Origin of the sequence: Nocardioides zeae, assembly GCF_010686755.1 — a bacterium.
GTDB classification, from domain to species: Bacteria; Actinomycetota; Actinomycetes; order Propionibacteriales; family Nocardioidaceae; genus Nocardioides; species Nocardioides zeae.
Genome location: NZ_JAAGXA010000002.1, coordinates 113,706 through 229,048 on the forward strand (window position 1 = coordinate 113,706; position 115,343 = coordinate 229,048).

Annotated in this window: 107 protein-coding genes and 1 pseudogene (2 of these 108 cut by a window edge); 47 read left to right on the forward strand and 61 right to left on the reverse strand. The window is 74.1% G+C overall.

Annotated elements, in window-relative coordinates:
- Positions 1–804, forward strand: the 3' portion of a protein-coding gene (gene coaA / locus G3T38_RS03870) for a type I pantothenate kinase (protein WP_241728492.1). It extends 180 nt beyond the left edge of the window; only the last 804 of its 984 coding nucleotides appear in the window; its start codon lies off the left edge, out of view; it ends in the stop codon at positions 802–804.
- Between the two features lie 30 nt (positions 805–834).
- Here the strand turns inward: coaA and G3T38_RS03875 are convergent, their stop codons facing one another.
- The 6 genes from G3T38_RS03875 to bioB form a co-directional block, all read right to left on the reverse strand.
- A complete protein-coding gene (locus tag G3T38_RS03875; protein WP_163770776.1) occupies positions 835–1,017 on the reverse strand; it encodes a DUF5302 family protein in 183 nt (60 codons plus the stop codon).
- A 262-nt stretch (positions 1,018–1,279) separates the two neighbouring features.
- Positions 1,280–1,705: a DUF6924 domain-containing protein gene (locus G3T38_RS03880; RefSeq protein WP_163770777.1), complete on the reverse strand. Its 426-nt coding sequence runs from the start codon at positions 1,703–1,705 to the stop codon at positions 1,280–1,282.
- On the reverse strand, positions 1,702–2,808 hold the full coding sequence (locus G3T38_RS03885; RefSeq protein WP_163770778.1) for a hypothetical protein: 1,107 nt from the start codon (positions 2,806–2,808) through the stop codon (positions 1,702–1,704). The genes G3T38_RS03880 and G3T38_RS03885 overlap by 4 nt, the downstream gene beginning before the upstream one ends.
- The gene (locus tag G3T38_RS03890) at positions 2,805–3,320 is read right to left on the reverse strand and encodes a SigE family RNA polymerase sigma factor (RefSeq protein WP_163770779.1); all 516 of its coding nucleotides are present in this window, start codon (positions 3,318–3,320) and stop codon (positions 2,805–2,807) included. The genes G3T38_RS03885 and G3T38_RS03890 overlap by 4 nt, the downstream gene beginning before the upstream one ends.
- A 282-nt stretch (positions 3,321–3,602) precedes the next feature.
- Positions 3,603–3,788, reverse strand: a complete 186-nt coding sequence (bsaP, locus tag G3T38_RS03895) for a biotin synthase auxiliary protein BsaP (protein WP_163770780.1) — start codon at positions 3,786–3,788, stop codon at positions 3,603–3,605.
- Entirely contained in the window at positions 3,785–4,825 is a 1,041-nt protein-coding gene (bioB, locus tag G3T38_RS03900) for a biotin synthase BioB (RefSeq protein ID WP_163770781.1), read from the reverse strand. The genes bsaP and bioB overlap by 4 nt, the downstream gene beginning before the upstream one ends.
- Positions 4,826–4,928: 103 nt before the next feature.
- Here bioB and G3T38_RS03905 point away from each other — a divergent pair, with 103 nt between their 5' ends.
- The 3 genes from G3T38_RS03905 to bioD are packed head-to-tail and all read left to right on the forward strand — an operon-like array spanning position 4,929 to position 8,145.
- The gene (locus tag G3T38_RS03905; protein WP_163770782.1) at positions 4,929–6,254 is read left to right on the forward strand and encodes an adenosylmethionine--8-amino-7-oxononanoate transaminase; all 1,326 of its coding nucleotides are present in this window, start codon (positions 4,929–4,931) and stop codon (positions 6,252–6,254) included.
- Complete coding sequence (locus tag G3T38_RS03910; protein ID WP_163770783.1) at positions 6,251–7,390, forward strand: 8-amino-7-oxononanoate synthase; 1,140 nt, start codon at positions 6,251–6,253, stop codon at positions 7,388–7,390. The genes G3T38_RS03905 and G3T38_RS03910 overlap by 4 nt, the downstream gene beginning before the upstream one ends.
- A complete protein-coding gene (bioD, locus tag G3T38_RS03915) occupies positions 7,387–8,145 on the forward strand; it encodes a dethiobiotin synthase (RefSeq protein WP_163770784.1) in 759 nt (252 codons plus the stop codon). The genes G3T38_RS03910 and bioD overlap by 4 nt, the downstream gene beginning before the upstream one ends.
- Here bioD and G3T38_RS03920 read toward each other — a convergent pair.
- A complete protein-coding gene (locus G3T38_RS03920) occupies positions 8,100–9,503 on the reverse strand; it encodes an amidase (protein ID WP_163770785.1) in 1,404 nt (467 codons plus the stop codon). The two genes, bioD and G3T38_RS03920, sit on opposite strands and share 46 nt — an antisense overlap.
- A gap of 247 nt (positions 9,504–9,750) precedes the next feature.
- On the opposite strand from G3T38_RS03920, the gene G3T38_RS03925 reads away from it, so the two are divergent.
- Genes G3T38_RS03925 through G3T38_RS03960 form a run of 8 tightly spaced genes read left to right on the forward strand, consistent with a single transcriptional unit; the run spans position 9,751 to position 17,234 of the window.
- Positions 9,751–10,554 (forward strand): tryptophan synthase subunit alpha, encoded by an 804-nt coding sequence (locus G3T38_RS03925; protein WP_163770786.1) that lies wholly within the window; start codon positions 9,751–9,753, stop codon positions 10,552–10,554.
- Positions 10,547–11,377 (forward strand): UTRA domain-containing protein, encoded by an 831-nt coding sequence (locus G3T38_RS03930; RefSeq protein ID WP_163770787.1) that lies wholly within the window; start codon positions 10,547–10,549, stop codon positions 11,375–11,377. Before G3T38_RS03925 ends, G3T38_RS03930 begins: the two co-directional genes overlap by 8 nt.
- Positions 11,378–11,432: 55 nt before the next feature.
- Complete coding sequence (locus G3T38_RS03935) at positions 11,433–12,458, forward strand: ABC transporter substrate-binding protein (RefSeq protein WP_163770788.1); 1,026 nt, start codon at positions 11,433–11,435, stop codon at positions 12,456–12,458.
- A gap of 1 nt (position 12,459) precedes the next feature.
- Positions 12,460–13,356, forward strand: coding sequence for an ABC transporter permease subunit (locus G3T38_RS22470; protein ID WP_163770789.1), 897 nt, complete (start codon positions 12,460–12,462; stop codon positions 13,354–13,356).
- A 3-nt stretch (positions 13,357–13,359) separates the two neighbouring features.
- Entirely contained in the window at positions 13,360–14,178 is an 819-nt protein-coding gene (locus G3T38_RS03945; protein ID WP_206675776.1) for an ABC transporter ATP-binding protein, read from the forward strand.
- Positions 14,175–14,939 (forward strand): tryptophan synthase subunit alpha, encoded by a 765-nt coding sequence (locus G3T38_RS03950; RefSeq protein WP_163770790.1) that lies wholly within the window; start codon positions 14,175–14,177, stop codon positions 14,937–14,939. Before G3T38_RS03945 ends, G3T38_RS03950 begins: the two co-directional genes overlap by 4 nt.
- Positions 14,932–16,455 (forward strand): FGGY-family carbohydrate kinase, encoded by a 1,524-nt coding sequence (locus G3T38_RS22475; protein WP_163770791.1) that lies wholly within the window; start codon positions 14,932–14,934, stop codon positions 16,453–16,455. The genes G3T38_RS03950 and G3T38_RS22475 overlap by 8 nt, the downstream gene beginning before the upstream one ends.
- Positions 16,452–17,234: a glucose 1-dehydrogenase gene (locus tag G3T38_RS03960; RefSeq protein ID WP_163770792.1), complete on the forward strand. Its 783-nt coding sequence runs from the start codon at positions 16,452–16,454 to the stop codon at positions 17,232–17,234. The genes G3T38_RS22475 and G3T38_RS03960 overlap by 4 nt, the downstream gene beginning before the upstream one ends.
- Positions 17,235–17,293: 59 nt before the next feature.
- Here the strand turns inward: G3T38_RS03960 and G3T38_RS03965 are convergent, their stop codons facing one another.
- The 4 genes from G3T38_RS03965 to G3T38_RS03980 all read right to left on the reverse strand — a co-directional run bounded on the left by G3T38_RS03965 (position 17,294) and on the right by G3T38_RS03980 (position 19,749).
- Positions 17,294–17,644, reverse strand: a complete 351-nt coding sequence (locus tag G3T38_RS03965; protein ID WP_163770793.1) for a VOC family protein — start codon at positions 17,642–17,644, stop codon at positions 17,294–17,296.
- Between the two features lie 481 nt (positions 17,645–18,125).
- On the reverse strand, positions 18,126–18,632 hold the full coding sequence (locus G3T38_RS03970; RefSeq protein ID WP_163770794.1) for a hypothetical protein: 507 nt from the start codon (positions 18,630–18,632) through the stop codon (positions 18,126–18,128).
- The gene (locus G3T38_RS03975; RefSeq protein WP_338037452.1) at positions 18,629–19,363 is read right to left on the reverse strand and encodes an LrgB family protein; all 735 of its coding nucleotides are present in this window, start codon (positions 19,361–19,363) and stop codon (positions 18,629–18,631) included. The genes G3T38_RS03970 and G3T38_RS03975 overlap by 4 nt, the downstream gene beginning before the upstream one ends.
- Positions 19,360–19,749 (reverse strand): CidA/LrgA family protein, encoded by a 390-nt coding sequence (locus tag G3T38_RS03980; RefSeq protein WP_163770795.1) that lies wholly within the window; start codon positions 19,747–19,749, stop codon positions 19,360–19,362. The genes G3T38_RS03975 and G3T38_RS03980 overlap by 4 nt, the downstream gene beginning before the upstream one ends.
- Before the next feature lie 42 nt (positions 19,750–19,791).
- Between G3T38_RS03980 and G3T38_RS03985 the strand changes: the two genes are divergently transcribed.
- Complete coding sequence (locus G3T38_RS03985) at positions 19,792–20,151, forward strand: hypothetical protein (RefSeq protein WP_163770796.1); 360 nt, start codon at positions 19,792–19,794, stop codon at positions 20,149–20,151.
- 4 nt (positions 20,152–20,155) lie between these two features.
- On the opposite strand, the gene G3T38_RS03990 is transcribed toward G3T38_RS03985, so the two are convergent.
- Positions 20,156–20,782, reverse strand: a complete 627-nt coding sequence (locus G3T38_RS03990; RefSeq protein ID WP_338037453.1) for a DNA-3-methyladenine glycosylase I — start codon at positions 20,780–20,782, stop codon at positions 20,156–20,158.
- Positions 20,779–21,783 (reverse strand): pirin family protein, encoded by a 1,005-nt coding sequence (locus tag G3T38_RS03995; RefSeq protein ID WP_163770797.1) that lies wholly within the window; start codon positions 21,781–21,783, stop codon positions 20,779–20,781. The genes G3T38_RS03990 and G3T38_RS03995 overlap by 4 nt, the downstream gene beginning before the upstream one ends.
- 121 nt (positions 21,784–21,904) lie before the next feature.
- Between G3T38_RS03995 and G3T38_RS04000 the strand changes: the two genes are divergently transcribed.
- Entirely contained in the window at positions 21,905–23,032 is a 1,128-nt protein-coding gene (locus G3T38_RS04000) for a glycosyltransferase (RefSeq protein WP_163770798.1), read from the forward strand.
- Positions 23,033–23,459: 427 nt separating this feature from the next.
- Positions 23,460–24,527 carry a hypothetical protein gene (locus tag G3T38_RS04005; RefSeq protein WP_163770799.1) on the forward strand — a complete coding sequence of 356 codons (1,068 nt, stop codon included), beginning with the start codon at positions 23,460–23,462 and terminating at the stop codon, positions 24,525–24,527.
- 76 nt (positions 24,528–24,603) lie between these two features.
- On the opposite strand, the gene G3T38_RS04010 is transcribed toward G3T38_RS04005, so the two are convergent.
- Positions 24,604–25,839: a trypsin-like serine protease gene (locus G3T38_RS04010; protein ID WP_163770800.1), complete on the reverse strand. Its 1,236-nt coding sequence runs from the start codon at positions 25,837–25,839 to the stop codon at positions 24,604–24,606.
- Positions 25,840–26,183: 344 nt separating this feature from the next.
- On the opposite strand from G3T38_RS04010, the gene G3T38_RS04015 reads away from it, so the two are divergent.
- The 5 genes from G3T38_RS04015 to G3T38_RS04035 all read left to right on the forward strand — a co-directional run bounded on the left by G3T38_RS04015 (position 26,184) and on the right by G3T38_RS04035 (position 30,365).
- The gene (locus G3T38_RS04015; protein ID WP_163770801.1) at positions 26,184–26,726 is read left to right on the forward strand and encodes a SigE family RNA polymerase sigma factor; all 543 of its coding nucleotides are present in this window, start codon (positions 26,184–26,186) and stop codon (positions 26,724–26,726) included.
- Between the two features lie 10 nt (positions 26,727–26,736).
- Positions 26,737–27,687 carry a hypothetical protein gene (locus G3T38_RS04020; protein ID WP_163770802.1) on the forward strand — a complete coding sequence of 317 codons (951 nt, stop codon included), beginning with the start codon at positions 26,737–26,739 and terminating at the stop codon, positions 27,685–27,687.
- Positions 27,688–28,097: 410 nt separating this feature from the next.
- Positions 28,098–29,189 (forward strand): hypothetical protein, encoded by a 1,092-nt coding sequence (locus tag G3T38_RS04025; RefSeq protein ID WP_163770803.1) that lies wholly within the window; start codon positions 28,098–28,100, stop codon positions 29,187–29,189.
- A complete protein-coding gene (locus tag G3T38_RS04030; RefSeq protein WP_163770804.1) occupies positions 29,186–29,620 on the forward strand; it encodes a hypothetical protein in 435 nt (144 codons plus the stop codon). Before G3T38_RS04025 ends, G3T38_RS04030 begins: the two co-directional genes overlap by 4 nt.
- A gap of 10 nt (positions 29,621–29,630) precedes the next feature.
- Positions 29,631–30,365 (forward strand): hypothetical protein, encoded by a 735-nt coding sequence (locus G3T38_RS04035; protein WP_163770805.1) that lies wholly within the window; start codon positions 29,631–29,633, stop codon positions 30,363–30,365.
- A 6-nt stretch (positions 30,366–30,371) separates the two neighbouring features.
- Here G3T38_RS04035 and G3T38_RS04040 read toward each other — a convergent pair whose 3' ends face one another.
- Positions 30,372–31,898: a PucR family transcriptional regulator ligand-binding domain-containing protein gene (locus G3T38_RS04040; protein WP_163770806.1), complete on the reverse strand. Its 1,527-nt coding sequence runs from the start codon at positions 31,896–31,898 to the stop codon at positions 30,372–30,374.
- A 169-nt stretch (positions 31,899–32,067) separates the two neighbouring features.
- On the opposite strand from G3T38_RS04040, the gene G3T38_RS22480 reads away from it, so the two are divergent.
- Entirely contained in the window at positions 32,068–32,520 is a 453-nt protein-coding gene (locus tag G3T38_RS22480) for a deaminase (protein WP_163770807.1), read from the forward strand.
- Entirely contained in the window at positions 32,517–33,815 is a 1,299-nt protein-coding gene (gene codB / locus G3T38_RS04050) for a cytosine permease (RefSeq protein ID WP_163770808.1), read from the forward strand. Before G3T38_RS22480 ends, codB begins: the two co-directional genes overlap by 4 nt.
- Here codB and G3T38_RS04055 read toward each other — a convergent pair.
- The 3 genes from G3T38_RS04055 to G3T38_RS04065 all read right to left on the reverse strand — a co-directional run bounded on the left by G3T38_RS04055 (position 33,790) and on the right by G3T38_RS04065 (position 37,527).
- On the reverse strand, positions 33,790–35,274 hold the full coding sequence (locus tag G3T38_RS04055) for a sensor histidine kinase (protein ID WP_163770809.1): 1,485 nt from the start codon (positions 35,272–35,274) through the stop codon (positions 33,790–33,792). The two genes, codB and G3T38_RS04055, sit on opposite strands and share 26 nt — an antisense overlap.
- 115 nt (positions 35,275–35,389) lie before the next feature.
- Complete coding sequence (gene mptB, locus G3T38_RS04060) at positions 35,390–36,874, reverse strand: polyprenol phosphomannose-dependent alpha 1,6 mannosyltransferase MptB (RefSeq protein ID WP_163770810.1); 1,485 nt, start codon at positions 36,872–36,874, stop codon at positions 35,390–35,392.
- 80 nt (positions 36,875–36,954) lie between these two features.
- A complete protein-coding gene (locus G3T38_RS04065) occupies positions 36,955–37,527 on the reverse strand; it encodes a TetR/AcrR family transcriptional regulator (RefSeq protein WP_163770811.1) in 573 nt (190 codons plus the stop codon).
- Between the two features lie 80 nt (positions 37,528–37,607).
- On the opposite strand from G3T38_RS04065, the gene G3T38_RS04070 reads away from it, so the two are divergent.
- From G3T38_RS04070 to G3T38_RS04090, 5 genes are all read left to right on the forward strand, one after another.
- Positions 37,608–38,177: a dihydrofolate reductase family protein gene (locus tag G3T38_RS04070; RefSeq protein WP_163770812.1), complete on the forward strand. Its 570-nt coding sequence runs from the start codon at positions 37,608–37,610 to the stop codon at positions 38,175–38,177.
- A 50-nt stretch (positions 38,178–38,227) separates the two neighbouring features.
- Positions 38,228–38,764, forward strand: coding sequence for a DUF4333 domain-containing protein (locus tag G3T38_RS04075; protein ID WP_163770813.1), 537 nt, complete (start codon positions 38,228–38,230; stop codon positions 38,762–38,764).
- A gap of 16 nt (positions 38,765–38,780) precedes the next feature.
- Complete coding sequence (locus tag G3T38_RS04080; RefSeq protein ID WP_163770814.1) at positions 38,781–39,965, forward strand: thiolase family protein; 1,185 nt, start codon at positions 38,781–38,783, stop codon at positions 39,963–39,965.
- A gap of 70 nt (positions 39,966–40,035) precedes the next feature.
- Positions 40,036–40,911: an oxygenase MpaB family protein gene (locus tag G3T38_RS04085; protein ID WP_163770815.1), complete on the forward strand. Its 876-nt coding sequence runs from the start codon at positions 40,036–40,038 to the stop codon at positions 40,909–40,911.
- Between the two features lie 370 nt (positions 40,912–41,281).
- Positions 41,282–42,796, forward strand: coding sequence for an HNH endonuclease signature motif containing protein (locus G3T38_RS04090; protein ID WP_163770816.1), 1,515 nt, complete (start codon positions 41,282–41,284; stop codon positions 42,794–42,796).
- 102 nt (positions 42,797–42,898) lie between these two features.
- Here the strand turns inward: G3T38_RS04090 and G3T38_RS04095 are convergent, their stop codons facing one another.
- From G3T38_RS04095 to G3T38_RS04120, 6 genes and pseudogenes are all read right to left on the reverse strand, one after another.
- Complete coding sequence (locus G3T38_RS04095; protein ID WP_163770817.1) at positions 42,899–43,822, reverse strand: ABC transporter substrate-binding protein; 924 nt, start codon at positions 43,820–43,822, stop codon at positions 42,899–42,901.
- On the reverse strand, positions 43,819–44,559 hold the full coding sequence (locus tag G3T38_RS04100) for an ABC transporter permease subunit (RefSeq protein WP_163770818.1): 741 nt from the start codon (positions 44,557–44,559) through the stop codon (positions 43,819–43,821). The genes G3T38_RS04095 and G3T38_RS04100 overlap by 4 nt, the downstream gene beginning before the upstream one ends.
- Entirely contained in the window at positions 44,556–45,305 is a 750-nt protein-coding gene (locus G3T38_RS04105) for an ABC transporter permease subunit (RefSeq protein ID WP_163770819.1), read from the reverse strand. The genes G3T38_RS04100 and G3T38_RS04105 overlap by 4 nt, the downstream gene beginning before the upstream one ends.
- A 110-nt stretch (positions 45,306–45,415) precedes the next feature.
- Positions 45,416–46,213: pseudogene (locus G3T38_RS04110) on the reverse strand (ABC transporter ATP-binding protein); the annotation flags it as partial.
- Positions 46,214–46,324: 111 nt separating this feature from the next.
- The gene (locus G3T38_RS04115; RefSeq protein WP_163770821.1) at positions 46,325–47,749 is read right to left on the reverse strand and encodes a dihydrolipoyl dehydrogenase family protein; all 1,425 of its coding nucleotides are present in this window, start codon (positions 47,747–47,749) and stop codon (positions 46,325–46,327) included.
- A gap of 57 nt (positions 47,750–47,806) precedes the next feature.
- Positions 47,807–48,685, reverse strand: a complete 879-nt coding sequence (locus tag G3T38_RS04120; RefSeq protein WP_206675777.1) for a Cof-type HAD-IIB family hydrolase — start codon at positions 48,683–48,685, stop codon at positions 47,807–47,809.
- 137 nt (positions 48,686–48,822) lie between these two features.
- Here G3T38_RS04120 and G3T38_RS04125 point away from each other — a divergent pair, with 137 nt between their 5' ends.
- Together G3T38_RS04125 and G3T38_RS04130 are read left to right on the forward strand one after the other, a co-directional pair.
- Entirely contained in the window at positions 48,823–49,551 is a 729-nt protein-coding gene (locus G3T38_RS04125; RefSeq protein WP_163770822.1) for a hypothetical protein, read from the forward strand.
- A gap of 20 nt (positions 49,552–49,571) precedes the next feature.
- The gene (locus G3T38_RS04130) at positions 49,572–50,006 is read left to right on the forward strand and encodes a hypothetical protein (RefSeq protein ID WP_163770823.1); all 435 of its coding nucleotides are present in this window, start codon (positions 49,572–49,574) and stop codon (positions 50,004–50,006) included.
- 74 nt (positions 50,007–50,080) lie between these two features.
- Here the strand turns inward: G3T38_RS04130 and G3T38_RS04135 are convergent, their stop codons facing one another.
- A complete protein-coding gene (locus tag G3T38_RS04135; protein ID WP_338037454.1) occupies positions 50,081–50,971 on the reverse strand; it encodes an SDR family oxidoreductase in 891 nt (296 codons plus the stop codon).
- Complete coding sequence (locus tag G3T38_RS04140; RefSeq protein WP_163770824.1) at positions 50,968–51,996, reverse strand: AraC family transcriptional regulator; 1,029 nt, start codon at positions 51,994–51,996, stop codon at positions 50,968–50,970. The genes G3T38_RS04135 and G3T38_RS04140 overlap by 4 nt, the downstream gene beginning before the upstream one ends.
- Positions 51,997–52,096: 100 nt before the next feature.
- Between G3T38_RS04140 and G3T38_RS04145 the strand changes: the two genes are divergently transcribed.
- From G3T38_RS04145 to G3T38_RS22485, 8 genes are all read left to right on the forward strand, one after another.
- Entirely contained in the window at positions 52,097–53,710 is a 1,614-nt protein-coding gene (locus G3T38_RS04145; RefSeq protein ID WP_163770825.1) for a flavin-containing monooxygenase, read from the forward strand.
- The gene (locus tag G3T38_RS04150; protein WP_174267604.1) at positions 53,707–54,726 is read left to right on the forward strand and encodes an alpha/beta hydrolase; all 1,020 of its coding nucleotides are present in this window, start codon (positions 53,707–53,709) and stop codon (positions 54,724–54,726) included. The genes G3T38_RS04145 and G3T38_RS04150 overlap by 4 nt, the downstream gene beginning before the upstream one ends.
- 343 nt (positions 54,727–55,069) lie before the next feature.
- A complete protein-coding gene (locus tag G3T38_RS04155; protein ID WP_163770826.1) occupies positions 55,070–57,040 on the forward strand; it encodes an FG-GAP repeat domain-containing protein in 1,971 nt (656 codons plus the stop codon).
- 36 nt (positions 57,041–57,076) lie between these two features.
- On the forward strand, positions 57,077–59,386 hold the full coding sequence (locus G3T38_RS04160; protein WP_163770827.1) for an FdhF/YdeP family oxidoreductase: 2,310 nt from the start codon (positions 57,077–57,079) through the stop codon (positions 59,384–59,386).
- 10 nt (positions 59,387–59,396) lie between these two features.
- Positions 59,397–59,714 (forward strand): STAS domain-containing protein, encoded by a 318-nt coding sequence (locus G3T38_RS04165; protein ID WP_163770828.1) that lies wholly within the window; start codon positions 59,397–59,399, stop codon positions 59,712–59,714.
- Positions 59,707–60,192 carry an ATP-binding protein gene (locus tag G3T38_RS04170; RefSeq protein ID WP_163770829.1) on the forward strand — a complete coding sequence of 162 codons (486 nt, stop codon included), beginning with the start codon at positions 59,707–59,709 and terminating at the stop codon, positions 60,190–60,192. Before G3T38_RS04165 ends, G3T38_RS04170 begins: the two co-directional genes overlap by 8 nt.
- Before the next feature lie 617 nt (positions 60,193–60,809).
- Complete coding sequence (locus G3T38_RS04175) at positions 60,810–61,685, forward strand: hypothetical protein (RefSeq protein WP_163770830.1); 876 nt, start codon at positions 60,810–60,812, stop codon at positions 61,683–61,685.
- A gap of 145 nt (positions 61,686–61,830) precedes the next feature.
- Entirely contained in the window at positions 61,831–64,110 is a 2,280-nt protein-coding gene (locus G3T38_RS22485) for a SpoIIE family protein phosphatase (RefSeq protein ID WP_163770831.1), read from the forward strand.
- Between the two features lie 8 nt (positions 64,111–64,118).
- On the opposite strand, the gene G3T38_RS04185 is transcribed toward G3T38_RS22485, so the two are convergent.
- The 19 genes from G3T38_RS04185 to G3T38_RS04275 all read right to left on the reverse strand — a co-directional run bounded on the left by G3T38_RS04185 (position 64,119) and on the right by G3T38_RS04275 (position 86,099).
- Positions 64,119–65,771, reverse strand: a complete 1,653-nt coding sequence (locus tag G3T38_RS04185; protein ID WP_163770832.1) for a SpoIIE family protein phosphatase — start codon at positions 65,769–65,771, stop codon at positions 64,119–64,121.
- Positions 65,772–65,822: 51 nt separating this feature from the next.
- Complete coding sequence (locus G3T38_RS04190) at positions 65,823–66,530, reverse strand: DUF1275 family protein (RefSeq protein ID WP_163770833.1); 708 nt, start codon at positions 66,528–66,530, stop codon at positions 65,823–65,825.
- Between the two features lie 7 nt (positions 66,531–66,537).
- Complete coding sequence (locus G3T38_RS04195; RefSeq protein ID WP_163770834.1) at positions 66,538–68,376, reverse strand: gamma-glutamyltransferase family protein; 1,839 nt, start codon at positions 68,374–68,376, stop codon at positions 66,538–66,540.
- A 113-nt stretch (positions 68,377–68,489) separates the two neighbouring features.
- A complete protein-coding gene (locus G3T38_RS04200; protein WP_163770835.1) occupies positions 68,490–69,839 on the reverse strand; it encodes an ammonium transporter in 1,350 nt (449 codons plus the stop codon).
- 33 nt (positions 69,840–69,872) lie between these two features.
- The gene (locus G3T38_RS04205) at positions 69,873–70,901 is read right to left on the reverse strand and encodes a heme-dependent oxidative N-demethylase family protein (RefSeq protein ID WP_338037455.1); all 1,029 of its coding nucleotides are present in this window, start codon (positions 70,899–70,901) and stop codon (positions 69,873–69,875) included.
- Positions 70,898–71,890, reverse strand: coding sequence for a PDR/VanB family oxidoreductase (locus tag G3T38_RS22490; RefSeq protein ID WP_338037456.1), 993 nt, complete (start codon positions 71,888–71,890; stop codon positions 70,898–70,900). The genes G3T38_RS04205 and G3T38_RS22490 overlap by 4 nt, the downstream gene beginning before the upstream one ends.
- Positions 71,887–72,456, reverse strand: coding sequence for a dimethylamine monooxygenase subunit DmmA family protein (locus G3T38_RS21380; protein WP_241728463.1), 570 nt, complete (start codon positions 72,454–72,456; stop codon positions 71,887–71,889). The genes G3T38_RS22490 and G3T38_RS21380 overlap by 4 nt, the downstream gene beginning before the upstream one ends.
- A gap of 151 nt (positions 72,457–72,607) precedes the next feature.
- Entirely contained in the window at positions 72,608–73,642 is a 1,035-nt protein-coding gene (locus tag G3T38_RS04220; RefSeq protein WP_163770836.1) for a heme-dependent oxidative N-demethylase subunit alpha family protein, read from the reverse strand.
- On the reverse strand, positions 73,639–74,661 hold the full coding sequence (locus G3T38_RS04225) for a PDR/VanB family oxidoreductase (protein ID WP_163770837.1): 1,023 nt from the start codon (positions 74,659–74,661) through the stop codon (positions 73,639–73,641). The genes G3T38_RS04220 and G3T38_RS04225 overlap by 4 nt, the downstream gene beginning before the upstream one ends.
- Positions 74,658–75,245 carry a dimethylamine monooxygenase subunit DmmA family protein gene (locus tag G3T38_RS04230; RefSeq protein WP_206675778.1) on the reverse strand — a complete coding sequence of 196 codons (588 nt, stop codon included), beginning with the start codon at positions 75,243–75,245 and terminating at the stop codon, positions 74,658–74,660. The genes G3T38_RS04225 and G3T38_RS04230 overlap by 4 nt, the downstream gene beginning before the upstream one ends.
- Positions 75,246–75,255: 10 nt before the next feature.
- Entirely contained in the window at positions 75,256–75,639 is a 384-nt protein-coding gene (locus G3T38_RS04235) for a cupin domain-containing protein (RefSeq protein WP_163770838.1), read from the reverse strand.
- Between the two features lie 688 nt (positions 75,640–76,327).
- Entirely contained in the window at positions 76,328–77,158 is an 831-nt protein-coding gene (locus G3T38_RS04240) for an ABC transporter ATP-binding protein (protein WP_338037457.1), read from the reverse strand.
- 4 nt (positions 77,159–77,162) lie between these two features.
- The gene (locus G3T38_RS04245) at positions 77,163–78,080 is read right to left on the reverse strand and encodes a carbon-nitrogen hydrolase family protein (protein ID WP_163770839.1); all 918 of its coding nucleotides are present in this window, start codon (positions 78,078–78,080) and stop codon (positions 77,163–77,165) included.
- Entirely contained in the window at positions 78,080–78,781 is a 702-nt protein-coding gene (locus tag G3T38_RS04250) for an SRPBCC domain-containing protein (RefSeq protein WP_163770840.1), read from the reverse strand. Before G3T38_RS04250 ends, G3T38_RS04245 begins: the two co-directional genes overlap by 1 nt.
- A complete protein-coding gene (gene cutA / locus G3T38_RS04255; RefSeq protein WP_163770841.1) occupies positions 78,778–81,288 on the reverse strand; it encodes an aerobic carbon-monoxide dehydrogenase large subunit in 2,511 nt (836 codons plus the stop codon). Before cutA ends, G3T38_RS04250 begins: the two co-directional genes overlap by 4 nt.
- Complete coding sequence (locus tag G3T38_RS04260; protein WP_163770842.1) at positions 81,285–81,824, reverse strand: (2Fe-2S)-binding protein; 540 nt, start codon at positions 81,822–81,824, stop codon at positions 81,285–81,287. Before G3T38_RS04260 ends, cutA begins: the two co-directional genes overlap by 4 nt.
- Entirely contained in the window at positions 81,821–82,711 is an 891-nt protein-coding gene (locus tag G3T38_RS04265) for an FAD binding domain-containing protein (RefSeq protein WP_163770843.1), read from the reverse strand. Before G3T38_RS04265 ends, G3T38_RS04260 begins: the two co-directional genes overlap by 4 nt.
- 88 nt (positions 82,712–82,799) lie before the next feature.
- Positions 82,800–84,215, reverse strand: a complete 1,416-nt coding sequence (locus G3T38_RS04270) for a uracil-xanthine permease family protein (protein WP_420846767.1) — start codon at positions 84,213–84,215, stop codon at positions 82,800–82,802.
- Between the two features lie 132 nt (positions 84,216–84,347).
- Entirely contained in the window at positions 84,348–86,099 is a 1,752-nt protein-coding gene (locus G3T38_RS04275; RefSeq protein WP_163770845.1) for a PucR family transcriptional regulator, read from the reverse strand.
- Between the two features lie 84 nt (positions 86,100–86,183).
- On the opposite strand from G3T38_RS04275, the gene G3T38_RS04280 reads away from it, so the two are divergent.
- The 4 genes from G3T38_RS04280 to G3T38_RS04295 are packed head-to-tail and all read left to right on the forward strand — an operon-like array spanning position 86,184 to position 91,169.
- The gene (locus G3T38_RS04280; RefSeq protein ID WP_163770846.1) at positions 86,184–87,077 is read left to right on the forward strand and encodes an oxamate carbamoyltransferase subunit AllH family protein; all 894 of its coding nucleotides are present in this window, start codon (positions 86,184–86,186) and stop codon (positions 87,075–87,077) included.
- Positions 87,074–88,588 carry an FdrA family protein gene (locus tag G3T38_RS04285; protein ID WP_163770847.1) on the forward strand — a complete coding sequence of 505 codons (1,515 nt, stop codon included), beginning with the start codon at positions 87,074–87,076 and terminating at the stop codon, positions 88,586–88,588. Before G3T38_RS04280 ends, G3T38_RS04285 begins: the two co-directional genes overlap by 4 nt.
- On the forward strand, positions 88,585–90,003 hold the full coding sequence (locus G3T38_RS04290; RefSeq protein ID WP_163770848.1) for a YlbE family protein: 1,419 nt from the start codon (positions 88,585–88,587) through the stop codon (positions 90,001–90,003). Before G3T38_RS04285 ends, G3T38_RS04290 begins: the two co-directional genes overlap by 4 nt.
- The gene (locus tag G3T38_RS04295) at positions 90,000–91,169 is read left to right on the forward strand and encodes an MFS transporter (RefSeq protein ID WP_163770849.1); all 1,170 of its coding nucleotides are present in this window, start codon (positions 90,000–90,002) and stop codon (positions 91,167–91,169) included. The genes G3T38_RS04290 and G3T38_RS04295 overlap by 4 nt, the downstream gene beginning before the upstream one ends.
- Positions 91,170–91,568: 399 nt before the next feature.
- Here G3T38_RS04295 and G3T38_RS04300 read toward each other — a convergent pair whose 3' ends face one another.
- From G3T38_RS04300 to G3T38_RS04310, 3 genes are read right to left on the reverse strand one after another with little or no spacing between them, the layout of a single operon-like run.
- Complete coding sequence (locus G3T38_RS04300; RefSeq protein ID WP_163770850.1) at positions 91,569–92,696, reverse strand: XdhC family protein; 1,128 nt, start codon at positions 92,694–92,696, stop codon at positions 91,569–91,571.
- Positions 92,689–93,873, reverse strand: coding sequence for a VWA domain-containing protein (locus G3T38_RS04305; protein ID WP_206675779.1), 1,185 nt, complete (start codon positions 93,871–93,873; stop codon positions 92,689–92,691). The genes G3T38_RS04300 and G3T38_RS04305 overlap by 8 nt, the downstream gene beginning before the upstream one ends.
- The gene (locus G3T38_RS04310) at positions 93,870–94,745 is read right to left on the reverse strand and encodes an AAA family ATPase (protein WP_338037458.1); all 876 of its coding nucleotides are present in this window, start codon (positions 94,743–94,745) and stop codon (positions 93,870–93,872) included. Before G3T38_RS04310 ends, G3T38_RS04305 begins: the two co-directional genes overlap by 4 nt.
- Before the next feature lie 341 nt (positions 94,746–95,086).
- Here G3T38_RS04310 and G3T38_RS04315 point away from each other — a divergent pair, with 341 nt between their 5' ends.
- The 5 genes from G3T38_RS04315 (at position 95,087) to bar (ending at position 102,437) form a co-directional block, all read left to right on the forward strand.
- Complete coding sequence (locus G3T38_RS04315) at positions 95,087–97,204, forward strand: hydantoinase/oxoprolinase family protein (protein ID WP_163770851.1); 2,118 nt, start codon at positions 95,087–95,089, stop codon at positions 97,202–97,204.
- Positions 97,201–99,186: a hydantoinase B/oxoprolinase family protein gene (locus tag G3T38_RS04320; protein WP_338037459.1), complete on the forward strand. Its 1,986-nt coding sequence runs from the start codon at positions 97,201–97,203 to the stop codon at positions 99,184–99,186. The genes G3T38_RS04315 and G3T38_RS04320 overlap by 4 nt, the downstream gene beginning before the upstream one ends.
- Positions 99,187–99,190: 4 nt before the next feature.
- Positions 99,191–100,069, forward strand: a complete 879-nt coding sequence (locus tag G3T38_RS04325; RefSeq protein WP_163770852.1) for an SDR family oxidoreductase — start codon at positions 99,191–99,193, stop codon at positions 100,067–100,069.
- Between the two features lie 177 nt (positions 100,070–100,246).
- Complete coding sequence (locus tag G3T38_RS04330; RefSeq protein ID WP_338037460.1) at positions 100,247–101,245, forward strand: carbamate kinase; 999 nt, start codon at positions 100,247–100,249, stop codon at positions 101,243–101,245.
- Positions 101,246–101,303: 58 nt separating this feature from the next.
- On the forward strand, positions 101,304–102,437 hold the full coding sequence (gene bar, locus G3T38_RS04335; protein WP_163770854.1) for a barbiturase: 1,134 nt from the start codon (positions 101,304–101,306) through the stop codon (positions 102,435–102,437).
- Positions 102,438–103,191: 754 nt separating this feature from the next.
- Here the strand turns inward: bar and pntB are convergent.
- The 7 genes from pntB to sigE form a co-directional block, all read right to left on the reverse strand.
- Positions 103,192–104,583: a Re/Si-specific NAD(P)(+) transhydrogenase subunit beta gene (pntB, locus tag G3T38_RS04340; RefSeq protein WP_338037461.1), complete on the reverse strand. Its 1,392-nt coding sequence runs from the start codon at positions 104,581–104,583 to the stop codon at positions 103,192–103,194.
- A gap of 6 nt (positions 104,584–104,589) precedes the next feature.
- On the reverse strand, positions 104,590–106,152 hold the full coding sequence (locus G3T38_RS04345; protein ID WP_163770855.1) for a Re/Si-specific NAD(P)(+) transhydrogenase subunit alpha: 1,563 nt from the start codon (positions 106,150–106,152) through the stop codon (positions 104,590–104,592).
- A gap of 240 nt (positions 106,153–106,392) precedes the next feature.
- On the reverse strand, positions 106,393–107,859 hold the full coding sequence (locus G3T38_RS04350; protein WP_163770856.1) for a glycoside hydrolase family 30 protein: 1,467 nt from the start codon (positions 107,857–107,859) through the stop codon (positions 106,393–106,395).
- Positions 107,860–107,868: 9 nt separating this feature from the next.
- Positions 107,869–108,114: a helix-turn-helix domain-containing protein gene (locus tag G3T38_RS04355; protein WP_163770857.1), complete on the reverse strand. Its 246-nt coding sequence runs from the start codon at positions 108,112–108,114 to the stop codon at positions 107,869–107,871.
- Positions 108,115–108,177: 63 nt separating this feature from the next.
- On the reverse strand, positions 108,178–109,536 hold the full coding sequence (locus G3T38_RS04360; protein ID WP_163770858.1) for a trypsin-like peptidase domain-containing protein: 1,359 nt from the start codon (positions 109,534–109,536) through the stop codon (positions 108,178–108,180).
- Positions 109,533–110,036, reverse strand: coding sequence for an anti-sigma factor (locus G3T38_RS04365; RefSeq protein ID WP_163770859.1), 504 nt, complete (start codon positions 110,034–110,036; stop codon positions 109,533–109,535). Before G3T38_RS04365 ends, G3T38_RS04360 begins: the two co-directional genes overlap by 4 nt.
- A 4-nt stretch (positions 110,037–110,040) precedes the next feature.
- Positions 110,041–110,748, reverse strand: a complete 708-nt coding sequence (gene sigE, locus G3T38_RS04370) for an RNA polymerase sigma factor SigE (protein WP_338037462.1) — start codon at positions 110,746–110,748, stop codon at positions 110,041–110,043.
- 333 nt (positions 110,749–111,081) lie between these two features.
- Between sigE and G3T38_RS04375 the strand changes: the two genes are divergently transcribed.
- Positions 111,082–111,720 (forward strand): class I SAM-dependent methyltransferase, encoded by a 639-nt coding sequence (locus G3T38_RS04375; protein ID WP_163770999.1) that lies wholly within the window; start codon positions 111,082–111,084, stop codon positions 111,718–111,720.
- A 42-nt stretch (positions 111,721–111,762) separates the two neighbouring features.
- Here the strand turns inward: G3T38_RS04375 and G3T38_RS04380 are convergent, their stop codons facing one another.
- From G3T38_RS04380 to G3T38_RS04405, 6 genes are all read right to left on the reverse strand, one after another.
- Positions 111,763–113,427: a leucyl aminopeptidase family protein gene (locus G3T38_RS04380; protein ID WP_338037463.1), complete on the reverse strand. Its 1,665-nt coding sequence runs from the start codon at positions 113,425–113,427 to the stop codon at positions 111,763–111,765.
- A 3-nt stretch (positions 113,428–113,430) separates the two neighbouring features.
- Positions 113,431–113,598 (reverse strand): DUF3117 domain-containing protein, encoded by a 168-nt coding sequence (locus G3T38_RS04385; protein WP_163770861.1) that lies wholly within the window; start codon positions 113,596–113,598, stop codon positions 113,431–113,433.
- Between the two features lie 109 nt (positions 113,599–113,707).
- Positions 113,708–114,541: a DUF2817 domain-containing protein gene (locus G3T38_RS04390; RefSeq protein WP_174267605.1), complete on the reverse strand. Its 834-nt coding sequence runs from the start codon at positions 114,539–114,541 to the stop codon at positions 113,708–113,710.
- Positions 114,542–114,576: 35 nt separating this feature from the next.
- Entirely contained in the window at positions 114,577–115,002 is a 426-nt protein-coding gene (locus G3T38_RS04395) for a hypothetical protein (RefSeq protein ID WP_163770863.1), read from the reverse strand.
- A gap of 6 nt (positions 115,003–115,008) precedes the next feature.
- Positions 115,009–115,323: a DivIVA domain-containing protein gene (locus tag G3T38_RS04400; protein ID WP_241728465.1), complete on the reverse strand. Its 315-nt coding sequence runs from the start codon at positions 115,321–115,323 to the stop codon at positions 115,009–115,011.
- A 13-nt stretch (positions 115,324–115,336) separates the two neighbouring features.
- Positions 115,337–115,343, reverse strand: partial view of an LOG family protein gene (locus G3T38_RS04405; RefSeq protein WP_241728518.1) — the final stretch only. It continues 728 nt past the right edge of the window; 7 of the gene's 735 nt are visible here — the last part of the coding sequence; the start codon falls outside the window, past its right edge; its stop codon occupies positions 115,337–115,339.

Consider the following 115,343-nt stretch of genomic DNA (forward strand, 5'->3'; position numbering starts at 1 on the left):
CGGCAGATCTACCTGCCCCTCTCGCGGTTGCTCAGCCTGTACGTCGAGTCCGCCGGCCAGCTGCACCGCCGCACCGAGCAGTTCCTCGGGCGGCCGCAGCCGCGCCGTACGCCCTTCGTCATCGGCGTCGCGGGCTCGGTCGCCGTCGGCAAGTCCACGACGGCCCGCGTGCTCCAGGAGCTGCTCGCCCGCTGGCCGGAGCACCCGAACGTCGCGCTGGTGACGACCGACGGGTTCCTCTACCCCAACGCGGAGCTGGAGCGGCGCGGACTGCTCACCCGGAAGGGCTTCCCCGAGTCCTACGACCGCCGCAAGCTGCTCAAGTTCGTCGTCGACATCAAGTCGGGCCGCGACGAGGTCGAGGCGCCCATCTACTCGCACCTGTCCTACGACGTGCGCCGCGACGAGAAGGTCGTGGTGCGCCACCCCGACATCGTCATCGTCGAGGGCCTCAACGTGCTCCAGCCGGCGATCGTGCGCGACGACGGCCGCACGAGCCTCGCGGTCAGCGACTTCTTCGACTTCTCCGTGTACGTCGACGCGGCGACGTCCGACATCCAGCGGTGGTACGTCGAGCGGTTCCTCCGCCTGCGGGAGACCGCGTTCCTCGACCCGGCGTCCTACTTCCGCAAGTACGCGACGCTGTCCGTCGAGGACGCCGTCGCCGAGGCGACCCGGATCTGGGGGTCGATCAACGGGCCCAACCTGATGCAGAACGTGCTGCCGACCCGGTCGCGCGCCACGCTCGTCCTGCGCAAGGACCGCGACCACTCGGTGCGGTACGTGCGGCTGCGGAAGCTCTGAGAGCCCCCACAGCCGCATGGACCACGGCGGTCAGCTGCCGCCGCCACCCGCCTTGCGTCGGTGCATCTGCGGAGCAGCGCCGCCCGTGACCTCCGGGCCGTGCGCCTTGCCCTCGCCGGCCACCGAGTCGTCGGGGTGGTCGTGGGCCTGCTTGCGCTTGAGCGCCTCCCGCATCTTGGCCTTGACGGCGTCCGGAGCCGAGTTGTCGGTCATGGGGTCCTCCCGAGGTCGAGGTGCTGGGTGTGACCCGCCCCACCCTGCCACCTGGGCGGGTGGGGAGCGAGCGAGTTCCGCTGCGGGGGCGCGGCGGGCGGCGCGTGCGGCGGGCGGCGGCGCCGGCGCCGGCGCCGGAAGGCGGCGGGGCGACGGGCGGAGCCGGCGGACGAAATGTGCGGCTGGGACGCCCCGGACCGAGGCGGACCGGCCCCAGCTGCAAAGTTCGAGGAGCAATGCGGCGATGACGTCTCGACCGGCACTACGCCCAGTAGCGGTCGCGGTGCACCCCGTCCGGCCCCAGCTTCTCGTGGAAGTACTGCCAGGCAAGGTTCCCGGAGTTGAGGTTGGCGTCCACGGCGAACAGGGAGTCGGCAGCGCACCGGAAGCTCGCCTCACGCCGCATGCCGTCGACGACGAGGACCGGGAGGTCGGGCGCGGACAGGGTCCGCTCGTCGGCCACGAAGACGCACCGCGACCACGGTCCGGACCGGCGAACGGCGTCGATCAGCTCGTCGACGCTCATCCCCGGCGCCTCGACGGGCAGCACGTTCGCGACGAATCCGTGCTCCGTCTCCGTCTCGACGACGTGAACGAGCTCGTCCCATCGCTCGTCACTCGGCGCGACGCGGACCAGGAGGGAGTAGGGGACAGCGGGGATGGTGGTCTCGGCAGACACGTCAGTCATCGCGGGGCGACCTGCGTCGACGTCAGCTGGAGCAGGCGCTCGAGCACGTCGGGCGACGGCGTCCACGAGTAGACCCCGCCCCGGCCGTCCGACCACTGGAAGGTGGCGCACGACCCTCCGATCCACACCGGCTCTCCCCACCGGCTCACACCGGCGATGGCCGCCTCGCGCCAGGGAGGGCACTCATCGCCGAACGGCGCGTCGACGTCCTCATGGTCGGAGAGCCTGGCCGCGATGTCGGCGTCGACGACTGCGACGTCGTCGGCACTCAGTGGGGTCCCGTGCCACGAGCGGTCAGCGTCCTGCCAGCACAGTCGGGGCTCGACGAGCAGGTCGCCGAGGGGCGGGGTCGCGGGCATCACGGCCGTCGGCCCGAAGGGATCGTCCGGGTCGCGCTCGCACGCCGGTGGGGACGCGACCAGGTCAGCGGGCGGCGTGCCGACGGCGCGCTGCTCGGCCAGCGCGGCGATGAACGCGCCGTACACCTCCGGCCCGGCGCCGACGTAGATCGTGTCCCCCACGACCACGTCGCGGCAGAAGCCGTTGTCGCCCTCGATCGTCCGCACCGAGCCGTCCGCGTACTGCACCGCCATCGACCAGAGCCGGCTCCCGTCGTTGAGGCACATACGGGGGGTCGTGCCGACCGGCACCGTCTCGCCGTCCACCAGGGCGAGGACGGCCTCGACGTCCGACACGAGAGCGTCCGGCGGGAGCGCGACGGGAGTCGCATCGGGCTCGGTACCCGGACCCGCGGCGAGGCTGCACATCCGCAGCGCGACGGCACCGGCAGGCAGCGCACCGTCGGTGGCGTCTCCCACGGCGCGCGGGGCGTCGCAGCTGAAGTCGCCCGGCACCGCATCGCCCGTGATCGTCTCCCCCGCCACGTTCGAGGACCGGTCGAGGCGATCGGTGACGACCACGCCGGCCGGTACCACCAGGGCGACAGCGGCGACAGCGGCCGCAGCCGCCCACGCATTCCGCCTCCGCCTCCGTCGCGCGCCCCTCGTGCGCACGCCGGTCACGCGCTCCCCGAACCCGGCAGGCGGCGCGTCCCGTTCCGCGAGGTCGGCCAGACCCTGCCGCAGCCACGTCTCGTCAGTCATCGGACCTCCTCGCTCAGGTGGGTCGAGCGGCGCAGTGCGGCGAGCGCACGCGCTGTCTGGCTCTTGACGGTGCCGCTGCTGACGCCCAGCACCCGGGCGGTCTCGTCCACGCTGAGGTCCTCGAACCACCGCAGCACCACCACGGCTCGCTGCCCGGCCGACAGGTCCTGCAGGGCGACCGCGAGGTCGCGCCGCTGCTCGACACCGTCGGGGCCATCCGCCGACGCCGGCCGATCCTTCGACCAGGCGACCTCGTCGCCGGCAACGGCGTGCCCCGCTCGTCGACGCCAGCGGCGCGTGTGGGTGGTGAAGAGGACACGGCGCACGTAGGACTCGAAGTCGCCGCCCGCGGTGACCCGACGCCAGTGCGGCCAGCACCGAGCCAGCGCGTCCTGGACGAGCTCTTCCGCGACGTGGCGGTCGCCCGTCAGCAGGAACGCGCTGCGCCACAGCGCGTCGCCCCGCGCCGCGACGAACTCGTCGAACGCCTCAGCGCTCCGGTCCCTCCGCATTCCGCCCCCTTGCCGTCACACGTGCTGACGAGCACGCGTCGACGAGAAGAGAGTCCCGTGGCCACCGATGGGTTGTCATCCGAACCCATCCGATTCCGAGGCCGAGCCCGGCGGGCGCAGAAGTGTGCACGTGGGACGCCCCAGACCGACCCCAACCGACCCCAACCGCACATTTCGCGAGCTTGCGCGGGCCGGGCGGCGGGCCGGGCGTGCCGGGCGTGCGGGGCGGGCGGGCGGGGCGGGCCGGCCGGCCGGGCAGCACCGGGCACCACGCACCGGGCCTCACCCCACCCCGACGACCCCGTGCTCGACGCAGGCCGCGGACCAGCCCCGCGGGGTCACCTGCACCTTCATGCGTCGACGGCAGGCGCTGCAGAAGCGCGGCGGCTCGAGGGCGAGGCTCTGCGCGCACCGGCCGTGGTCGCGGCCGGCCACCGCCTCCCCGCAGTGCCCGCAGAACGTGCTCACAGCGTCTTCGCCAGCTCCCGGATCGGCATCCGCAGCTCTGCCAGCAGCTCCAGGTCGGCGTCGGGCTCGCGCCCGAGCGTCGTCAGGTAGTTGCCGACGATCACCGCGTTGATGCCGCCGAGCAGGCCGTCGCGGGTGCCGAGGTCGCCGAGGGTGAGCTCGCGGCCCCCGGCGTACCGCAGGATCGTCCGCGGCATCGCCAGCCGGAAGGCGGCGATGGTGCGCAGCGCGTCCTGCGAGCCCATGAGCGGGAGGTCACCGAAGGGGGTGCCCGGGCGCGGGTTGAGGAAGTTGAGCGGCACCTCGTGGGGGTCGAGCTCGGCCAGCTCGGCGGCGAGCTCGGCGCGCTGCTCGAGCGACTCCCCCATGCCGACGAGCCCACCGCAGCAGAGCTCCATGCCGGCCTCGCGCACCATCGTGCAGGTCTCCCAGCGCTCCTCCCAGGAGTGCGTGGTGACGACCTTGTCGAAGTAGGACCGCGCGGCCTCGAGGTTGTGGTTGTAGCGGTGCACGCCCATGGCGGCGAGCTCGTCGACCTGCGCCTGGGTCAGCATCCCGAGCGAGCAGGCGACGTTGATGTCGACCTCCGCCCGGATGGCCGCGACCCCCTCGCGCACCTGCGCCATCAGCCGCTCGTCGGGCCCGCGCACGGCGGCGACGATGCAGAACTCGGTCGCGCCCGTCGCCGCGGTCTCCTTGGCGGCCGCCACGAGCTGGCGCACGTCGAGCCAGACCGCGCGCACGGGCGAGGTGAACTGGCCGGACTGGCTGCAGAAGTGGCAGTCCTCGGGGCAGCCGCCGGTCTTGAGGCTGACGATCCCCTCCACCTCGACCTCGGGACCGCAGTGCGCCATCCGCACGGCGTGGGCGAGGTCGAGCAGCTCGGGCACCCGGTCGTCGGGCACGCGCAGCACCTCGACGAGGTCGGCGAGGCCGAGCCCCTCCCCGCCGTCGAGCACGGTGCGCCGCGCACGGTCGAGGAGGGCGGTCGTGGGATCGGCGGTCGTCGCGGCGGGGGACGTCTGGAGGTCGGTCACGGCGCTGGAGCGTAGCCCGGATCCGCCTCGACCTGAACACCGTTAAGGAAAATTCCTGAACGGTGTTCATGTCTGACCGCCGAGCCGCTAGGGTCCCGTCCCGATGTCGACCACCACCGCCCCCCACCGCTCGGTCGCGGACCTCCTCGCCGCCGACCGCGCCCACGTCTGGCACCCCTACGCCTCGGCGACCCGGCCGGGTCCGGTGCGCCTCGTCGAGCGGGCGTACGGCGCGCGACTCGTGCTCGCCGACGACCCGGCCCGCCCGGACGAGCCGCGCGAGCTCGTCGACGGGATGGCCTCGTGGTGGGCGGCGATCCACGGCTACGCCCACCCGGCCCTCGACGCCGCGGTGGCCGAGCAGCTCGGGGCCATGGCCCACGTCATGTTCGGCGGGCTCACCCACGCCCCGGCCGTCCGCCTGGCCGAGCGCCTGATGGACCTCGCCCCCGCCGGGCTCGAGCACGTCTTCCTCGCGGACTCGGGCTCCGTCGCGGTCGAGGTGGCGCTCAAGCTGGCGGTGCAGCACCAGCGGGGGGCGGGTCGCCCGCGCCGTACGCGCATGCTCGCCCTCCGCGGCGGCTACCACGGCGACACCTCCGGGGCGATGAGCGTCTGCGACCCCGTCGGCGGCATGCACGCGCTCTTCCCGGGCCGGCTCGCCCCGCAGGTCTTCGCCCCGCGGCCCCCGGCCCGGGGCGCCGACCCGGCCGCGGTGACCGCGTGGATCGACGAGGTGCGCGCGCTGGCCCGCGACCACTCCGACGAGCTGGCGGCGATCGTCGCGGAGCCGTTGCTGCAGGGCGCCGGCGGCATGCACGCCTATCCGGCGGCGTGCCTCGTCGCGCTGCGCGACATCGCCGACGAGCACGGGCTGCTGCTGGTGCTCGACGAGATCGCGACCGGGTTCGGCCGCACCGGCACCCTCTTCGCCTGCGACGCCGCGGGCGTACGGCCCGACGTGCTGTGCGTCGGCAAGGCGCTGACGGGCGGCTACCTCTCGGCCGCGGCCGTGCTCTGCACCCGCGAGGTCGCCCGCACGGTGAGCGACGGCGAGGGCGGAGGACTGCTCCACGGCCCGACCTTCATGGGCAACCCGCTCTCGTCGGCCGTGGCGCTGGCGAGCCTCGACCTGCTCGCCGACGGCACGTGGGCGGCCGACGTCGCCCGCATCGAGCACGGCCTGGCGACGGGTCTCGCCCCGCTGCGCGACCTGCCCGGCGTGCGGGACGTCCGCACCTGCGGCGCCGTCGGGGTCGTGCAGCTCGACCGACCCGTCGACGTGCCCCGGGCGACCGACGCCGCCGTCGCCGCGGGGGCCTGGCTGCGACCGTTCCGCGACCTCGTCTACGCGATGCCGCCGTACGTCGCGTCCGACGCCGAGGTGGCGACCGTCGTCGCCGGCATCACCGCGGCGGTGACGGCATGATCTGGGCCGCTTGGTGGGCCGCACAGGCCCGCGAGCGGGAGGAGGCCGGGCTGGTGCGCACCCTGCGTCCCCGCCCGGCGGACGACCCGACGACGGACCTGGCGGGCAACGACTACCTCGGGCTGTCCCGCGACCCGCGCGTCGTCGAGGCGGCTGCCGCAGCGGCCCGCACCTGGGGCGTCGGCGCGGGCGCCTCGCGGCTCGTGACCGGCACCCTCGCGGTGCACGCGGAGCTCGAGGCCGAGCTCGCCGCGTGGACCGGCCAGCCCGCCGCGCTCGTGTGCTCCACGGGCTACCACGCCAACCTCGCCCTGGTCACCGCCCTCGCGGACCCGAGCACGTTCGTCGTCTCCGACGCCCACGTGCACGCCTCCCTCATCGACGCCGTCCGGCTCGCGCGCGCCCGGGTGGCGGTCGTGCCCCACGGCGACGTCGACGCGGTACGCCGCGCGCTCGCCACCCACGCCGACCAGGCCCCCGGTGGGCGGGCGCTCGTGCTCGTCGAGTCCGTCTACTCCGTGCTCGGCGACGCCGCCCCGCTCGTGGCCCTCGCGGACGTGGCCGCGGCGTACGGCGCCCTCCTCGTCGTCGACGAGGCCCACGGCCTCGGCGTGCACGGGCCCGGGCTCGTGGCCGCCGCCGGGCTCGGCGGGCAGCCGCACGTCGTGCTCACCGCGACGCTGTCGAAGGCGCTCGGCGCCCAGGGCGGCGCCGTGCTCGGGCCGGTCGCGCTCGTCGAGCACCTCGTCAACCGCGCACGGCCGTTCATCTTCGACACCGGTCTCGCCCCGACGTCGACCGCGGGCGCCCTCGCCGCCCTGCGGGTCGCGCGCGACGAGCCGTGGCACGCCGACCGGGTGCGCGCCCGGATGGCGGCGCTGGCCGCGGCCCTCGGCGTACCCCCGGCAGCGGGAGCCGTGCTGTCCGTGCCGATGCCCTCACCGCACGCGGCGCTGGCGGCCCAGGCCGACCTGCGCGAGCGGGGCGTGCGCGTCGGGTGCTTCCGACCGCCGTCCGTGCCCGACGGCGTGGCCCGGTTGCGCGTGACCGCGTCGGCGGGGGTGGCGGACGCCGCCTGGGACCAGGCCCTCGCGGAGCTGGCGCGGGTCGTCGGCGCCGCCCGGGAGGCCGCATGAGCACCGGGCGCGTCGTGGTCGTGACCGGCACGAGCACGGGCGTCGGCAAGACGGTCGTCACGGCGGCGCTCGCCGTCGCCGCCGCGGCGCACGGCTCGGTCACGGTCGTGAAGCCGGTGCAGACGGGCATCGGCACGGTCGCGGCGCCCGGCGAGGAGGCCGACGCCGACGTCGTGCACCGCCTCACCGGGTGCGCCGTGCAGGAGCACACCGCCCTGGCCGACCCCCTGGCCCCCGACACCGCCGCTCGCCTGCGCGGCGTGCGGATCCCGCGGGTCGCCGAGCACGCGGACCGGGTGCGCGTGCTCGCGGCGTTCGAGGACACCGTCGTCGTGGAGGGCGCCGGCGGCCTGCTCGTGCGGCTCGACACCGAGGGCGGCACGCTGCTCGACCTCGCCGCCGAGCTCGCCGACCCGCACTCCCCCGGCTCCCCCGGCCCCGCCCGGCTGGCCGTCGACGTGGTCGTCGTGGTCGCCGCCGGTCTCGGCACCCTCAACCACACGGAGCTCACCGTCGGGGCGCTCCGCGCCCGCGGCATCGAGCCGGCCGGCCTGGTGATCGGGTCCTGGCCCGCCGAGCCCGACCTCGCCGAGCGCTGCAACCGCGACGACCTGCCGCGGGTCAGCGGCGTACCGCTCCTCGGCTGCGTGCCCGCCGGGGCGGGCGCGCTCGAGCCCGCGGCGTTCCGCGCGGCGGCGCCGGGCTGGCTTCAGCCCTGGACCCGCGCGAAGGGGCGCGCCTCCTCCAGCTCGTAGGCGACCTCGAGCAGCGTCGCCTCCCGACCGCGGCCCGCTCCCAGCATCACGCCGAGCGGCATCCCGTCCGCGCCGGTCGCGAGCGGCAGCGAGATCGCCGGCTCGCCCGTGGCGTTCTGCAGCGGCGTGAAGGCCACCCAGTCCATGAGCCGCTCGATGACCGTCTCGAACGGCAGGGTCGGGTCGAGGTGACCGATCTCCGGCGTCGCCGTCGCCACCGTCGGGGTGAGCACGACGTCGTGGTCGGCGAAGAACGCGGAGCTGAGCCGCTCCGAGCGCGCCAGCCGCGCGATGGCCCCCGGGAGCCGGTGCATCCGTCGTCCGGCATGCCGGGCGAGACCGCGGGTCAGGTTGTCGAGCCGGGAGGGATCCCACGAGCCGCGGTGCGTCGCGCGGCCGGTCGCGACGAGGAAGGTCGACAGGAAGCCCCAGTAGAGCAGGAAGTCGTCGCGGAACGACGGGGGCACGGGCGGCTGCTCGAGCTCGACCACGTGGTGCCCCAGCTCCTCCAGCAGCCGCGCCACCCCGAGCGTCGCCTCGCGCACCTCGGGGCTCGCGGCCGTGTCGATCGACGTGGTCACCACGGCCACGCGCAGCCGCTTGGTGCCGGGCCGGGTGATGTCGCCGACGGGCGCGAGCGCCAGGTTGCGGTAGACGCGCTCCGCCTCGCGGAGGTACGCCGCCGTGTCCCGCACCGACCGGGTCACCACGCCGTCCGCGACGATCCGCACGGGCATGTCGCGGAACACCTTGTCCTGCGCGAAGCGGTTGCGGGTCGGCTTCAGCCCCACGAGGCCGCAGGCCGCCGCCGGGATGCGGATCGACCCGCCCCCGTCGTTGGCGTGGGCGATCGGGACCACCCCCGCGGCGACGAACGCCGACGACCCGGCCGAGGAGGCCCCCGCCGTGCGCGTCGGGTCCCACGGGTTGCGCACCGGCCCGAGACGCGGGTGCTCCGCCGAGGCGGAGAACCCGAACTCGGAGAGCTGGGACTTGCCGATCGGCACGACTCCGGTCGCGCCGTACATCCGGAAGAAGTCGCCGTCCCTCGGCGCCGGCCGGGCGACGAACGCGTCGCAGCCGTCCTGGGTGGGCAGTCCCTCGACCGCGACGTTGTCCTTGACGAGCGTCGGCACCCCGGAGAAGAAGCCCGACCGGGGGTCGCGCGCCTGACGTCGCGCCCGTGTGTAGGTGTCGAGGGCCAGGCCGTTGAGCGTCGGGGACACCGCCTCGCAGCGGGCGATCGCGGCGTCCACGACCTCGACCGCGGAGACCTTCCCGGCCGCCAGGTGCTCGGCCAGGCCCACCGCGTCGAGGTCGCCGAGGGCGTCGTCGCCGAACGCGTGCACTCTCGTCATGCGGGCACGCTACTGACCGGTCACCCCGCGGGGCCATCCCCGCTCGCCCCCGCTCGCCCCCCCCCGCTCGCCCCCCACTCGCCCCCCACGCCGACGCGCACCGGCTGTCGGCACCGTCGACCCACTGTCCACCGAGCGCGGCGGTCGTCCGCGGAACGCGGGACGTCGCCCGGAAACCGTTGACGCACCGACGGTCTCGTCCCTACCTTCTCTTCTAGTCTTCTAGATGAGTGGGAGTGACCCGACGATGAATCGTCTGACGGCCCGGCTGCGCAGCGCGCGGCGCGACGGACGCCTGTTCGTGCTCGGCTTCCTGCCGGCTGGCTACCCCGGCCGCGCCGGCTTCGCCGCCGGCGTGGCCGCCGCGTTCGACGCCGGCGCCGACGCCTTGGAGATCGCGCTCCCCAACCCGCCCCTGCCCCTCGACGGCCCGCTGATCCAGGCCGCGGGCCAGCAGGGCGCCGCCGCCATCAGCGGGCCCCACGAGGGCCTGCGGCTGGCCGCCCTGCAGCGCCACGAGCCCGACCAGGCGGTCGTGGCCCTGGCCTACCGGCACGCCGCCGAGCGGCTCGGCCGGCAGGGGTTGCTCCAGACCTGCCTCGACGCCGACGTCGATGCGGTCCTCATGCCCGAGCACACCTTCGCGGAGCAGATCGAGGCCGCCACCGCGGCCCGCCGGGTCGGGCTCGAGCAGGTGCTCTTCATCCACCTCGAGAAGGACCTCGCGCTCCTGCGCGACCTGCCCTTCGCGGACCCGGTGGTCTACGTGCAGTCGGCCGACCTCCAGACCGGCGGCACCTTCGACCCCGCCAAGGCGCGCGAGCGGGTGACCGAGCTGCGCGAGGCCCTGGGCGGTCGCGACGCCCACGTGCTGGTCGGGTTCGGGGTGCGCGGTCCCGACGAGGTGGAGCTGCTCGGCGACACCAGCGCCGACGGCGCCGTCATCGGCACCACGCTCGTCGCCGCCGCCGGCGAGGGCGAGGAGGCCGTGCGCGCCCTGGTCGCGGACGTCCGCCGGGCGGCCGAGCGCGGGAGACCCGTCCGTGCCTGAGGACCCGGAGGCCTTCGCACGCGCCGTGCGCCGCGGTCGCCCCGACCGCGGCGGGACGGCCAAGTACCTGGCGATCTGCCGCGACGTCACCGAGGCGATCGAGTCGGGTCGCCTGGCGCCCGGCTCTCCCCTGCCGTCGCAGAAGGAGATGGCCGACCACTTCGGCGTCACCGTCATGACGCTCCGCCAGGCGCTCGGCGTCCTCTCCGACCAGGGCCTGCTGCGCGTCGAGCACGGCCGCGGGACCTTCGTCGCGCGGCGCCCCTACCGACTGCCGATCGACGTGCTGACCAGCTTCCGCGCGTCGGTCGAGGCCCGTGGCAGCACCATGGGCACCCAGATCCTCAGCGCGGAGGTCGTGCCGGCACCCCCCGGCGTCCCCGTGCGGATGGGCCTCGCGACCGACCAGGTCTTCGCGCTCACCCGCCTGCGCACCGTGGACGCAGTCCCCTTCGTCTACACGATGTCGTTGCTGCCGGTCGAGATCGGGACGGCGCTACGCATCGACGAGGTCGGCGGGGCGTCGCTCTACGACGCCCTCGCCGAGCAGCTCGGGCTGCGGGTCGACCGGGCGGTGGAGACGTTCCACGCCACCGCCATGGCGACCGACGCTGCGGCCGCGCTCGGCCGGTCCGCGGGCTCCCCCGCCCTGGTCAGCAGCCGCATCACCTTCACCGCGGAAGGCGTGGCCGTCGTCGACGACCGCGCCATCATGCCCGGCGACGCCGTGGAGATCTCCACGGAGCGTCGGGTGCACGACCTCCCGCTCCAGCTCGTCCCCACGAGCCGGCCCGACGGCGACGGCGCCGTCGGACCCTCCTGAAGCACCACCGCCCGAGCACCACCCGAACCCGCAGCACACCCCCTCAGGAGCCACCATGGCCATCAACCGCAGGACCTCGCTCGCCGCGCTCGCCACCGCCGCCACGCTCGTCGCCGCCGGCTGTGCGTCCAACCAGGACAACACCGGTTCCAACGCCGAGGCGGCCGACGCCGACACCTCCACCATCACCATCGCGATCGACGTGCCGTTCCACCCGATCTTCGACTACCTCATGGCGACCTCGGCTCCCGACTTCGAGGAGATGGGGTACGACGTGGAGTTCGAGGTGCTGGACGCCACCACGCAGGTGCCCTCGTTCGGGCGGGGCGACGTCGACGTCATCACCACGGTGCCCTCGTTCCAGCCGCGGATCGAGGAGCAGTACGGGATCGACACCACGTACTTCTTCCCCATGGCCCGCTGGACCCCCGGCCCCGAGCTGCTCGTCGCGCCGGACTCCTCCGTCGACTCGATCGAGGACCTCGCCGGCAAGAGCGTCGCCATCGCGCCGCTGAGCAGCCGCTTCGGCGCCGAGCAGGCCGCCGTGGCCGCCGCCACCGGGGACACCATCGACACCTACTTCGACCTCACGGAGACCGACGCCGCGGCGCAGGAGCTCACGCTCGGCCGCGTCGACGCGGCGTTCGTCGAGGCGCCTGCCACGGCCCCGCTGCTGGCGGAGGGCTACCGCCCGGTCTTCAGCGTGCAGGAGGCCTTCGAGGAGGCGTTCGGCGACCCCGCCGTCATGAACGGCGGGTTCATCGCGAGCACCGACTTCGTCGAGAAGAACCCCGAGTTCGTCGACGCCCTCGTGCAGCTGACCCAGGAGGCCTGGACCCTCTACCAGGAGGACCCCGACACGGTCATCGCCGAGGCGGCCGACGTCAGCGGCATCGCCCCCGACCAGCTGACCCTCGTCGGCGAGGTGCTCAACCTCTCGGGCACCACCGACGAGCAGAAGAAGGTCACCGAGCAGGACGTGGCCACGTGGACCGAGATCTACCCGCTCCTCGCCGAGTCGGGCTTCATCGAGTCCGCGCCCGCCGACCCGGCCGCGCTCTTCCAGATCACGGGCGAGTGACGTGAGCACCCACATCGAGGCCGGTGGGCGCCTGGCCCACCCCGACGGCGGGGACCCGGGCGGTCCGGCCGGCTCCCCGCGCGACCCGCGGCGACGAGGCGGGCGCGCGGCGCAGAGCGCCCCCTCCGGGGCCCGCAGCCGGGTACGGCGCTGGATCCGCCCGGCGCGGGTCGTGCTCGCCGCGCTGGTGATCCTGCTGGCGTGGAACCTGGCAGCGCCGCACTACCCCGGCTACGTCCTCCCCGCGCCGATCGACGTGTGGACCTCCTTCACCTCGACGTGGAGCCGCGGGGTGTGGATCGAGGAGGTCTGGGCGACGCTGCAGCACCTCCTGCTGGCGTTCGGCATCGTGCTGGTCGCCGGGCTGCCGCTGGGCATCGTGATCGGCCGGTCGACGATCGCCGAGGACCTCAGCCGGGTCGTGCTCGTGTTCCTGCAGACGGTGCCGACGATCGTGCTGATCGCGCTGGCGCTCGTCGTCGCCGGCGCCTCCACCAGCTCGGTGGTCGGGGTGACGGTGGCGGGGTCCATCACCTACTTCCTGCTCAACGTCATCCAGGGCACCCGCGCCATCGACCAGGACCTGGTCGACATGGCGCGGGCCTACCGGGCCTCGGAGGGCGCCATCATGCGTACCGTGGTGCTGCCCGCGGTGGTGCCGTACTTCCTGGCCGGCGCCCGGATCACGCTCGGCGTCGCGTGGCAGATCACCCTGTTCGCGGAGTACCTCATGGGCGCCGAGGGCATCGGCTTCCAGGTGAGCAGCGCGATCAAGCTGCTCGACACGAAGGCCGTCTTCATGTGGGGCCTCAGCGTCGTCGCGATGACCCTGGTGCTCGAGTACGGCGCGTTCCGCCCGGCCGAGCGCCGCCTCACCCGTCACGTCAAGAAGGGCTGACCCATGGCCACGACCTCGGCGCCGATGATCGCCTTCCGCGACGTCGGCAAGACCTACCCGAAGACGACGGCACCGGTGATGACCGGCGTCGACCTCGAGATCCAGCGCGGCGAGCTGGTCGCGCTCATCGGGCCGTCGGGCTGCGGCAAGTCCACGCTGCTCAACCTGCTCGCCGGTCTCACCGACGCGACGACGGGGACGATCGACGTGGCGGGCAGTGCCGGCACCGACGAGCTGCGCAGCGCCTACGTGTTCCAGAACCCGCGGCTCCTGCCGTGGCGCTCGGTGCTGCGCAACGTGGAGTTCGGCCTCGAGCAGGCGGGCGTGCCCGGCGCGGAACGGCGTCGGCGGGCCAACGAGGCCCTCGAGCTGGTCCACCTGCACGAGCACGGGGACAAGTACCCCCACCAGCTGAGCGGCGGCATGCAGCAGCGGGCGGCGTTGGCCCGCGGCCTGGCCCTCGAGCCCGACCTGCTGCTGCTCGACGAGCCGTTCGGCGCGCTCGACGCGCTGACGCGCGGCTACCTGCAGGAGGAGCTGCTCTCCATCGTGCGCCGCTTCGGCACCACGACGCTCCTCGTCACCCACGACATCGACGAGGCGCTGCTCCTCGCCGACCGGATCGTCGTGATGTCGAGCCGCCCCGCGCGGATCAAGCGGGTCGTGACCGTGCCGTTCGGTCGCGAGCGCGCCCTCGACTCGGTGCTCGCGCACCCGCAGTTCGTGCCGTTGCGGCACGAGATCCGGGAGCTGCTCCGCCCCGAGGTGGCCGCCTCCGACCCCACGGTCGAGGCGGGTGCCCCGGAGGTGCTGTCGTCGTGAGGACCCTCGCGAACGGGCTCGGCACCGTGGTCCGGGAACGGGCCGGCCGGCTGCTCGTGTGCTACCTGCCGCACGGCGACCCCGCGACCCCCGACGCGACCCCACGCCTGTACGCCGAGCACGGCGTCGACGTGCTCGAGGTCGGCGTCGCGGGCGGGCACGCCCTCCTCGACGGCCCGGTCGTCAGCGGGTCGATGGCGCGCGCGGCGGCCGCGGGGTGCACCGGTGCCGCCGCGGCCGAGCGCCTCGCCACGGACCTCGACGACGTGGCAGACAGCGCGGCGGTGTGGATGAGCTACCAGGACGCGCCGGGGCCGGCGTACCTGGACGTCGTCGCCGCCTCGCGGGCCGGGGGCGTGCTGCTGCCCGACGCCGACCAGGTCGCGCTGCTCGATGCCGCCGCGGCCGTCGGCCTCGCCGGCGTCCCGTTCCTGTCCCACACGCCCACCCCGGCGGAGGTCGCGGCCGCACGACGGGCCGAGGGGTACGTCATGCTCGCCGCCGCCGACGGCGTGACCGGCCACCGCGACCACGTCGCCCCGGGGAACGCGGCGACGATCGCCCGCCTGCGGGACGAGGGCGTCACGGCGCCCGTGCTGCTGGGCTTCGGCCTCTCGACCGCCGACCACGTGCGGGCGGCCCTCGCCATGGGCGCCGACGGGGTCATCGTCGGCTCGGCGTGCGTGCGCGCCGCCGAGGCCGGGCGGGGCGAGCTGGTCTCCCTGCTGACCTCGCTGCGGGCGGCGGTGGACCGTGCCTGAGCCCACCCCGCCGGGGACGACGGACGGGCCGGGCGTCCCGGCGTACGTCGGCGTCGACGTCGGCAGCACGACCACGAAGGCGATCGCGTTCACGGCGGACGGGTCGCCGCTGGCGTCGGGCTCCGCGGGCTACGAGATCAGTCGGCCGTCCCCCGACCGCGCGGAGCAGGAGGGCCAGGACTGGATCGACGCCGTCGATGCCTGCGTGGCGCAGCTGGCCGCGCAGGTGGACCTGGGCCCGGTCCGGGCGATCGGTGTGACGAGCCAGGTCGACACCCACGTGCCGGTGGACGCGGACCTGCGTCCGCTGCGCCCGGCGCTGCTGTGGCAGGACGTGCGGACTGCCGCCACGGCCGCCGCGCTCAACGAGCGCCTCGGCCCCGAGGGCCGGCTCGCCGGTTGGGGCGACGAGCGGCCCGTCGACGCCTCCAACCCCGTGCCGCGCGGGCTGTGGCTGGCGGAGCACGAGCCCGACGTGTGGGCCGCGACCCGCTGGCTCCTCCTGCCGAAGGACCTGGTCGTCGGGTGGCTGACCGGCACACCCTGCGCCGATCCCCTCGGCTCGTTCAAGGTCGTCGGACCCGACGGGCGGTACGTCGCGGGTGTCGACCACGCCCCGGGCCTCGCCGAGCGCCTCGCCCCGCTGGCCTCGCCCGAGACCCCCGCGGGCCGCACCCTGCGGGGGTGGCACGGGATCCGGGCAGGCACCGTGGTCGCCACGGGCACGATGGACGCGTTCGGCAACGTCCTCGGCTCCGGCCTCCACGAGGTCGGCCACACGATGGCGACCATCGGGACGTCCGTCATCGTCGCCGCCCTCGGCGCCGACGGGACCCCCGCCCCCGGTGTCGTCGCCTTCGCGCCCTTCTGCTCGCGGCACGTGCACGCCGGCCCCACCCAGTCCGGCGGCGAGTCGCTGCGCTGGTGGGCCCGGCTGTCCGGCCACTCGGTCGAGGAGGTCGTCGCGGCGGCCGCCACCGCCGCGCCGGGCTGCGGGGGTGTCGTCTTCGCGCCGCACCTCATGGGCGAGAGGGCGCCCCTGTGGGACGACCACGTCCGTGCCTGGTTCACCGGGCTCAGCTCGTCGACGACGTTCGCCGACCTGTCGCGGGCCGTCCTCGAGGGCGTCGCGTACTCCCTCCGCGAGCTGCTCGAGGCCGTCGAGGTGGCCACGCCCCGGGCTGCAGCGCTGACGCTCTCGGGCGGCGGCTCGCGGAGCGAGCTGTGGTGCCAGATCGCCGCCGACGTCACCGGGCGGGTCGTGCGCCGCTCCCGCGAGGCGGACACCGCCGTCGTCGGCGCGGCGACGCTGGCCGCGTCGGCCGTGACCGGCGACGACCCGTGGCGCGCGGCCGCGAGCCTCGCCCAGGTCGACCGGGTCTTCGAGCCCGACCCGGGCCTCGCCGCGACGTACGACGAGCTCTACGCCCTCTACCGCCAGACCTACGAGGTGCTCGGCCCGGTCCACGACCGGCTCGCCGCGCACCGCTCGACCGCCCCAGGAGGCACCCCGTGACCGTCACCCTCCCGCTCCCCGGCCACCCCGACCTGCGCGACAAGGTCTGCCTCGTCACCGGCGCCAGCCAGGGCATCGGCGAGGCGACGGCGCGCTACCTCGCCGAGTGCGGGGCGACGACCGTCCTCACGGCCCGCAACCTCGCCGCCTGCGAGGAGACGGTCGCCACGATCACCGCCGCGGGCGGCACCGCCGTCGCGCTGCAGCTCGACGTGACCGACGACGCTGCCGTCGCCGCGACCGTCGCGGAGGTGGAGGCCCGGTACGGCGCCCTCCACCTCGCCTTCAACAACGCGGGCACCCAGGGGCCGGCCGCACCGCTCCACGAGCAGAGCGACGCCACGGTGCGCCAGGTGCTCGAGGTGAACCTCCTCGGTGTCATCTCGTGCCTGCGCCACGAGGTGCCGGCCATGCTCCGCGCCGGAGGCGGCGTCATCGTCAACACCGCCTCCGTCGGAGGCGTCGTCGCCGCCCCCGGGATCGGGCCCTACTGCGCCAGCAAGCACGCCGTCGTCGGACTCTCCAAGTCGGCCGCCGCCGACTACGGCCGGCTCGGGGTGCGCATCAACGTGCTCGCCCCCGGCTCGGTGCGCACCCCGATCCTCACCGACTGGCTCGCCGAGCCCGGCGCGCTCGAGCACATGGAGTCGCTGACCCCGCAGGGCCGCATCGCCGAGCCCGCCGAGATCGCCCCGGTCGTGGCGTGGATGCTGTCCGACGCGTCGTCGTTCATGACCGGTTCGGTGGTGACGGCGGACGGCGGGTACACCGCGCTCTGACCCGCGGGTCCCGCAGGCCTGCGGGCCGGGGGCCGGCGGGCCGGCGGGCCGGCTCGGGCTCAGTGCGCGGCGACGCAGAACTGGTTGCCGTCGGGGTCGGCGAGCGTGACCCAGCGGAAGTCGCCCATGCTGCGGTCGGCCACGAGGGTCGCGCCGGCGTCGACGAGACGCTCGGCCTCGGCGTCCAGGTCACCGTCGGCCGCCCCCAGGTCGAGGTGCATCCGGTTCTTGCCCGGCGTCGGGTCGTCGACCTTCTGGAAGGCGAGCCGCGGCCCGCCCGGAAGCTCGAGGACGACGAACCAGCCGTCGTTCTCCTCCAGCACCGTCGCTCCGGTCTGGGCCGACCACCACGCCGCGAGCGGAGCCGGGTCGGTGGTGTCGATCGTGATCATGCCGAGGGTCAGGGTCATGGGCCGCACGATAGGCGCCGCCGGTGACGGTCCTGGGTGGGTCCGCGCGGGCTCGCGGGCCGGGCTCGGAAATGTGCGCCTGGGACAGGCCCCAGCCCGTCCGGACGACCCCAACCGCACACTTCGGCGCCCCGACCGGGCGACCGCCAGCACCCGCCCGAACAAGCCCGAAGCCCTGAGCCGGGGCGCCACCCGCGCCGTACCCCCGCCGCTCCGCAATGTGCACCTGGGACACGCCCCAGCCCGTCCGGACGACCCCGACCGCACACTTCAGCGCCCCGACCGAGCGACCGCCAGCACCCGCTCGAGCAAGCCCGAAGCCCTGAGCCGGGGCGCCACCCGCGCCGTACCCCCGGGCTCAGAAATGTGCACCTGCGACAGGTCCCAGCGCATCCGGACGACCCCAACCGCACACTTCCCAGCGCCGACCGGGCGACGCCCGACCGAACGACCGCCGACACCCGCCGGACGCCCCCTTCGCTCAGCGCCCCAGCCGCCCCTTCCGCAGCTCGATCAACCGCTGCCGCGCGGCCCCGCGCACGCGGCGGGTCGTCCCGCGACCCTCGAGCACGGTCAGCGTCGCGGGATCTCGAGCCGTACCGGCGACGCGGAGCTGCAGCCAGGGAGTGCGGTCCGGCAGCGCCGCCACCTCCTCGGGCGACGCGCGGCCGTCGAGCACGTTGTCGAGCATCTCGAGATCGTCGGCGCGTCGAGCGGCGTACGCGCGCTCCTCGGCGGGCAGTGCCGCCACCCACGTGGCGCGCTCGCCCGGTGCGACGACCTCGAGCGCACTCGTGACGACGGACGCCGCCATCACGCTGTCGGGCTCGTCCCTGGTCGCGGCGAGCACGAGCGGGTGCAACGCGATGTCGCCCAACGCCTCGGAGAGCACCGCCCACCGTGCGTGCTCGTCGGTGGCGAGCCGATCCACCACGGACACGTCCGCGCCCAGTCGCCGCGCCAGCTCGTCGAGCGCCGACACGCTCACGCCCCGAACAACGCCAGCAGCACCGGCAGCAACACCGCCGTGCCGAAGGCGGTCAGCCCCATCGCCAGCCCCGCGAAGGCGCCCTCCTCGGGGTCGTCGGCGAGCGACCGCGACGTACCGATCCCGTGCGACACCGCGCCCATCGCCACCCCGCGGGCGTGGGGGTGCCGCACTCGGGCGAGCGTCATGAGCCACGGGCCGAGCACGGCGGAGACGATCCCGACGCCGATCGTCAGCACGGCGGTGAGGGCTGCGATGCCGCCGGCGTCGCCCGAGAGCACCAGCGAGACCGGCGTGGTCGCCGCCTTGGGGGCCATCGTGATCGCCAGCTGCTCGTCCCCGCCGAGCAGCTTCACCAGCCAGAAGCCCGTGCTCACCGAGACGACGACGCCGAGCGGGATGGCGACGAGCAGCGGCAGGAGCAGGCGGCGCAGGTGGTGCGCCTGTCGGTGCAGCGGCACGGCGAGCGCGACCGTGGCCGGGCCCAGCAGGAAGGCGAGGAGGTCGCCGCCGCGGGAGTACTCGCCGTACGACGTCTCCGTCGCCAGCAGCACCGCCGAGACGAGCGCGATCGCGACCAACACCGGTTGCGTGGCCGGGTGCCGGCCGCAGCGGTGGTGCACGGCCCGCCCGACCCGGTACGCCGCGAGCGTCAGCAGCACGCCCAGCAGGGGCGATCCCTGGAGCCAGGCCCAGGTCGCCTCCGGCTGCCAGGCGACGAGCGGGATCACCGCTCCCGCCGGGGCAGCAGCAGCGTGACGGTCCAGCCGACGACGACGAGACCGACGGCCCACGACGCCACGAGCGCCCCGACGATCGGGATCGCGTCGTCCCGCACGACCGCGAGGAACGCGACGATCCCGACTCCCGCCGGGATGAACAGCAGCTGCAGGTGGGCGAGCAGCCCGTCGGCCGCGGCCAGCGTCGCCGAACGAGGTCCGGGGCGACGCACCTGCAGGGCGACGAACAGGCCGAGCATGCCGATGACCGCCCCGGGCACGGGGATGCCGAACGTGCGCACCACGAGCTCGCCGACGAACCAGAAGCCGAGCAGCCACAGCAGGCCGTCGAGGAAGACCACCGACGCGGGGCGTGGGGGCCGGGCGCGGGAGGTCATGGCGAGGAATTGAAGCAGGAGCGGACGCGGTACCGTGCAGAGGTGCCGTCCACGACTCCCGCACGACCGACGCCGAAGAAGCGCCGGCACCTGATCGACTTCGACAACCCGCCGCAGGCCGCGCCGCCGAAGGTCGCCGAGGAGCGCCTCACCAGCGTGCAGCAGTGGGTCATGTCGGTGCTCATCGTCACCACCGCGCTGCACCTCTCGGGCGGCCTCGTCGTGGCCGCCCTCGCGATCGACGGCCACCTGGCCTCGCGCGTCGGCCTCGTCGTCATCGCCGCGATCGTCGGCGTGCTCGGCATGGCCTGCGGGCTCCTCGTGCACCGGCGCTCGCCGCTGCACTGGCTGCTGGTGCTCGGCCTGCTGCCGGCCGCCATCGGCAGCATCTGGATCTTCTGACCCGTCAGGTCCGACCCGCCCGCCCCACTCCCCGTCGGTGACACGCCACGAGGTGGGTGTCGACGAGACCCGTCGCCTCCATGAGGGCGTGCATGGTGGTCGGCCCGACGAAGGTCAGCCCCCGCTTCTTGAGCGCCTTGCTGAGCGCCAGCGATCCCGGCGACGTGGTCGGCACCTCGGCGACCACCCGCGGCGCGGGCTGCTCCGGCGGACGGAACGACTCCAGCAGGTCGGCGAACGCCTCCGGGCCCTCCTCCCGCATCGCCAGCACGGCCCCCGCGTTCACGATCGTCGCGTCGACCTTCGCGCGGTTGCGCACGATCCGGGCGTCGGCCAGGAGCGCCGCGCGTTCCTCGTCGCCGTACGCCGCGACCCGCACCACGTCGAACCCCGCGAAGACCTCCCGGAAGGCCGGACGCTTGGCGAGGATCGTCGCCCACGACAGCCCCGACTGGAACGCCTCGAGCGTGAGGCGCTCGAAGTAGGCCGTCTCCCGCTCGACGCCGCGGCCCGCGACGGGAACGCCCCACTCCGTGTCGTGGTAGTCCCGCATCGGTCCCGGTCGCGCGGCCCACGGGCAGCGGGCCACGCCGTCGTCGCCCCGGACGGCGTCCCCCAGGGGGAGGGTCACCGCCGCTCGCGCAGCCGCGCGTTGGGCAGCACGGGGGCGGGGATCGGCGGGAGGTGGTCGCCGACCACGATCCCGAAGCGACCGTCCGCGACGTCCTGCGAGTCCTCCACCACCGTGTCCGTGCCGGCCGTGACCTGCGCCTGCCACGCCTCGCGGTAGGCGACGACCTCCTCGTGGGTGCGCCCCACGAAGTTCCACCACATGACGATGGCCTCGCCGAAGGGCGGCCCGCCGAGCAGCAGCACCCGGGCACCCTCCCCGCCGGCGACGAGCGTGAGCGTGAGGTGCTCGGGCGCGACGTACGCCAGGTCGCTGCGCCCCGCCGCCACCCCCTCGACGGTGACGTCACCGAGGTCGACGAGCACCCCGTGCTCGTAGGTCGCGTCGACGTCGAGCGTCACGCTGGCGCCCGGCTCCAGCACGAGCTCGGCACCGAGCAGCGGCGTGAAGGTCGCCACCGGCGACGTCGAGCCCAGCAGGCTGCCGAGGAAGACACGTGCCTCCACCCCGGGCGCGTGCACGGTCGGCGGCGCGTGGTGCTCGAAGGCGGCCGCCGTGTCGCGGTGCGCGTCGGGCAGCGCGACCCACAGCTGCGCCCCGTGCAGCTCCGTCGTGCCCGGCGTGGACACCTCGGAGTGGCTGATCCCGTGGCCCGCCGTCATCAGGTTGACCTCGCCCGGGCGCACCATCGCGTGGGACCCCACCGAGTCGCGGTGCTCGATCTCGCCGGTGAACAGCCAGGACACGGTCTGCAGCCCCGTGTGCGGGTGGGGCGCGACCTTCATGCCGCCGGACTCGGCGACGAGGTCGGGCCCGTAGTGGTCGACGAAGCACCACGCCCCGATCAGCGAGCGCTCCCGCTGCGGGAGCGTGCGCCGCACCAGCATCGCGCGCGGACCGCCCAGCGGCACGTCACGCGGCTCGAGGATCTCCACGCCACCACCCGCAGCGTCGCCCGCCCGGCACTCGACCTCGTCCGGACGTGTCTCCGTGTTGCTCATGGGGCCATCCTGCCGCCGACCACCGACAATCGCACCCGACTCGTCCCCAGCCCCCACCCGACACCCCGGTTCCACCGGCACGGCGCCGACCGTTCACCCGGCCCCGGCAGCCTCTGCCCGCGTGCGCATCGCTCAGCTCGCCAACTTCATCGGCCCGGCCTCGGGAGGGATGAAGACCGCCGTCCAGGCGCTCGCGGAGGGGTACGTCGCGGCCGGCGCCGCCCGGCTCCTCGTCGTACCCGGCCCCGCGGACGCCCGCTACACCACACCTCTGGGCGGCGTGGTCCAGCTCCGCGCGCCCCGGGTGGGCGCGAGCTACCGCCTCATCGTGGAGCCGTGGCGGGTCATCGACGCCCTCGAGGAGTTCGGTCCCACGGCGATCGAGGTCAACGACAAGTCGACGCTCCTGCCCGTCACGCGGTGGGCGCGGCGCAACGGGGTCGCCTCCGTGCTGTTCTCCCACGAGCGGCTCGACCACATGCTCGCGATGCGCATGGGTCTCGACGCGAGCGTCAAGACGACCATCGGCCTCTACAACAAGATCCTCGTGCGGCAGTTCGACACCGTCGTCGTCACGTCGGGGTTCGCGCGGGCCGAGTTCCGCCTCCCGGCCGCCGCCGCCGGCTGCCCACTGGTGCGGGTGCCGCTGGGCGTCGACCTCGCGACGTTCCGCCCCGCACCGGCGTCCGTGGTGCGCCACGACGGCCCGCTCCGCCTCGTCCACGTCGGCCGGCTCTCGCGGGAGAAGTCGCCCCACCTCGCCGTCGCGACGGCCGTCGAGCTGCACCGCCGGGGCGTCGACGTGCAGCTCGACGTGTACGGCGACGGCCCCCACCTCGACGAGCTCCGGGCCATCGCGGGCCGGGCGCCCGTGACCTTCCACGGGCACGTCGCCGGTCGTGCGGAGCTCGCCTCCCGCGTCGCCTCCGCCGACGTGGCGCTCTCGGTCTGCCCCGGCGAGACGTTCGGCCTCGCCGTGCTCGAGTCGCTCGCCTGCGGCACCCCCGTCGTCACGGCGTCGAGCGGCGGTGCCCGGGAGCTCGTCGACGAGCAGTCGGGGGCCTGGGCCCCGCCGCGCCCGTCCGCCCTCGCCGAGGCCGTGCTCGCCGTGGCCGCGCGGCCCGAGGCGCAGCGGCGGCGGGCGGCCCGGGCGCGGGCCGAGCAGTTCCCGTGGAGCGCCACCGTCGACCGCATGCTCGCGGTGCACGACCGGCTCGGCAGTCGTGCCCCGCGGGCCCTCGTGGCCTGAGGGCGGAGGCGGGCACCGGCGTCCCGGTGCGCCGCACGACATGAGGCGCTCGTCAGCCGCCGGCGGTCGTGGTGTTGATCGCCTCGGTCGTCGATCGGAGTCCGACTCCGCGTCGCCCTTCACCACGAGCGCCTGAACCGGGCAGCGCACAGGCGTCGCACCGACCCGAGTGGCGCTCGGACGACGTGCCCCGACCGGGTTCCGAACGACCGCTGGTGGCACAGGGCCTGCGGCTGGCGATTCCACCAGAAGTCGGCGACAGCAGGATCTCAGCGAAACCCGCATCGACCTGGAACCCACGGTTCCATCGTCAGCGTCCTCGTACGACGACGTGTCGATGGAGATGACCCGTCGCCGTGCAGCACGACCGAAGTCACCCGACATCGTGCCTGTCGACGTCTGGTTCACCTGAGAGGCAGGCAGTCACATGAGACGAACGATTCACAGCACAGCCGTCGTCGCCATCCTGTTGCTGAGCGGCTGTGGCGTCGACTCCTCCGTGGTCCGGGGCCAGGCGCTGTGGGACTACGAGCCGTCGCCCACCCTGACAGCCGACATCGACCGGTGGGACGTGGCGGTCAGCGGGAAGGTGCGCAGCTGGTCGCCCGGTCGTTCCATCCATGACGACGGAACGGTGGCCCACTGGGCGGTCCTGGCGGTAGACGTCGAGGACGCGGCCAAGGTCGTCGACGAGTCGCAGCGCGAGGCCGTCTACTTCTCGGTTCTCCTCGGTCACGACCTGCTCGAGCCCGACAAGGAGTCAGCGGCCGAGACCCGGGCTTCGCGGCTCGCGGAGTTCGAGGAAGCGGTGCCAGCTGGCACGCGCATCATCGGCATCGGTCCCATGGAGAACAACTCCCCGGAGCAGTACTCCGCAACGGTGCGGGTCGAGCAGCCAGCCGAAGACCCCACAGGGGGCGCACCGCTCGTCGCGCTGAGCACCCAGGGCGGCATCCTCGAGACAGGTACCGGCGGCTTCGACGCGATGCGCGCGGAAGTCGTGGACCTCGCCTCGTGGGCGGCCCACGCGGCTCAGCTCGCGGTAACGACGCCAGGGCCCACAACGCGAGCGGCAGCTTTGACAACCTCGCCGCAGAGCTGGCCCAGTACAAGCCGCAGTGACCTGATCGAGAGGTCAAGAACAAGCGGTGGGCCATGGAGCGATCAGGCCACGCCGCAGGCAACTCATGAGACCGGGAAGAGACTGCAGGTCGCTTCCCCGGTCTCCCTTCTTTTCTCCGCTAGCAGCGTCTTCGGCACAGACGCAGTCCTCATCGCGCGGCAACTGGTGCGACCGAGGCACGAACCCTCCGTTCGATCACGACGGCTCAGAGCCGCCGTGCGCGGAGAACACCAGTTCCGCTCACGAACGAAGTCCACCTGCTCTAACAGAGAAGGGCCGTTGGTGACCCCCGATCGCCGGCCGGGATGGATTGGGACTGGCACGCCTGCAAGCTGGGCCAGCTGGTTCGCGAACTGGCGCCAAGAGAAGTGACGAGCGGCGCTCACCCTGGCTTACGGCCAGGGTGGGCGCCGCATCGGCTCGACGCACTCACGTGGCGTCCGCGGGCCTAAAGACTCCAGCCGGGGGTGAACTCGTTGAGGCGCGCGATGAGGTCCTGGTGGGAGATGATGCCCACTCGTCGGTAGCAGTTGCCTGCCCAGCCGTCGTTGTGGGTGTCGCAGGGCACCGTGCCCTGAGCGTCCGAGGCGACCGAGATGAGACCGCCGACGTACAGACGGTCATCATCCTGAATGATCAGCGGGCCCCCACTGTCACCGTGCGTCGCCATGCCGTGAGTCGACGTATTGCCTTGCACGAACGTGATCCAGCAGGTCTCTGTGCACGCACTACGGTTCCCTGGGGGGACGTTCTCGCGGGCGACGATGGATCCGATGTGCTCCCCGGACTGCGCCCCGTTCGTCGCTACGCCCATGCCGACCACAGTGCCGCTGAAGGCGCCGCTCACTGCCTTCTCGGACTGCGAGAAGATGCCGCCGCGGAAGATCCAGTGCGTCAGGTTGTGGCCCGTGGCCATGGTGGCGATGTCGTAGTCGGAGAATGGGGTGGTGTTGCCCGAGTTGGTTCCTGGGTAGAGACCGAGGTTCCCGTCCGACTGGTAAGCGGTGTCGCGCTCCCCGGCGCCGGTTACGCAGTGGGCAGCGGTCATCATGCGGAACCGAACGACTCCGCCGCTGCTGGTGTTGCGGACGGCGTATCCGGTGGAGCAGTGCATGAATCCGACTGGTTCCCCTCCGAACCTGAATGAAGCACCGCCGTTCAGCGGGGGGGCGTCCGTGTGGCGGTTGTCGAGGGGGACGAGCCCGGGCGCGCCGGTGTCGTCAACGAGGATGATGTCCGTCCCGAGTTCCCGGGCGACGGCGGGACCATCGACCGTTCCCTCATACCGCACGACGACCGCTGAGCCGTCTCGTCGGTGGGCCAGGCCCGTGATCGCGGGGTACTTCTCGTACGGGAAGGAGTTGATGATTGACTCGAGGGTGGGCCGGTCGTTTTTCGCGTCCGAGATCTCGACCTTGACTTCGGGCAGCTCGGCAGCGATCTTGGCCAGCGCTTCTTCGGGCGCGGCCTTGTCCACCCAGAAGAGACGCAGGGTCATTTCGGTCTGGTCGAAGGATGATCCGGCGAATCCGCGGGGGATCGGCTGACTTCCGGTTCCGTCGGTGATGGTGGAAACACCGACGATGTCGAGGGCTTCGAGCAGCAGTTGACTGCGGCGGTCGAACTCCTCCTCGCCAAGGGCTTCGTACTCGGCGTCGGTGTTGAGGTACTCGTTCAACCCCATGGCGGTGTCCCAGTCGGGGGCCTTGTCGACCTGAAACTGCGTCTCGCTTCGCGTGTCGGTCTCGGCACTCGCTGTCTGGCTGGTCGCTAGCGATAGGCCTCCGGCAATGAGTACCAGCAGCGCACTTACTGATCGGATTTTCACGTTGACTGACCCCCTGTGTGGTGTGCGCGTGACGCTATAGAGACGTCGTTTTCAAGTCCACGTGGTCTAGTCCTTACAAGATTCTGTAGCAACGTGTCATCGCGCCACCCACCTCGCGCGTCTATATGGGTGTAAGGGTCACCGACAGAGGGAGGGCACCCCGTGCAGTTCCACTCCGCGAGCCTCGAGGACGGCATCACATGACGGAAGCGTCGTTCGAGGAGTTCATAGCTGCTTCGCAGCCGCGGCTGACGGCGCTGGCGCGGTCGATCTCGCGGGAGACGGCTGCGGCGGATGACCTGGTCCAGGGCGTCATGGAGCAGATGTGGATTGTCTGGCAGAAAGACCGACCGGTGAACCCTCACAGCTACGCGAGGACGGCGCTGGTTCGGCGCCACATCAGCTCCCAGCGCCGCGCCCATCGTCGCCGCGAGGTCCTCGGAATGGACCCCACCGACGTACCGGCCCCCAGCAGCTTTGACGCCGCGACCAGCGACCGGTGGATGCTCGTCGATGCCCTCAGGAGGCTCCCCCCGCGTCAACGCGAAGTCGTCGTCCTGCGCTACTTCGAAGACCTGACGATCGAGGAGGTCGCCGACCTCCTCGGCATCTCCCAAGGAGCCGTCAAGCGGCACGCCCATCGAGGCGTTGCCCGACTGCGGACAATCCTCGCCCCCGCCCCCGCCCCCACCCCCGCCCCCGAGTCACGATCCGCCTCCCCCCAGTTCCGCTTCTCACCGTGAAGGACCTGCGATGACCATCCGTCAGCCGTCCACGCGCCGCGACGACCCCGACACCTCGTTCCTCGCCCCCTACCAGGCGACGTACCGCAGCAACGCTGTCTGGGGACCCGAACCTGCACCCCGTCGGTTCACGTCGAGGCCCGCCACCACAGGACGCAGCCTCAGCCCCTGGCTCGCAATCCCGGTCGCGGCCGCCGCCGTCGTGGGCATCGCCGTGGCAGCGCCCCTGGCGTTCGATCGCACCGGAGATTCCCCCAGCGGAGCGGCCACCGCCGGCGCCTCGGTCGATGCATCCACTGAGCAGGCCCTGCTGTCCGAGGCTTACGCCGCACTCGACCCCTTCAACAGGGTGCCGGCCGACTTCGATGTGCTCATCACCTCCGACGGTGAGGCCCTGAACTTCTCGTTCCGCTACTGGATGCCCACCGACGAAGCCGACTACGCGCCAGTCCACGAGGCAGCCCTCGCGTTCGCCGCAGAGCATGGCCTCCAGGGGGCCATCTCCGAGATGATCCCCGCCGACGGCTGGGGATCGGACGCCGCGTCCGCCCTCCGACAGACGCGATCCACGATTGACACCCTCTACGCCTCGAGTCCCGAAGCGGGTTACTCCGCCTCGTCCCAGTTCGACCTCGTCGACGACGGCCCGTGGATCCTGGTCTGGCGCACCACGCCGATCGCGGACATCGACGAAGCCGCCGAGAGCGCGGCCGCAGCAGCAGGCATCAAACTCCAGATCCTCGACGCGCAGTGGACCCAGACCCAGCTCGAGGGATACCTCGAGGAGAACGTCGGAGAAGACCTAGGGGGATTCACGATCACCGGGAACAAGATGACCCCCTCCGGGGTGATCCTTTGGGTCGACGGGGACCTCGCAACAGCGCAGAGCACTTTCGCCGAGACCCCCATCGTCCTCGCCATCCGGCCTGCGTCTGAACAAGGCTCGAACGTGCCGCTCTAGTATCCGGTCGCCGAGTCACGTGCTGAGCGCTTTCAATCAAACCCCGCGGCTGCGGGGTTGTGGCCGGCGGCCAGTCCACTGCGGTTTGGTACAAGAACAGCGCCCACCAGCGCGTTGCGATCGGGACGCGGGGCGGCGGTAGCACCACCTTCACTCGCGATCTGCGGCTCCTCAGCGTCGTTCGCGACTGACCACTGGGGGCGCCCAGCGCCGCGCCCCCAGCTCAGCGGGACAGGGGAGGAGTCGTGAGATTCCTCCCCTGTTCGCGCTTCCGCCAGCGTCTCTCGTTCCCGGCACTAGCCCGGCGCTGCTCGTCGACCCGACTAGCTTAGTGGCCTGAGTGCCACGGTTCGCTCGGTCACCGACCGAGCGGAGTTTCACCGTCCCTCCCGCGGGGCACGACCGGCGCCATGAGCTTCGACGTGGACACGACTGCCCTGCGCAGCGTGGCCGACGACCTGCACGCCATGGCGGCGGCGATCCCGTCCGCCCTCACCTACGCCGAGACCCACGTGCGGGCGCCCACGGGAGGCGTCACCTTCGACAACATCGTCGCGGAGCTGGACCGGGCGCGGGAGGACCTGCGCGCGGCGTACGCCCCCGACGGCCCCGTACAGTCCTACCTCCAGGGCGCGGGCGACGCGCTCGCCGCGAACGCCGACGACTACGACGCGACCGACGTCGCCCAGCGGGCGACCTACGACGCGCTGCTGGGCCAGATCGCCACCCCGGTCGACCCGGCGGAGGCCTTCGACCCCGACGGCGAGACCGCGGGCATCACGACCGCGGAGCTGACCGCCGAGCTGGCCGAGCCGGGCGACTTCTTCGAGGGCCTCGACGTCTGGCACGACATCCTCGACAACACCAGCTACGTCGTCAGCCTCACCTGGGCCATCGACGCGCTCCTCCAGATCCCGCTGTTCGCGCACATGCCCGACCCCACCCAGAGCCTCCGCGACACCTTCGACGGCGACTGGACGACGATCGGCACCGCGGCGCTGTCGCTGGCGGAGCTCAAGGACTTCTTCGAGCGCGCCGAGGCCGAGGTCGCCGCCTCCGTGCTCGCCGTCCAGCCGAGCTGGTCGGGCAACGCCGCCGACGCGGCGTTCGCCTCCTTCGCCGGGTTCTGCGAGGTGCTCGCCTCCCACCAGAGCGACCTGGGGCGCACGAGCCAGGGCTTCAACGGCTTCGCGATGGGCATGCGGATGCTCACCGACGCCCTCTGCAGCCTCATCGACTGGCTGTTCGGGGTGTTCATCGAGTGGATCGGCTTCGACCCGGCGGACATCCTCCAGGCCATCCGGCGCGGCTCGAGCCAGATCCTCAAGTGGGTCACCGCCGTGGCGAAGGCGATCGACCTCATCTTCCTCATCATCGACCTGCTGTTCGCCCTCGTGGCGGTCTTCCCGCTCACCCTGGGCCAGATCAACACCTACCCCGGGCTGGCCGTCCCCCACGGTGAGGCGACGACGTTCACCCCCTCCGACGTGGACGGCCCGTGACGCGCCCCGACGACGGGTGGCGCAGCCCGCGGGCCGACCGGCTCCCCGCCCGGGCCACGTCGGTGCCGGCCCCACCCCGCACCACGGTCGGGGCGGTGAACGACCACATCGAGTCCCACCTCCCCCGGGCCCTCTCCGCCTTCCGGGCCGAGGCCGACCGGCTGCCGCCGTTCGCCTCGGGTCTCCCCGGGGCGCCCCGGCGCCAGCTCGACCCCGTCGCGGAGGTGCTGCGGCGCACCGACGACAGGGAGCTGCACGCGCTCGCCGCCGCCGTACGCCGCGGGGAGGCCGACGAGCGCGAGCTGCGCCGCCACCCCGTCTTCGTGCGCACGATGCGTCAGGTGACGGCCGAGCGGCTGGCGGCCTACGAGGGCCTCGAGGTGCCGACGCCGCCCTACCAGGCTCCGCCCCCGCACCGTCGCCCTCGCTAGCCTCGGGACCATGACCGCGCCTGCCCTCACCCGACTCGTCACGCTCGTCGTCACCCCCGACGCCGGCCCGGCGGACCTCCCCGGGGACCTGCCCGACGTCGTCGGCGCCGTCGCCGTCGACGACCTGCTGCTGCCGACGGTCCGGGACCACGCGCCCGGGCTGCCCGTCACGGTGGTCGGCACCGGGGGCGCCGCCCAGGTCGCCGGTCCGCTCGGCCTGGCGGCCCGCGCCGGCCTCGTCCTCGCGGGGGTGCGCACGACGCTGCGCGACGCCGCCGACCCGGCGGGCAACGTGCGGCGCGTGCTCGCCGCGCTCGACCCCCTGCGCGACGACGGCACGCTCCCCGACGACGTGCCCGTGACCGTGGTGCTCCCCACCGGCGTGGGCGGGTACGGCGCGGAGGCCGCCCTCGACGAGATCGGGAACGCCGACCTGGTCGTGGGCCTCGACGCCACCCGGCCGGAGGTCTGGACGGCCCTGGTCGACGCCGCGCTCGACCGTGAGGTCGCCACGGAGACCGTGCGCGGCGACCGGGACCCCGTCGCCGTGCTCGCTGCCGTGCGGGCCTGCCTCGACGGCGAGCCCGACCTGGCTGCCCGGCTCCTCACCGGGGACGCCGCCGACGCCTGGGCCGCGTTCGACGCCGCCACCCTCGAGCGCACGCGGCGCTGGTGCCGTCGCGTCGACGTACCGGCGCAGCGCCTCGACGAGCGGGCCGCGGCCTGCGCTGCGCTCGCCGACTGAGGACCGTCAGAACGCCGCCTGCGGGTCGAGGCCCGTCCGCAGGCGCCACGCGGTCAGCGCCAGGGCGAGCCCGGCACGGTGCCCCGGGTCGTCGAGCCGCACCCCGAGCAGGCGCTCGATCCGCTCGAGCCGGCCGTAGAGCGACTGCCGCCGGATGCCGAGCGCCTGCGCGGTCGTGGCCTTGCTGAGCCCGTGGCCGAGGTAGGCGTCGAGGGTGCGGAGGAGCGCGGACCCGTGGGCGCGGTCGGCGTCGACGAGCGGGCCGATCTGCTCGACGACGAAGTCGGAGAGGGCCTGCGCCTCGGTCGCGCCGGTGAGGAGCCGCTGCACGCCGAGGTCGCGGGCGAGCACGACCCCGCCGGGACCGCCGTGCCGACGGGCCAGGCGCACCAGGTCCCGCGCGTCCTCGAGGCGGACGGCGAGGCTGCTGGGGTCGGGGTCGGGCGTCGTGAGCGCGACGAGCACGTCCGCCCCGGGATCGAGGTGGTCGGCCAGCCGCTCCACCAGGTCGGCGAGCCGGCGCCGGAGGACGCTGGTGTCGCCGCCCGGGGCGAGCCGCACGACGCCGACGACGTGGGTGCCGAGCACGCCCGGCACCACCGCGACCGCCCCGGCGCAGGACCGGAGGGCGGCGAGCAGGTCGGTGGGCGCCACCGCGGGTCCCGCGTCGAGCGCGAGCGCCGCGAGCGGGTCGCCGGGCGCGACGCGCAGCCCGGCGTGGCCGAGCCGGCCCAGCACCTCGGCCGTGGAGACCAGCGCACCGGCGTGGAGGTCGCTGACGAGGGCCTGCTCGACCGACGCGTGGCCCCCGACGTCGGCGTGCCGGCCCAGCTCGAGGGCGACGGCGACCGCTGCCTCCTCCGCCGTCCGGCGGCGGTGCTCGTCCTCCTCCGCCCGCAGCACGAGCACGGCCCGCACGCTCCGGGGCCCGGCCACCGGCACCGTCGTCGTCGCGTCGGGGGCGGAGACCGTGCGGATGCGGCTGCGCTCCACCAGCCGCCCCGCGAGGTCGTGGAGCTCGACCTGGCAGCCGGCGGCCCGGGCCACCTCGTCGAGGAGCGCCGGCAGGCCCGCTGCCCGCACGACGAGGTCCACGAACCGCCGCGCCACCGACTCCCCGCCACCCGGCGTCGTGCGGCGCCGCACGACGAGCTCGTGGAAGTCCTCCACGTGCCGCTCGAAGGGCACGACGCTGCCGGCGCCGAGCACGAGCAGCACGAGCCCGCGCTCCGCGGCCCGGCGCTCGAGCGGCGCCGGCACGTCGAGGAGGGAGCGGCCGAGCTCGAGGCCGAGGGCGACGCACCCGGCGGCGACGAGCTCGTCGACGTACGCCGCGAGCTGCGCGTCGCTGCGGCCGTGGAGTCCCAGCCCGGTGGTGAGCAGCAGCTCGCCGCCCTCGAGGAGGCCACCCATCTCGTACACCTCCGAGGAGTGCACCCAGCGCACCTGCGCCGCCGCGACGTCGCCGCACCGCACCTCGGGAGCGGCGGCCAGGAACGACGGCAGCCGCAGCACCTCCTGCAACGGGACCACCCGTCGTACCCCCTTCCGCTGGATCGACCGGACAGACCGTCCACCATGCCACCCTGCAGGGGTGACGCTCCGTCCCTTGGGGTACGGCGCCCCATCCCACCAGCATGTGTGCTGCATCACAAGCCCCGACCGGGCGGGACGGCCCGGCACGCAGAGGACGAGGTGGACCGTGGACGACGACCGGCAGTTCCTGAAGCACGCGATCGCGGAAGCCCGCACCGGCTGGGAGGAGGGCGGTGTGCCCATCGGCGCGGCGCTCGTGCACCGCGGCGAGCTGCTCGCCACCGGACGCAACCGCCGGGTGCAGCTGGGCAGCGCGATCCGCCACGGCGAGACCGACTGCCTCGAGAACGCGGGTCGCCAGCCTGCTCGCGTCTACCGCGAGAGCGTGCTCTACACGACCCTCTCCCCCTGCTACATGTGCGCCGGCACGGCGGTGCTCTACGGCATCCCGCGGATCGTCGTCGGCGAGAACCGGAGCTTCCAGGCCTCCGAGGACTGGCTGCGCTCCCACGGCATCACCGTCGACGTCGTCGACGACGACGAGTGCCGCGAGCTGATGGAGCGCATGATGCGCGAGCGCCCCGAGGTGTGGGCCGAGGACATCGGCGAGGAGGCGTGAGCGCCGGGCTCGAGGAGGGCACGGACGCCGCCGCACCGGTCGTCGACCCCGACTACCCCGTCACGCCGGTCCCGCTCCACGCCCGCAAGTCGTTCTTCTCGCTGGCGGTCGTGCTGCTCGGGTTCACCGTCTTCACGCCGACGATGCTCGCCGGCGCCGCGCTCGGCAACGCGTTCCGGCTCGACGGCCTCCTCGGCGTCATCCTCCTGGGGTCCGTGATCCTGGGCGCGTACGTCGCCGTGCTCGGCTGGATCGGCGCCCGCACCGGCCTCACCACCGTCGTGATGGCGCGCTACGTGCTGGGCACCTCGGGCTCGCGCTTCGCCTCCTTGCTGCTCGGCGGCACGCAGGTGGGCTGGTACGGCGTCATCATCGGCACCGTCGGCGCGCTCACCGCCCAGGCGTTCGGGTGGGAGTCCTACGCCGCCGAGGCGACCGTCATGGTCCTCGCCAGCGCGCTCATGTGCCTGACGGCCTGCTACGGCTACCGCGGCATGTACTGGGTCTCGCTGGTCTCCACGCCGCTCATCCTCGTGCTGGCGCTGTGGGTGCTGCAGCGCTCGCTCGACGAGGTCGGCGGCTGGGGCGGCCTGGCCGACGTCGAGCCGGGCGGCACGATGACGCTCGCCGTCGCCGTGACGACCGTGGTCGGCACCTTCGTGTCCGCGGGCACGCAGACCCCGAACTGGACCCGCTTCGCGCGTCGCGGCCGGCACGCCGTGCTCGCCTGCTGCATCGGCTTCCTCATCGGCAACGGCCTCATGATCTTCTTCGGCGCGGTCGGGGCGATGACGTTCGGCGAGGGCGACTTCGTGCTCGTGCTGTACCAGCTCGGGCTCGTCGGTTGGGGGCTCTTCCTGCTCTTCGGCAACCTGTGGAAGTCGAACGCGGACACGGCCTACGCCTTCGGCGTCGCTGGCGCCGCCATGTTCGACAAGCCGAGCAAGATCCCGTTCGTCGTCGGCGGCTCGGTGATCGGCACCGCGCTGGCGCTGCTGGGCGTGCACGAGCACCTGGTCGACTACCTGGTGCTGCTCGGGATCTTCGTGCCGCCGCTCGGCGGGGTCATCATCGGCGACTACCTCGGCCGCTGGCGGGCGGGCATGCCGGAGGGTGCCGCGCTGCCGCGGGTCGACCTCCCGGTGCTCGGCTGCTACGTCGTGGCCAGCGCGCTGGCCTGGGGCTCCGACCACCTGGGCATCGGCATCCCGCCGGTGGTCGGCATCCTCGCGGCCGCCGCCCTCGCGTACGCCGTGGGTCGGGCCCGCGTCACGCGCGGGGCAGCTCGACGCTGAAGCACGAGCCGCGGCCGAGCTCGGAGGCGACCTCGACCCGGCCACCGAGCCGCTCCACCAGCCTCCGCACGATCGTCAGCCCGAGTCCCGACCCGGACTGCTCGAGCGCGGCGGGGTTGGTGGAGCGGAAGAACTCGGTGAACAGGTGGCGCTGGTCGGTGTCGCTGATGCCGATGCCGGTGTCGTGCACCTCGATCCGCACGTGATCGGCGTCGGCGACGACCGCGACGCGCACCGTGCCGCCGTGCGGCGTGTACTTCACGGCGTTGCCGACGAGGTTGGAGAGCACGTGGCCGAGGTCCGTCGGGTCGGCGAGCGCGAGCGGTGCGTCGTCTGGGACGTCGAGCCCGAGGGCGATGGACTTCGCGGCGGCGGTGACCGCCACCGCCTCGACGGCCCACCGGGCGGCGGTCGCCACGTCGCACGGCGTGGACACCGCCGCCCGCGGTGACTGCGCCTGGGTGACGACGAGCAGGTTGTCGATGGTGCTGCCCATGAGGTCGACACCCCGGCGGATGTAGGCGGCCGCGTCGAGGTCGCCCTCGGCGGGCTCCGGCATGAGGTCGAGCGCCGCCGAGATGGTGGTGAGCGGTGTCCGCAGCTCGTGGGCGAGCGTCGTGATCATGCGCCCGCGGTACTGCTCCAGCCGGCGCAGCTCGTCGGCCGCCCGGCGCTCGAGGTGCCGGGCGCGGGCCGCGAGCACGACCTGGCCGAGGTCGTGGCCGAGGTCGAGCGCCGTCGCGCGCTCCGCGTCCGACCACGGCGGGTCCTCCGCACCGCGGAACACCCCGAACACCCCCAGGCAGGTCTCGCCGGCCCCGACGGGCGCCAGCAGCGCCCGGGAGAGCCCGATCCGCGCCAGGTCGACGATCCAGCCGCCGAGCAGCAGGTGGGCGTAGCGGTCGTCGGCGAGCTCCTCGACGCGGTCGAGGTCGTCGGCCGCGAGCGACCAGGTCTCCTGCGTGCGCCAGCAGGCCTCCATGATCCGCCGGAAGGTCGGCTGCAGGGCGTCGGGCACCGGGGGCAGGCGGGAGGGGATCGCGTGGAGCGCGTCCGTCCCGGGGACCCCCTCGTAGATCCGGGTCTTGACCGCGCTCGCCCCCAGCGCCCGGAGGAGCTCACTCTCGGAGGCGGCGAGCACGGCACCCGGGTCCTCCGCCGCGACCGCCGCACGGACGGCCGCCCGGGCCGCGGTCGCCTGCCGCACCTGCTCGGCGGCGCCGCGGTCGTCCGCACCCGCGCTGTCCTCCGCCCAGAGGAGCGCGTACGCCGCGAGCCCCGGCACCTCCACCACCGAGCCCCCGTCGGGGAGGTCGGCGGGCACGCGCCGTACGACGGCAGCGTCGAGGAGCCGCTCGCGCAGACCGGCCGGGACCGCGCCGCGGGACACCGCGACCCGGGCCCCGCGAGGGTCGTCCGGGTCCTCGACGACGAGGAGCACCCCAGCGCCAGCGTCCATGTCCCCCTCCGGCCCGAGCGTCGTCGCAGCTCCCCCGTCATCGGCGCGGCCGAGCGGGACCTGAGCAGGATCTTGGTGGAGATCGTGGGTCGGCGCAGGGGATCGGGCGGACAGGTCAGGACGCGGGCGAGCGCTCCGCGGGCGCGAGCCAGGACGGCGGCGCGACGATGCGCTCGACGCGGGCGCGGGAGCGGGACGTGGCGAAGAGGAGCGCCACGGTGCCCGTCGCGATCATCGACCCCATGACGATCGCGAGGTAGGCCCCGTGCAGCGAGGAGTCGAGGGGCGCCACGACACCCGCGACGACCGACACGAAGAGCACGCCGAGCGCGCCGAGGCGGTGGAGGCGGAGCGGGGCGAGGAAGGGGACGACCCAGAGGAAGTACCAGAGGTGCACCACGGGACTGAGGAGCACCATCGCGCCCATGACGGCGGCGACCGCGGCGACGGCCCGTTCCTTCCGGCCTGTCGGCCAGCGCAGCGCCACCCAGGCCGCGACGGCGATCGCCGCGACGTTGCCGACGAGGCGGGTGATCTCGAGGAACGTCGCCGGCGGGGTGCCGAGCCCGGTGAGCGTGGCGACGTCGTCGAGCGCGCCACCCACGACCGTGGGCAGCGACAGGGGCGTGTTGACGGTGCCGGGCACCGTCAACGCCTCGATCCAGCCCAGGCCGACCCCCCAGGCGAGGCCGAGCGCGACGAGGCAGGCGACCGAGACCGTCGCGACCGCGGCGAGACGCCGCAGCCGCTGCACCAGCGTCGCGGCGAGGGGCAGGCTCACGAGCGCGACGGCGATGCAGACGAGGCCGCCGGGGGCCTTGACGGCCGCGGCGAGGCCGCCCAGCACCGCCCCGAGCACCCACGACCGCTCGGCGGCCACGACGAGGGCCGCGGCCATCAGCCCCACCATGGTGAGGTCGTTGTGCAGCCCGCCGGCACCGTTCGCGAGCATGAGCGGGGAGGCGCAGACGATGGCGGTCGCGAGCGCCGGGTTCACCCCTGACCAGCCGGCCATCCGGGGCACGGCCCACGCCAGCAGGGCCAGGCCGGCCAGCGCCGCGAGGCGGTGGATGACGACGAGCACCCAGGGGTTGCCCGTCACGGTCGCGGCGAGGTCGCCGATCGCGAGGGGCAGCGGGCCGTACGGCGTCACCGTGCCCATCCACCGCGGGTCGACCGCCTCGACGACGGGGCCGCCGAGCACGTTCGGCCCGTAGAGGTACGGCGACGCGTCGACGTTCGTCATCGTGCCCTGCGCCGCGTAGGACCAGCCGTCGCGGCTGAACAGCGGGGGCGCGAGCAGCAGGGGCGCGCACCAGAGGAGCGTGCAGTAGCGGACGCGGTCGACCGCGTCGGCGGGGTCCGTGCCGTCCCGGGCCACCGCCCGGCACAGCGAGAGCCACGCCGCCCCCAGGAGGCCGAGGCCGAGCATCACGAGGGCGAGACCGAGCATGCGGCCCGCGGTCGTGGCGCGGGCGTCGGCGAGCAGCTCCAGCTGCAGGACCGGCGCGGAGCGCGGGATGGTCGAGACGACGAAGCCCCCCACGAGCACGAGCGACGAGCCGAGCACGCCGCGCGCGATCATGGCGGGGGACAGCACCGGCGCAGGCTAGGCCGACGGTCGCACCCGCTCCCCCACCGATGCTCGACCGGGTGGCGACGAGTGCGTGAACATCCGCGTCACGCCCCCGGCAGCAGCCCCGCCACCAGCGCGTCGACCACGGCGTCGGTGGAGGTCGCGGAGTCGACCGACACCGTGAGCCGGTCGAGCAGCAGCCCGTCCACGGCGTAGTGGAGCAGCGCGATCTCGGCGGCCCCGCCGGGCAGTCCGGCCGCCGCGTTGTAGGCCACGTCGGCCGCGAACCCGGCGGCCAGGGTGGCGCCCATGAGCGCCGCCACCTCGGGCCGACGCGCGGCCTCCAGACGCATCTCGAACCACGCCAGGGCGACCTCCCGCGAGGCCGTCATGCGTGCGACCACGTAGCGCAGGTGCGCGGCGTAGGACGCGTGGTCGGGCGGCTCCGCGCGCAGCCGGGCCACCACGGCGGGGTCGGGCGCGATCCGCTCCCCGATCCGCGCGACGACGCCGGCGAGCAGGTCGGCCCGCGAGCGGAAGTAGTTGGACGTCGTGCCCGCCGGTTCGTCGGCCCGGCGGTCGACCGCGCGGTGGGTGAGGCCGCGCGACCCCTCCTCGGCCAGCACCCCGATCGCCGCGTCGGCGAGCCGGGCGCGTCGCTCCTCGTTCCGTGCCACGGCCGCAGCCTAGCCCAACCACGACAGATGTAGTAGTTTGCCTCGGACCACTACATCCGTCGTACATCTCGGAGGTCCCCGTGCGCGCGCTCACCTACTACGTCGCCGTCTCGCTCGACGGCCGGATCGCCGGCCCCGACGACGACTACTCCGCGTTCCCCGTCGAGGGCGACCACATCGCGATGATCCTCCGCGACTACCGCGACACCCTGCCCGGCGCCGCGCTCGCAGCCCTCGGCCTCGCGGCCGACCGCGCGCGCTTTGACACGGTGCTCATGGGGTGGAACACGTACGCCGCGGGCTTCGCCCACACCCGCGACCCGTACCCGCACCTGCGCCAGGTCGTCTTCTCGCGCTCGCGCACGCAGGCCGACGCCGCGCCGGGCGTCACGGTCACCGACGAGGACCCGGTCCGCGTCGTACGGCGGCTCAAGGAGGAGGACGGCAGCGGGATCTGGCTCTGCGGGGGCGGGGTGCTCGCCGCCGCCCTCGCCGACGAGATCGACCACCTCGTGCTCAAGGTCAACCCGCTCGTCCTCGGCGAGGGGCCCAGCCTGTTCGCCGGGCCGTACGCGCCGCGCCACCTCCGACTGACGCGAGCCACGCCGTACGGCTCCGGTGTCGTCGTCACGGAGCACGCCCGCGCGTGAGAGGGTCGGCCCCGGAAGGCGCCCGGGGAGGGTCGCTGGAGAGGGAGCTGATGCGTCGACGGGTCGCGGGGACGGTCACGGCACTGGCGGGGCTCGCCCTGCTCGCGGGGTGCAGCGACGAGGTCCCCGACTTCACCCCGACCCAGGTCGCGGACGCCGTGGCGGAGCAGGTCGGCCGGTCGACGACCACCCCGCCCTCGCCGATCTCGTGCGGTGGCCTCGAGCCGGAGGTGGACGCCCGCACGACGTGCACCTACGTGCTCGAGGACCGCACCCAGGACGCCGACGTCGTCGTCTCGGCCGTCGACGGCACCGAGGTGGAGTTCCGCGTCGACCCGGTCCGCACCTACCTGACGACGACCCAGCTGACACCCCTGGTGGCGCAGGAGCTGACCGACGAGGGCAGCACCGGGGAGGTGACCTGCCTCGACGACCTCGACCTCGAGCTGGGGATCCGCGTCTACTGCACGCAGACCACCGAGGCCGGCCCGGTCGACCTCGCCGTCACCGCGCGCAGCGGGGCCGCCGACCCGGTGAGCCTCGAGATCGCGCTCGACGACCGCGACGCCAGCCAGAACGGGCAGTGACCCTATCCTCTGATCCATGAGCATTGATTCCCAGAAGATCGTCCTCGTCGACGGTGCGCGCACCCCGGTCGGCAGCTTCGGCGGTGTGTTCAAGGACGTCCCCGCCCACGAGCTCGGGGCACAGGCGACGACCGCCGCGCTGGCTCGGGCCGGCGTGGACGGCGCCGACGTGCAGGAAGTGGTGATGGGCTGCATCGGCCAGGTCGGCCCGGACGCCTACAACGCGCGTCGGGTCGCGGTCACCGCGGGCCTGCCGAAGAACGTCCCGGCCTACACCGTCAACCGGCTCTGCGGCTCGGGCCTGCAGGCCATCTGGTCGGCCGCGATGGAGATGCGCTGGAACGACCTCGACCTCACCCTCGCCGGTGGTGACGAGTCGATGACCCGGATGCCGTTCTACGACTTCGGTGCCCGCAACGGCTACAAGCTCGGCAGCCGCGAGCTGGTCGACGGCACCGTGATGATGCTGACCGACCCGTTCGGCGGCATCCACATGGGTGTGACCGCGGAGAACGTGGCCGCCAAGTACGGCGTCTCCCGCGCCGAGCAGGACGAGTTCGCGTGCGAGTCCCAGCGCCGCGCCGCGACCGACGCCGCGAAGGCCGCGTTCGCCGAGGAGATCACGGCCGTCGAGGTCGGCGGCCGCAAGCCGTTCACCGTCGAGACCGACGAGCACCCCAAGCCCGCCACCACCCTGGAGACCCTCGCCGGGCTGCGCCCGGCGTTCGCCAAGGACGGCACCGTCACCGCCGGCAACGCCTCCGGGATCAACGACGGCGCCGCCGCCGTCGTGCTGGCCTCCGAGCGGGCCGTGGCCGAGCGGGGCCTGACCGGACTGGTGACCCTCGAGGCCGTCACCACCGGCGCGATGGAGCCCGAGCTCATGGGCTACGCCCCCGTGCTCGCACTCAAGGCCCTGTTCGCCAAGACCGGCACCACCCCCGGCGACATCGACGTCGTCGAGTGCAACGAGGCCTTCGCCGCCCAGGCCGTCGCCGTCATCCGCGACGCCGGCCTCGACCCCGAGAAGGTCAACCCCTACGGCGGCGCCATCGCGCTCGGGCACCCCGTCGGCGCCACCGGCGCGATCCTGTCGCTGCGCGTGGCCAAGGAGCTCCACCGCTCCGACAAGGAGCTCGGCATCGTCACCATGTGCATCGGCGGCGGCCAGGCCCTCGCCGCCCTCTTCCGCCGCATCTGAGCCCTTCCCCTCTCCGCCCCCGTGCCATAACCTGACTTATGGACACGGGGGTGGAGAGGAGCGAGGCGTCATGGCGACGGACTACTGGCAGCGCCGGCACGACACGATGGATCCCGAGACGGCGTACGTCGAGATCTACCGCGACCTGAGCCAGCACGAGTTCTGGTGGGACATGGTGCAGTCGCTGAGCTTCGCGCTCTTCCGCACCTACGCCGTGCCCAGCATCGGCGAGCTGCTCGACGCCACGGGCGAGTTCACCGACCGCCGCCAGCAGCGGTACGACGACACCGTGCTCCTGCTGGACGCGCCCCTGGTCCACGGCTTCGAGAGCCCGGAGGGCCGCACGGCGGTGCGGCGGATCAACCAGATGCACCGCGCCTACGACATCAGCAACGACGACATGCGCTACGTGCTGTCGACGTTCGTCGTCGTGCCCAAGCGCTGGATCGACGACTTCGGCCGCCGCCCGCTCTCCGACGTCGAGCTGCGGGCGAGCGTCAACTACTACCGCGCCCTCGGGCGCCACATGGCGATCCGCGACGTGCCCGCGACGTACGACGAGTTCGCCGACCTCATGGACTCCTACGAGGCGGAGCACTTCGCCCCCTCCCCCGGCTCCCGGCGCGTGGCGGACGCGCTCGTCGAGCTGGCGACGACGTTCTACCCACGCCCCTTCGCCGGCGGCGTGCGGCTGTTCGTGCTCGGGATGCTCGACGAGCCCCTGCGGGAGGCGCTGGGCTACGACGACCCCGGACGCCTCGTGCGCCACGGTGCCCGCACGGCGCTGCGTGCCCGGGCGCGCGCGCTGCGGGCCCTGCCCCCGCGGCGACGGCCGAAGCTCGCGCGGGACATGCCGCGGATCCGCAGCTATCCCGGCGGCTTCGACCTCGCCGACCTCGGCACCTTCCCCGCCCGCCCCGCCGGGGGTTGCCCCGTCCCGCACTGAGGGCGCGGCTCGGGCGTCGAGCTTGGTCGAACGGCGCGGCGTGCGCGTCGAGTTGGCTTGCACGGCGCGGTAGGGACGTCGAGATTGGTCGAACGGTGCGGCGTAACCTCTGAGCGAAGCCAGGCCGACCCAGGCCGCACCGCCACACGAAATGTGCGACTGGGGCATCCCCGACCCGGCCCAGCCCGCACCAGCCGCACAGTCTTGGCCCCCACGCTCCGCACCAGCGCTGGCGGCGACCCGGACCGAGCTGGGGAAGCCGTCGACGACCGCCGAGACGCGGCCCCAGCGCGACGTCGTCCACAGCCCGGTACGGCGACTCGTCCTACGTCTCGCAGGACTGTCGGTGGGTGCGGGTTGAGTGGTGGCCATGACGGGGGTCAGCTCTTCTGGTGACGCCGATGGCTTCGAGCCACCGGTGCCGGAGCCCCCTGCCGATTTCCTGGTCGACGAACCGGTCCCGGACTGGTTGGAGCACGCCTTCACCACGGGCGAGTGGCCTGAGGAGGCGACGCTGGGGTGCCGGATCGTGGACCGGGAGGGTCGGTACGACGCGGCTGAGCCCGTCGCGGAGCCCGAGCCTGGGTGGGCGGTGCCGGGCGTCGGCACTGCTGCGGGTGCGGGTGCGGTGGATGTGGGGCATCCGATGTTGGAGGCGATCCGGACAGCGACGGCGGTGCTGGACACCGACGGGCGTACCGGGCTGGGGTGGTTGGGTGCCCCGCAGACCGGTATCGCGCTCGTCGATGCGCACCGGCTGGTCGCACGGGCGTCGGCGCTGGTGGCGGTGTTGGTGCAGCACGCCGAGGACGTCGAGCTGTACCGGGAGAACGGTGCCTCGACCGCGGCGGTGTGGTTGGCGAACGCGACCGCTGCGACGCGTCGCGATGCCTACCGGTTCGCGCGCGTCGGGGCCGCCGTCGTCGAGGAGACGGGGCGGTACCGGACCCACCTCGGCCCCGGCTGCCTGACCGGCGTCGTGGACCTCGAGCAGGCCGACGTCATCGTCAAGGCCCTCGACGCCCTACCCGAAGACCTGCCGGCCGAGGTAGCACTGCGGGCAGAAGAGGTGCTGGTCGGGTACGCCACCGACCACGACGCGAAGGCCCTGCGAGCGCTGGGGAAGAAGATCCTCACCGTCATCGCCCCCGAGATCGGCGAAGCACACGACGCAGCCCTCCTCGAGCGTGAGGAGCGCGAGGCCCGCGCCGCTTCACGGCTCAGCATGGTCTCCGACGGCCTAGGTCGCGTGTGGGGCCGCTTCGTCCTGCCCGAGCTGCACGGCGCGATGCTCCGCAAAGCCCTCGACGCCTACGCCGCACCAAAGCACCTCAACACCAACGAGGACCCCGACCAGCGGTTCGTCACCGGACGGCCCACACCGGAGCGCTACGGACGGGCCTTCCAACAGCTCCTGGAGATGCTCGACCACAAGGACCTCCCCGCCACCGGCGGCATGGGCGCGACCGTCGTCGTCACGATGACGCTGGAGTCCCTGCAAGGCGGCCTCGCCTCAGCGTCCCTCGACACCGGCACCACGATCAGCGCATCCGAAGCCCGACGCCTCGCCTGCGAAGCAGGGATCATCCCCGCGGTGCTCGGCACCCAGAGTGAGGTCCTCGACCTCGGCCGCACCACCCGCTTCCACACCAGAGCCATGCGCCTCGCCATGGCCACCCGGGACGGCGGCTGCGTCGCCGAAGGCTGCAACCGGCCACCCCACCAGGCCCACGCCCACCACCTCACCGCATGGTCACAAGGCGGCCACACCACCGTGAACGACGGCTGCCTCCTCTGCGACCAGCACCACCACCAGATCCACGACCCGCTCTACCTCGTCGAGAGGCTCGGCACCGGCAAGCTCCGCTTCACGAGGCGGACGTGAGCGACCCCGGAACGACGAACGAGGTGGAGCCACCCGGCATGCGGGCGGCCCCACCCCGTCGATGGACGAGGCCCGGACCCGAGACGAGTCCGGGACGGCACGTCAGACCAGGCCCTGCTCCTCGAGCCACTCCTTGGCGATCGTGGAGGCGGGCGACTGGTCCTCGACGCTCTGCACGTTGAGCTCGCGCAGGCCGTCGGCCGTCAGCTTCGCGTTGACCTCGTTGATGATCGCGGCGGCCTCGTCGTCGACGTTGTCACTGGCGAGCGGCACGACGTTCGACGCGAGGAAGAGGCCCTCGGGGTCGTCGAGCACGACGAGGTCCTCCTGCGCGATCGACGGCGTCGCGGTGTAGATGATCGCGATCTGGATGTCGTCGTCCTTGAGCGCCTGCACGGTGAGGGGGCCGCCGCCGTCCTCGATGGGGGCGAAGTCCACGTCGACGCCGTAGGTGCCCGACAGCCCCTGCGGGCCGTTGGGACGGCTCTCGGCCTCGGAGTTCGCGCCGAGGGTGAGCGGCACGGGGACGTCGGCGAGGTCGGCGGCGGAGGTCACGCCGTACTCCTCCGAGAACTCCCGGGTCACCACGTAGGCGTCCTGGTCGGTCGCGTCGGACTGGTCGAGCACGCGGAGACCGTCGGGCACGGCCTCCTCGAGCGCGGCGTAGACGTCGTCGGCGAGGCGGGCCTCGGTGTCGGGCTCCCAGTACTGCAGCACGGGGCCGGTGTACTCGGGGAACAGGTCGATGTTGCCCTCCTCGATCTCGGGGAGGTAGGTCTCGCGCTGCCCGTTGCGGAAGTCGCGGGCGACGTCGTAGCCGCCGTCCTCCAGCGCCTGCGCGTAGATCTCGGCGATGATCTCGTTGGAGTAGTAGTCCTGGGACCCGACGACGATCGTGTCGCCGTCACCGCCTCCGGCGGACAGCGGGTCGGAGTCGCCGTCCCCGCCGCCGCACGCCGAGGCGAGCGCGAGGGCGGGGACGAGGGCGAGGGCCGCGCTCAGGCGGCGGCGCAGGGTGGGGGTCATGACGTCCTCTCGGTGGGGCTCTTCTCGGCAACGGTGGAGCTCGGGTGGGCATTCCGCGCGGGTCGCGCGTGCTCCGCAGGGGCGGCGGTGCGCGGGGTGACGAGGCGCTGCAGGAGGGCGAGGAGGCCCTCCAGCACGAGCGCGAGGGCGACGACGAGGAGCGCGGAGGCGAGCATCACGTCGTACTCCCGCGCCTTCAAGCCCGCGAAGAGGAGCCGGCCGAGGCCGACGTCGGCGGTGTACGCCGCCAGCGTCGACGTGGCGACGACCTGCAGCGTCGCGCTGCGCAGGCCGCCGACCAGCAGCGGAGCCGCGAGCGGCAGCTCGACGCGGCGCACGACCTGCGCCTCCGTCATGCCCACGGCGCGGGCGGCGTCGATCGTGACGCGGTCGACGGACTCGACACCCGCGTAGGCGCCGGCCAGCAACGACGGGACGGCGAGCACGACGAGCGCGACGACGGGCCCGGTGAGGCCGATGCCGGTGGCGAGGGCGACCAGGGTGAGGAGCCCGAGGGTGGGGACCGCGCGCGCCGCGCTCGCAGCGAGCACGACGGCGGTGCGCCCGCGGCCGGTGTGGCCGACGAGCACCCCGAGCGGTACGGCGATGATCGCGGCGATCCCGACCACGAGCCCGGAGACGAGCAGGTGCTCGACGAGGCGGGTCGCGGCGCCGCCATCACCGGTCCAGTTGCTGCCGGTCGCGAGCCAGCGCCACGCGTCGAGGAAGAGGTTCACCGGGAGGCTCCCTCGGGCTGGGCCGCGCCGGCGAGCTGCGGCTCCGCGAGCACCCGACCGCTATCCCCGCGCCGACCGGGCCCACCGCGCCGACGGGAACCGCGGATCCCGGCGGACCGGCGCGTCCACGGCATGAGCAACCGCCCGGCCAGGACGACGAGCCCGTCGAGCAGCACCGCGAGCGCGACGATGAGCACGATCCCCGTGAGCACCTCGAACCGGATGCCACGCTGGAACCCGTCCGTGAACAGCGTGCCGAGGCTCTGGATGCCGATCACGGCACCGACGCTCACCAGGCTGACGGTGCTCACGGTGATGACCCGCACGCCGGCGAGCAGGACCGGTCCGGCGAGCGGCAGCTCGACGCGCCAGAACGACGACCACCGCGTGTGCCCGACCGCGGCAGCGGCGTCGAGGGTCGCCGCCGGGACCGACGCGAACGCGTCAGCGGCGGAGCGCACGAGCACGGCGACGCCGTACACCGTCAGCACCACGATCATCGTCGACGACGAGCGCAACGGCGTGCCGATGAGCACCGGCACGATGATGAAGAGGGGCAGCGAGGGGATCGCGTAGAGCAGGCCGACCCCCACCAGCACCGGCCCGCGCAGCCCGCGGCCGTGCTGCGCCGACCAGCCCAGCGGCACGGCGATGAGGAGGCTCGCGACGATGGCCGGCACGCTGAGCGCCAGGTGGGTGAGGAAGAGGTCGACGACCTGCGGGTAGTTCTGCGACAGCCACTTCACGCGCCGGGGACCTCCCCCTCGAGCGACCCCTCGAGCGACCCCTCGAGCGACCCCTCGAGCGACCCCTCGAGCGACCCCTCGAGCGACCCCTCGAGCGACCCCTCGAGCACGCCGACCGGCCGGCCGTCGGCGTCGACCACGAGGCGTCGCCCGTCCTGCTCCCGCACGCTCAGCTGCCGCTGGCGGCTGCGCAGGCCGAGGAAGTCCGCCACGAAGTCGTCCGCGGGCGCGGCCACGAGCTCGGCGGGCGTGCCCTGCTGCGCGACCACCCCGCCGGAGCGGAGCACCACGACCTCGTCGCCGAGCCGCAGCGCCTCGTCGACGTCGTGGGTCACGAAGAGCACGGTCTTGCCGAGCTCGGCCTGCAGCCGGCGCAGCTCGGCCTGCAGGTCGGCACGCACGATGGGGTCCACGGCCCCGAACGGCTCGTCCATGAGCAGCACGTCGGGGTCCGCACCGAGGGCACGGGCCACGCCGACCCGCTGCTGCTGGCCGCCGGAGAGCTGACCGGGATATCTCCGCCCGAGCGCCGGGTCGAGCCCGACGACCTCGAGCAGCTCCGCGGCCCGGGCGTGGGCGGCGCGGCGGGTCGCGCCCTCGAGCCGCGGCACCGTGGCGACGTTGTCGAGCACGCTGCGGTGGGGCATGAGACCGCCGGCCTGCAGCACGTAACCGATCGAGCGCCGCAGCCGCACGCGGTCCTGCTCCTTCACGTCGCGGCCGTCGACGAGGACGGTGCCGGACGTCGGGTCGACCATGCGGTTGACCATCCGCAGCAGGGTCGTCTTGCCGCAGCCGGACGACCCGAGCAGCACCGTGGTGCTGCGCTCGGGTACGACGAGGCTCAGGTCACCGACGGCGACCGTGCCGTCGGCGTACTCCTTGCGGACCGAACGGAACTCGATCAACCGGCTCTCCTTCTCGAGGCGCGCGACGTGGAGTCTTGCAGGCGGCACCGACACCCGGGCGGGTTCGACACGGGTACCCCACCCGGATGGGTGCGGGACGCGTGGGGCGGGTCACTCGTGCAGGTCGGCCAGCGCGCTCTCGATGGCGCGGTTGAACGTGGGGTAGGCGTAGATCATCCCGCGCAGCTCCGCCACCGGGACGGCGGCGTGCACGGCGAGGGTGAGGAAGCCCTGGATCTCGCCGCCGGCGGGGCCGACGACGGTCGCGCCGACGAGCACGCCCCGGTCGGCGTCCTCGACGACCTTGACGATGCCCGTCGCGCCCGGGCCGTGGGTGAACCCGCGGGACGACTGCTCCAGCGGCGTCGACCCGACCCGTACCCGCAGGCCGGCGTCGCGCGCCCCGGCCTCCGTGAGCCCCGCCGCGGCGACCTCCGGGTCGGTGAACGTGGTGTGCGGGAGGGCGTCGTACCGGGCCCTCCGCCCCTCCTCCCCCGTCCCGTCAGCCAGCACGTCGGCCAGCGCGATCGCGGACTGGTACATCGACACGTGCGTGAACGCCCCCTGGCCCGTCACGTCGCCGATGACCCACAGCCCGTCGACCTCCTCGCCGTCGGCGTCGAGCGCCCGCAGCCGGTCGTCGACGTCGAGCACCCGCGCCGACGGATCGAGGCCGACGGTCTCCAGCCCGAGGTCGTCGAGGTTGGGCGTGCGGCCCGCCGCCACGAGCAGGCGGTCGCCGCGCACCTCCTCCCCCGTGTCGAGGCGGAGGGTGACCTGGCCGTCGGCGTACGACGCGTGCTCGGCCTCGACGCCCGTGAGCACGCGGATCCCGTCCGCCACCAGCGCGTCGGTGAGGATCGCCGCCGCCTCCGGCTCGTCGCCCGCGAGGATCCGGTCCCCGTGCTGCACGACGGTGACCTGCGCGCCGAAGCGCGCGAAGACCTGGGCCAGCTCGACGCCGATCGGACCGCCGCCGAGCACGATCAGCCGCCCCGGCACCTCGGTGGCCCGCACGGCGTCGCGGTTGGTCCAGACGGGCACGTCCGCGAGGCCCTCGACCGGGGGCAGGGCCGGACGGGTGCCGGGGTTGAGCACGACGCCGCGCCGAGCGACGTACGTCGTGGTGGAGCCGTCGTCGGCGGTGACGACCACGCGGCGCAGGCCGTCGAGCCGCCCGGCGCCGCGGGCCAGCCGGCCGCCGGCGTCCTCGAGGCGCTGCACGGCCGCCGTGTCGTCCCAACCGGCGGTGGCCTCCTCCGAGATGCGGCGCGCGACCGGCGCCCACGAGGGCGTCACGACGACGTCACCGGCCAGCTCGGACGCGCGGTGGGCCTCGGCGAGGGCATCGGCCGCGCGGAGCATCATCTTCGAGGGGATGCAGCCGTAGTAGGGGCACTCGCCGCCCACCAGGTGCTTCTCGACGGCCACGACGTCGAGCCCGGCGCGCGCCGCTCCGCCGGCGAGCGCCTCGCCGCCCGGACCCGTCCCGACCACGATGAGGTCCACCTCGTGCACGTCCGGCTGCTCGCTCATGGGGGCCAGCATGCACCCGGGGGCCAGCCGGCGGGGCGGGTCGAGCCGGCCCGGGGGTCAGCCCAGACGGTCGAGCAACGCCGCCAGCACCGTGACGACACCGGCCTCGGTGTGCGCCGGCGCGAGGTGGGCCGCGCGCTCCTTGACCGTCGGGTGGGCCCCCGCCATCGCGAAGGAGGCGGCCGCCTCGTCGAGCATCTCGAGGTCGTTGAGGTAGTCGCCGAACGCCGCGGTCTGCGCCCGCGTGACGCCGAGCGCCTCCTGCAGGCGCTGCACCGCAGCACCCTTGTGCACACCGGCGACCATGACGTCCGCCCACTTGGTGCCCGAGACGACGACCTGGTGGTCGCCGACGAACCCGGCGAGCGCGTCGGCGACGACCTGCGGGTCGTGCGCGTCGTTGATGGCGACCTTGACGATCTCGTCGTCGACCGCGCCGAGGTCGTCGACGAGCTCGCGCGCCGCGTAGTACCGGTCCACCTCCGCGAGGAAGGCCGGGTCGTCACGCTCGACGTACGCCGCCCGCTTGCCGCACAGCACCACCCCGGCGTCGCGGTCGGCGACCACCTCGCGGAGCGTGCGGACGAGGTCGGCGACCACGGCGGGCTCGATCGCCGTCGACGACACCTCCGCGTCGTCCCGCACGACGTAGGCCCCGTTCTCGGCGATGAAGACCATGCCGTCAGCGGCGCGGTCGAACATGCGGCGCAGGGTGGCGTACTGCCGACCGCTCGCCGGCGCGAACGCCACCCCCGCCGCGGCCAGCCGGTCGAGGAGCGGCCACAGCGTGTCCGGCACCTCGCCGTCGCCGTCGAGGAGCGTGCCGTCCATGTCGACGACCGCGAGCCGCAGCCCGTCGGGCATGGCGGGGAGGTCGAGGGCGGAGTGGTCGAGGGCGGGGCGGTCGGGCGGGGTGGCGGTGTCGAGCTCGGTCACGCCCTCAGCCTCACACGGGCGCGGTGGGCGGGGCGAAACGCGCCGAGCCGGGACGTACGGCGCGGCGTACGCGCCGAGTTTCACGAAGCGCGGTGCGGACCCGGAACCCCCGGATGCGCCCGACCCGTCTCCCGGGCATGAACCGGAGACTCCTGGTCACGATCCTGGGCCTCGCCGCCCTGCTGGGGGGCTGCAACTCGACGTCGGACGACTCAGCCGCATCCTCGACCGCTGCCACCGGCGACCCCACCACCAACGACACGGAGTGCGCCCCGACGGGGCGCGCGGTGAACGCGGAGACGATCCGTGGGGCAGTGGCACTGGACTACCAGCCGCTGTCCAGCTTGACCGAGGCCGTCGCGACGGTCGCCGACGTAGCGGTGGCCGGCCGTGTGACGGCTTGGCGTTCGGGCCCGACATCCGAGACCGACGGCCGCTCGACACGCTCGGCGATCCTGGTGGTCGAGGTCCTGCACGCCACCGAGGTCGTCGACGAGGCCCAACGCACGGAGGTCCAGGTGCGGCTCCACCGGCGCATCCCCGTCACCCCGCCGACCACGACCTCGCCGTGGGGGGCGGAGACCCTCGAGGAGCTCGACCGCGCCGCACCCGTCGGCACCTGCGTCCTGATCGTCGCGTCCGCTCCCGCCGACGACGGTGCGGAGGGCCCGGTCCTCGTCAATCCGCTCCCCCAAGGCTTCCTCCTCCAGACCGCGGACGGCGCAACGGCCAGCGTGCGGGTGCCGGACGACGAGGTGCACCCGTGGACCTCGCATGCCGCCGGCGTCGCCGGCAGCACCGCGACCAACCCGGACTCCCCCGGCAGCTTCCAGAACCTGGTCGACGAGCTGGTCGCGCTGGGCTGACAGCGGCGTACGCTCCCGCCATGACGAGAGCGGGGGCTCGACCGTCGAGCGAGCCGTGGTGGAAGCCGTGGTTGCTGGGCGGGGCCGTGCTGACCTCGCTGGTCGCCGGCCTGCACCTCGCGGTGGGCGCCTACCTCTGGGCTTTCGCGAGCGAGGGCTTGGTGCCACCGGGGTGGCGCACGCCCGACCTCCCGGACGGCGCCACCATCGTCCGCGAGGAAACAGCGTGCGCCTCCGGCGGGTGCTGGCGCGAGGTGGCGATCGACCCGGCCGGCGACGACACGCCGTCCGAGCTGGCCGCCGCCATGGGGCTGACGCCGGACGACCGCTACGGGTCGCTCAGCCGCGACCGGCAGGGCTGGCGGTTCCTCGACCCGGCCGCGGTGAGCATCCACTCGCAGTCGAGCGGTGGGCTGCTGGTGGTGCACGTGCAGTACGCCGGCGGCCTGGACTGACCGGCCTCGGTCCCGGTCCCGGTCCCGGCTCGGCGCCCACGACGCGGCAAGGACCCCAGCTCGGCGCGACCGACCTACGCCCCCCGCAGCACCGCCGCGAGGTCGAGCGGCTCGCGGTCGGTGAGCAGGCGGACGTCGTCGCTCACCGTGGCGAGCTCGCCGGACCGGATGGCGGTGTAGGTGGAGACCCACGCGTCGTACTGCCAGTCCGGCGCCTCCCACCGCCGGCGCGAGGCGTAGGCCTCCTCGATCGTCTCGTCGTGGAAGGACGTCGGGCGTCCGGTCACCTCGGTGATCACGGCCGCGGCCTCGGCCAGGGTGATGGCGACGGGCCCGGTGAGCTCGTAGGTGCGGCCCGCGTGCGCCACGGGGTCGAGGAGCACCTCGGTCGCGGCGCGCGCGACGTCGGCCCGTGCGACGGCAGCGACCCGCCCGTCGCCCGCGGGGCCCCGGAGCACGCCCTCGTCGCCGGCGAAGAGCGGCAGCACGTCGAGGTAGAAGTTGTCGCGCAGGAAGGTCCAGGCCATCCCGCTGGCCCGCAGGTGCTCCTCGGTGGCGTGGTGGTCGCGGCCGAGCGTGAACGTGCAGTCGGGCGCGGCCGCGGCGAAGGAGGTGTAGACGACGTGCTGCACCCCGGCGGCGGCCGCCGCGTCGACGAACGCCCGGTGCACGGCCACCCGGTCGGCCGTCTCCGCGGCCGACACCATGAACAGGGTCTCGACGCCCTCGAGCGCCTCGCGCGCGCCGTCCGGGTCGGCGTAGTCGCAGGCCAGCGGTACGGCGCCGGGCAGGTTGGGCACGCGGGTGGGGGTCCGCGCCAGCAGCCGCTGCGGCACGCCGCGGCCCGCCAGGTCGTGGGCGACGAGGCCGCCGACGACGCCGGTCGCCCCGGTGACGCCGATGCTGGGCAGGACGGTGGGGTCGGGCCGGGAGTCGGGCGCGGGGACGGGGGCAGAGGTGCTCACCCGCCCAGCCTCCCCGATGACGCCCCGGAACGCACGGCCCGCGGCGCGGCGTCCCACCACCGACGGGCGGCCCGGGACAGCGCGGACTGCTCCGCGAAGCCGACCATGGCCGCCACCTGGGCCAGAGGCAGGTCGGTGCCGGTGAGGAGGCGCTGGGCCTCGCCGCGCCGTACCTCGTCCACCAGCGCCCCGAACGTCGTGCCCTCCGCCTCGAGCCGCCGCTGCAGCGTGCGGTGGTGGACGGCGAGGAGGCGCGCGACGGCGGCGATCTCGACGCTGCCGGTGCCGAGCGACTCGCGCACGGCGGCGCGCACCCGGGCGCTCGTGCCCCCGCCGCTCCCCGGCAGCGGCGCCTGCGTCGCGAGGTGCGCGAGCGCGAGACGGCGCAGCGCGGCGTTCACGCCGGCCAGCCGGTGCTCCGCGAGGGCATGCGGGAGCCGCAGCACGGCCGCGGTCCCGGCCGCCTCGAAGGTGACGGGAGCGCCGTAGGCCGCCTCGTACGCCGCGGGCTCGGCCGCCGGCCGGTAGGGCAGCTCCACGCCCAGCAGGCCGTACGGCCCGCCGTGCAGGTAGGTGATGACGCCGTGGGCGAAGGCGAGGCCCATGTCGGTCGCCTGCACGAGGCCCTCGCCGGCCGGCCCGTAGTGCAGCCCCGCCACCCCGCGCTCGCCCCGCGGGTCGTCGCCGAGCCGGACGCTGAGGGAGCCGTTGTGGACGAACAGGTAGCGCGACGTGCAGTCGAGCGCGTCGCCGAGCGTCGGCGAGTGCTGGATGGCCACGGCCAGCGAGCCGAGGGTCGTGATGTCCTGGCGCCGGGCGATGCGGAGACCGAGGTCCGCCCGCCGCAGGTCGTGCGCCGCGAGCTCGAGCAGCTGGGCGGCCGCCTCGTCGCGCACGAGCACGTCGTCGGCCAGCAGGGCGTCGGGGCGCAGGCCGACGGCGCGGGCGTACGCCGCCGGGTCGCCCCCGAGGACGCTCACCTCGTCGGCGAACCCGCGCAGGGCGGCCGACCGGATGTAGCCCATGAGCCCTCCCCTCCTCGAGCGCCACCGACTGTCGCGTCAGGACAAGATCATGTCGCACTGGGGCAAGTTTCGGGCCGCTTCGGGGAGCACCATCGACACCATGAGCACTTCCACCGACCGCTCTACCGGCCGCTCCACCGGTCGCTCCGCGGGTCCCGGCACCGAGCACGTCGACGTCGTCGTAGTGGGCGCCGGCCTCTCGGGCATCGGCGCGGCGTACCGCCTGCAGACGGAGCGACCCGGCACGAGCTACGTCGTGCTCGAGGCCCGCGAGGCCATGGGCGGCACGTGGGACCTCTTCCGCTACCCGGGCGTGCGGTCCGACTCCGACATGTACACGCTCGGCTACTCCTTCAAGCCCTGGCGTGACGGTCGCTCGCTCGCCGACGGCCCGTCGATCCTCCGCTACATCGAGGAGACGGCCGCCGAGTTCGGCATCGACGAGCACGTCCGGTACTCCTCCCGCGTCGTCGCCGCCGACTTCGACACCGCCACCTGCCGCTGGACCGTCGAGGTCGAGGACCCCCGCACCGGTGAGCGCCGCTCGCTGACCTGCGGCTTCCTCTACTCGTGCGCCGGCTACTACGACTACGACGAGCCCCACCACCCCGACCTGCCCGGCATCGAGGACTTCGCCGGCCAGGTCGTGCACCCGCAGTTCTGGCCCGAGGACCTCTCCTACGCCGACCAGCGCGTCGTCGTCATCGGCTCCGGCGCCACCGCGGTCACCCTCGTGCCGGCGATGCTCGCCGACCAGAGCGGGAACGGCGGGAGCGCACCCGCCGGCCACGTGACGATGCTGCAGCGCACCCCCACCTGGATCAGCGCCGTGCCCCGTGTCGACCGCAACGCCGAGCGGCTCAAGCGCGTCCTCCCGCCGGCTGCCGCGCACCACGCGATCCGGGCCAAGAACATCGCGTTCTCCACGGCCTTCTACCAGTTCTGCCGCCGCCGGCCGCAGCAGGCGCGGAAGCTGCTCACCGGGCTGACGACCAAGTTCCTCGGCGACCCGCAGCTCGTCGCCGACCACTTCACCCCCACCTACGACCCGTGGGACCAGCGCCTCTGCGCCGTCCCCGGCGGCGACCTGTTCAAGGTGATCAAGAGCGGCGCGGCCGAGGTCGTCACCGACCGGATCGCCTCCTTCCTGCCCGAGGGCATCCGGCTCGAGTCCGGCCGCGTGCTCGAGGCCGACGTCGTCGTCACCGCCACCGGCCTGCGCCTCCGGGCCTTCGGCGGCATCTCCCCGAGCGTCGACGGGGTCGAGGTGACGCTCCCCGAGCAGCACACCTGGAACGGCGCCATGGTCACCGGCATCCCCTCCTTCGCGGTCTGCATCGGCTACACGAACGCGTCCTGGACGCTGCGCGCCGACCTCACCCACCGCCTCGTGTGCAAGGTGCTGGCGTGGACCGCGGAGCACGGGTACGCCGCGGCCGTGCCCACCCCGGACGGCGACCTCGGCTCGCGACCGCTGCTCGACCTGGCCGCGGGCTACGTCCAGCGCTCCATCGACGCCTTCCCGCGCCAGGGCGACAAGGCGCCGTGGCGCGTGCGGCAGAACTACGTGCTCGACGCGGCGACCACCCTGCGCAGCGACCTCGGTCGCACCCTGACCGGGCTGCGGCCGCGACCGACGGCCGTGCCCGCTGCGCCCGACACCGCTGCGACCGCTGCGACCGACACCGCCGAGCCCGGGCTGGTCGACGCATGAGCGCCCCCGGGGAGGCGACCGTGGGCGACTGGCGACCCGACATCCTGGGCGAGGGCTTCGAGCAGGCCCGGATCGACCTCGGGCAGGACCCCGACGGCGAGGGCGGCGACGTGCACGCGGTGCTCGTGCGCCGCGTCGTACGCCCCGAGGAGACCGTCGTCGGCGCCGTGCTGTTCGTGCACGGCTTCTCCGACTACTTCTTCCAGACCGACCTCGCCCACCACTGCGCCGCCCGCGGACTGGCCTTCCACGCGCTCGACCTCCGCAAGTGCGGGCGCGCCCGGGAGCCCCACCAGACGGCGCACTACGCGAGCGACCTGGCGCTCTACGACACCGAGCTCGAGACCGCCCTCGCCACGATCGCCGCCGACCACCCCGGCGCGCCGGTCGTCGTGATGGGCCACTCGACCGGCGGGCTCGTGCTGCCGCTGTGGCTCGACCGCCGCCGTCGCGAGGACCGCGTCGCGCCCGTGGTGGGCCAGGTGCTCAACAGCCCCTGGTTCGACCTGCAGGGCAAGCCCGTCATGCGGGGACCCGTCACCCAGGCGCTCCGGGCGGTCTCCCGCGTGCAGCCCCTGCGCCGCCTCGACCTGCCCGTGACGACCGTCTACGGCGACGCCCTCCACGTCAGCGGGCGCGGCGAGTGGGACTACGACCTGGCCCTGCGTCCCCTCGCGGGCTTCCCGATCACGGTGGGCTGGCTCAACGCCGTACGCCGCGGTCACGCCACCCTGCACCGCGGCCTCGACGTGGGGGTGCCGTCGCTCGTGCTGCGGTCCGACCGCACCAGCTTCTCGCGCCGCGTCACGGACGTGACCGACCGCTCCGACAACATCCTCGACGTGCGCCAGATCGCCCGGTGGGCCGGATGCCTCGGCGGCGAGACCCACGTCGTGCCCGTCGCCGGCGCCCGGCACGACGTGTTCCTCTCGCTCGCCGAGCCCCGCGCCGCGGCGTACGCGGCCCTCGACCGGTGGCTCGACGCGCACCTCCCCGCCGACGTGCCCACCTCCTGACCGGGGGCCGCGCCCGGGCCGGGGTCGCGCCCGGGGAAAGAAAACGCGGACCAGGAAAGAAAACGCGGACCGGTCGGTGCCCGGCCCTCGACGGGCGAAAGAGAACGCGGACGGCGAGGTCCGACACGCCGAGGCCAGGGGCCTTCCGGTCCGCGTTTTCTTTTCGAGCGAGGACCCCGCCGCGCACTTTCCTCGGCCCGGTCGGGTCCGTCCGCGTTTTCTTCTCCCACGAGCCCCCGGCCCGAGCCCCCGGCCCGAGCCCCCGGCCCGAGCCCCTCGCCCGCGCGGGGGTGACCTGGCGGAAACCGTCGCCACGGGGCACGGGGAGGCCTACCCTCCGACCATGCCCTCCCTCCCGTTCCACCGGCGTGCACGGCGTGGTGGCGCCGCCGTCCTGCTCGTGCTCGCCCTGACGGTGCTGCTCGGCGCCCAGGGCTCCCCCGTCGCGGCCCAGTCCGCCGACGCCGCTGCCATCGACAGCTCCGCCGCAGCCGCCGCTGCCACCGCTGCCGCCGCTGCTCCGACCGGCCGTGTCTTCTGGGTCGCGACCAACGGCAACGACGCGAACCCCGGCACGTCGGCGGCGCCGTGGAAGGACCTCCGCCAGTCGATGCAGAAGCTGCGGGCGGGCGACACCCTGTTCGTGAAGGGCGGGCGCTACGCGTCGCCGAACAGCTACGTGATCCGGCCCAACGGTCTCGCGGCGGGCACGCCCGACAAGCGGATCACCGTGCAGGCCGCCAACGACCAGGTGTTCCTCGACGAGCCGCTGGCCATCGACAACGCGCAGTACTGGACGTTCGACGGCTTCAACATCTCCGGCAACGGCGCGCGCTACCGCGACACGACGGAGCCCCCGGGCTACCTGGTGCAGTTCGTGGGCGGCACGGGCTGGATCCTGCGCAACTCGAAGATCTGCTGCTTCGGCACCTACGGGATGGTCCAGGTGTGGGGCCAGCCGAAGGACTGGACCATCAGCCACAACACGATCTGGTCCAACCCCGGTCGCGGCGCGGCGGCGGATACCGACCACCTGATCTACGTGCACCCGAACACGGGCTCCGGGCCGGGCTACATCGAGCGCAACGTGCTGGCCGGCTCCTCCAACGGCTCCAACATCAAGCTGGGCGCCTCGTCGCAGACGACGGCGAACGCGGGCACGTCGGGCATCACGATCCGGCGCAACACCTTCCTCGGCGCTTGGACGAACGTCCGCCTGGCCTTCGAGACCGCCGGGTCGCTGATCGAGGACAACATCATGCTCGGCGCGACCCGCGACTGGCCGGACGGTCCGGCGTCGGTGCAGCCGTACTGCCTCGACGGGCGCGGCAACGTGACGCGCACGGACCTCTGGTACGGCCCGCCCACGCGGCGTCACACCGACCCGATCCGCGGCACGTACTGCCGCTACTCCGGCCAGTGGACCGACCAGGGCGGCCACGTGAAGCGCGACCCGCGGCTGCCGGTGTCGACCAGCGCGGTCTACAACCAGCGCTCGCTCTCGTCCCTCGACCAGTCGCAGTTCCTGCCGCGCGACGTGCCGGCCCGGTCCTACGGCCGGTTCAGCCAGTTCGACCAGGCGCTCACGGGCGACTGGGACGGCGACGGCGTCGACACGCCCGCCGGGGTGCTGGGCAACCGGGTGCACCTGACCAACGAGGCGTCCGACGCGGGCTCCGTGGAGTACGTGGCCCCCGGCTCCGGCGAGTCCGAGCGCATCATCACGTTCGGCAAGGTCGGCTGGCGCTTCGTCGCGGGCGACTGGGACGGGGACGGCACCGACGAGCTCGGCGTCTTCGACCCCGCCACGGCGACGTTCCACCTGCGCACGCAGGAGGGTCGCATCGGGTCGTTCTCGTTCGGCTCCCGCAGCCGCAGCTACGAGCCGATCGCCGGCGACTGGAACGGCGACGGCAAGGACGAGGTCGGCCTGCTCGACACCAAGACCAAGGTGTTCGCGATCCGCACGAGCGCCACGACGGCGACGAGCTTCCAGTTCGGGGCGGTCTCCGCGGCGTACCAGGTCACCACGGGCGACTGGGACGGCGACGGCAAGGACGAGATCGGCATGTGGCGGGTCGCGAACCGCACGTTCGCGCTGCGGCACTGCGTGACCGCCACCTGCGAGCAGGCGCCGACGGGCATCGTGATGGGCACGCAGGCGCTGGCGCCGTACTACCAGCCCATCGGCGGCACGTGGGAGCGCGGCCAGCGCACCGACACCATCGGTGTCGTGCTCTGGACGCAGTGGCTCCGCGCCCGGCAGAACGCGAACCCGACGACCTTCTACCCGACCCGCAACTACGAGGGCTGACCGCGCGCCCGCCACCGGAGGGGGATGATGGCGGACATGGGACGAGATGACGCGACCCCCGCCGTCGCCAACATCGACGAGACCGCGCTGACGGTCGGCAAGCCGAAGCAGCGTGCCGTCGGGGTGCCGGCTGTGACGCACGCGATGCAGATCGCGGTGGAGCAGATGGGTCCCGTGCGCACCGGCGAGACCCTGCGGCTGGTCAACCAGAAGCACGGGTTCGACTGCCCGGGCTGCGCGTGGCCGGAGGGCGACCACCGGAGCGCGGCGGAGTTCTGCGAGAACGGGGCGAAGGCCGTCGCCGAGGAGGCGACGCGACGCCGGGTGCCGCCGGAGTTCTTCGCCGCCCACTCCGTGGCCGAGCTGGCGACCTGGGACGACTTCGCCCTCGGCCAGCAGGGCCGGCTCACCCACCCGATGCTGCTCGACGAGGGGGCCACGCACTACCGGCCCGTGACGTGGGAGGAGGCGTACGCCGTGGTGGCCGACGAGGTCGCCGCGCTCGACTCCCCCGACGAGCTGGTCTTCTACACGTCGGGCCGCACGTCCAACGAGGCCGCCTTCTTGTGGCAGCTCCTGGCCCGGGGCCTCGGCACCAACAACCTCCCCGACTGCTCCAACATGTGCCACGAGTCGTCGGGCTCCGCGCTGACGGAGACCATCGGCATCGGCAAGGGATCGGTCTCGCTGCACGACGTCGAGACCGCCGAGCTCGTCATCGTCGCGGGCCAGAACCCCGGCACGAACCACCCCCGCATGCTGTCGGCGCTGGAGAAGACGAAGCGCAACGGTGGCACGGTCGTCGCGGTCAACCCGCTGCAGGAGGCGGGCCTGCTGCGCTTCGACAACCCCCAGAAAGCCCGTGGCGTCGTGGGCCGCGGCACGCCGATCGCCGACGTGTTCCTCCAGGTGCGGCTCGGCGGTGACCAGGCGCTGTTCCAGGCGCTCGGCGCGCTCCTCCTCGCGGCCGAGGAGGCCGCCCCCGGCACCGTCCTCGACCACGCGTTCGTCGAGGAGCGCACCCGGGGCTTCGCGGAGTACGCCGCGCACCTCGCCGCGCTCGACTGGGACGACGTCGCGACCGCCACCGGCCTGGAGCGGGAGCAGATCGAGGAGGTCGCCCGGCTGCTGCTGGGCTCGCGCTCCACCATCGTCTGCTGGGCGATGGGCCTCACCCAGCACAAGCACTCCGTCGCCACGCTCCGCGACGTCGTCAACCTCCTGCTCCTGCAGGGCAACATCGGCCGCCCCGGCGCCGGCGTGTGCCCCGTCCGCGGCCACTCCAACGTGCAGGGCGACCGCACCATGGGGATCTTCGAGCAGATGCCGGAGTGGTTCCACGACCACCTCGACGCGGAGTTCGGGTTCGCCTCGCCCCGCGAGCACGGCTGGGACACCGTCGCGGCCATCGAGGCCATGGCGGCCGGCCGGGCCAAGGTCTTCCTCGGCATGGGCGGCAACTTCGCCCGCGCCACCCCCGACAGCGCCGTCACCGAGGCGGCGCTCCGCTCCCTCGACCTCACGGTGCAGGTGTCGACGAAGCTCAACCGCTCCCACGTCGTGCACGGGCGGCGCGCGCTCGTCCTGCCGACGCTCGGGCGCACCGAGGCCGACGTGCGGGCCAGCGGCCCGCAGCGCGTCACCGTCGAGGACTCCATGAGCGCCGTCCACGCCTCCCAGGGACGGCTGGCCCCCGCCAGCGACGAGCTGCGGAGCGAGGTGGCGATCATCTCCGAGCTCGCCGAGCGGCTCCTGGAGGGCCGGGACAACGCTCCCCGGGCCGACTGGCGCGCGTTCCGCGACGACTACGCGACGATCCGGGCGTCGATCTCCCGCGTCGTACCGGGGTTCGAGGACTTCGAGGCGAAGATCGACGTGCCCGGCGGGTTCGTGCTGCCGCACCGACCGCGGGACGAGCGGGGCTTCACGACGCCGTCCGGCAAGGCGGAGTTCACGGTGAACGAGCTGGAGTACCCGCACGTGCCCGCGGGCCGCCTGCTGCTGCAGACGCTGCGGTCGCACGACCAGTACAACACCACGATCTACGGCAAGGACGACCGCTACCGGGGCATCCACGGCGGTCGCCGGGTCGTGCTCGTGCACGCCGACGACCTCGCCGAGCAGGGTCTGGCCGACGGGGACGTGGTGGACCTGGTGTCGGAGTGGAGCGACGGCGAGCGCCGCGCCCAGGCCTTCCGCTGCGTGGCCTACAGCACACCGCGCGGGTGCGCCGCGGCGTACTACCCCGAGACCAACGTGCTCGTGCCGCTCGGTTCCTACGCCGACACGTCCCGCACACCGACGTCGAAGTCCGTCGTCGTGCGCCTCGAGCCCCGCGACCGATAGGTTCTCCCCCATGGAGGAGCCCCCCTTCGCGTCCGTGGTGGACCCCGCCACGCGCACGGTGACCGTGACCGGCGGCGTCTGGGGGTTCCGCGACGTCGAGGAGCTCGACCGCGCGATCACGACGGCCTCCACGGGCCTCACGCAGTCGATCACCCTCGACCTCACCCGCGCCGAGTTCCTGCCCAGCCTCGGGATCGGCACGCTGCTGTCGCTGCGCCGCCGCATGCGGCTGCACGGCGCCGACCTCACCGTCGTCGCCGCACCGGGCACCGTCGCCCACCGCGTCCTCATGATCACGGGCGTCGAGGTGGTGGAGAGCGATGGCTGAGGTGGTGGCCTTCGAGACCGAGGTGCCGTTCACGAGCCGCGGGGCCGACCTCGCCCGGCGCCTCCTCCGGCACCACCTCGCGACCGCCGGCACCACCCAGGTCGTGGGGGAGAACGCGCTGCTCGTGCTCCACGAGCTGGTCGCCAACAGCCTCGACCACGGCTTCCCCTGCCCCAACGAGACCCTGCACCTCGCCTGGGAGACGTCGCCCGAGGCCGTCGTGCTGCGGGTCACCGACCACGGTCCCCACCCCCGGTGCGAGCGCTGCCACCCCCACCGGGCCCCGGCGGCCGGGCTCCCCCCGGTGACCGCCGACGGCGCGCGGCTACAGGTCCAGCAGCCCGAGCTCGACGCGCCCCGCGGCCGCGGGCTGCTCATCGTCGACGGGCTCTCCGACCGGTGGGAGGTCACGACCCACGCCGGAGCGACGACCGTCGAGGTGCACCTGACGACCGCCGCCGACCCGAAGGCGGGCTGAGGCTCCCCCCTGGCCGACCTCCGGACGTCATGCGAACCGCGGGCCCCGGGCACCGCACCGCATGACGTCCTGGGTACGGCGCGGGGTCGCCGGCGACGTACCCGGACCCGCGCAGGGGGCGCGCCTGGCGTGCGCGGGCGCTCGCCGGGTCGCGGCGGGGTCGCGGCGCGCGGGCGCTCGTCGGGGGCGCGAAATGTGCGGCTGGGACAGGACCGGCGCGATCCGGGCGGCACCAACCGCACACTCCTGCCCCCTCCCCTCGCCGTCCCCCGCCGGACGTCATGCGGACCGCGGGTCCCGGGCGCCGCGCCGCATGACGTCCCGGTACGGCGCGGGCTCACCGACGACGTACCCACGCCCCCGCACGGATCCGAGGCCACGCACTGTGCAGCTGGGACCCGCCCCACCCGACCCCAGCCGCACCAACCGCACACTTCCGGCCGCACCCCGGCCGCACCCCGGCCGCACCCCGGCCGCACCCCGGCCGCACCCCGCCCGCACCCCGCCACCACCCACCGGACGTCATGCGAACCGCGGCCCCGCGCCACCGCACCGCATGACGTCCCGGTACGGCGCGGGGGTCGCCAGCGGCGTACCGCTCCCCTAGCGTGCGAGGCGTGAGCATCGACCTCCCCGCCGCCGTCGCCTTCGTCGAGGCCAACGCCCGCCTGCTCGACCGCCGCCGGGCGGAGCTGCTGCTGGGCACGGGCACGAGGCACCGGGTGGTGGCGGCGCTGCGGCCCTACGCCAACGCCGACGGGGGCTTCGGCAGCGCGCTGGAGCCCGACGTGCGGGGACCGCACAGCGAGCCGACGGCCGCCCTGGCCGCGCTCGAGGTGCTGGCCGAGGTCGGGACGCTCGACGACCCCGCCACCGCCGACCTCGTGCGCGGCGTCGCGGCGTGGGTCGCGGGCGTCGCGGAGGCGGGCGGCGGGGTGCCGTTCGTCGTGGCGGCGACGGCGGAGCACCCGCGCGGTCCCTGGATGCAGCCGACGCCCGGCGGCTCCCACCTGACGTTCGGGCTCGCCGGGGCGCTGCACGGGCGGGACCTGCCGTGGGTGGGCGTGGGCACGGCCTGGTGCTGGGCGCGCCTGGAGGGAGCGGAGCCGCTCGACGCCTACAGCGTGAAGTTCGCCCTCGACCTGCTCGACGCCGTGTCGGACGACCACCCGGACGCCGCCCGTGCCGACGCCGCGGTCGAGCGACTGCGCGACCTCGTCGGCGCCGAGGGGACGATCCCGGTCCCGGGCGGCACGGACGGCGAGCGCCTGCACCTGCTCGACGTGGCGCCCCGCCCGCGGGGCCGCAGCCGCGGGCTCTTCACCGCGGACCAGGTGGCCGCCGACCTCGACCGCCTCGAGGCGGGGCAGCAGGACGACGGCGGCTGGACCTTCGACTGGCTCGCCTGGTCCCCCGGGCAGAGCGCTGAGTGGCGCGGGCTCGTGACGCTCCGCGCGCTGCGGGTGCTGGCCGCCCACGGCCGCCTGGGCTGAGCCCCCGACGGCGGGAAGATCACCCCGGAGGGTGAGTGTGGGCCGCTCTCGTGGCGCCGCCGGTCGCCCGCGCCCTAGGGTCGGGCGGATCGACCGGCTTCCCGGACCGCCCGGGTCGCCGCCTGCGCTCGGGAGGGGGTCGACCGTGGAGCCCGTGCCCCAGCCGGTGGTGCGACCCCACGGCGTGGCCCACACGCCGGCCTACCCCGAGGCCGACCTCACCAACTGCGACCGCGAGCCGATCCACGTGCCCGGCGCCATCCAGCCGCACGGCATCCTGCTGGCGCTCGACGCCGGGCTCGACACGGTGGTGATCGCGTCGGCGAACGCGGCCGGGCTGCTCGGCGTGCCGGAGGGGGCGGTGATCGGCGCCGCGCCCGCCGACCTCCTCGGTCCCGCCGCCGCGGCGGCGATCGCCGCGCGGGTCGACGCGGGCCTGCCCACGGAGCCGCTCGTGCTGGTGCTGCCGGACGGCCCGGGCCGGCTGCGGGGCAGGGAGCTCGACGTGCACGTCGTGCGCAGCGGTGACCGCATCGTCGTCGAGCTCGAGCCGGTCGTCGGCACGGGCAACCTGTTGCTGTCCTACGGCTCGGCCCGCGGCGCGATGGCCCGGCTCACCGGGACCGGGTCGATCGCCGACCTCGCCGACCACCTGGCCCTCGAGGTGCGCGAGCTGCTCGGTTTCGACCGGGTGATGGTCTACCGCTTCGACCCGCAGTGGAACGGCGAGGTGATCGCGGAGCAGCGGCGCCCCGACCTCAACGCGTTCCTGGGGCTGCACTACCCGGCGACCGACATCCCCGCCCAGGCGCGGCGGCTCTACACGATCAACGGGACGCGCCTCATCGCCGACGTCTCCTACACACCGGCGCCGCTCGAGCCCATCGTCGACCCGGCCACCGGCGCACCACTCGACCTGACGTTCTCCCGGCTGCGGAGCGTGTCGCCGATCCACCTGGAATACCTCGGCAACATGGGCGTCACCGCCTCCAAGTCGATCTCGCTCGTCGTCGACGACGAGCTGTGGGGCCTCATCGCCTGCCACCACTACTCCGGTCCGCACCGTCCGGCGCAGGACGCCCGCGGCGCCGCCGAGTTCCTCGCCCAGGTCGCCTCCCAGCTGATCGGCGAGCGGGAGCGCGCCGAGGGCCGCGAGGCCGCCCTGCGCGCCCGCACGATGCTCGCCGGCATGGTCACCCGCATCACCACCAGCCCCGAGAACCCGCTCGCGACGCTCATCGCCGACCCCGAGCTGCTGACCCTCATGGGGGCGACCGGGGCCGCGCTCGCCCACGACGACCTCCTCGTCACGGCGGGCACCGTGCCCGGCGAGGACGAGCTCCGCGCCATCGCGCACGTGCTGGCCGACAAGGAGAGCTACGCGACGTACACCGACGACGTGTCGGCGCTCGAGCCGCGGCTCGGCGACCTCCCCGACGTGGCGCGGTACGCCGCGGGCGCGCTGCGCATCGGCGCCGAGGCCGACCGGTGGATCCTCTGGCTGCGGCCCGAGCAGGAGCAGACGGTCGACTGGGGCGGCGACCCCCGCAACAAGCAGGTGGCCGCCGCCGAGGGGCCGGAGGTGCGGCTCAGCCCCCGCCGCTCGTTCGAGAAGTGGCGCCAGGTGGTGCGCGGCCGGTCGCTGCCGTGGGAGCCGTGGCAGGTCGAGGCGGCCGACGCGCTCGGCGTGCACGTCACGGGCCTGCTGCTCTCCCGGGCCCGCGAGCACGTCCAGGTCGCCGAGGCGGTGCAGCAGAGCGTGGTGCTCGGCGAGGTGCCGCAGTTCGACGGGTTGGAGGTCGCGGCCCGCTACCTGCCGGCGTCCACCGTGCAGATGGGCGGCGACTGGTGGGACGCCTTCGAGATCGCGCCCGGCCGGGTCGTCATCGTGCTCGGGGACGTCGCCGGCCACGGCGTCGAGGCGGCCTCCACGATGATCCAGCTGCGCACGGCGCTGCGCGCCTACATGTATGCCGGCTCGACCGTCGCCCAGACCCTCGACCAGCTCGACCACCTCATGCTCAGCCTGCTGCGCGAGCACGTCGCGACGGCCGTCGCCGCCGAGGTGGACCTGGCGACCGGACGGGTCGACCTCGCCGCCGCCGGCCACCTCCCCCCGCTGCTGGCCGCGCCGGACGGCACCGCGGACCTCACGATGACGGCCCGACCGCTGCTCGGCTTCGGGGCGTCGGAGGCGCCGGTCACGCGCTTCACGCTCGCGCCCGGCGAGACGCTCATGCTCTACAGCGACGGGCTCGTGGAGCGGCGGGGCGTCGACATGGACGAGCGCACGGCCGTGGTGCGGTCGCTCGCGACGTACGACCCCGCCGTCCCGCTCGACCAGTGGGTCGACCGCGTCCTGACGATCCGCGACGGCACCGAGGACGACGACACGACCGTGCTGGCGGTGCGGCGCCCGCTCTGACCCCTGCCTCAGGACAGGACGCGCAACACGACGAGCGCGACGTCGTCCTCCTCCTCGGAGGGCACGACGAGGGTCGAGAGCAGGTGGTCGCTGAGCGCCTCGGCGTCCAGGTGGGCGCCCGCGGCCAACGCCGCGCACAGCTCCTCGATGCTCACGTCGAGCGGGATGCCGCGGCGCTCGACGAGGCCGTCGGTGTAGAGCACCACCGTCGACCCCACCGGGAGGTGGACGGCGAGGTCGGAGCGCACCGTGTCCGGCTCGACGCCCAGGATCGTCTCGCCGCCCGCGGCGAGCACCTCGGTCCTGCCGTCGGGGTGGAGCAGGACGGCGGGCGGGTGGCCGGCGCGGGACCACACGAAGCGCCACCGGTCGCCCGGCGCCTCGGGATCGAGCTGCTCCAGGCGCTCGAGCGGCTCGACCCGCGCCACGATGGCGGTCGCGATCGAGCGCACCTCCAGCAGCTCCAGCGCCCGGTCCAGGCCCTCGAGCACCTTCGCGGGCCCGTCGACGGTCGCCACCGCGATGCCGCGGGTCAGGTTGCGCGCCTGGGCCATGGTGCCCGCGGCGGCGAGGTCGTGGCCGGCGACGTCCCCGATGGCGAGCACGAGGGAGCCGTCGTGCTGGAGGAACGCGTCGTACCAGTCCCCACCGATCTGCGCGACGTGCGCCGCGGGGACGTAGCGCACCGCCACCGCCAGCCGCTCGTGCTCCGGCGGCGGCGTCAGCAGCGCCCGCTGCAGCGCGACGGAGACGTTGCGCTCCGCCTCCGCCTGCCGCCGCTCGGAGGCGAGCAGCTCGATGCGGGTCAGGGCTTGCGTGAGGGCGTTCGCGACGCCGCGCAGGAAGTGCCGGTAGTGGTAGTCGAACGGCAGGCGGTCGCTCTGCCGGGCCACCAGCACCGGGACCTCCTCGCCCGGGGCCGGCTGCCCGAGCTGCAGCCAGACGACGCGACCGGCGGCGGTCTCCTCGACGTACGCCGCGGTCGGGACCAGCGCCGCGGAGGGCTCCAGCGGCAGGCCCGCCCCCGCGCCGTACGACGCGTCCACCGGCTCCCCCGGCAGCCGCAGGTCGATCGCCGCGAACTCGTCGGTGATGCCCCGCAGCAGCGCCAGCGACCGTGACCGCAGGTCCTGCGGCGACGTCGCCCCGGCGAGCACGTCGGCCAGCCCCGTGAGCGTGATCGCCCGGCGCTGCGCGAGCACCATGGACGTGATCTCGACGGCGATGTCGAGCACGCCCTCGATGCGGTCGTCGGAGCCCTGCACGGGCGAGTAGGAGTAGGTGAACCAGCAGTCCTCGAGGAACCCGCGACGGTGCAGCGGCATGAGGGTGCGGTCGACGCGGAACGACCCGCCACCGTCGAGCACCCCCTGCATGAGCGGACCGATCTCGGCCCACGCCTCGGGGAACACGGCCTGCGCGGTGCGGCCGAGGGCCGCCGGGTGCTTGTCGGCGATGAGCTCGACGTACGCCTCGTTGTAGAGCAGCACGAACTCCTCGCCCCACAGCAGCACGGCGGGGAACCGGGAGTTCACGATGGTGCGCAACGCGCCGCGGAGGGTGCCGCTCCACGCGTCGGGCGGACCGAGGGGGGTCGACGCCCAGTCGATGGCCTCGTACTGCGCATGCAGGTCGGGGCCTGCCCCGTCCCAGAGCGTCACCTCAGCAACCTACCGGCCGGGCCACAGCGGGCCGGCGAGGAACGGACCCACTCATCCGTTCGGGCGAGACCAGTACGCCGCGAGCCCGGCCACCACGAGGGTGAGGACCGCCGACAGCGCCAGCCCGGCGGCGAGGTCCACCCGCAGCAGCAGCGCCCCGACGGCGGCACCCGCCGCGATGAGCAGGATGGCGAGCAGGCGACGGACCCACGGCTGGCCCGTGCGGGCGCCCAGCCACGAGTCGGCCGCGAGACCGGTGATCGTCGAGGTGACGACGACCGTCGTGACGTCCTTGACCGCCACGTGCCGGGCGAGCGCCGCCTGCAGGCCCATCGCGACGGCGACGACCGCCGCGACGACGACCGTCGCCGCGCCGCCCTCGCCGACGCCGTCCTCGAGCGCCGTGGAGGCCGCCGTGACCGCCAGCAGCACGGCCACCCCGATCATCAGCAGCGAGACCCGCCGGCCCCAGCCGGCGTCGTGGCCCCGCACGCAGCGGCCGCCCACGGCCGCCCCGGCCATGAACGCCGCCAGTGCGCACACCGGGCCCACCACGGGGAGGCCGTCCGCGCCCGCCGCGCCCATGCCCAGGATGACGACGTTGCCGGTCATGTTGCCGGTGAAGACCTTGTCGAGGCCCAGGTAGCCGACGGCGTCGGCCACGCCGGTCGAGAAGGTGAGCACCAGCAGCAGCGCGAGGCTCCGCGGGTGGTCGAGGAGCGAGTCGGTGCGGGGGGCGGCAGCAGCGGGCGCGGTCACGCGTCCATCATCGACCGGCGGCGTACCCCTGCGCACCGCGGGGGTTGGCCGCCGCGAACAGCCAGCCCGACCGCGGGTCGCGGCCGACGGTCGAGATGCGACCGAGCGTCCAGTCGCCCGCCACGGTCAGCACGTGCCCGCGCTCCCGCAGCTCCGCGAGCACCGCCGCTCCGAGACGGGCCTCCGCGACGACGCCACCGGGCTCCCAGGTGCGCGGCCAGAACGAGCTCACCGCCGCGGTCGTGTGGAACGCGGGCGCGTCGATCGCGGCCTGCGGGCTCCAGCCGCCGACGAGGAGCCGCAGGAGGTAGAGCAGCTGCCACTGGTCCTGCTGGTCGCCGCCGGGCGTGCCGAGCGCGGCGAAGGGCCGGCCGTCGCGGCTCAGCACCGTCGGGCTCAGCGTCGTGCGCGGTCGCGCACCGGGACGCAGCGCCGAGGGGCTGGCCTCGTCGAGCCACGTCATCTGCAGGCGCGTGCCCAGGCAGAAGCCCAGCTCGGGGATGGTCGGCGACGACTGCAGCCACCCGCCCGACGGGGTCAACGCCACCAGGTTGCCCGCGGCGTCGACCACGTCGAGGTGGCAGGTGTCGCCCCGCGTCTCGCCGTGGCGTCCCACCGTGGGCTCCCCCACCCCGGCCGCCGGACGCGTCGGCTGGCCCGGTCCCGGTGGGCCGGTGACGACCACGTCCGCGGGCGTGCGCAGCGGCGGCGCGAAGGGCGTCGCCCCCGGGACCAGACCCGGCCGGTGCTCGAGCGAGGCGGTCGCGCCGACCAGCGCGGCCCGGTCCGCGGCGTACGCCGGCGTGAGCAGGTGCGCCAGCACCGCCGGGTCGGCCCCGGACCCGTAGTAGGCGTCGCGGTCGGCCAGCGCCAGCTTGAGCACCTCGAGCACCGTGTGCGCCCCGAGGGCCGTCGACGGGTCGAGCCGCTCGTCGGGCAGCTGGTCGAGGATCGCGAGGCACTGGAGCAGCACGGGGCCCTGGCTGCCGAAGCCCGCCTTGTGCACCGTCGTGCCGCGGAACTCCAGCGTCACCGGCTCCTCGAGCCGCACGTGGTCCGCGTCGAGGTCGGCGAGGGCGAGCACGCCCGCGTGGTCGGTGCCCGACGAGTGCCGGTGCGGCCGAGCGGCGCCGGCCACCATCGCGCGGCCCACGCGGCCCGACCGCCACTCCGTGCGGGCCGCGCGGATGCGCGCACCCCGCGAGTCCTCGTCGGTGCCGGCCGCGACCAACGCGCGCAGGGTCGCGGCGTAGGTCGGGTTGCGCACGACGTCACCGGGCTCGGGGACGCGGCCGTCGGCGAGCCAGAGCGCGGCCGAGTCGGGCCAGTGGTCGGTGAAGTGCTCCCGCATCGTCGCGATGGTGCGGCACAGCTGGACCCCGGCCGGGTGCCCGTCCTCCAGGTAGTGGATCGCCGGCGCGAGCACGTCCCCGAGCTCCCACGAGCCGTGCTCCTCGAGCAGCCCGAGGAGCGCCTCGACGGCCGCGGGCACGGCCGCGGCGAGCGCCCCGCTGCCGGGCACGTCGGCGAGACCCTCGGCGCGCAGGTGGGCGATGCTCGCCCCGGCCGGCGCGGGCCCCTGACCGTTGACGACCACGGGGTCGGCGCCGGCGGGCGCGACGATCCCCACGAGGTCGCCGCCCGGGCCGTTGAGGTGCGGCTCGACGGCGTGGAGCACGAACGCCCCGGCCACGGCCGCGTCGAACGCGTTGCCGCCGCGCTCCAGCACCGACTGCGCGCTCGCCGCGGCGAGCCAGTGGGTGCCGGCCGCCATCCCGAACGACCCCGTGAGCGTGGGACGCGTCAGGTCGGTGGGCGGCGGGGTGAACGCGGCGGAGGAGCTCATCCGTCGAGCATGCCACCCGCGCCCGACGCTCTTGCCTGCCTCCTCCACAGCCGCAGGGGTACGCCGCGGCTTGTGCCGCGCCGTACCCCTGCGGGTGGGTGCCGAGAGAGCGGTCAGGCCCGGGCCGACTCCTCCGCGGCGGCGGACTCCTTGGCCAGGGCCGCGATGCGGTCCGTGGTGGGCGCGCCGCTCGGACGCTCCGACCACGTCTGGCCGAGACCGCTGGAGCGCTCGAGGTCGTAGGCGCTCTCCGAGTGCTGCGACAGGTCGAGCCCGGCGAGCTCGTCCTCCTCGCTGACCCGCAGGCCCATCGTCTTGTCGAGCACCTTCGCGATCACCCAGGTCACGACGAAGGCGTAGGCACAGGTGGCGCCGATCGCGACGACCTCGCGCCAGGCGATGTCCCAGCTGCCGCCGAACAGGACGCCCTCGATGCCGGCGGGCGAGCCCGAGAAGCCGATGAGCACGACGCAGAGCGAGCCGACGATGCCGCCCATGCCGTGCACGGCGAACGCGTCGAGGGTCTCGTCGACGCCCAGCTTGGTCTTCCAGGTGCAGGCCCAGGCGACGAACGCGCCCGAGGCGATGCCGACCACGATCGCGCCGAGGGAGTCGACCGCGTCGGCCGACGGGGTGATGCCGACGAGACCCGCGATGATGCCGGACGCCATGCCGAGGGTGGTGGGCGCGCCGTCGCGGATCTTCTCGACGAGGCAGAAGCCGATCATGCCGGTGGAGCCGGCGATGAGGGTGGTGAGCACGGCGTACTGCGCCAGGAAGTTGGCGCCACCCGCCGTGCCGCCGTTGAAGCCGAACCACCCCATCCACAGCAGGCCCGCGCCGAGGAGCACCAGCGGGAGGTTGTGGGGCCGGTTGCCCATGTTCTTGCGGGGACCGAGCACCATCGCGAGCGCCAGCGCGCCGAGACCCGCGGACATGTGGACGGCCGTGCCGCCGGCGTAGTCGTGGAGACCCAGGTCGTTGCGCATCCAGCCACCGACCGTGCCCTCGCCGTCGTAGGCGAAGACCCAGTGGCCGAGCGGGAAGTAGACCAGCGTGACCCAGATGGCGGAGAAGACCAGCCAGCCGCCGAACTTCATGCGGCCGACCGCGCCGGAGGCGACGATCGCGACGGTGATGGCGGCGAAGAGGATGTAGAACGCGAACCAGTAGGGGTCGACGAGCTGGGCCTCGCCCGGGTCGTCGTAGATCCCGAGGAAGCCGAGGTAGCCGTCGGGGTTGCCGATGAGCCCGAGCCCGCCGACGGAGTCACCGACCACGAGGCCGTGGCCGAAGAGCACGTAGAGCACGGTGGTGGTGCCCAGCGTGCTCATCGTCATCATGATCATGCTGAGCGCGTTCTTGCTGCCCACCATGCCCCCGTAGAACAGGGCGATGCCCGGGAACATGATGATGACGAGCGCCAGTGCGGCGAGCATCCACGCGACGTCTGCTGCGGGCATGCGGTTCTCCTTCTCGGGGGTGGAGCGGGGGCTTCAGGGGGTCGGGGCCTGCGCGCGCAGCCACGCCGCTGCACGGTCGCGGTAGGTCGCGATGCCCTTGTAGTCGGCCATGTCCTCGGGCAGCTCGGCGATGACCGCCGCGGCCCGCTCCCGCCACTCCTCGACGCGCGCGAGCTCGTCGAAGGGCAGCAGGTAGCTGCGGATGAGGAACATGACGGCGCCCGACTCGGGGAGTCGGACCAGGTGCTGCACCTCGGTGCGGAGGTGCACGAGACGTCCGAACGTCTCGTCGTCGACGCCCAGGACCATCGGGCGGTCCGGGCCCCAGTCGGGGTAGGTCTCGGTGGAGACGTCGAGCCGGCGGTGGACGGTGAGCGTCCAGTTCGTGCGCCGGTAGGTCTCGTTGGGCTGGAGGCGCTTGATGAACTCGTGCGCCCGCGTGATGACCCCCTCGGAGTGGATCCGCGGCACGGGGCCGTGGATCTCGAGGAAGCTCATCCCGACGTCGAACCCGAAGGACCAGTCGGCCGCGAAGGTGACCACGCCGGCGTCGCCGTAGAGCACGCCGTCGCGCTCGTCGAGCAGCACCACGTCCTCCTGCACCTGCGCGGTGATCCAGCGCAGCGGCGGCTCCGGCAGGGTGCTCGCGTCGCCGAGCACGAACGCGTGGTCGATGCCGAGCAGGTCGTTGCGCCACCGGTACGCCGCGCGCGGACCCTCGAGGGGCTCGAGCGCGAACGCGTCGGGCCGCGCCAGCGCCAGCTCCCGCATGAGGCAGAGCATCGCGTCCCAGCACGCCACGTCCATGTGGGGCAGCACCGCGTGGCGGGACGGGTCCCGCTCGAGGATCGCGGCCCTCTCGGCCAGCTCCTCGGCGTACGCGGAGTCGACGTCGACGACCGCCGCGCCCCACTGGCCGGCCGGGGTCGTGACGACGCCGCGGGCGGGCTCGACGTTGGTGGTGTAGCGGTAGGTGGGGTTCGGGAACGGGAACGGGAAGCCGGCGACGAGGTCGGGCGCGGTCGTCGGGGCCGCCGGGGACAGGATCGGGGGCGGGGTCACAGGGTCACCTCCAGGTGGGCGCGGCCGTCGGCCGCGGGGACGGCGCGGGAGACGCAGGCCATCAGGCAGTCGCCCGCGCCCCTCGTCTCCTCGTCGAGGAACAGGTCGCGGTGCAGCACGGGGCTGCTCCCGGGAGCGACGTCGACGCGGCACTCGCCGCAGACGCCCTGGCGGCACAGGTTGGGCACGACGTGGCCGGCGTCCTCGAGCGCCTCGAGGAGGCTGGTGCCCGACGGCACCTCCAGAACCTGCCCCGCGACGCCGACCGTGAACGGGTCGCCCGGGTCGAGCGCCGCGACGCCGAACGGCTCGAGGTGCACCCGGCTGGACGGCCAGCCGAGCTCCGTCGCCAGGTCGACCACCGCGTCCATGAACCCGGCGGGACCGCAGGTGTAGAGGTGGGTGCCCAGCGGCTGGTCGGCGAGCCGCACGGCGAGGTCCTCGGCGAGCCCGGCGCGGTCGGCGAGGAAGGTGACCCGGTCGCCGCCGAGCTCCTTGAGCTCGTCGACGTGGGCGCCGTGCCCGTCGCGGAACAGGTAGACCAGCTCCGCGTCCCGGCCCCAGCGCACGTGCGAGCGGAGGTGGGAGAGCAGGGGGGTGATGCCGATGCCGGCGCCGACGAGCAGGTGCCGGGTGGCCAGGTGGATCGGCGCGAACGCGCTGCGGGGCGGGGTCGCGGTGACCCGGTCGCCGACCGTCAGGCCGTGCACCCAGGCGGAGCCGCCGCAGGCGGAGCCGCCCTCGGCGGCGGGCGCGCAGCGCAGCACCGAGATCGTGTAGTGCCGCGGGTCGCTGCTCTCCCCCGTCAGCGAGTAGGCGTTGGCCGCGCGCCGCGGCCGTCCCTCCCCCGCCGGCACGTCGAGCACGAGGTGGCTGCCGGGCGTGAACGAGGGCAGGCGGTCGCCGTCGGGGTGGGCGAGCGCGAGCGAGCGGATCCCCGGCACCGCGTCGTCGACGGTCGCGACGACGAGCTCGATCCGGGCGTTCACGCGGCCTCCCCCTCCGAGCGGGCGGCGGAGCCGTCGGCGGGGCGGGCGGCGGAGCCGTCGGCCGGCGTCTCGGCGTCCACCATGAACCCGAGGTGCGCGCCGGTCAGGCGCGAGACGTGGGGGTAGACGAGCAGCCGACGGCCGCAGCCCGTGCAGGGCACGACGGCCTCGAGCTCGACGGCGGCGTGCGTCGTGGCGTCGCAGTGCACGCACCACACGGCCCGCTCCGCGGTGTCGACGACTCCGAACGCCATCTCGTCGTCGCCCAGCCCGGCCCGGACGCCGGCCGCACGCACGGCGAGGCACTCCCGCGCCGTACCGGCCACGAGCACCCGGTGGCCCACCCGCGCCACCGCGAGGTCGGCGCGCAGCGCGGCGACCGCGGCGTCGACGTCGCCGCACTCGTGACGCCGTACGTCGCGCCCCGCCAACGCCGTCGACCAGCGGTCGGCGACGTCCCCGGCCCCGGGGAGCACGACCAGCGTGAACACGCGGCCCCGCAGGTCGGGCTCGGCAGCGGGCGCGGAGGCGTCCCACGCCCAGCGCGGCACGCTGGTCTGGCTCATGCTGACCACGACGATCCCTCCTCTCCACCTCGGCCGCCCCGGTCGGCGCCGGGGCGGGTAGTCGAACGTGACGGTGTTTCTCCCCGGTGTCCGCGGCGTTCCGCCGGACGCACGGGCGCGGTGATCCGCCTCACGACCGTCGTCACGGCGCTCACCGGCGGGTCAGCCACGCCATGGCGGGCTCGCGGTAGTCGAGGAATCCCTTGTAGGCGGCCAGGTCCTCGGGCAGCTCGAGGACGACGCGGGCGAGCTGGTCGCGCCACGCCGGCACCTGCCGGATCTCCTCCAGCGAGGTCATGTGGGTGCGGATGTTGAACGTGACCGCCCCGGTCATCGGCAGGCGGATGAAGTGCTCGACCTCGATGCGCAGCTGGAGGCGGCCCCAGTCCTCCGCGGCGACGAGCGCCGGGATGTCGCCCGCCCAGGCCGGCAGCTCCTCGAGGCTGACGTCGAGCAGCCGGGAGCCGGAGGCCGACAGCGTCCAGTTGACGCGGCGGTACACCTGGTCGACCGGCAGGCGGCGCAGGAACTGCTCGGCCCGCGACGTGATGCCCTCCCGGGTCAGCCGCGGCACGGGGTTGTGGATCTCCGCCATCGTCATGCCGACGTCGAAGGAGACCGACCACGCGGCCGCGAAGGTCACGAGCCCGGCGTCGAAGCACAGCTCGCCGTCACGCTCCTTGACGAGGAGCAGGTCGTCGGGGACCTCGCGGCCCAGGAAGGTCATCGGGTCCCACGGCAGGCTCGTCGCGTCGCCCAGCACGAACGTCTGGTCGGTGCCGAGGGCGGCGTTGCGCCACCGGAACCGGTCGGGGTCGCGGGGGTCCTCGTCGAGCCGCATGATCGCCGGGTACGACGCGGCCAGGTCCCGCAGGTAGTAGAGCAGGAGGTCCCAGCAGGCCGGCAGCATCCCGGGCATGATCCGCACCCGGTGGGGATCGGCGTCGAGGATCCGGCGCCGCTCGGCCATGATCGCGCCGTACTCCTCGCCCCCGAGGTCGACGATCGTCGCTCCCCACTCGCCGGCGGCGGTACGGCGCACGAGCCGTGCGGGCTCGACGTTGACGGAGTAGCGGAACGCGTCGAGGTCGTCCGGGAACGGCCAGGGCAGGCGCGCGGTGTGGCCGCGCACGGGGAAGGCGGGGGCGTCGGTCGCCGCGGTCGGGGCAGCGGGGGCGAGGGTCACAGGTCCACCTCGATGTCGTCGTCGGCGCGGGCCGCGCGGGAGACGCAGGCCAGCATGCGGTCGCCGCACTCCTTGGCGGCGTCGGAGAGCACGAGGTCGCGGTGCTCGACCGCGCCGCGGCGTACCGGCACCTCGCACTCACCGCAGACGCCCTGGCGGCAGAGGTTGGGCACGGCGCGACCCGTCGCGAGCAGGGCCTCGAGGAGGCTGGTGCCGGGCGGCACGGCGAGACGCTCGCCCGTCGACGCCAGCGTGGCGGTGAAGGGGACGCCCGGGTCGAGCTCGGGCGCCGTGAACCGCTCGAGGTGCACCCGGTGCTCGGGCCAGCCGGCGGCGCGGGCCGCGTCGACGTAGGTCTCGAGCAGGGGCACCGGTCCGCACGCGTAGGCGTGGGTGCCGAGCGGCTGGTCGGCGAGCCGGTCGGCGAGGAGGGCGGCGGTCGCCGCGACGGTGGTCGCCTCGTGGAGGGTCACGTCCTCGCGCTCCGCCAGCGCCCGCAGGTCGTCGAGGTGGGCGGCGTGGCCAGGCCGGTAGGAGTAGAGCACCTCGGCGCTCCCGCCCCACCGCACGATCGCGCGGGCGTGGGAGAGCACCGGCGTGACGCCGATGCCGCCGGCGACGAGCAGCGCGTGGCGCTGGTCGTGGCGCGGGGCGAAGGCGGAGCGCGGACCCTCGACCTCGACGAGGTCGCCGGCCGCGAGCCCGTGCACCCAGGCCGACCCCTGCTCCCGCCGGAGCACCGAGATGGCGTAGCGCCGCGGGTTGAACCCGTCGTCCGTCAGCGAGTAGGCGTTCCGCTTCTCCCCCGGCCCGCCCGGGTCGGTCGTGAGCACGACGTGCGCACCCGGCTCGTACGGCGCCAGGTGGCCGCCGTCGGGGTCGACGAGCACGACGTGACGGACCTCGGTGGTCAGCGCCCGCACCTCCGCGACGCGCAGGAGCCGGGGGCCGGTCCGGTACGCCGCGTGCTGGTGGGCCGCGTACCGGACGGGCGCCTCGGGCTGGAGCGTGGCGCTCATGCGGCAACCTGATCGTCGGGCTCGGTGCCGGTGTCCGAGGCGAGGAAGCTGCCGCGCGCGGCCGAGTGGTGGGGGTGGATCTCGAGGAGGCGGGCGCAGCCGGTGCAGACCGCCGTGCCGCCCGGTTCGCCGTGGAGGCGGTGGGTGGCGCGGCAGTGGGCGCAGTAGACCGGGAGGTCGGTGGGGCCCTCCGCGTCGACGACGAACGCCCGCAGCTCCGCCCCGCTCGCCCCGTGGGCGCGGCACCGGGCGAGCGTGAGGAGCACGTCGTGCTGGGGGCCGACGACCATGATCCGCACGCCGATCCGCACCGCGTCGAGGGCGGCGACGACGTCGTCGTGACCGGTCGCGAGGTCGTCCGCCACCACGAGCCGGGTCGGGACCCGGCCCTCGGCCTCCCGCACCCAGGCCCCCGCGACCTCCGCGGTGCGCGGGTGCCCGCCGAGCGCGAGCACCAGCACCGTGGCGGCCGTGGGGTCGACCGGCTCCGGGACGGCCGGCCAGTGCGGCAGGCCGAGCGGGACCTCGGTCGCCGCGATCCCGGTCGCCGCGATCCCGGTCGCCGCGATCTCCACCGTCGTCATCGGAGCCCGGTCAGAGCAGGTCGGCGTTGCGGTCGCCGGCGTAGAACGCCAGCGCGTAGGACGGCGTCGAGAACGCGATCCGCGACCCCTTCGGGAAGAAGATGGCGTCCTTGGCGCGGGCCACCGTCTTCTGGCCGGTGTCGACGTTCTCGAGGAGGAACTCGCCCTCGAGCACGACCTTCATCTCGTCGTACTCGTAGAGGTACACCAGCGGCTCGTCCGTGTGCTTGAGCTCGAAGAACCCGGAGCACATGCTGCTGCCCTCGGGGTTCTCGTAGACGTCGCCGATGTACCCCTCGCACGCGGGGTACTCCTCCATCCGCGGGAGGCCCTTCCACGCGTCGGACGTGACGAGGAAGGGGGCCGTGGCGGGTGCGTCGGGGGTGGTGGTCATCTGAGCCGCTCCGATCATGCGAGGAAACGTTGTCTGCTCAGATGAAACTCAGTGGGTGTTTCGCGGGTCGCGGGCTTGCGTAACGATCGCGTGACGCCCGGGCCCGGCGGGGCACTGGCCGACCCGAGCCCCGGGGGCCCGTGGGGGCCGGAGAAAGAAAACGCGGACGGGACCCGGCCCGGGACAGGAAAACGCGGACTCCCCGGGGCCTCCGGTCCGCGTTTTCCTCAGCCGGGGCGGGTACGCCGCGGGCGAACCCCCGCCGTACCCCCGACGTCATGCGGTCCGGCGCCCGGCCCGACCACTGCGCATGACGTCCGACGGGCAGGGGCGCGAGGGGCCGCGAGGGGCGCCGCAACTGTGCGCTTGGTGCAGCCCGGACCGCGCGGGACCGACCCCAGCCGCACATTTCAGACCCCCGCGCGGGATGGACCAGCTCCAGCCCGGCCGGGCCCGACAAGGGCCGGGTACGCCGCTGGCGAATCCCCGCCGTACCCCCGGCGTCATGCGGTCCGGCGCCCGGCCCGACCACTGCGCATGACGTCCGACGGGCAGGGGCGCGAGGGGCCGCGAGGGGCGCCGCAACTGTGCGCTTGGTGCAGCCCGGACCGCGCGGGACCGGCCCCAGCCGCACATTTCAGCCCCCCGGGGGACGGCCCCGACAGCCAGCGCAGCCGCGCCTCGCGCCTCAGGCCCCCGACGCGTGCCAGCGGCCGTGGGTGCGCTCGACGCGGATGGGGTGCGCGAAGGCCTCGGAGACGCCCGCGCTCGTCAGCACCTCGTCGACGGGGCCGGCGGCGACGATGGCGCCGTCGCGCAGCAGGGCCGCGTGGCTCGTGGTGCTCGGCAGCTCCTCGAGGTGGTGGGTCACCAGCAGCGTGGAGGTGGTGGGCTCCTCGGCCACGACGCCGTCGAGCGCGGTCAGGAAGCGCTCGCGGGCGGCGAGGTCGAGCCCGGTCGTGGGCTCGTCGAGCAGCAGCAGCTGCGGGCGGCCGACGAGGGCGCGGGCGATGAGCGCCCGGCCCCGCTCGCCCTGCGACAGGGTGGGCCAACGCAGGCCGGCCCGGTCGCCCATGCCGACGCTCGCGATGAGCTCGCGCGCGTGCTCGGACTGGTCGGGCGTGGGCTCCCAGCGGCGCGGCAGGTCCGCGCTGCCGGTGAGGCCGGTCAGCACGACCTGCTCCACCGTGAGCGGCGAGGCCACCCGGTGACGCGGGTCGACGTGGCCGATCATCTTGCGCAGCGCCTGCAGCTCGATCCGGCCCAGCCGGTGGCCGAGCACGTGGACGGTGCCGGTCGTCGGGTGCTGGTTGGCGCCGCAGAGGCTGAGCACCGTGGACTTCCCGGCACCGTTCGGGCCGAGCACCGCCCAGTGCTCGCCGGCCTCGACCCGGAGGTCGATGCCGTGGAGGATCTCCTTGCCCGCGCGGCGCAGCGTCACGCCGGCGAGCTCGAGCACGGGCGGCCGACCGTCCGCCGGACCAGGAGCGTCGAGGGGGGCCAGGTCGGTCGTCGTCACGCCCCTACGATCCCACTCGGCCACCGCCGAGCGGGAACGGGGTGTTCGCCGGACCGGCCAGCTCCTCGGCGTAGTTCGCGAGCAGCGCGAGGTTCCGCTCGTCGAGGTGGTCCCACTTCTGCGGCACGCTCGAGCCGGGCGTCAGCGTCGCCATCGCCTGCTGCGGCTTCAGCGCGGCGCTCACCCAGCCCTCGTGGCTGGCGCCCCGGGCGACGACCTCGGCGATCGGCGTGACGATGAGGGAGTTGCCGAAGTACGGCGCGCCCGCCGGGTCCACGCCCGTCGCGTTGGCGCCGATGACGTAGACGTGGTTGTCGTACGCCCGCGCCCGCGTCGTCAGCTCCCACAGGTCGGCGCTGCGCAGCAGCGCGGAGGGTCGCGCGATGATCTCGGCGCCCTTGACGGCGTTGATGCGGGACAGCTCCGGGTAGTCCCCGTCGAAGCAGATGATCAGCCCGATCGTGCCGATCTCGGTCTCGACGACGGTGACGGTGTCGCCCTTCGTGACCCAGCCGCCGCGCTCGATGTCCTCGGTCCCGAAGGGGTGCGTCTTGTGGTAGGTGCCAAGAACCGACCCGTCCGGCCCCGCGAGGTGCGCGGAGTTGTAGACGACGCCCCGCTCCTCGCCCGGCTCGTAGGCGCCCCACACGAGGTGGATGCCGAGCCGACGGGCGAGGTCGGTGTACGGCGCGGTGCCGGCCCCCGGCGACGCCTGGAGCAGGTCCCACAGCTCCTCGGCACCCATCGCGGGACCGAACCCGGTCGTGACGGTCTCGGGCAGCACGACGAGCTCGGCGCCCGTCGCCTCGACCGAGCGCTCGACCCAGGTCAGGGCACGCTCGGTGTTGCCCGCGATCGTCTCCGGCGTCAGGGGCGCCGAGCTCGGGGCGACCTGGACCGCGGCCACGGTGACGTCGCGCATCAGCGGGCCCGCCGTCCGAGCAGGGCGCCGACGAGCACGCCGACGAGCATGAGACCGGCCCCGGTGAGGGTGCCCTTGAGGAAGGCGTCCGGCGAGCCGCCCGCGGCCGGAACGGCAGCCGCACCCGGCCGGGAGAAGCTGCGCTGCCCCTCGGCCCCGGTCGAGCCCGAGGCCGCGGCATTGCCCGCCCCGCCCTCGCGCGTCTCGGCCGCGGTCTGGTCGGTGGGGCTGATCGCGGAGGCCGTCGGGCCGACGGGCGCCGGGCCGTTCTGGAGGTGGTCGTCGATCGCCTTGAAGAACTCGGCCGCGAGGCGCTTGCCGACGCTCGCGAGCATCCGCTGGCTGACGCCGCCGATCATGCCGCCGACGACGGCGTCCGCGACGAAGCGGATGAGCGTGCCCTCGCCCTGCGCCTCCATGTCGACGTCGACCTCGACCTGGATGGTGCCGGGACCGCCGGCGCCGGAGGCGACCATCTTGAGGTAGTGCGGCTCGCGCTTGTCCTTGAGGTGCACCTCGCCCTCGTAGGTGCCGCGGATCGCGGCCACGCCGGCGCTGATCGTCATCCGGTAGGAGTCCTCGGTGACCGTCTCGAGCTGCTGGCAGCCGGGGATCGTGGCGACGAGGACGGCCGGGTCGTTGAACGCCGCCCAGAGGGCGTCGATGCTGCTGGTCAGCGTTGCTTCGCCGGTGACCTTCACGCGCGGGCCTCACTTTCGGTGGATGCTGCGGGGGTTGCCGCAGAGGAGTGCTCGGGGAGGACGGACGCCGGGTCGACCCAGCGCACGCTCTCCGTGCCCGGCATGGTGTTGACGAGCGGCTCGGGGTACGCCGCGGCGCGGCGCAGGTCGAAGAGCTCGGACGGCGAGATGGGCATCCGCACGATCGGGATGCCCTCGGCGTCCTCGATGGCCGCCGCGATGGCCGCCGACGTCGGGATGACGCCGGCCTCGCCCGCGCCCTTGATCCCCAGGGGGTTGAGCGGGGAGGGCGTCTCGAGGTGGTCGATGTCGATGCTGGTGGGCACCTCGGAGGCGTACGGCATGAGGAAGTCCATGAAGGACGCGTTGGCCAGCTGGCCGGCCTCGTCGTACGCCATGATCTCGTAGAGCGCCCCACCGACGCCCTGGGCGACGCCGCCGTGGATCTGGCCCTCGACGATGCGGGGGTTGATCATCTTCCCGCAGTCGTGCACGACGGCGTACTTGAGGATCGAGATCTCCGCCGTCTCCGGGTCGGTCTCCACGATGACGGCGTGGGCGCCGGCCGCGAAGGTCGAGTACGGCGGGGAGTAGTAGTCCGTCTCGTCGAGGCCGGGCTTCTCCCCCGGCGCGACCGGCGGCTTCGCGTAGTCGACCGGTCCGCCGCCGAACTGGGTGGCGGCCTTGCTGGCCTCGTCGAAGGCGTAGCGCAGCGGGTTGGACAGCACCGCGACGGTGCCGATGCCCACGGCGGTCGAGGGGTCGCCCTTGACCTGCACCATGCCCTCGACGATCTCGAGGTCGCCCGGGTCGGCCTCGAGCGCGTCGGCGGCGAGCCGCAGCGTGCGCTCCTTGACCTTGCGGGCCGCGAGCGCGATGGCGCTGCCGCTCATGACGGCGCCGCGCGAGGCGAAGGTGCCGACGGAGTAGCCGAACCGGCGGGTGTCGCCCGTCGTGACGATGACGTCGGAGAACGGCACGCCCAGCTCGGTGGCGACGATCTGCGCGAACGCGGTCTGGTGGCCCTGGCCCTGGGAGGTGATGCCGGTGGCGACCTTCACCTTGCCCGAGGTCAGCACCTGCACGTGGCCGCCCTCGTAGGGACCCGGACCGGTGCCCTCGACGTAGAACCCGAGACCGATGCCGACCTGCCGGCCCTCGGCGCGGGCGTCGGCCCGGATCTTCTCGAACTCGTCCCAGCCGACCAGCGTGCGCAGCTTCTCGGCGAGCGCCGGGTAGTTGCCCGAGTCGTAGCGCAGCGGCCGTCCGTCCTGGAACATCAGGCCGAAGTCGACCGGGAAGTCCTCGGGCTGGATGAAGTTCGCCGCCCGCACGTCGAGGCGGTCCTTGCCCAGGTACTGCGCGATGCGGTCCATCGTGCGCTCCATGGCGTAGACGCCCTGCGGGCGACCGGCGCCGCGGTACGGCGTCACGAGCACCGTGTTGGTGTAGAGGCTCGTGAAGGTCACCCGGTAGGCGCCCGGCCGGTAGGGGCCGAGCAGCTGGGTGGAGGCGTTGATCGGCACGATGAGGCCGTAGGGGATGTAGGCGCCGTGGTCGTGGAGGATGTCGACCTCGAGGCCGAGCACGCGACCGTCGTCGTCGAAGCCGACCTGCACGGTGAGCAGCTGCGCGCGCTCGTGGGCGCTGGAGACGAAGTGCTCGCGCCGGTCCTCGGTCCACTTCACGTCGCGGCCGAGCCGGATCGCGGCCCACGGGACCATGATCTCCTCGGGCCACGGGTGCACGATCTTCACGCCGAAGCCGCCGCCGACGTCGGGGGTCACGACGTCGACCTGGGTCAGCTCGAGGCCGAGCTTCGCCGACACCGCGCCGCGCACGCCGGTCGACGTCTGCGTCGCCGTCCAGAGCGTCAGCTTCTCCTCGTGCGCGTCCCAGCGGGCGTGGACGCCCTTGCCCTCCATGGGCATGCAGGCGCTGCGCTCGATGTCCCACTCGAAGGTCAGGCGGTGCGGGGCCTCGGCCACCGCGCTGGCGGCGTCGCCGTACGCCTGGGTGGAGACGGCGGCGGCGTTGCCGGGGATGTCGTCGTAGACGAGCTCCTCGGCCGCGGCCGCCTTGCGGAGACCGACCACGGGCTTGAGCACCTCGTAGTCGACCTTCACCAGCGCCGCGGCGTCCTCCGCGACGTACCGGTCGCGGGCGATGACCATCGCGACCGCCTCGCCGACGTGGTTCACCGCGTCCTTCGCCAGGGCGTAGCCGGTGCGCGGGTGGGTGAGGTCGGGGTGCGGGATGAGCAGGGGCAGGGGCTCCGCGGTCGGGCCGGAGAGGTCGTCCCACGTGTAGACGGCGACGACGCCCTCGAGCTCGTACGCGTCGTAGGGGTCGATGTCGCGGATCCGTGCGCGGGCGTGGGGCGTGCGCACGAACGCGGCGTGGAGGGTGCGGTCGTCGCCGATGTCGTCGACGTAGCGGCCCTTGCCCGTCACCAGGCGCGGGTCCTCGACGCGCTTGACAGGCTCGCCGAAGCTGCGGGTGCTCACGCGTCGCTCCCCTCGGTGGACTCGGTGGCGCGCTCCTTCTGGATCTCCGCGGCGCGGAGGACGGAGGCGACGATGTTCTGGTACCCGGTGCAGCGGCAGAGGTTGCCGCCGACGGCCTCGCGGGCCTCCTCGGGCGTCGGGTCGGGGTTCTCCTCGATGAACGCGGAGACGGTCGTGAGGAAGCCGGGGGTGCAGAAGCCGCACTGCAGGCCGTGGCAGTCGACGAACGCCTGCTGCGTGGGGCTCAGCCGACCGTCCGGCTCCGTGAGGCCCTCGACGGTGGTGACGTCGTGGTCCTCGGCGCTCACCGCGAGCATGAGGCAGCTGCGCACGGGCTCGCCGTCGAGCAGCACGGTGCAGGCGCCGCAGACGCCGTGCTCGCAGCCGACGTGGGTGCCGGTCAGGCCGAGGTCCTGGCGCAGGGCGTCGCAGAGGGTGCGGCGCACCGGCAGCTCGACGCGGCGGGGCATCCCGTTGACGCGGAGCCGCACCTCGAGGTGCTGCTCGCCGACGTCCGTGTGGTCCGTGCTCGTCATGCCCGTGCTCCTTCGGTCGTCGTGATCGCGCGCGCCGCGGCCTCGCGGGTCAGGCGCTTCGTCAGCACCGACGCGAGGTGGCGGCGGAAGTCGGCGCTCGCGTGGAGGTCGCCCGGCGGGTCGATCCGGTCGCGCACCCAGTCGCCGAGAGCGGCGTGGTCCACCTCGTCGTACGCGGTGCCGCGCACCACCTCGGTCAGGTCGAGCACCTCGGGGACGTCGTTGACGGAGACCAGCGAGAGCTTCAGCGAGACGTACTGCTCGGCCTCGTCCAGCACCGCGACGACGCCGGCGCCGCACATGGCGTAGTCGCCGTGGCGGCGGCAGATCTCGTCGAAGGCGGTGCCGAAGCGCCCCTCCGGGGCCGGGAACCACGCCGAGACCGCCAGCTCGTCGTAGCCGAGGCACGACTCCATGGGTCCGACGAAGAAGTCGGCGGCGTCGATGGTGCGCTCGCCGCGCACGGAGCGGGCGACGACGTGGCCGCCGAGGAGGGCGAGCACGGTCGGCATCTCGGCGGAGGGGTCGGCGTGGGCGAGGCTGCCCACGGTGGTGCCGCGGTTGCGGATCGTCGGGTGGGCGACGTGGCGCAGCGCCTGGCCGACAAGCGGCACGCGGGCGGCGGCCGCCTCGTCGCGCTCCAGGCGAGCGTGGCGCACGAGGGCGCCGATGCGGACCCCGGCGTCGTCGACCTCCAGCGCCGACAACTCGTCCGTCAAGCGGTTGATGTCGACGAGGTGGGCCGGCGAGGCCAGGCGCATGGCCATGACCGGCACCAGGCTCTGGCCTCCTGCCAGCACCTTCGCGTCCGTGCTGTGCTCCGCGAGCACGTCGAGAGCCTCGGCCACGGTGCGGGGTGCGTGGTAGGTGAACTTCGGGGTCTTCATGGTCTCCCTGTCCGGTGAGGGAGGCCTGCACCCTCCTGCAGGCCTCCCCGTGTCCGTGCGGTGTCCGGCTGAGGGCCGGTGGCGACGCTCAGCGGGCGACGGGTCCCTCCGCCGGGCCGCCGGTCGGGCCGGGGGTGCCGGCGCGGTCGTCGCCCTGGTGGTCGCCGAGCCAGTCCTTGGGGGCGAACGGCTTGACGGCGTGGTAGGCGATGATGGTCACGATCGTGCCGAGCGCGATGCCGGTGATCGAGAACGAGTCGGTGAACTGGAGCTTGACGTCGCCGATGCCGATGACGAGGCCGGCGGCGAGCGGCACCAGGTTGAGCGGGCTGCCGAACGAGACCTTGTTGTCCACCCAGATCTTCGCACCCAGCAGGCCGATCATGCCGTAGAGCACGACGGTGATACCGCCGAGCACGCCGCTGGGGACGGCCGAGACGACGGCGCCGAACTTGGGCGAGAAGCCGAAGAGGATCGCGACCACGGCGGCGACGTAGTAGGCCGCCGTCGAGTAGACGCGGGTGGCGGCCATGACGCCGATGTTCTCGGCGTACGTCGTCGTGGGCGAGCCGCCGACGAAGCCGGCCAGCGCGGTGCCCGCGCCGTCGCCCATGAACGCACGGCCCATGTAGGGGTTGAGGTCGCGCTTGGTCATCTCCTCGACGGCCTTCACGTGGCCGGCGTTCTCGGCGACGAGCGCGATGACGCCCGGCACGATCAGGAGGATGAAGGTCGCGCTGAAGGTCGGCAGGTGGGCACCCGAGAGCACGGTGCCGTCGGCCTGCGTGATGCTCTCCGGGAAGCCGAACCAGGCGGCGTTCCCGACATTGGCGAAGTTGGCCATCCGGTCGCTCTCGGAGCCGTCGGCTGCGGTCAGCGGGCCGGAGACCGCGTCGAGGAACCACGAGAAGAGGGTGCCGAAGATGAGGCCCATGAGCACCGCGACGCGGGAGATGAAGCCGCGCACGACGACGGAGACGATGATGACGAACACCATCGTGGCGAGTGCCGTCCACTGGTCGGCGGGCCAGTAGATGTTCGCCACGACCGGCGCCAGGTTGAAGCCGATGAGCATGACGACCGCGCCGGTGACGGCGGGCGGCAGGACCTTGTCGATCATGCGGCCGCCGACGAAGTGCACGAGCACGCCGATGCCGAACAGGATCACGCCGGCCACGAGGATCGCACCGGTGACGTCGGAGCTCTCGCCGCCCTGCGCGCGGATCGCGCCCGCCGCCGCGACGAACGCGGCGCTGGTGCCCAGGTAGGACGGGATCTTGTCGTTGACGATCAGCAGGAACAGGATCGTCGCGATGCCGGACATGAGCACGGCGAGCTGCGGGTTGAGGCCCATGATGATCGGGAAGACGAACGTCGCGCCGAACATGGCGACCACGTGCTGCGCACCGAGGCCGATGGTCCGGGGCCACGACAGCCGCTCGTCCGGGGCCACGACCCCGCCGGGGGGCGGCGTGCCACCGTCCCCGTAGAGCGTCCACTTCAAAGCCATCGCAGTCTCCTCTCAAGGGCGGCACGTCCCGCGTGCCCTGGTGCCGTGCTGCCCGAGCATCGGACCGACGTGTGGCCTCGACCACACGCGGTCCGCTGAGCCTACGGAGGCGCCACCTCCGCTACATCATCGACTTCTGCCAGCGTCACCGCTGCCGCGTTGTGCACTTCTGGCTACCGAGACACGTTGCGGCAACGCCTCGCTCACCGAACGCAGCGAGAGCGCCTGCAGCGCTACGGCGATGTTGAGCCGCAGGTGCGCGTCGGTGGTGAACGGGCCGATCATCCGCTCGAGCTTGGTGATCCGGTAGCGCAGGGTGTTGTAGTGGAAGAGCAGGTGCCGCGCGGTCTCCGCGACGTTGAGGTTGTGGTCGAGCAGCGCCTGCAGCGTCGTGCGCAGGTCGTCGCTCTCGGGGTCGTCGGAGGCGAGGTCGCCGAGCGTGTCCGCGACGAACCCGGCGAGCTCGGCGGGGTCGGACACGAGGCTGAGCAGCCGGTGGATGCCGAGGGAGTCGAACTCGACGACGGCGCCCGGGCCCTGCAGCCACCGTCCGACCCGGACGGCGCTCCGCGCCTGCTCGTACGCCGCGGGCAGGTCCCCCACGTCGGTGAAGACGCGCGAGAGGCCGGTGCAGAAGGTGCGCCGGCCGCCGCCGCCGTCGCCGGCGACGCGCGTGACGAAGGGCCGCACGACGTCCTGCACGCTGCCGGCCCGGGCCGGGTCGACCCCGAGCACCACGACGACCTCGCCGCCGAGGCCGACGACGGCGGCACCGGGGTCGGCCGAGCGGACGACGGAGCGCCACGCGGCGAAGAACCGGTCCTGCGGGGGCGCGGCGCCGGCCGCCGGCCGGAAGGGCGGCGGCGGGTCGTCGTGCTGGGCGACGAGCACCACCGCGGGCCGCTCGAAGCGCCAGCCCAGCATCGCGGCGTGCGCGACGACCTCGTCGGGGTCACCGGCCCGACCGGCCAGCACGTCGCGCAGGAAGTCGCCCTCGTACTTGCTCTCGACGGCCGCCAGCTCGCGCTGCTTGGTGATGCTCAGCGCCATGACCGTGGCGGCGCGACGCAGCGCGTGCTCGTCGGCCGGCTCGAGGACGCGCCGGGTGGCCGTCGCGACGAGGCGGCCGTGGTCCTGGCGCCCGGCCACGACGGGCACGACGATCCGCTGCGGCGGGCCGTCGCTGAACCCGTAGGCCAGCGTCTCCACCCGCACCCGCCCGGTGGGGTCGCGCTCGAGGCCGTCGTCCTCCCCGATCCCCTCGGGTCCGTGGGCGGCGCGGCCGGGCTCGGTGCGGTCGGTCTCGACCAGCACGCGCCCGTCGGCCGTGGTGACGAGCACCCGCGCGCCGACGAGCCGCGACACGTGGTCGGCGACCTCGGCGAGCCCCTCCCCCGCGGTGATCCGCTGGAGCAGCTCGTGGTGGAGGTGCTCGGAGCGGGCCAGCAGCACGCTCTGGCGGTTGAGCACCTCGGACAGCACGACGGACAGCACGTCGTCGAAGCCGATGTCGGGCAGGGTCAGCACGGGGAACGAGCGGCGCTCCGCCTCCGCCAGCACCCGCTCCGGCAGCGCGTCGATGTAGCGGCCGAGCTTGATGCCGAGGCCCGCGGCCCCGCGCTCGTCGAGCTCGACGACGAGGTCGACGAGCTGCTCGGGGTCCTCCCGCAGCGGGTAGCCGGTGGTGAGGAGCAGCTCCTGCTCCCGCATCCACGGCCCGATGTCGGGCACCTCCATCACGTTGAGGCGCTCGATCCGGCGGCGCAGCCCGGCGGCGCCGGCGACGCAGGTCGTGCCCGCCAGCTCCGGCAGCTCGAGCATCTGGGCGACGGAGATGCCGTAGCCCCAGGACTCCTGCACCGGACGGTCGAAGATCATGGGCGACAGTTGTCCAGAGTCACCGTGATCCTTGGCACTTTCGTACATGGGGGGACCGTACCCGCTCCGGCTAGCGTCCGTGCGGTGACCTCCGCAGCCGACGCCGACCTCGCGCTGGGCGGCCGGGTGGCCGGACCGCCGCGGGAGCTGCGGGTCGCCCTCGCGGCCCGCGCCGCGGCGTACCTCGTCGACGCCGGCACGGGCCAGCCCGCCTGCGCGGTCGTCGAGCACGACGCCGTGGTCGTGCCCGACGCGGTGCGGCTCCCGCTCGGCCTCGCCTGGGAGCACGTGCTCGCGGCCCGCACCACCCACCCGGTCCTGCTCGGCGACGCCGTCCTCCGCTGCGGGGACGTGGTCGTGCCCGTCCGCGCCCACACCGACAGCCGCCTGCGGGTCACCGACCCCGACGCCGCCGACCCGGCGAGCGCGGCCCGGCGCCTGGCCGCGGCCCGCGAGCGCGTCGCCGCACGGACCGCGGCCACCGACTCCCCCTGGCCCGCCGTGACCCACGCCTGGACCGGGGGCCACGCCACCCCGGCCGCCCTGGTCGCCGACGCGCCGACGCTGATCGGCCGCGGCCCCGGCCTCACCCCGACCGGCGACGACCTCTGCTCCGGCGTGCTGCTCGTGCACCGGGTGCTCGGCACGCCCGGCACCGACGCGGCGGCCGCCGCCGTGCTCGACCTGGCCCGCACCCGCACCACGACGGCCTCCCGCCTGCTCCTCGCCGCCGCGGCCGAGGGGCGCGCGACCCCCGCCGTACGGCGCGTGCTCACCACCCTGCTCGCCCCCGGTCCCGGGGACCCCGAGGTCACTGGCGCCCTCGGGGTCCTCGACCGCCACGTCGCCGCCCTGCTGGCCCTCGGCCACACGTCGGGCGCCGACCTGGCCGACGGGATCCGCGACGGCCTGCTCGCCGTCGCCGCCTCCCGCTCCCTGCTCTCCCCCGTGCCGTCCACCGAGAGGAACTGCGCATGAGCGCCACTGGTACCGACGTCCACCACGTCGAGGTCCGACGGGGCCGGTACGTCGACTCCGTCTCCCTGATGCAGGTCTCCGCGACCGTCGCGGGGACGCCCGGCGTCCACAAGGCCCAGGTCGCGATGGCGACCGAGCTCAACCTGGACGTGCTGAGCGGCATGGGGTTCGACATCCCGGCCGACGCCGGGCCGAACGACATGGTCGTCGCCGTCTCCGCCGAGAGCGACGAGGCCGTCGCGGCCGCGCTCGCCGTCATGGAGGACGCCGTCGCGTCCATCGGCCGCGGGGGCGGCTCCGGCGACACGTTCGGCGGCGAGCCCACCCCGCGCACCACACGGTGGGCGGTCGAGCGCAGCGGCGCTCCGCTCGCGGTCGTCTCCGTGCCGGGCGAGCACGCGTTCGCCGAGGCCATGGGCGCCCTCGACGCCGGCAGCTCCGTGCTCGTCTTCAGCGACAACGTGCCGGTCGAGCACGAGGTGCTCCTCAAGCGCACCGCCGCCGACCGCGGCCTGCTCGTCATGGGCCCCGACTGCGGCACGGCCATCGTCGGCGGCGTGGGCCTCGGGTTCGCCAACGTCGTGCGCCAGGGCCCCGTGGGCGTCGCCGCCGCGTCCGGCACCGGCGCCCAGCAGTTCACGAGCCTGCTGCACACCGCCGGCGTCGGCGTCTCCCACTGCCTCGGCCTGGGCGGGCGCGACCTCTCCGAGGCCGTCGGCGGGCTCTCCGCCCGCGCGGCCCTCGCCGCCCTCGACGCCGACCCCGCCACCGAGGTCATCGTCGTCGTCTCCAAGCCCCCGCACCCGGCCGTCGCGGCCGACCTGCAGGAGTACGCCGCCACGCTCGCCACCCCCGTCCACCTCGTGCTCCTCGGCGCGGGCCAGCCGACGATCACCGCCGGAGTGGAGAAGGTGCTCGTCGAGCTCGGCGTCGACCGTCCCGACTGGCCGACCTGGGGCGTGCCCGCCGAGGCGCCCCGCGTCGACGGCGCGCTCCGCGGGCTCTTCGCGGGCGGCACGCTCTGCGACGAGTCGATGCTCATCGCCGCCGAGACCCTGGGCGACATCCGCTCCAACATCCCGCTGCGGCCCGACCTGGCCCTGCCGGCCGGTCTCGAGCACGACGGCCACCTGATGATCGACTTCGGTGACGACACCCTCACCCAGGGCCGTCCCCACCCGATGATCGACCCGGGCCTGCGCCTCGCGCGGCTCGAGAAGGAGGCGGCCGACCCGGCCACCGGCGTCGTGCTCCTCGACGTCGTGCTCGGCCACGGGGCGCACGCCGACCCGGCGGGCGACCTCGCCCCGGCGGTCGCTGCTGCGCGCCGTACCGCCGCCGACGCGGGCCGCGAGCTCGCCGTCGTCATCTCCCTGTGCGGCACCGACGCCGACCCGCAGGGGCTCGAGGCCCAGGCCGCCGCGCTCGCGGCGGCCGGCGCCTCCGTCTTCTCGTCCAACGCCGCGGCGACCCGCTACGCGGTCGCCCTCGTCTCCGGAGGCCAGCGATGAACACCCTCGACCTTCTCGACGGCACGCCGTCCGTCGTCGGCACCGGCGTCGCCCTCTTCTCGGACGCCCTGCGCGCCCAGGGCGTCGACGTCACCGACGTGGACTGGACCCCGCCGCCCGCCGGCACCTCCGCGGCCCTGGCCCGCGTGCTCGCCGACGCCCGTCGCGTCGAGGCCAACAAGCTCGCCGCCGAGCGCATGCTGGCCGCCGGCGCCGAGCTCGTCGACGTGCGCCTGGCGAGCGAGGCGCTCGACCTGCAGCCCGGGCACTTCCTGCACGCCGGTCCCCCCATCACGTGGGAGCGCGCCTCCGGTCCGCTCCGCGGCGCGCTCATCGGCGCGGTCCTCTTCGAGGGCCTCGCGAGCGGGCCCGAGGAGGCCGAGCGCAAGCTCGCCGCCGGCACCTTCACGTGGGAGCCCTGCCACCACCGCGGCGCGGTCGGCCCGATGGCCGGCGTCGTCAGCCCGTCGATGTGGGTCTTCGAGCTCACGGACCCGTCCAGCGGCCGCACGTCGTGGTGCTCGCTCAACGAGGGCCTCGGCAAGGTGCTGCGGTACGGCGCGTACAGCGAGGAGGTCGTCACCCGCCTGCGCTGGATGAGCGAGGTGCTCGGACCCGCCCTGCAGAGCGGCGTGCGCCGGGCCCGCGACCGCGGTGCCGAGCTCGACATGCTGGCGATCGTCGCGCAGATGGTGCAGATGGGCGACGAGGGCCACAACCGCAACCGCGCCGGCACGCTCATGTTCATGCGCGACCTGCTCCCCGACATCCTCGAGGCCGGCGTCGACCCGCTGCGCCTGGCGGAGGTCGTGCGGTTCATCGGCGGCAACGACCACTTCGCCCTCAACCTGGTCATGCCGACCTGCAAGCTCATCACGAGCGCCGCGGCCGACATCCCGGGCTCGACCGTCGTCACCGTCATGGCCCGCAACGGCACGGACTTCGGCATCCAGGTGTCGGGCACCGGCCAGCAGTGGTTCACCGGCCCGGCGCAGACGCCGAGCGGCATGTTCCTCGGTGACTTCGGCCCCGACGACGCCAACCCCGACATCGGCGACTCGGCCATCACGGAGACCGCCGGCATCGGTGGCTTCGCGATGGCGGCGGCCCCGGCCATCGTGCGGTTCATCGGCGGCGAGGTCGGCGACGCGTTGACCGCGACGCGCCTGATGTACCAGATCACCACCACCGAGAACCAGCGCCTCGGCGTGCCGATCCTCGACTTCCGCGGCACCCCCACGGGCATCGACGTCACCAAGGTGCTGGGCTCCGGTGTGCTCCCGCAGATCAATACCGGCATGGCCGGTCGCGTCGCGGGCGTCGGCCAGGTCGGCGCGGGCCTCGTGACCCCGCCGATGGAGTGCTTCGAGGGCGCCATCCAGGCCCTGGCGGCTGCCGCGCCGACGCTCGGGTGAGCCGCGCCGGGCGGTTCGCGGTCGTCGCTGCCCTGGTGGCGGTGGCCGCGAGCACCCGGTCGCCCCTGACCTCGGTGCCGCCCCTCGTGGGCGAGCTCGAGGACGCGCTCGGCCTGAGCAGCGTCGCCGTCGGACTGCTGACCGCGCTCCCCGTGCTCTGCATGGGGGTGCTGGCACCGGCGGCGACGCTGCTCGCTGCCCGTCTGGGCCTCGAGCGGGCGCTCGCCGTGGGCGCCGTGGCGATCGCCGTCGGCGTCGCGGTGCGGCCGTGGGGTCCCGCCGCGGTGCTCGTCGGCGGCACCCTCGTCGCCGGCACGGGCATCGCGATCGTCGGCGCGCTGCTGCCCGGCGCCGTCAAGCGCCACTTCCCGCGACGACCGGGCGCGATGACCGGCGCCTACATGGCCGCGATGATGACGACGGCCGCGGTGGCCGCCGCCCTCGCCGTACCCCTCGCCGACGCCGCCGGGTGGCGCGTCTCGCTGGGGATCTGGGCGGTCCCGGCCGCCGCTGCCGCCGTCTGGTGGGTCGTGCGCGCGGGCCGTCGACCGGTCCCCATGCGCTCCGCGGCCGGTCCCGCGGCCACGGCCCGGCTGCCGTGGCGCAGCCCGGCCGCCTGGCTGGTGACGGGCTACCTCACCACCAGCTCGATCATGTTCTACGCGTTGCTCGCCTGGATCGCACCGTCCTACACCGACCGCGGCTGGGACGAGGCCGCCGCCGGCCTGCTCCTCGCGGGCTTCAGCGCGGCGCAGCTGGCCTCCGCCCTCGTCGTACCGCTCGTCGTCGACCGCGTGCGCGACCGCCGGGCCCTGTACGCCGCGGCCGGCGCCGTCAACGCCGTCGCCCTCACCGCGCTGGTCGTGGCCCCCGAGTCCGTCCCCTGGGCGATCGTGCTGCTGCTCGGGTTCGGCAACGGCGCCGCCTTCACGCTGGGGCTGACGCAGCTCGTGGAGCACGCCGCCACGGCGCACGACTCCGCGCGGCTCGCGGGGATGGCGTTCCTCGTGTCCTACGTCGTCGCCGCCGGCGGCCCGACCGGGATCGGGGCGCTGCACGACGCGCTCGGGTCGTGGACCGTGCCGTTCCTGCTCCTCGCGGTCGTCGCCGGCGCGCAGGTCGTGGTCGGCGTGCTGCTGGGGCCGTCGCGGCACGTCGCGGGGTAGGCCGGGCCGGCTGCTGTAGCTCGGGCGCCCGCAATGTGCGGCTGCGACACCCCGGATCGACGCGGACGTGTCCCAGGTGCACAGTTCGCGCGGCGGCTCGGGCCGATCCAGCTGCGGGCTGCCGGGGGAAGAAAACGCGGACGGGCTCGGGCCGGTGGAGGAAAACGCGGACCCGGCCCTCGGTTGGATCGGTCCAGACGGCCCTTTGGCTGCCCGCCGTCCGCGTTTTCTTTGTCCGGTCCGGGCCGAGCTCGCCCCGACCTGGCCCCGGCCGTCCCGGAAATGTGCAGCTGGGACAGCCCGGATAGTCTCAGACCTGTCCCAGCCGCACATTTGGAACGCCCGCGAGAGCGGCGACCGTCACCACGAGGCCCAGCGCCGCGGCGCCGGCCCGCAGCCTCACCCGACCCCGGGCGGGTCGGCCCGCAGCAGCCCCGCGTGGATCGGTCCCTCGAGCTCCGTCAACGGTCGACCGGTCCCGCCCCGGTGCAACCCGACGATCTCGGCCGCGATCGACACCGCGGTCTCCTCGGGCGTCCGCGCGCCCAGGTCGAGGCCGATGGGCGACCGCAGCCGGGCGAGCTCGGCGTCCGTGACGCCCACCTCCCGGAGCCGGTCGAGCCGGTCGCGGTGGGTGCGCCGCGAGCCCATCGCTCCGACGTACGCCGCGGGGCCGCGCAGCGCGACCTCCAGCAACGGCACGTCGAACTTGGGGTCGTGCGTCAGCACGCAGAGCACGGTGCGCTCGTCGGTGGCGGTGCCGGACAGGTAGCGGTGCGGCCAGTCGACGACGACCTCGTCGGCCTCGGGGAACCGGGCCGGCGTCGCGAAGAGCGGCCGCGCGTCGCAGACCGTCACGTGGTAGCCGAGCACCTTCCCGATCCGCACGGTCGCCCGCGCGAAGTCGATGGCGCCGAAGACGATCATCCGCGGGGTCGGGGCGAAGACCTCGACGAGCACGGTGACGTCGTCCTCGAGCAGCTCGCCGCGGGGACCGGTGCGCAACGTGCGCGTCTCGCCGACGCTCAGCAGCGCCCGCGCCTCGGCGGCCACGACGGCGTCGAGCGAGGCGTCACCCAGCGAGCCGGAGGTCTCCCCCTCCCACACCGCGAGCCGCGCGCCGAGCGGGGCGGGCCCGTCGACGATCGTCGCCAGCGCGACCGGTCGCTCCGCGGAGATGCTGTCCGCGACCGCCTCGAAGACCCCGAAGGTGCCGGCGTCCACCGGCGCGACGAGCACGTCGAGGATCCCGCCGCAGGTCAGGCCCACCGCGGCCGCGTCGTCGTCGGAGACCCCGAAGCGCTGGAAGACGGGCTCGCCGGAGTCGATGACGTCGCGGCCCAGCTCGTAGACCGCGCCCTCCACGCACCCGCCCGACACCGAGCCGACGACCGTGCCGTCCGGTCCGACCGCCATGGTCGCGCCGGCCGGGCGGGGCGCGCTGCGCCACGTCGCCGCGACCGTCCCGAGCGCGAACCGCTCCCCCGCGGCCCACCAGGCCCGGGCCGCCTCCAGCACCTCACGCACGTCGTCCTCCAGCCGTCCCGAGCCTCGTGGACCCGGCGATCTCGTCGGTCAGCGCCTCGAGCGCGGCGACGCTGTGCCCGTCGACGAACGCGTCGACGTGCGGCAGCGCGGCCACCAGCCCGGCGGTCCGCGGCGCGAAGCCGGGACGGGCGCGGTTCGGGTTGGCCCACACGACCCGGTGGGCGAGGCGGTGCAGCTGCTCCATCTGCTCGCCGAGCAGGGAGGCGTCCCCGCGCTCCCAGCCGTCGGAGACGACGACCACGACCGCGCCCCGCGCCGTGCCCCGTCGTCCCCACCGGTCGAGGAACACCGCCAGGCCCTCCCCGAGCCGGGTGCCGCCGCTCCAGTCGACGACGCGGCGGGCCACCTCGTCGGTGCTGCGCTGCGGGTCGGACGAGCGGAAGGCGCGGGTCAGGCACGTCAGCCGGGTGCCGAGCGAGAAGACCTCGGCGTTCGGCTGGCTGCGCACGAGCGCGTGGGCGAAGAGCAGGTAGGTCTCGGCGTACCGCCGCATCGACCCCGACACGTCGAGCAGCACGACCGTACGGCGCGGCCGCGGTCGCCGCTGCCGCCGCGGCCAGTGCACGGGGTCGCCCCCGGTGCGGACCGCCTCGCGCACCACGCGGCGCAGGTCGACGCGGCCGTGGTGACCGGGGCGCGTGCGGCGCGAGCGGCGGTACGCCGGCCGGTGGGCCATCCGCTCCAGCAGGTGGGCGACCAGGGCGCGATCCTCTGCGTCGAGCGCGGCCACGTCGCGGTGGCGCAGCACCTCCAGACGGCTGGCCGTCGGGGGTGCGCTGGCGACCTCCACGTCGCCGGCGTCGGCCTGGTCGCCGGGCACGGGGACGTCGCGGTACGTCGGGAGGGTGACCCCGCGGCGTACGTCGGCCGCCCACGCGGCCCGGTCGAACCACAGCGCGAAGACCTCGTCGAACACGGCGAGGTCGTCGGGGCGGGAGCAGAGGGTGAGCCGCGCGGCCCAGTACGTCGCGCCCCGGCTCGGCTCGCCGGCCCCCGGACCCGGCGTCCCCGCGAGCGCGGCCAGCGCGACGACGGCCGCCCGGGCGGCGCCCGCCGGCACGTCGACGCCCGCGCGGCGGAGCGCGTCCCCCAGACCGGTCAGCTCGGCGGTGAGGTCGGGCCCGGCGGCAGGAGCGGTGGCGGGCGCCAGGCTCACGCCGGCTCCGCGAGGAGCTCGGCGAGGTGGGCGGCGACGCGCTGCTGGTCCTCGCGGTACTTGAGCACGGCACCGAGGGTGCGGGCCGCGGCGGCGGGCTCGACCGTGGTGGCGCCGAGGGCGTGGAGCGTGCGGGCCCAGTCGATCGACTCGGCCACGCCGGGGGCCTTGAGCAGGTCCTCGTCGCGGAGCCGGGCGACGACCCGGGCGACACCCGCGGCCAGGGCCGCGTCGGCCTCGGGCACCGAGCGGCGGACGATCTCGGTCTCGCGGTCGAGGTCGGGATGCTCGACCCAGTGGTAGTAGCAGCGGCGCTTGAGCGCGTCGTGCACCTCGCGGGTGCGGTTGCTGGTGACGACGACGAGGGGCGGCACCTCGGCGGTGACGGTGCCGTACTCCGGGATCGTCACCGCGAAGTCGCTGAGCAGCTCCAGCAGGAAGGCCTCGAACTCGTCGTCGGCCCGGTCGAGCTCGTCGACGAGCAGCACGCTCGGCGCCTCCAGCGAGCGCAGCAGCGGACGCGGCAGGAGGAACCGTCGGCTCCACAGGTCGTGCTCGAGCGCGTCGGCGTCGACACCACCAGCGGCCTCGAGCGCCCGCACGTGGAGCAGCTGGCGCGGGTGGTCCCAGTCGTAGAGCGCCGCGGACGCGTCGATGCCCTCGTAGCACTGCAGGCGCACGAGGTCGCGGCCGAGCACCTGGGCGAGCGCGGTGGCCAGCGACGTCTTGCCGACGCCGGGCTCGCCCTCGAGCAGGAGCGGGCGGGAGGTGCGCCAGGCGAGCCACGCGGCCGTCGCCGTGCCCTCGTCGGCGAGGTAGCCCACCCGCGCGAGGTCGTCGACGAGTGCCGCCACGGACTCGGGTCCCTGCACGTGCCGCCTCCTCCTGTGGACCTCGCGGTCGACCTCCGGGTCGGCCAGGTGGACCAGCGTAGGCACGCTCCGCGCCGTACGGCAGGGCGGAGGGGTGCCGAAGCACGCCCCCGCGGCTTGGCGGGTTGTGCCAACCCCTCCCCTCCTCCCCCGGGTCGTGGTGCGAGCCCACCACTTTCCGCAGGCCTGGCACCACGACCCGGGGAGGCAGGTTGGCAGATGTAACGAACGGAGTGGGCACCTGACGAAGAATCATCGTTTTTACGGCCAACTTTGACGAAGCCCCGGTCACGGGCCGCGAGGTTCAATGCCATGAACGCACCAACGAACCTGGAGGCTGCATGAGCGCCACGCGTCGCATCCGCATCGGCATCGACACCGGTGGGACCTTCACCGACGTCGTCGCCGTCGACGAGGAGACCGGCGAGCTCGTCACGACCAAGACGCCCTCGACCCCGGCGAACCCCGCCGACGGTTTCCTCAACGGCATCGACAAGGTCCTCGGCCTGCTCGGCCTCGAGGGCGACGCCGTGACGGCCGTCAGCCACGGCACCACCGTGGCGACCAACAAGCTGCTCGAGGAGAAGGTCGAGAACCTCGGGTTCATCACGACCGAGGGCTACGGCCACCTCCTCGAGATCGCCCGCCAGTCCGTCCCGGACGGCTACGGCAACTCGTACTTCTGGGTCAAGCCCGACCGCATCGTGCCGGTCGACCTGGTCCGCACGGTCGGTGGCCGCCTCGCGGTCGACGGCTCCGAGGTGCGCCCGCTGGTCGAGGCCGACGTCGTCGCCGCGGCCCGCTACTTCCGCGCGCGGGGCGTCACGACCATCGGTCTGTCGTTCCTCAACTCCTACGCGAACCCCGAGCACGAGGAGGCCGCGCTGGCGATCCTCCAGCGCGAGTACCCCGAGGCGGACTACTCGCTGTCCTCGCAGGTGCTGCGGGAGTACCGCGAGTACGAGCGCAGCGTCACCACGCTCGTCGACGCGGCCGTCAAGCCCAACATCCGGGCCTACGTCAACAACATCACCGAGCGCCTCAACTCGTTCATCGCGGGCGCCGAGGGCTCCCAGGACGGCGCGGAGACCGAGCACCGCGAGGTGCCGTTCTACGTGATGAAGTCCAACGGCGGCGTGCTGTCCGCCGAGGAGGTCGTGCGCCAGCCGATCACCACGGTCCTGTCCGGCCCCGCCGCCGGCGCCCTGGGTGCCGCGGTCATCGCGCAGCGCGCGGGCTTCGACAGCGTCCTCACCTGCGACGGCGGCGGTACGTCGACGGACGTCACCGTCGTCATCGACGGCCACCCGGCGCTGACCACCGAGGGCACCGTCGGTCCGTACCCCAGCAAGATCCCCATGATCGACGTCGTCACCGTGGGTGCCGGCGGCGGCTCCATCGCGTGGATCAGCCCCGAGGGCATGCTCAAGGTCGGCCCCCAGTCGGCCGGCGCCGACCCGGGCCCGCTCTGCTACCGCAAGGGCGGCCAGGAGCCCACGATCACCGACGCCCACGTGCTGCTCGGCCGGATCCCTCCCCACCTCCTCGGCGGCGAGATCCCCCTCGACGTCGACGCCGCGCGCGCCGGCATCGAGGACATCGCGGGCAAGCTGGGCCTGGGCATCGAGGAGGCCGCCGACGGCATCCTCGAGATCTCGGCCTGGAACCAGGCCAACGCGCTGCGCCAGGTGACGGTCAAGCGGGGCCTCGACGCCCGCGACTTCCGCATGGTCACGTTCGGCGGCTCCGGCTCGCTCCTCGCCTGCCGTCTCGTCGACATCCTCGGCCTCCAGGGCGTCATCGTGCCGCTCAACCCGGGCAACACCTCCGCCTACGGCCTGCTCACCGTGGACGTGCGCAACGACTACGTGCGCACGGCGATCACGAAGCACGACGACCTCGACCGCGCGAAGGTCGCGGGCCTGCTCGAGGACCTCGCCCGCGACGCCGACGAGGCCCTGGCCCGCGAGGGCTTCGAGCCCGCCGAGCGGCAGTTCCAGCGCACGGCCGACCTCCGCTACGTCGGCCAGGCCTTCGAGGTGCGGGTGCCCGTGCCGGACGGTCCGATGGACGACAGCCTCGTCGAGGCCGTCGCCGACGCGTTCCACGCCGAGCACCACAAGCTCTACGGCTACGACTTCCGCGGCGACTCCACGCAGCCCGTCGAGTGGGTCAACCTGCGCGTCTCGGGCATCGGCCCGATCCGCAAGCCCGAGCTGCGCGAGATCGCGGACGGCACCGGCTCGGAGGGCGCCGTCACCGGCACCCGCCGCGTCTACTTCGACCAGTGGTACGACGCGCCCGTCGTCGCCCGCGCCCAGCTCGGTGCCGGCGACGTCGTGACCGGCCCGGCGATCGTGGAGGAGTTCAGCTCCACCGTCCCGCTGCACCCCGGCTTCGTCGCCGAGGTCGACCGCTTCGGCAACCTCCTCATCACCCGCAAGGAGAACCTCTCGTGACCAGCGACGTCCTCAGCACCCCCGAGACCGACACCGCGACCGTGGTGGGCGTGCGCGCCCCGGGCGGCGACGCGCCGTACCGGCTCACCGACGGCGTCGACGTCGACCCCGTCGTCGTCGAGATCGTCGAGGGTTACCTGGCCTCCGTCGAGCAGGAGGTCGAGACCTCCATCGGCCGCACCAGCCGGTCGCCGATGATCCGCGACGCCCACGACTACCGCGCGGGCATCCACGACAAGCACGCCCGCAAGCTGACGGGCCGGTCCTACTCGGCGCTCGTGCAGCCGGTCATCCGCGACTACCCGGTCGAGACGATGAAGCCGGGCGACGTCTTCTTCCACAACGACGTCTACATGTCGGAGGGCGGCATCGGCCACCTGCCCGACCTGTGCATCACGGCGCCCGTCTTCCACGACTCGGGCGACGGTCCCGAGGTCGTCGCGTTCGTGCAGGCCTTCGGCCACCACGACGACATCGGCGGCTCGGTGCCCGGCTCGATGCCGAGCACCGCGACGAGCGTGTTCGAGGAGGGCCTCATGGTCCCCCCGATCAAGCTCTGGGACGGCGGCGTGCCCAACGAGGCGGCGCTGAAGATCATGACGCGCAACTCCCGCATGCCCGACTCGCTGGCCGCGGACCTCGACGCCGAGTGCTCGGCGTGCCTGCTCGGCGCCCGTCGCCTGACGGACCTGTTCGAGCGCTACGGTCGCGACCAGGTGTTCGCCGCGTTCGACGCGATCCTCGACAAGACCACGCAGACGTTCCGCCGCGAGATCCTCTCCAAGATCCCGACGGGCACGTTCGTGTGGGAGGACTACGCGGAGCAGGACGGCGTCGACGACCCGCGCCTGCACACGCAGCGCATCACGCTGACGAAGGAGGAGACGGGCGGTCCCGACAACGGTCCCCGCCTCATCATCGACTTCACCGGCACGGCGCCGCAGGCCAAGGGTCCGATCAACCACTGCGGCGACTACGCCGACGGCTCGTTCCTCAAGAAGTGGATCGCGCCCATCCTCCGCAACCTCGCGGACACCCCGGAGCGGATGGCGGAGCTCGACGTCAACGAGGGCATCACGCCCCTCATCGAGATGCGCTTCCCGCCGAAGGGCACGCTGCTGACGCCGGAGTTCCCGGCGCCGACGAACGCCCGCACGTTCGTCATCCTGCGCCTGCTCGGCGTGCTCGCCGGCGTGGTCGCGAAGGCCGTCGACGGCAAGATGCCCGCCGACCAGGAGACCATCCGCTACACGGGTGTCTACGGCAACGACCTCGAGGGCAACCCCTACCTCATGCGCGAGGTGCTGGGCGGCGGCTCCGGCGGTCGCTACTACGCCGACGGCGAGGACACGATCCACGTCGTGCCCGACTCGCGGAACCTCCCGACGGAGTTCACGGAGTCGCGCTTCCCGTTCCGCGTCGAGTCCCTCGGTCTCGCGCTCGACTCGGGCGGCGCGGGCCAGTTCCGCGGCGGCCTGGGCTACGAGAAGCAGATCCGCATGCTCGCGGACGCGCACTTCATGTCCATCGCGGACCGCTCGATCCTGTCGTGCTGGGGCGTCAAGGGCGGCAAGGCCGGCCAGCCGTTCCGCGTGACGATCGACCCGGACGGCCCGAACGAGCGCGAGGTCGACGCCCTCGTCGACGCCGTCGAGGTCAAGGCCGGCGAGGTCATCCGCATCCGCACCACGGGCGGCGGCGGCTGGGGCGACCCGCTCGACCGCGACCCGGCCCACGTGGCGCGCGACGTGTGGTGGCGCAAGGTGTCCGTCGCGGCCGCCGAGGCCGACTACGGCGTCGTCTTCGCCGGCGAGGTGGACCCCGACGGCGTGGCGGCCCCCGAGGTCGACGTCGACGCGACCACCGCGCTGCGGGAGAAGCTGCGCTCGGAGCGCGACGCCGACGCGCCGTTCTTCGACCGCGGTCCCGGCTACGCCCGGTTGTCCGGCGGGGCCACGAGCTCGCCGTACGACTACGTCTGAGCCGATGACCGACCCCCGCACCACCCTGCGCGTGGCGGTCACCGGTGCGTCCGGCAAGACCGGCGCCACCGTCGTGGCCGGCCTCCTCGAGGCCGGCCACGAGCCGGTGGCCCTGGTCCGTCGGCCCGAGGCCGCGGCGTCCCTGCGCGAGCAGGGCGCCGCGGCCCGCGTCGTCGACCTGGAGGCCGGCCCGGACGCGATCGCGGCCGCCCTCGCCGACGTCGACGCGGTGCACCACGTGCCGCCCAACATGCACCCGACCGAGGATGCCCTCACCGCCGACGTGGTGGCGGCAGCCGAGCGGGCCGGCGTACGCCGCTTCGTCTTCCACTCGGTCCTGCAGCCCCACGTGCCGGCCATGCCGCACCACCTGCGCAAGGCCGCCTCCGAGCTCACCGTCCGCTCCAGCTCGTTGGACTGGACCGTGCTGCAGCCCGCCAGCTATGCCCAGAACGTGCTCCCCTTCTGGGACGCCGCGGTCGCCGGCGGCACCTACCGGGTCCCGTACGACGTGGCCCGGCCCTTCACGCCCGTCGACCTGGCCGACGTGGCGAAGGCCGTCGTGGCGGTGCTCGAGGACTCGGCCACGGTGTTCGGCACCTTCGAGCTCTCCGGCCCCGAGGTGCTCTCGAGCGCCGACCTGGCCGCGGTGGTCGCCGAGCTGTCCGGTCGGCCCGTGCGGGCCGAGCACCAGCCGGTCGCCGACTGGCGCGCCGCCGTCGACCCCGACGGCACCCGCCCGGACGTCGACGACCTCGTCGCGATGTTCGACCACTACGACGCGCACGGCCTCGTCGGCAGCCCGCTCGCGCTCGGCGTCCTCCTGGGACGCACCCCCACCACCGTCCGCGACGCGCTCCGCCGCGACCTCGGCCTGGCCTGAGGCGGTCGGGCCCGACCCGCTCGGGCCCGACCGCGCTCCGCCCGCCCGCCACCCGGACAGCAACGTCTGCCAACGACGACGGCCCACCTCGGGCATCCCTCGCCGTACCCCCGCACTCTCGTCGCGCCTAGATTCGATGCAGACGGCGAGAGCCAGATCACACGGATGGAGAACCACGTGCGCGCGCTCATCGCACTCGGCGGCAACGCCATGACAGCACCCGACGGCACGGCCACGGTCGAGGCCCAGCGGGAGGCCATCGCCACCGCTGCGGCACGGATCGCCGAGCTCGTCGCCACGGGCACGGACGTCGTGGTCACCCACGGCAACGGCCCCCAGGTCGGCAACCTCCTGGTGAAGAACGAGCTCACCGCCCACGTGGTCCCGATGGTGCCGCTCGACTGGTGCGGCGCCCAGACCCAGGGCACGCTCGGCTACACGCTGACGATCTGCCTCGACGCCGCGCTCACCGCGCAGGGCATCGACCGTCGCGCCGCGGCCCTGGTGACCCGCACGGTCGTCGACGCCGACGACCCCGACTTCCTCCAGCCCAGCAAGCCGGTCGGCCGCTTCCTGCCCGAGGCCGAGGCGCAGCGCTTCGTGGCCGAGGGCCAGAACTGGCAGGACCGCGGCGAGAAGGGCTGGCGCCGCGTCGTGCCGTCGCCGCAGCCCCGCGAGATCGTCGACGCCCCCGCGGTGCTCGCGCTCGTCGAGTCCGGGTTCGTCGTGGTCGCCGCCGGCGGCGGGGGCATCCCGGTCCTGCGCGGCGACGACGGCGCCCTCACCGGCGTCGAGGCCGTCATCGACAAGGACCTCGGCGCGGCCCTGCTGGGCCGGCTCGTGCACGCCGACGTGCTCGTCATCGCCACCGACGTCGACAACGCCGTCATCGGCTGGGGCACCCCCGACGCCCGCCCCCTCGGTCGCGTGACCGTGGGCGAGATGCGGGCCATCGCCGCCGAGGGTCACTTCGCGTCCGGCAGCATGGGCCCCAAGGTCGAGGCCGCGCTGCGGTTCGCCGAGCAGGGCGGCTGCTCGATCATCACGTCGCTCGACCGCATCCGCGACGCCGTCGCCGCCGTCGCGGAGCACGTCCAGGGAGCCGGGGGCGCCGGGGACGGCGCCGACCTGGTCGGCACCGTCATCGTGCCGGAACCGGCTCCTGCCACCGTCTGACCCGCACCGATCCCCGGCCGCACCGCGGCCGGGGCCACCGAAGAGAGAGGTAACCGTCGTGCCCGACGCCATCGAGGTCCGCAAGGTCCCCATCAAGAACGTCTCGGACGCATCCGGACTCGCCGAGCTGATCGACGCCGGCACCATCGAGGCCGACCGCGTCATCGCCGTCATCGGCAAGACCGAGGGCAACGGCGGCGTGAACGACTACACCCGCATCATCGCCGACCGCGCCTTCCGCGAGGTGCTCCTCGAGAAGGGCTCGCGTCCCGAGTCCGAGGTCAAGCAGGTCCCGATCGTGTGGTCCGGCGGCACGGACGGCGTCATCTCGCCCCACGCCACCATCTTCGCCACCGTCCCCGCCGACTCGGTCGAGAAGACCGACGACCTGCGCCTCACGGTCGGCTTCGCCATGAGCGAGGAGCTGCTGCCCGAGGACATCGGCCGCATCGCGATGGTCGACAAGGTCGCCGCCGGCGTGCGCGTCGCCATGGAGCGCGCGGGCATCACCGACCCGGCCGACGTGCACTACGTGCAGACCAAGACGCCGCTGCTCACCATCCACACCATCCGCGACGCCAAGAGCCGCGGCAAGACGGTCTGGACCGAGCACACCCACGAGTCGATGGACCTGTCCAACGGCTGCACCGCGCTCGGCATCGCCGTCGCGCTCGGCGAGATCGAGCAGCCGACCGACGCCGACGTCATGCACAACCGCGACCTGTACTCGTCCGTCGCGTCCTGCTCCTCGGGCGTGGAGCTCGACCAGGCGCAGATCGTCGTCGTGGGCAACGCCCGCGGTGTCGGCGGCCGCTACCGCATCGGCCACGCGGTCATGAACGACGCCCTCGACACCGACGGCATCTGGGCCGCGATCAAGGACGCCGGTCTCGACCTGCCCGAGCGCCCCCACACGTCCGACCTGGGCGGTCGCCTCGTCAACGTGTTCCTCAAGTGCGAGGTGTCGCAGGACGGCGAGGTCCGTGGACGCCGCAACGCGATGCTCGACGACTCCGACGTGCACTGGCACCGCCAGATCAAGAGCGCCGTCGGCGGCGTGACCGCCTCGGTCACCGGCGACCCGGCCGTGTTCGTCTCCGTGTCGGCGGCCCACCAGGGCCCCGACGGCGGCGGCCCCGTCGCGGCCATCGTCGACCTCGGCGAGAACCCCACGGGCTACCCCGCTCCCTGATCCACCGCACCACCCCGCAGCCACCCGTCCGGGTCCACCGGGCGGGTGGTTGCGCGTTGCGGGGCGATGTGTCCGGATGCAGCACGCGGCCTCCCGCCTGGGGCTTACCCGGCGGGAGGCCGCGTGGTTCTGCTCGCCGGCCCGTCAGCCGCCTCTCGGCGAACGGCCGCTCGTAGCGGCAAATGGTGAGGCCCGGGGGCATGATCTCGGACCGACGCACCCTGACCAACGAGCGAGGTCGCCCGACAATTCCCGTCGTACGGCGCTGTTCTGCGTGCTTTCAGGTGGCCATCCCGGTGTGGTCGCCGGGCCTCCTCGCGCCCCGTTGCGGGGCGCGGAATGTGCAGCTGGGGCAGCCCCCACGCGATCCGAGCTGCCCCAGCCGCACAGTTCCCGGACCGGCCCAGGCAGCCCGGCCCGCGGCGTACCGTCTCCGTGTCCTGCGGAACCGACGCACCCTCAGCCCGGCCCCGAGCGCACCGGTTCCGAGCGCACCGGTTCCGCAGATCATCCCGCGCCCCTCGCTGGCCGACGGGGACGCGTACGTCGGGGGGCCTCGTCGGTGCGGACACGACGGCTCTGGTGCCCCCTGGGCGGCGGTCCCAACCCACCCCGGACGCGGTCGTGGGGGGGGGGGGGGCGGGGGGGCGGGGGGGGGGGGGGGGGCGCCCCCCCCCCCCCCCCCCGCGCGGGGCCCCCCCCCCCCCCCCCCCGGGGGGGGGGGGCCCCACGACGCAGGCGGGCCCGGGGAGGGTCAGAGAGCCCGGATGATGTCCTCCACGCGGTCCTTCGCGTCACCGAAGAGCATCTGGGTGTTGTCGCGGAAGAACAGCGGGTTCTGCACGCCGGCGTAGCCGACCGCCATGGAGCGCTTGAAGACGATGACGTCCTCCGCCTCCCAGACCGTCAGCACCGGCATGCCCGCGATCGGGCTCGACGGGTCGTCGTTGGCGGCCGGGTTGACGGTGTCGTTCGCGCCGATGACGAGCACGACGGACGTCGAGGCGAAGTCGTCGTTGATCTCGTCCATCTCGAGCACGATGTCGTAGGGCACCTTGGCCTCGGCGAGCAGCACGTTCATGTGCCCGGGCAGCCGGCCGGCGACGGGGTGGATGCCGAAGCGCACCTCGACGCCGCGCTCGCGGAGCCTCTTGGTGAGGTCGGCGACCGGGTACTGCGCCTGCGCGACCGCCATGCCGTAGCCCGGCGTGATGATCACGCTGGTCGCGGTCTTGAGCAGCTCGGCGACGCCCGCGGCGTCGATCTCGCGGTGCTCGCCGTAGTCGGTGTCGCCCGACGACGACGCCTCGATGCCGAAGCCGCCCGCGATCACCGAGATGAACGAGCGGTTCATCGCCTTGCACATGATGTAGCTCAGGTAGGCACCCGAGGAGCCCACCAGCGCGCCCGTCACGATGAGCAGGTCGTTGGAGAGCAGGAAGCCCGCCGCGGCCGCCGCCCAGCCCGAGTAGCTGTTGAGCATCGAGACGACCACCGGCATGTCGCCGCCGCCGATGGAGGCGACGAGATGCCAGCCGAGCGCCAGCGCGACGAGCGTGACCACGATGAGCAGCCACAGCTGGTTGTCCAGCACGTACCAGACGGTCAGCCCCGCGAAGGCCGCGAGCGCACCGAGGTTGATGGCGTTCTTGCCCGGCAGCACGAGGGGGGCGGACTTGATCTTCGCGCTGAGCTTCAGGTACGCCACGATCGAGCCCGTGAAGGTGACGGCGCCGATGAACACGCCGATGAAGACCTCGGCGCGGTGGATGTCCTCGAGCGCACCGACGTACGGCGGGTGCTCCAGGTGGCCGTTCCAGCCGACGAGCACCGCGGCGAGGCCGACGAACGAGTGCAGCAGCGCGATGAGCTCGGGCATGCCCGTCATCTCGACGATGCGGGCCCGCCACAGGCCGATGCCGGCGCCCACGACCACCGCCCCGACGAGCAGCACGACCCCGAGCGCCTCGGCGCCGTCGACGGCGAGCGCGATGGTCGCGACGAGCGCGATCGCCATGCCGGCGATGCCGTAGCCCACGCCCGCGCGGGCCGTCTCGTGCTTGCTGAGCCCGGCGAGGCTGAGGATGAAGAGCAGGGCCGCGACGATGTACGCCGCGACGGAGATGTCCAGCAGGTTGTCGGTCACGGTCCCTCAGTCCTTCGAGAACATCGCAAGCATGCGACGGGTCACGGCGAAGCCGCCGAAGATGTTGATGCTGGCCAGCAGGATCGCGACGGCCGAGAGCACCTGGACGGCCGTGTCGTCGGACGTGATCTGCACGAGGGCACCGACGACGATGATCCCGGAGATCGCGTTCGTCACCGACATGAGCGGCGTGTGGAGCGCGTGGGCGACCTTGCCGATCACGTAGTAGCCGATGACGATCGACAGCACGAGCACGGTGAAGTGCTGCGGGATGGGCTGGGGCGCGGTCGCGTTGACGAGGAACAGCAAGGCGATGCCGAGCCCGATGAGGCCGTACTTCCGCGCCGGCGACGGCGGAGCCTTCTCGACGGCGGGGGCGGCGGGAGCGGCCGGGGCGGCCGCGGCGGGCGCCGCCGACACCTGGACGGGCGGCGGGGGCCACGTCGTCTCGCCGGCGCGCACGACGGCCACGCCGCGCTGCACGACGTCGTCGAAGTCGAGCACCAGGGTGCCGTCCTTCTCCGGGGTCATGAGCTTGAGCAGGTTGACGAGGTTGGTGCCGAAGAGCTGCGAGGCCTGGGTGGGCAGGCGACCCGCGAGATCGGTGTAGCCGAGGATGACCACGCCGTTGGCGGTGACCACGCGCTCGCCGGCCACCGAGCCCTCGACGTTGCCGCCCTGGGCGGCCGCCATGTCGACGATGACCGACCCGGGCTTCATCGACGCGACGTCGGCCGCCGTGAGCAGGCGCGGGGCCGCGCGCCCCGGGATGAGGGCCGTCGTGATGACGATGTCGACGTCCGCCGCCTGCTCGGAGTAGATCTCCGCGGCGCGGGCGTTGTAGGCGTCGCTCGTGGCCTTGGCGTAGCCGTCGGAGGAGACCTCCTTGGCCTCCTCGGGCACGACGACCTCGAGGTACTCGCCGCCGATGGACTTCACCTGGTCGGCGACCTCGGGCCGCGGGTCGGTCGCGCGCACGATGGCGCCGAGCGAGGAGGCCGCACCGATCGCGGCGAGGCCGGCGACACCGGCACCCGCGACGAGCACCTTCGCCGGCGGCACCTTGCCCGCCGCCGTGACCTGGCCGGTGAAGAAGCGGCCGAACTCGTGCGCGGCCTCGATGACGGCGCGGTAGCCGGCGATGTTGGCCATCGACGACAGCACGTCCATCGACTGGGCGCGCGAGATGCGCGGCACCGCGTCCATGGCGAGCGCGGTGATGTCCTTGCCCAGCGCGTCGCGGCCGAGCTTCTCGACCAGCTCGGGGCGCAGGGCGGGGCTCAGCAGCGAGATCAGCGTGGCGCCCTCGGCCAGCCGTGCGAGCTCCGCGTCGGTGGGGGCGTTGATCTTCAGCACGACGGCGCTGCTCCATGCCGCGTCGCCGCTGACGACCTGCGCGCCGGCCGCGGCGTACGCCTCGTCCGTGAAGGAGGCGGCCTCGCCGGCCCCCGACTCGACGACGACCTCGTAGCCGAGGCCGACGAGCTGCTTCACCGTCGCGGGCGTGCCCGCGACCCGTGCCTCACCGGGCGCCGACTCGGCGACGATCCCCAATCGTGACTGACTCATGCGTGTCCTTCTCCGTCCAGCGGTGACGAGACCTGCCTGTACCTCGCATCGGACGCGCGATGGCGCGACCTCGGGGAAGGCTAGGGCTACCAACGGCGATGCGCAGGTCGCCGTCCACGAAATCCGGGACGGGAACGCCCGATCGCCCCCATTTGACCGTTCACAGGCGGCGTTTGAGATACATGTCACAGAGCGAGCGCTCGGTCGTGTCGGCGTTCCGTCGGCACCGGCCGGCGCGATCTACGGCGTGCGGTAGGTGAACAGCTCGCCCGCGCCCACGGCGTACCGCCGCGTGGTCGACCCGACCTTCACCGCCACGACCTGGGCGCTCGTCGTGTGGTTGACGCCGACGACGCCCGTCGTGCCGTCGGGGTTGCGGAAGGCGGCGACGGCGGTGCCGGCGGCCGACGAGGCGACGGGCAGCACCCGGGCGCCCGGCTGCGCGGCCCGCGTCAGGTGGGCGAGCAGGTAGAACTCCGGTCCCGGGCTGACCCGCGTGCCGTCGACCGTGACGAGGCCCCGGCAGCTGCGGCAGCCGTAGCGCGACGCGGCGTCGATCGGACCGTTGGACGGGTCGAGGGCGAGGTTCCACATCAGCAGCCCCGAGGAGCCGTTGGCCACCGGCTCGGCGACCAGGTTGCGCAGCTGCCAGGCGAAGCTGCTGGCCCAGCCGTCGGTGGTGCCCGTGCACTCCGTGATGATGCGGAACGGCGTCGGGCCGTTCATCTGGGACGGCGTGCCGCCGTAGCAGTGGTACGCCGACCCGTCGAACGATCCGGGGGCCGCAGCCACGATCTGGTCGTAGGCCCAGCGGTGCTCCCAGTTGTGGTCGCCGGCCCACAGGGCCACGTCGCTCGGCAGCCGCGGGCGCACCTGCCGCCCGAGCTCGGCCATCTGCGCGACGTCCATCGTCATCGTCGCGTAGTCCGACGAGTGGCCGGGCTCGTTGCCCAGCGTCACGGCGCGCAGAGGCACCCCTCGCCGCTGCAGCTCCTGGGCCTGGGAGACCAGGAACGCGCCGTACGACGCCGTGCTCTCGCTGCGCAGGCCCCCGCCCCGCACGGAACCGGTGGTCTTCATCGCCGCCGGGGCGCTCCAGCCGGCCGCCACGACGCGCAGGTCGGGCCGCAGCGGGAGGATGCCCTGGGTGATCGTCGAGATCGCCCGCAGCGCCTCGGGCGCCGGGCTCGCGGCGGTGCCGTCCCACGACCAGGTCCACGACGTGGGTGAGAAGTCGGTCGCGCTCAGGGGCAGGCGCAGGGCGTCCAGCCGGGCGCCGTCGGCACGGGTCGGGTCGAAGAGGAGGCGCAGCGCCTCGGGGCTGCCGGCCAGCAGACCGACGGAGGCGTCCGTCAGCGCCGCGCCCGTCCCCCACCACGTCTGCTGCGGACGCGTGGGGTCGACGGTGAAGGTGACGGTGGCGGCCTTCGTGGTCGTCGCCACCGTCGTGAGACGGCGTGCGCCGGACGTCGGGGACGTGACGACGAACGACGGCGTGGTCACGACGGCCGAGGCGCCGGACCCGGCGACGGCCGGGGCCGCCCCGGACGCGTCGACACCGGCGGCCAGCAGCGTCGTCACCAGCAGGCCGACGAGCGCGCTCACGCGGCGCACGGAGGGTCGGGAGGGGAGGGAGATGCGCGGGAGGGGCACGTCGTGACCGATCGGCAGGGCGCGGCCCGACCTGATGCGATCCCGGGCGCTCATCGCGCGCGATCAGGCCCGTGAGTCCGCGTCGGTCGTCTCCTCCACGTAGGGGTGCGCGTCGACGAACTGGCGCGTCTCCGCGTACATCCGCTGGATGTAGGCCTCCAGCTGCTCGTCCTCGACCCGCCACTGGCCCCGGCCGCCGATCTTGATCGCCGGGAGGTCACCACGGCGGACCAGTGCGTACACCTGCGCGCTCGAGGTGTTGAGCACCTCGGCGACGTCGGCGAGCGTGAGGAAGCGGGGCGAGGCCATGGCCCTACTCTGCCACCGTCGGGGCGTCCCCGCCCCCACCCACCGCCGACCTGTGGAGGAGGGTCAGCCGGTCTGCTCGCCGAGCACGATCTCGACCGTCCGCTCGTCGCCGTCGCGCAGCACCGTCAGCTCGACCTCGTCACCGGGCGCGTAGCTGCGCAGCGCCACGATGAGCTCCGCGCCACCCGTCACGACCTGGCCGTTGACGGCGGTCACGACGTCGCCCTCGACCAGCCCGGCGTCCTCCGCCGGACTGCCCTCGTTGACCTCGTCGACGAGCGCGCCCTCCCCGGCACCCTCGCCGCCGACCTGCACCTGGGCGCCGATGACCGGGTACGTCGCCTCGCCGTCCGCGATGATCTGACCGGCCGTGCGGAGCACCTGCTCGGAGGGGATCGCGAAGCCGACCCCGATGCTGCCGCCGGAGCCGCTGATGCCGCCGGTGGTGGCGATCGCCGAGTTCACGCCCACCACCTGCCCGGCGAGGTCGACGAGCGGTCCGCCCGAGTTGCCGGGGTTGATGGCGGCGTCGGTCTGCACGGCGTTGATGTAGGACGCGCCGTCGTCGGCGTTGCCCGTGGTCACGGGCCGGTTCTTGGCGCTCACGATGCCGGCCGTCACGGTCGCGGCGAGGCCGAGCGGCGAGCCGATCGCGACGACACCCTCGCCCACGACGAGGTCGTCGGCGGAGCCGAAGGACACCGGGGCCATCTCCCGGGCCTCGTCCGCGCGCAGCACGGCGATGTCGTAGACCGGGCTGCGGCCCACGACCTCGACCTCGAACTTGCGGCCGTCGGTGGCCTGCACCTCGACGGTGCCGCCGTCGACCGCGGACTCGATGACGTGGTTGTTGGTGATGATGTGGCCCTCGGTGTCGAACACGAAGCCCGAGCCGGTCGCGTCGTCGCCGTCCTCCGACAGGGCGAACACCTGCAGCGTGCTGGGGAGCAGCTCCGAGGCGACCGCCGCCACCGACGTGTTGTCCTCGTCGAGGGGCGGGCTGGTGTCCACGTCCAGCCCCTCGGTGCCACCGACCTGCGACCCCCGGCCGGAGCCGCCGTCGTCGTCCCGGGACGTCTGGTAGGCCATCCCTCCCAGCGCGCCGCCACCCGCTCCGACGACCAGCGCCAGGAGGACGACGGTGGGGATCAACCAGCCGGGCACAGCGGTGCGCCGCGCCCGCGTCGCACCGGCCGGCGCCACCGGCAGCAGCCCGGAGCCGCTGCCCGCGGCGTGCTTCGGGACGTCGCCGTGGGCCCGGCCGAGCAGGGGGAAGTCCTGGGTGTCGTCGTCGCGGGGCGCCTCGTGGCGCGCCGCCGGGTCGGCGCCCGGGGCCGGGTACGACGCGAGCGGGCGCGTCGACTCCGACGGGTGCTCGTCGTGGTGCTCGCGCGGCTCCCCCTCGGCGTCGCGTCCCGTCACCGGCGGGCTCCGTCGCCCTCGGCCTCGGCGGGCCGGGAGTCGGAGCGGGACGTCGGGACGGTGGACCGGAACACCTCGGAGATCGCGGTGTAGCTCGACGCCGCGGGCCGGTTGGTCGGCGCCGGGGCCGGGGAGGTCGCCCCCAGGGCGACCACGCCGAGCATGGCGGCGCCGACGGCGCCGCCGCCGACCGCCGCGAGGGTCCAGCGGTGGCGGCGCTGGTCGGCCGCCGTGGGGGGCAGGACCCACGACCCGGCCTGGGCGTAGGACGCGATGAGCTCGTCGTCGCACAACCGGCCCCGGAACGCCTCGGAGAGACCGCACCGCGGCTCGGGGAGCGCCGAGAGGGCGTTCTTGACCCAGGCCTCGGTCTCGAGGTGCTGCTGGCAGACGTCGCAGTCGTCGACGTGGGCCCACGCCAGCTCGGCGTCGTGCTCGGCGAGACGGTCGTCGAGCAGGTCGCTGATCGTGGTGCCGCCGAGGTGACCCAGGATCGTCATCGGCTCACCTCGGACCCGCGGGAGCCATGCGACGGCCCACCAGGCCCTCGGCGGTGCCGGTCGTGACGCGGCGCGCCGCCTCGGCCGCCCCGTGGGCGGCGGTGCGCACGGCGGGGAGCGGACCGGTGCGCGGGCCGGCGTAGCGCGTGCGGCCGCCGGACGGCGCGCGGTGGGCCAGTGCCTGGCGGAGCTGGGCGCGACCACGGTGGATGCGCGAGCGCACCGTGCCGATCTTGACGCCGAGGATGTCGGCGATCTCGTCGTAGGTCATGCCCTCGACGTCGCACAGCACCACCGCGACGCGGAACTCCGGCGAGAGCTGGGCGAGCGCGGCCTCGACGTCGTCGTCGAACGTGCGGTCGCCGACGGAGGCCGCCGGGCCCGGGGCGCTCGCCGCCATGGCCTCCGCGCGCTCGGTGGAGAGCGCGTCGAAGCGCAGGCGCTGCTTGCGGCGCGCCTGGTCGAGGAACAGGTTCGTGGTGATGCGGTGCAGCCAGCCCTCGAAGGAGCCGGTCTCGGTCTCGGTGAAGCCGTCGAGGCTGCGGAAGACCCGGACGAAGACCTCCTGCGTCAGGTCCTCGGCGTCGGGGCGGTTGCCGGTCAGTCGGTAGGCGAGCCGGAACACCCGGTCGGAGTGGCGCGTGACCACGTCCTCCCAGGACGTGCTCGCCGCTCCCCCGCTGCCCGCGGGACTCTCGCCTCGGCCACTCACAGGGCCACCGTCGCTCACCGAACCACTCCGTCTCTCGTCGCACCACGTCACCGGGACCGGCGGTCCCGGAGCTGCGTCCGGCGGGGCTCTACCCCGTCGGCACCCATCCCACACCAGCGACTCGCAGGCCGGTGCGCGATGCGCAGCAATCTAGTGACGCGTACTGAGAACAACCTGTGATTCGGCCCGATAGTTCCCGCAGGCGCGCACCGGTTCCTTCGAACGGGCGCCGACGCCGTACGCCGCGGAGCGGGGCCGCGCGGAGCAGGGGCCTAAGAGCATAGAGTTCGAGGTCAGGGCGTTCCCCGCCCGCAGCGCACCCAGGAGGCCGTCATCACCACCCCCATCACCGCCGCGAGCTGGACCTACTCCGAGGAGCTCGTCGCCGAGGACGAGGTGCTGCTCGGCGCGCGTGCCCGGGCGGAGGAGGTCGGCGTCGTCCCCGTGAGCCCCGGTGCGGGTGCCGCGCTGCGCTTCCTCGCCGCCGTGCTCGACGCCCGCGCGGTCGTCGAGATCGGGACGGGCACCGGCGTCTCCGGCCTGTGGCTGCTGCGGGGCATGCGGGCCGACGGCGTGCTGACCAGCGTCGACGTCGAGGCCGAGCACCAGCGGCTCGCGAAGGAGACGTTCGCGGAGGCCGGCATCCCGTCGCAGCGGGTGCGGGCGATCCCCGGCGCGGCCCTCGACGTGCTGCCGCGGCTGACCGACGGCCACTACGACCTGGTGCTCTGCGACGGCGACAAGCTGGAGTACGCGGCGTACCTCACGGCGGCCCTGCGCCTGCTGCGCCCGGGCGGCGTCGTCGTGTTCGACAACGCCCTGTGGCACGACCGGGTCGCCGACCCGGCCAAGCGCGACGAGACCACCGTCGCGATCCGTGACCTGGGCCGCGAGGTCGCGGCCTCCGAGGAGCTCGTGCCGGTGCTGCTGCCCGTCGGCGACGGCCTGCTCGCCGCGAAGAAGATCGGCTGACGGCCGGACGACCGCCGGCGGGGCACCGGCGGCGGTCAGGCGTCAGAACCCGCTGACGCGGCCGTCCCGTCCGGCGAGCCAGTCGAGCAGCAGCCGGGGGCCGAAGCCCGTCGGGCCCGAGGTCCACTCGTCGGCGTCCTTCGCGGCGTCCCCGACCGACGCGATGTCGAGGTGGGCCCACGGCACGTCGCCGACGAAGTGGCGCAGGAAGAGGGCGGCCGTGATGGCGCCCGGGCCTCCCGGTGCGTTGTCGGCGTCCGCGATCGTCGAGGCGAGCTTCTCCTCGTAGACGTCGGCCAGCGGCAGGCGCCACAGCGGCTCGCCCGCCCGGCTCCCGGAGGCGAGCAGCGCCTCGGCGAGCGGGTCGGAGGTGGCGAACAGGCCACCGGTGCGGAGGCCGAGCGCGACCTTGCCCGCTCCGGTCAGCGTGGCGACGTCGACGAGCACGGCGGGGTCGAGGCGGTCCACCGCGTAGGCGAGCGCGTCGGCCAGCACGAGCCGCCCCTCGGCGTCGGTGTTGGTGACCTCCGTGGTGCGCCCGCCGTACTGCCGCAGCACGTCGCCCGGACGCAGCGCGTCGCCGCCGACCGCGTTCTCCGCGGCGGCGACGAGGCCCGTCACCCGCACGGGGCAGCCGACGGACGCCAGCGCGGCCAGCGTGGCGACGACGACGGCGCCGCCGGTCATGTCGCGCTTCATCGTGCGCATGCCCTCGGCGGGCTTGATCGAGAGGCCCCCGGTGTCGAAGGTGATGCCCTTGCCGACCAGCACGACCCGCGGCGCGCGGCGCGCGGCGGCGCGGGACAGCCCCGGCGGCGTGTAGTCGAGACGGATCAGCGCGGGCGGCGTCGCCGACGCGCGACCGACGGCGACGATGCCGCCGAAGCCCCGCCGCTCCAGCTCCGCAGCCTCGGTCACCTCGACCTCGAGGCCGTGCTGCGCGGCGAGGGCCTCCGCCTGGTCGGCGAGCCAGCGCGGGGACTTCACGTTGGAGGGGACCGTCGCGAGGAGGCGCGACGTCCAGCCGGCGCGGGCGACCGCGACGGCACGGTCGACGACGCTGGCCACGGCGTCGTCGTCGGGGAGGCCCACGAGCACGAGCACGCCGAGCGGGGGCCGCTCGGCCTCGCGCTCGGACCAGCGGAAGGCGAACGCACCCAGGGTGGCCCCCACGACGTACGCCGCGAGCGCGTCGTCGCTCTCGGCGACGGCCGCGACGGTGCTCGTCACGGCGGCACGGCCCGCCCCGGCGCGGGCGGTCGCCGCCCCGGCCCGGCGCAGGTCCTCGACGCGGCCGGCGCCGACGCCGACGAGCAGCAGGAGCCGCACCTCGTCGTCCCCCGGCCCGAGCAGCGGGACGCGCGTGACCTCGCCTGCCCGGCCGGTCGCCCGGTGGGCGGCCAGCTCGGCGTGGAGGTCGACGCCCCACCGCTCGGCGACCTCGGCCCCACCGGGACCGATCTCGAGGTGTGGGCCGTCGGCGTCCCCCTCGGCCCCGTCGGACCCGTCGGCCCCGTCGGCGTCGTCGTCGGCGGAGGGCGGGGGCAGCACCGCGACGGCGAGCACCGCACCACGGACGGGGTCGTCCCAGGTCGCGGTGAGGGAGTCGCGGCGCTCGACCTCCGGCGGGGCGGGCTGCGGGGGCAGCCCGCTCAGCGGGAGGCCGAGCACGTCGTGGACGGCGTCGGTCGGGGCGTCAGGCGACACGTGTCAGGAGACGACGGCCTTGAGGGCGTCACCGAGGTTGCCGGCCTCCTCGGCGTTGAGCTCCACGACGAGGCGGCCACCGCCCTCGAGGGGAACGCGCATGACGATGCCGCGACCCTCCTTGGTGACCTCGAGCGGACCGTCACCGGTCCTCGGCTTCATCGCCGCCATCCGTGCACCTCTTCTCTCGTCAAGTTCGAACGGGGTGATGCCAGCGCACTCCCCCGCGACGTGCTGCACGCCATTATCCCCTATTGATCCCCGTCGTCGACGCGAGACCTCAGGACGCGCCGCCCGCACGCTGGAAGAGGGCGGCCACGCGACGCGGCGCGTAGGTGCGCATGTAGGTGGCGTCGGGCTTCGCGCCGTACTCCACCGTCATGGCGATGCCGGGGTAGCGCGCGTTGTACCAGCCCGTCATCGTGCCCGAGCAGACGCCGCCGCAGTTGAAGTTCTTGAGCGGCAGGTTGAGGCCCTCGGCGACGTAGCGCGACCAGCTCGGGTACTTCGTGTCGATGTCCACGCCGTTGAGCGGCTGGTGGAAGCTGAGCAGCAGGTCGGGCCGCGCCCGGTCGAGCACCTTCATGAAGCTGTGCGTCTCGACCTCCGAGGCCGCCTGGTTGCCCGCGTAGTAGTTGCCGGTCAGGGGTCGCCAGTTCTGCGGGAAGTTGCGGTTGAGGTCGACACCGCGGGAGTTCTGGCGGCGGTTCACCACCAGCCCGTCGGGGTTGTAGGCGGGCACGATCCAGAGGTCGACCGCCGTGAACCGGCCCTGGGCCGCGAGCTCGCGCAGACCGGTCGCGATGCCGTTGACGCCCCGCTCGTTGCCGTGCATGCCCACGACGACCATCGCGGTGAACTTCGCGTCGTAGTTGCCCACCCGGTAGGCCACGAGGTCGCGGCCCTGGGCGGTGCGGCCGTAGACCCACGTCGCGGACTGCGTGTAGGGCTTCGCTGCGCGGGCGCGACCGCGGCGGCGGGCGCCGGTGGCACCGCCACCACGCGCGGCTCGGCCTGGGCCACCGGCGACCCGACGAGCAGCGCGACGGCGAGGAGGCCGACGAGGAGGGAGAAGAACGGGACCCGAGACGAGCGCAGCGGCTTCATACCGCATCGTGGCACAGGACACAGTCCCTGCGGGCCGATTCCTCAGACGGCGCCGAAGAGGTAGCCCAGCGTGAAGACGACGCCGGAGACCAGCACGCCCACGTGGCCGACGACGGCGAGGAGCAGGCCGAGGAACCAGCGCCGGTCGCGGGCGTCCGAGTGACGGCCGCGGCTCGGGAGCCAGCGCCCGAGCAGGAGCACCCCGAACCAGCCCGTGACCCACCAGGCGCCCAGCCCCACGGCACCCAGGGCCGAGTGCCAGGCCTCGCCGTCGGCGGGGACGAGGACGAAGACCGTCCACACGACGGTCGCCAGCAGGCCCGCGCCGGTGTGGGCGCCGAGCACCAGCGGCGAGACGCCGTGGCCCGTGGAGCGGCCGCTGCCGAGGATCCAACGGGTCACCACGACGACCACCGCGCAGAACGCGGTCAGCGCGTAGACGGCGAGTGAGCTCGGGACGGGGATCACGGCGGGTCAGTGTGCCTCACGGTCGGCCGCATCGCCATCCGGGACCTCGGGGGCGACGGCGGGCGGGCGGTAGAGGTCGATGCCCTCCTGCTGGGCGGCGAGCCGCTCGAGGAGCGCGTCGACGTCGGCCTGCCGGTAGCCGCGGAGCACCACCGGGAAGCGCACGGCGCGCAGGTCGTCGGCGGTGAGCCGACCCGTCGGGGGCACCCCCGCGTCCGGCCGGTCCCCGTGCTCCGGCGCCATCGGTGCGCCGTGCCCGGCGGCCACCGCCGCCACGCCCGCCATCGCCGCGACGGCGAGCACCGCGAAGATCCAGACCATCAGCCGTCCCCCGTCACTCG

Bases quoted from the DNA above. Each gene is read 5' to 3' on its own strand.
- G3T38_RS03875 (WP_163770776.1), bottom strand. From the start codon at position 1,017: ATGACCGACAACTCGGCTCCGGACGCCGTCAAGGCCAAGATGCGGGAG.
- G3T38_RS03880 (WP_163770777.1), bottom strand. From the start codon at position 1,705: ATGACTGACGTGTCTGCCGAGACCACCATCCCCGCTGTCCCCTACTCC.
- G3T38_RS03885 (WP_163770778.1), bottom strand. From the start codon at position 2,808: ATGACTGACGAGACGTGGCTGCGGCAGGGTCTGGCCGACCTCGCGGAA.
- G3T38_RS03890 (WP_163770779.1), bottom strand. From the start codon at position 3,320: ATGCGGAGGGACCGGAGCGCTGAGGCGTTCGACGAGTTCGTCGCGGCG.
- G3T38_RS03905 (WP_163770782.1), top strand. From the start codon at position 4,929: ATGTCGACCACCACCGCCCCCCACCGCTCGGTCGCGGACCTCCTCGCC.
- G3T38_RS03910 (WP_163770783.1), top strand. From the start codon at position 6,251: ATGATCTGGGCCGCTTGGTGGGCCGCACAGGCCCGCGAGCGGGAGGAG.
- bioD (WP_163770784.1), top strand. From the start codon at position 7,387: ATGAGCACCGGGCGCGTCGTGGTCGTGACCGGCACGAGCACGGGCGTC.
- G3T38_RS03920 (WP_163770785.1), bottom strand. From the start codon at position 9,503: ATGACGAGAGTGCACGCGTTCGGCGACGACGCCCTCGGCGACCTCGAC.
- G3T38_RS03925 (WP_163770786.1), top strand. From the start codon at position 9,751: ATGAATCGTCTGACGGCCCGGCTGCGCAGCGCGCGGCGCGACGGACGC.
- G3T38_RS03935 (WP_163770788.1), top strand. From the start codon at position 11,433: ATGGCCATCAACCGCAGGACCTCGCTCGCCGCGCTCGCCACCGCCGCC.
- G3T38_RS03945 (WP_206675776.1), top strand. From the start codon at position 13,360: ATGGCCACGACCTCGGCGCCGATGATCGCCTTCCGCGACGTCGGCAAG.
- G3T38_RS03965 (WP_163770793.1), bottom strand. From the start codon at position 17,644: ATGACCCTGACCCTCGGCATGATCACGATCGACACCACCGACCCGGCT.
- G3T38_RS03980 (WP_163770795.1), bottom strand. From the start codon at position 19,749: ATGACCTCCCGCGCCCGGCCCCCACGCCCCGCGTCGGTGGTCTTCCTC.
- G3T38_RS03995 (WP_163770797.1), bottom strand. From the start codon at position 21,783: ATGAGCAACACGGAGACACGTCCGGACGAGGTCGAGTGCCGGGCGGGC.
- G3T38_RS04005 (WP_163770799.1), top strand. From the start codon at position 23,460: ATGAGACGAACGATTCACAGCACAGCCGTCGTCGCCATCCTGTTGCTG.
- G3T38_RS04010 (WP_163770800.1), bottom strand. From the start codon at position 25,839: ATGGGGTTGAACGAGTACCTCAACACCGACGCCGAGTACGAAGCCCTT.
- G3T38_RS04015 (WP_163770801.1), top strand. From the start codon at position 26,184: ATGACGGAAGCGTCGTTCGAGGAGTTCATAGCTGCTTCGCAGCCGCGG.
- G3T38_RS04020 (WP_163770802.1), top strand. From the start codon at position 26,737: ATGACCATCCGTCAGCCGTCCACGCGCCGCGACGACCCCGACACCTCG.
- G3T38_RS04025 (WP_163770803.1), top strand. From the start codon at position 28,098: ATGAGCTTCGACGTGGACACGACTGCCCTGCGCAGCGTGGCCGACGAC.
- G3T38_RS04035 (WP_163770805.1), top strand. From the start codon at position 29,631: ATGACCGCGCCTGCCCTCACCCGACTCGTCACGCTCGTCGTCACCCCC.
- G3T38_RS04055 (WP_163770809.1), bottom strand. From the start codon at position 35,274: ATGGACGCTGGCGCTGGGGTGCTCCTCGTCGTCGAGGACCCGGACGAC.
- G3T38_RS04075 (WP_163770813.1), top strand. From the start codon at position 38,228: ATGCGTCGACGGGTCGCGGGGACGGTCACGGCACTGGCGGGGCTCGCC.
- G3T38_RS04080 (WP_163770814.1), top strand. From the start codon at position 38,781: ATGAGCATTGATTCCCAGAAGATCGTCCTCGTCGACGGTGCGCGCACC.
- G3T38_RS04085 (WP_163770815.1), top strand. From the start codon at position 40,036: ATGGCGACGGACTACTGGCAGCGCCGGCACGACACGATGGATCCCGAG.
- G3T38_RS04090 (WP_163770816.1), top strand. From the start codon at position 41,282: ATGACGGGGGTCAGCTCTTCTGGTGACGCCGATGGCTTCGAGCCACCG.
- G3T38_RS04095 (WP_163770817.1), bottom strand. From the start codon at position 43,822: ATGACCCCCACCCTGCGCCGCCGCCTGAGCGCGGCCCTCGCCCTCGTC.
- G3T38_RS04115 (WP_163770821.1), bottom strand. From the start codon at position 47,749: ATGAGCGAGCAGCCGGACGTGCACGAGGTGGACCTCATCGTGGTCGGG.
- G3T38_RS04125 (WP_163770822.1), top strand. From the start codon at position 48,823: ATGAACCGGAGACTCCTGGTCACGATCCTGGGCCTCGCCGCCCTGCTG.
- G3T38_RS04130 (WP_163770823.1), top strand. From the start codon at position 49,572: ATGACGAGAGCGGGGGCTCGACCGTCGAGCGAGCCGTGGTGGAAGCCG.
- G3T38_RS04140 (WP_163770824.1), bottom strand. From the start codon at position 51,996: ATGGGCTACATCCGGTCGGCCGCCCTGCGCGGGTTCGCCGACGAGGTG.
- G3T38_RS04145 (WP_163770825.1), top strand. From the start codon at position 52,097: ATGAGCACTTCCACCGACCGCTCTACCGGCCGCTCCACCGGTCGCTCC.
- G3T38_RS04150 (WP_174267604.1), top strand. From the start codon at position 53,707: ATGAGCGCCCCCGGGGAGGCGACCGTGGGCGACTGGCGACCCGACATC.
- G3T38_RS04155 (WP_163770826.1), top strand. From the start codon at position 55,070: ATGCCCTCCCTCCCGTTCCACCGGCGTGCACGGCGTGGTGGCGCCGCC.
- G3T38_RS04160 (WP_163770827.1), top strand. From the start codon at position 57,077: ATGGGACGAGATGACGCGACCCCCGCCGTCGCCAACATCGACGAGACC.
- G3T38_RS04165 (WP_163770828.1), top strand. From the start codon at position 59,397: ATGGAGGAGCCCCCCTTCGCGTCCGTGGTGGACCCCGCCACGCGCACG.
- G3T38_RS04170 (WP_163770829.1), top strand. From the start codon at position 59,707: ATGGCTGAGGTGGTGGCCTTCGAGACCGAGGTGCCGTTCACGAGCCGC.
- G3T38_RS04195 (WP_163770834.1), bottom strand. From the start codon at position 68,376: ATGAGCTCCTCCGCCGCGTTCACCCCGCCGCCCACCGACCTGACGCGT.
- G3T38_RS04200 (WP_163770835.1), bottom strand. From the start codon at position 69,839: ATGCCCGCAGCAGACGTCGCGTGGATGCTCGCCGCACTGGCGCTCGTC.
- G3T38_RS21380 (WP_241728463.1), bottom strand. From the start codon at position 72,456: ATGAGCCAGACCAGCGTGCCGCGCTGGGCGTGGGACGCCTCCGCGCCC.
- G3T38_RS04225 (WP_163770837.1), bottom strand. From the start codon at position 74,661: ATGAGCGCCACGCTCCAGCCCGAGGCGCCCGTCCGGTACGCGGCCCAC.
- G3T38_RS04230 (WP_206675778.1), bottom strand. From the start codon at position 75,245: ATGACGACGGTGGAGATCGCGGCGACCGGGATCGCGGCGACCGGGATC.
- G3T38_RS04235 (WP_163770838.1), bottom strand. From the start codon at position 75,639: ATGACCACCACCCCCGACGCACCCGCCACGGCCCCCTTCCTCGTCACG.
- G3T38_RS04245 (WP_163770839.1), bottom strand. From the start codon at position 78,080: ATGCGCGACGTCACCGTGGCCGCGGTCCAGGTCGCCCCGAGCTCGGCG.
- G3T38_RS04260 (WP_163770842.1), bottom strand. From the start codon at position 81,824: ATGACGAGCACGGACCACACGGACGTCGGCGAGCAGCACCTCGAGGTG.
- G3T38_RS04265 (WP_163770843.1), bottom strand. From the start codon at position 82,711: ATGAAGACCCCGAAGTTCACCTACCACGCACCCCGCACCGTGGCCGAG.
- G3T38_RS04275 (WP_163770845.1), bottom strand. From the start codon at position 86,099: ATGATCTTCGACCGTCCGGTGCAGGAGTCCTGGGGCTACGGCATCTCC.
- G3T38_RS04285 (WP_163770847.1), top strand. From the start codon at position 87,074: ATGAGCGCCACTGGTACCGACGTCCACCACGTCGAGGTCCGACGGGGC.
- G3T38_RS04290 (WP_163770848.1), top strand. From the start codon at position 88,585: ATGAACACCCTCGACCTTCTCGACGGCACGCCGTCCGTCGTCGGCACC.
- G3T38_RS04315 (WP_163770851.1), top strand. From the start codon at position 95,087: ATGAGCGCCACGCGTCGCATCCGCATCGGCATCGACACCGGTGGGACC.
- G3T38_RS04325 (WP_163770852.1), top strand. From the start codon at position 99,191: ATGACCGACCCCCGCACCACCCTGCGCGTGGCGGTCACCGGTGCGTCC.
- G3T38_RS04345 (WP_163770855.1), bottom strand. From the start codon at position 106,152: ATGAGTCAGTCACGATTGGGGATCGTCGCCGAGTCGGCGCCCGGTGAG.
- G3T38_RS04350 (WP_163770856.1), bottom strand. From the start codon at position 107,859: ATGAGCGCCCGGGATCGCATCAGGTCGGGCCGCGCCCTGCCGATCGGT.
- G3T38_RS04355 (WP_163770857.1), bottom strand. From the start codon at position 108,114: ATGGCCTCGCCCCGCTTCCTCACGCTCGCCGACGTCGCCGAGGTGCTC.
- G3T38_RS04365 (WP_163770859.1), bottom strand. From the start codon at position 110,036: ATGACGATCCTGGGTCACCTCGGCGGCACCACGATCAGCGACCTGCTC.
- G3T38_RS04385 (WP_163770861.1), bottom strand. From the start codon at position 113,598: ATGGCGGCGATGAAGCCGAGGACCGGTGACGGTCCGCTCGAGGTCACC.
- G3T38_RS04390 (WP_174267605.1), bottom strand. From the start codon at position 114,541: ATGCGGTATGAAGCCGCTGCGCTCGTCTCGGGTCCCGTTCTTCTCCCT.
- G3T38_RS04400 (WP_241728465.1), bottom strand. From the start codon at position 115,323: ATGGTCTGGATCTTCGCGGTGCTCGCCGTCGCGGCGATGGCGGGCGTG.